Annotated in this window: 100 protein-coding genes and 3 tRNA genes; 69 read left to right on the top strand and 34 right to left on the bottom strand. The window is 74.4% G+C overall.

Annotated elements, in window-relative coordinates; translation table 11 throughout:
- Positions 1 to 336: 336 nt before the first annotated feature.
- Positions 337 to 738, top strand: a complete 402-nt coding sequence (locus tag ACFHW0_RS04770; protein WP_416605676.1) for a nuclear transport factor 2 family protein — start codon at positions 337 to 339, stop codon at positions 736 to 738.
- On the opposite strand, the gene ACFHW0_RS04765 is transcribed toward ACFHW0_RS04770, so the two are convergent.
- Entirely contained in the window at positions 735 to 1,211 is a 477-nt protein-coding gene (locus ACFHW0_RS04765; protein ID WP_121396212.1) for a DUF6232 family protein, read from the bottom strand. The genes ACFHW0_RS04770 and ACFHW0_RS04765 overlap by 4 nt on opposite strands.
- Before the next feature lie 99 nt (positions 1,212 to 1,310).
- Here ACFHW0_RS04765 and ACFHW0_RS04760 point away from each other — a divergent pair, with 99 nt between their 5' ends.
- Together ACFHW0_RS04760 and ACFHW0_RS04755 are read left to right on the top strand one after the other, a co-directional pair.
- Complete coding sequence (locus tag ACFHW0_RS04760; RefSeq protein ID WP_416605674.1) at positions 1,311 to 2,084, top strand: enoyl-CoA hydratase/isomerase family protein; 774 nt, start codon at positions 1,311 to 1,313, stop codon at positions 2,082 to 2,084.
- A 118-nt stretch (positions 2,085 to 2,202) separates the two neighbouring features.
- The gene (locus ACFHW0_RS04755; RefSeq protein ID WP_416605672.1) at positions 2,203 to 3,825 is read left to right on the top strand and encodes an acetolactate synthase; all 1,623 of its coding nucleotides are present in this window, start codon (positions 2,203 to 2,205) and stop codon (positions 3,823 to 3,825) included.
- Between the two features lie 47 nt (positions 3,826 to 3,872).
- Here ACFHW0_RS04755 and ACFHW0_RS04750 read toward each other — a convergent pair whose 3' ends face one another.
- The 3 genes from ACFHW0_RS04750 to ACFHW0_RS04740 are packed head-to-tail and all read right to left on the bottom strand — an operon-like array spanning position 3,873 to position 5,071.
- Positions 3,873 to 4,307 carry a PLD nuclease N-terminal domain-containing protein gene (locus ACFHW0_RS04750; RefSeq protein WP_121396209.1) on the bottom strand — a complete coding sequence of 145 codons (435 nt, stop codon included), beginning with the start codon at positions 4,305 to 4,307 and terminating at the stop codon, positions 3,873 to 3,875.
- A 27-nt stretch (positions 4,308 to 4,334) separates the two neighbouring features.
- A complete protein-coding gene (locus ACFHW0_RS04745; protein ID WP_416605670.1) occupies positions 4,335 to 4,682 on the bottom strand; it encodes a DUF202 domain-containing protein in 348 nt (115 codons plus the stop codon).
- The gene (locus ACFHW0_RS04740) at positions 4,679 to 5,071 is read right to left on the bottom strand and encodes a YidH family protein (protein ID WP_416605668.1); all 393 of its coding nucleotides are present in this window, start codon (positions 5,069 to 5,071) and stop codon (positions 4,679 to 4,681) included. Before ACFHW0_RS04740 ends, ACFHW0_RS04745 begins: the two co-directional genes overlap by 4 nt.
- 40 nt (positions 5,072 to 5,111) lie before the next feature.
- Between ACFHW0_RS04740 and ACFHW0_RS04735 the strand changes: the two genes are divergently transcribed.
- The 5 genes from ACFHW0_RS04735 to ACFHW0_RS04715 all read left to right on the top strand — a co-directional run bounded on the left by ACFHW0_RS04735 (position 5,112) and on the right by ACFHW0_RS04715 (position 11,316).
- Positions 5,112 to 5,909: a GNAT family N-acetyltransferase gene (locus ACFHW0_RS04735; protein ID WP_416605667.1), complete on the top strand. Its 798-nt coding sequence runs from the start codon at positions 5,112 to 5,114 to the stop codon at positions 5,907 to 5,909.
- A gap of 2 nt (positions 5,910 to 5,911) precedes the next feature.
- A complete protein-coding gene (locus tag ACFHW0_RS04730) occupies positions 5,912 to 6,319 on the top strand; it encodes a hypothetical protein (RefSeq protein WP_416605665.1) in 408 nt (135 codons plus the stop codon).
- Positions 6,320 to 6,685: 366 nt separating this feature from the next.
- Complete coding sequence (locus ACFHW0_RS04725; protein WP_416605664.1) at positions 6,686 to 7,465, top strand: electron transfer flavoprotein subunit beta/FixA family protein; 780 nt, start codon at positions 6,686 to 6,688, stop codon at positions 7,463 to 7,465.
- A gap of 11 nt (positions 7,466 to 7,476) precedes the next feature.
- Positions 7,477 to 8,436, top strand: a complete 960-nt coding sequence (locus ACFHW0_RS04720) for an electron transfer flavoprotein subunit alpha/FixB family protein (RefSeq protein ID WP_416605663.1) — start codon at positions 7,477 to 7,479, stop codon at positions 8,434 to 8,436.
- Between the two features lie 171 nt (positions 8,437 to 8,607).
- Positions 8,608 to 11,316, top strand: a complete 2,709-nt coding sequence (locus ACFHW0_RS04715) for an HAD-IC family P-type ATPase (protein ID WP_416605661.1) — start codon at positions 8,608 to 8,610, stop codon at positions 11,314 to 11,316.
- Positions 11,317 to 11,430: 114 nt separating this feature from the next.
- On the opposite strand, the gene ACFHW0_RS04710 is transcribed toward ACFHW0_RS04715, so the two are convergent.
- Positions 11,431 to 12,216: an anti-sigma factor gene (locus ACFHW0_RS04710; RefSeq protein ID WP_416605660.1), complete on the bottom strand. Its 786-nt coding sequence runs from the start codon at positions 12,214 to 12,216 to the stop codon at positions 11,431 to 11,433.
- Positions 12,170 to 12,772 (bottom strand): RNA polymerase sigma factor, encoded by a 603-nt coding sequence (locus ACFHW0_RS04705; protein ID WP_311414565.1) that lies wholly within the window; start codon positions 12,770 to 12,772, stop codon positions 12,170 to 12,172. Before ACFHW0_RS04705 ends, ACFHW0_RS04710 begins: the two co-directional genes overlap by 47 nt.
- Positions 12,773 to 13,002: 230 nt before the next feature.
- Between ACFHW0_RS04705 and ACFHW0_RS04700 the strand changes: the two genes are divergently transcribed.
- From ACFHW0_RS04700 to ACFHW0_RS04670, 7 genes are all read left to right on the top strand, one after another.
- The gene (locus tag ACFHW0_RS04700; protein WP_416605658.1) at positions 13,003 to 13,833 is read left to right on the top strand and encodes a DUF4397 domain-containing protein; all 831 of its coding nucleotides are present in this window, start codon (positions 13,003 to 13,005) and stop codon (positions 13,831 to 13,833) included.
- On the top strand, positions 13,830 to 14,486 hold the full coding sequence (locus tag ACFHW0_RS04695; RefSeq protein WP_416605657.1) for a class F sortase: 657 nt from the start codon (positions 13,830 to 13,832) through the stop codon (positions 14,484 to 14,486). Before ACFHW0_RS04700 ends, ACFHW0_RS04695 begins: the two co-directional genes overlap by 4 nt.
- A 121-nt stretch (positions 14,487 to 14,607) precedes the next feature.
- Positions 14,608 to 15,783: a cysteine desulfurase family protein gene (locus tag ACFHW0_RS04690; RefSeq protein ID WP_416605655.1), complete on the top strand. Its 1,176-nt coding sequence runs from the start codon at positions 14,608 to 14,610 to the stop codon at positions 15,781 to 15,783.
- Between the two features lie 252 nt (positions 15,784 to 16,035).
- Positions 16,036 to 17,109, top strand: coding sequence for a tRNA 2-thiouridine(34) synthase MnmA (gene mnmA, locus ACFHW0_RS04685; RefSeq protein WP_416605654.1), 1,074 nt, complete (start codon positions 16,036 to 16,038; stop codon positions 17,107 to 17,109).
- Between the two features lie 40 nt (positions 17,110 to 17,149).
- On the top strand, positions 17,150 to 18,154 hold the full coding sequence (locus ACFHW0_RS04680; protein ID WP_416605653.1) for a methionine synthase: 1,005 nt from the start codon (positions 17,150 to 17,152) through the stop codon (positions 18,152 to 18,154).
- Positions 18,155 to 18,189: 35 nt separating this feature from the next.
- Positions 18,190 to 18,549, top strand: coding sequence for a VOC family protein (locus tag ACFHW0_RS04675; protein ID WP_416605652.1), 360 nt, complete (start codon positions 18,190 to 18,192; stop codon positions 18,547 to 18,549).
- 73 nt (positions 18,550 to 18,622) lie between these two features.
- Positions 18,623 to 19,624, top strand: a complete 1,002-nt coding sequence (locus ACFHW0_RS04670) for an ADP-ribosylglycohydrolase family protein (RefSeq protein WP_416605651.1) — start codon at positions 18,623 to 18,625, stop codon at positions 19,622 to 19,624.
- A 160-nt stretch (positions 19,625 to 19,784) separates the two neighbouring features.
- Here the strand turns inward: ACFHW0_RS04670 and ACFHW0_RS04665 are convergent, their stop codons facing one another.
- Positions 19,785 to 20,315: a type II toxin-antitoxin system PemK/MazF family toxin gene (locus ACFHW0_RS04665; protein WP_416605649.1), complete on the bottom strand. Its 531-nt coding sequence runs from the start codon at positions 20,313 to 20,315 to the stop codon at positions 19,785 to 19,787.
- A 199-nt stretch (positions 20,316 to 20,514) separates the two neighbouring features.
- On the opposite strand from ACFHW0_RS04665, the gene ligA reads away from it, so the two are divergent.
- The 6 genes from ligA (at position 20,515) to ACFHW0_RS04635 (ending at position 31,453) form a co-directional block, all read left to right on the top strand.
- The gene (gene ligA, locus ACFHW0_RS04660) at positions 20,515 to 22,650 is read left to right on the top strand and encodes an NAD-dependent DNA ligase LigA (RefSeq protein WP_416605648.1); all 2,136 of its coding nucleotides are present in this window, start codon (positions 20,515 to 20,517) and stop codon (positions 22,648 to 22,650) included.
- 171 nt (positions 22,651 to 22,821) lie between these two features.
- Entirely contained in the window at positions 22,822 to 25,452 is a 2,631-nt protein-coding gene (locus ACFHW0_RS04655) for a putative bifunctional diguanylate cyclase/phosphodiesterase (RefSeq protein WP_416605646.1), read from the top strand.
- A 178-nt stretch (positions 25,453 to 25,630) separates the two neighbouring features.
- The gene (gene gatC, locus ACFHW0_RS04650; protein ID WP_121396190.1) at positions 25,631 to 25,936 is read left to right on the top strand and encodes an Asp-tRNA(Asn)/Glu-tRNA(Gln) amidotransferase subunit GatC; all 306 of its coding nucleotides are present in this window, start codon (positions 25,631 to 25,633) and stop codon (positions 25,934 to 25,936) included.
- Entirely contained in the window at positions 25,933 to 27,414 is a 1,482-nt protein-coding gene (gatA, locus tag ACFHW0_RS04645; protein ID WP_416605644.1) for an Asp-tRNA(Asn)/Glu-tRNA(Gln) amidotransferase subunit GatA, read from the top strand. The genes gatC and gatA overlap by 4 nt, the downstream gene beginning before the upstream one ends.
- Before the next feature lie 13 nt (positions 27,415 to 27,427).
- Entirely contained in the window at positions 27,428 to 28,924 is a 1,497-nt protein-coding gene (gene gatB, locus ACFHW0_RS04640) for an Asp-tRNA(Asn)/Glu-tRNA(Gln) amidotransferase subunit GatB (protein WP_416605643.1), read from the top strand.
- A gap of 171 nt (positions 28,925 to 29,095) precedes the next feature.
- Positions 29,096 to 31,453 (top strand): transketolase-like TK C-terminal-containing protein, encoded by a 2,358-nt coding sequence (locus ACFHW0_RS04635; RefSeq protein WP_416605642.1) that lies wholly within the window; start codon positions 29,096 to 29,098, stop codon positions 31,451 to 31,453.
- A 461-nt stretch (positions 31,454 to 31,914) separates the two neighbouring features.
- On the opposite strand, the gene ACFHW0_RS04630 is transcribed toward ACFHW0_RS04635, so the two are convergent.
- From ACFHW0_RS04630 to ACFHW0_RS04620, 3 genes are all read right to left on the bottom strand, one after another.
- Positions 31,915 to 33,492, bottom strand: a complete 1,578-nt coding sequence (locus tag ACFHW0_RS04630) for a metallophosphoesterase (RefSeq protein WP_416605640.1) — start codon at positions 33,490 to 33,492, stop codon at positions 31,915 to 31,917.
- Positions 33,493 to 33,549: 57 nt separating this feature from the next.
- Positions 33,550 to 34,725, bottom strand: coding sequence for a PQQ-dependent sugar dehydrogenase (locus tag ACFHW0_RS04625; protein ID WP_416605639.1), 1,176 nt, complete (start codon positions 34,723 to 34,725; stop codon positions 33,550 to 33,552).
- Positions 34,726 to 34,792: 67 nt separating this feature from the next.
- Positions 34,793 to 36,607, bottom strand: coding sequence for a SpoIIE family protein phosphatase (locus ACFHW0_RS04620; RefSeq protein WP_416605638.1), 1,815 nt, complete (start codon positions 36,605 to 36,607; stop codon positions 34,793 to 34,795).
- A gap of 190 nt (positions 36,608 to 36,797) precedes the next feature.
- Between ACFHW0_RS04620 and ACFHW0_RS04615 the strand changes: the two genes are divergently transcribed.
- Positions 36,798 to 37,724: a 2-hydroxyacid dehydrogenase gene (locus tag ACFHW0_RS04615; protein ID WP_416605637.1), complete on the top strand. Its 927-nt coding sequence runs from the start codon at positions 36,798 to 36,800 to the stop codon at positions 37,722 to 37,724.
- 21 nt (positions 37,725 to 37,745) lie between these two features.
- On the opposite strand, the gene ACFHW0_RS04610 is transcribed toward ACFHW0_RS04615, so the two are convergent.
- On the bottom strand, positions 37,746 to 38,123 hold the full coding sequence (locus ACFHW0_RS04610) for a PH domain-containing protein (protein WP_416605636.1): 378 nt from the start codon (positions 38,121 to 38,123) through the stop codon (positions 37,746 to 37,748).
- A gap of 205 nt (positions 38,124 to 38,328) precedes the next feature.
- Here ACFHW0_RS04610 and ACFHW0_RS04605 point away from each other — a divergent pair, with 205 nt between their 5' ends.
- Complete coding sequence (locus tag ACFHW0_RS04605; RefSeq protein WP_416605635.1) at positions 38,329 to 40,605, top strand: EAL domain-containing protein; 2,277 nt, start codon at positions 38,329 to 38,331, stop codon at positions 40,603 to 40,605.
- A 72-nt stretch (positions 40,606 to 40,677) separates the two neighbouring features.
- A complete protein-coding gene (locus ACFHW0_RS04600; protein WP_416605634.1) occupies positions 40,678 to 41,505 on the top strand; it encodes a MerR family transcriptional regulator in 828 nt (275 codons plus the stop codon).
- A gap of 10 nt (positions 41,506 to 41,515) precedes the next feature.
- On the opposite strand, the gene ACFHW0_RS04595 is transcribed toward ACFHW0_RS04600, so the two are convergent.
- Positions 41,516 to 42,535 (bottom strand): LacI family DNA-binding transcriptional regulator, encoded by a 1,020-nt coding sequence (locus tag ACFHW0_RS04595; RefSeq protein WP_416605633.1) that lies wholly within the window; start codon positions 42,533 to 42,535, stop codon positions 41,516 to 41,518.
- Positions 42,536 to 42,920: 385 nt separating this feature from the next.
- On the opposite strand from ACFHW0_RS04595, the gene ACFHW0_RS04590 reads away from it, so the two are divergent.
- The 4 genes from ACFHW0_RS04590 (at position 42,921) to ACFHW0_RS04575 (ending at position 48,746) form a co-directional block, all read left to right on the top strand.
- Positions 42,921 to 44,210 (top strand): extracellular solute-binding protein, encoded by a 1,290-nt coding sequence (locus ACFHW0_RS04590; protein WP_416605631.1) that lies wholly within the window; start codon positions 42,921 to 42,923, stop codon positions 44,208 to 44,210.
- Between the two features lie 70 nt (positions 44,211 to 44,280).
- The gene (locus ACFHW0_RS04585; RefSeq protein ID WP_416605630.1) at positions 44,281 to 45,297 is read left to right on the top strand and encodes a carbohydrate ABC transporter permease; all 1,017 of its coding nucleotides are present in this window, start codon (positions 44,281 to 44,283) and stop codon (positions 45,295 to 45,297) included.
- Between the two features lie 162 nt (positions 45,298 to 45,459).
- Entirely contained in the window at positions 45,460 to 46,293 is an 834-nt protein-coding gene (locus tag ACFHW0_RS04580; protein ID WP_366640194.1) for a carbohydrate ABC transporter permease, read from the top strand.
- The gene (locus ACFHW0_RS04575; protein WP_416605629.1) at positions 46,290 to 48,746 is read left to right on the top strand and encodes a glycosyl hydrolase 2 galactose-binding domain-containing protein; all 2,457 of its coding nucleotides are present in this window, start codon (positions 46,290 to 46,292) and stop codon (positions 48,744 to 48,746) included. Before ACFHW0_RS04580 ends, ACFHW0_RS04575 begins: the two co-directional genes overlap by 4 nt.
- An 80-nt stretch (positions 48,747 to 48,826) precedes the next feature.
- Here the strand turns inward: ACFHW0_RS04575 and ilvD are convergent, their stop codons facing one another.
- Positions 48,827 to 50,674 (bottom strand): dihydroxy-acid dehydratase, encoded by a 1,848-nt coding sequence (gene ilvD, locus ACFHW0_RS04570; protein ID WP_416605627.1) that lies wholly within the window; start codon positions 50,672 to 50,674, stop codon positions 48,827 to 48,829.
- 110 nt (positions 50,675 to 50,784) lie between these two features.
- Here ilvD and ACFHW0_RS04565 point away from each other — a divergent pair, with 110 nt between their 5' ends.
- From ACFHW0_RS04565 to serA, 5 genes are all read left to right on the top strand, one after another.
- A complete protein-coding gene (locus ACFHW0_RS04565; RefSeq protein WP_416605626.1) occupies positions 50,785 to 53,121 on the top strand; it encodes a putative bifunctional diguanylate cyclase/phosphodiesterase in 2,337 nt (778 codons plus the stop codon).
- A 267-nt stretch (positions 53,122 to 53,388) separates the two neighbouring features.
- Complete coding sequence (locus ACFHW0_RS04560; protein ID WP_416605625.1) at positions 53,389 to 55,275, top strand: acetolactate synthase large subunit; 1,887 nt, start codon at positions 53,389 to 53,391, stop codon at positions 55,273 to 55,275.
- An 81-nt stretch (positions 55,276 to 55,356) separates the two neighbouring features.
- The gene (gene ilvN / locus ACFHW0_RS04555; RefSeq protein ID WP_089001623.1) at positions 55,357 to 55,872 is read left to right on the top strand and encodes an acetolactate synthase small subunit; all 516 of its coding nucleotides are present in this window, start codon (positions 55,357 to 55,359) and stop codon (positions 55,870 to 55,872) included.
- A 122-nt stretch (positions 55,873 to 55,994) separates the two neighbouring features.
- A complete protein-coding gene (gene ilvC, locus ACFHW0_RS04550; RefSeq protein WP_416605624.1) occupies positions 55,995 to 57,008 on the top strand; it encodes a ketol-acid reductoisomerase in 1,014 nt (337 codons plus the stop codon).
- 345 nt (positions 57,009 to 57,353) lie between these two features.
- Positions 57,354 to 58,952: a phosphoglycerate dehydrogenase gene (serA, locus tag ACFHW0_RS04545; RefSeq protein WP_416605623.1), complete on the top strand. Its 1,599-nt coding sequence runs from the start codon at positions 57,354 to 57,356 to the stop codon at positions 58,950 to 58,952.
- 64 nt (positions 58,953 to 59,016) lie between these two features.
- Here serA and ACFHW0_RS04540 read toward each other — a convergent pair whose 3' ends face one another.
- Together ACFHW0_RS04540 and ACFHW0_RS04535 are read right to left on the bottom strand one after the other, a co-directional pair.
- Complete coding sequence (locus tag ACFHW0_RS04540) at positions 59,017 to 59,373, bottom strand: hypothetical protein (protein ID WP_121396167.1); 357 nt, start codon at positions 59,371 to 59,373, stop codon at positions 59,017 to 59,019.
- 318 nt (positions 59,374 to 59,691) lie between these two features.
- Positions 59,692 to 60,537 carry an FAD:protein FMN transferase gene (locus tag ACFHW0_RS04535; RefSeq protein ID WP_416605622.1) on the bottom strand — a complete coding sequence of 282 codons (846 nt, stop codon included), beginning with the start codon at positions 60,535 to 60,537 and terminating at the stop codon, positions 59,692 to 59,694.
- 223 nt (positions 60,538 to 60,760) lie between these two features.
- Between ACFHW0_RS04535 and ACFHW0_RS04530 the strand changes: the two genes are divergently transcribed.
- The 6 genes from ACFHW0_RS04530 (at position 60,761) to ACFHW0_RS04505 (ending at position 66,844) form a co-directional block, all read left to right on the top strand.
- Complete coding sequence (locus ACFHW0_RS04530) at positions 60,761 to 61,792, top strand: 3-isopropylmalate dehydrogenase (protein ID WP_416605621.1); 1,032 nt, start codon at positions 60,761 to 60,763, stop codon at positions 61,790 to 61,792.
- 195 nt (positions 61,793 to 61,987) lie between these two features.
- Positions 61,988 to 63,085 (top strand): branched-chain amino acid aminotransferase, encoded by a 1,098-nt coding sequence (locus ACFHW0_RS04525; RefSeq protein ID WP_416605620.1) that lies wholly within the window; start codon positions 61,988 to 61,990, stop codon positions 63,083 to 63,085.
- Positions 63,086 to 63,208: 123 nt separating this feature from the next.
- Positions 63,209 to 64,393: a sensor histidine kinase gene (locus tag ACFHW0_RS04520; protein WP_416605744.1), complete on the top strand. Its 1,185-nt coding sequence runs from the start codon at positions 63,209 to 63,211 to the stop codon at positions 64,391 to 64,393.
- Positions 64,390 to 65,052: a response regulator transcription factor gene (locus ACFHW0_RS04515; RefSeq protein WP_416605618.1), complete on the top strand. Its 663-nt coding sequence runs from the start codon at positions 64,390 to 64,392 to the stop codon at positions 65,050 to 65,052. Before ACFHW0_RS04520 ends, ACFHW0_RS04515 begins: the two co-directional genes overlap by 4 nt.
- An 80-nt stretch (positions 65,053 to 65,132) precedes the next feature.
- Positions 65,133 to 66,071 (top strand): ABC transporter ATP-binding protein, encoded by a 939-nt coding sequence (locus tag ACFHW0_RS04510; protein WP_416605616.1) that lies wholly within the window; start codon positions 65,133 to 65,135, stop codon positions 66,069 to 66,071.
- Positions 66,068 to 66,844, top strand: coding sequence for an ABC transporter permease (locus tag ACFHW0_RS04505; RefSeq protein WP_416605615.1), 777 nt, complete (start codon positions 66,068 to 66,070; stop codon positions 66,842 to 66,844). The genes ACFHW0_RS04510 and ACFHW0_RS04505 overlap by 4 nt, the downstream gene beginning before the upstream one ends.
- Before the next feature lie 51 nt (positions 66,845 to 66,895).
- Here the strand turns inward: ACFHW0_RS04505 and ACFHW0_RS04500 are convergent, their stop codons facing one another.
- The 4 genes from ACFHW0_RS04500 to ACFHW0_RS04485 form a co-directional block, all read right to left on the bottom strand.
- On the bottom strand, positions 66,896 to 67,624 hold the full coding sequence (locus tag ACFHW0_RS04500) for a tyrosine-protein phosphatase (RefSeq protein WP_416605613.1): 729 nt from the start codon (positions 67,622 to 67,624) through the stop codon (positions 66,896 to 66,898).
- A 57-nt stretch (positions 67,625 to 67,681) separates the two neighbouring features.
- Positions 67,682 to 68,140 (bottom strand): PRC-barrel domain containing protein, encoded by a 459-nt coding sequence (locus ACFHW0_RS04495; RefSeq protein ID WP_416605612.1) that lies wholly within the window; start codon positions 68,138 to 68,140, stop codon positions 67,682 to 67,684.
- A 168-nt stretch (positions 68,141 to 68,308) separates the two neighbouring features.
- The gene (locus ACFHW0_RS04490) at positions 68,309 to 68,839 is read right to left on the bottom strand and encodes a carboxymuconolactone decarboxylase family protein (protein ID WP_121396158.1); all 531 of its coding nucleotides are present in this window, start codon (positions 68,837 to 68,839) and stop codon (positions 68,309 to 68,311) included.
- Between the two features lie 2 nt (positions 68,840 to 68,841).
- Complete coding sequence (locus ACFHW0_RS04485; RefSeq protein WP_121396157.1) at positions 68,842 to 69,402, bottom strand: peroxiredoxin; 561 nt, start codon at positions 69,400 to 69,402, stop codon at positions 68,842 to 68,844.
- A gap of 340 nt (positions 69,403 to 69,742) precedes the next feature.
- Here ACFHW0_RS04485 and cimA point away from each other — a divergent pair, with 340 nt between their 5' ends.
- Positions 69,743 to 71,323 (top strand): citramalate synthase, encoded by a 1,581-nt coding sequence (gene cimA / locus ACFHW0_RS04480; protein ID WP_416605610.1) that lies wholly within the window; start codon positions 69,743 to 69,745, stop codon positions 71,321 to 71,323.
- A gap of 48 nt (positions 71,324 to 71,371) precedes the next feature.
- On the opposite strand, the gene ACFHW0_RS04475 is transcribed toward cimA, so the two are convergent.
- Positions 71,372 to 72,319, bottom strand: a complete 948-nt coding sequence (locus ACFHW0_RS04475) for an endonuclease/exonuclease/phosphatase family protein (RefSeq protein ID WP_416605743.1) — start codon at positions 72,317 to 72,319, stop codon at positions 71,372 to 71,374.
- Positions 72,320 to 72,763: 444 nt separating this feature from the next.
- Here ACFHW0_RS04475 and ACFHW0_RS04470 point away from each other — a divergent pair, with 444 nt between their 5' ends.
- The 7 genes from ACFHW0_RS04470 (at position 72,764) to arfB (ending at position 78,359) form a co-directional block, all read left to right on the top strand.
- On the top strand, positions 72,764 to 73,291 hold the full coding sequence (locus tag ACFHW0_RS04470; RefSeq protein ID WP_416605608.1) for a hypothetical protein: 528 nt from the start codon (positions 72,764 to 72,766) through the stop codon (positions 73,289 to 73,291).
- A 291-nt stretch (positions 73,292 to 73,582) separates the two neighbouring features.
- On the top strand, positions 73,583 to 74,632 hold the full coding sequence (locus ACFHW0_RS04465; protein ID WP_416605605.1) for an AAA family ATPase: 1,050 nt from the start codon (positions 73,583 to 73,585) through the stop codon (positions 74,630 to 74,632).
- Positions 74,633 to 74,661: 29 nt separating this feature from the next.
- Positions 74,662 to 75,648, top strand: coding sequence for a DUF58 domain-containing protein (locus tag ACFHW0_RS04460; protein WP_416605741.1), 987 nt, complete (start codon positions 74,662 to 74,664; stop codon positions 75,646 to 75,648).
- Positions 75,645 to 76,604, top strand: coding sequence for a VWA domain-containing protein (locus tag ACFHW0_RS04455; RefSeq protein ID WP_416605603.1), 960 nt, complete (start codon positions 75,645 to 75,647; stop codon positions 76,602 to 76,604). The genes ACFHW0_RS04460 and ACFHW0_RS04455 overlap by 4 nt, the downstream gene beginning before the upstream one ends.
- A gap of 44 nt (positions 76,605 to 76,648) precedes the next feature.
- On the top strand, positions 76,649 to 77,512 hold the full coding sequence (locus ACFHW0_RS04450; RefSeq protein ID WP_121396151.1) for a S1C family serine protease: 864 nt from the start codon (positions 76,649 to 76,651) through the stop codon (positions 77,510 to 77,512).
- Positions 77,513 to 77,621: 109 nt separating this feature from the next.
- Positions 77,622 to 77,924, top strand: a complete 303-nt coding sequence (locus tag ACFHW0_RS04445; RefSeq protein ID WP_121396150.1) for a hypothetical protein — start codon at positions 77,622 to 77,624, stop codon at positions 77,922 to 77,924.
- A gap of 9 nt (positions 77,925 to 77,933) precedes the next feature.
- Complete coding sequence (gene arfB, locus ACFHW0_RS04440) at positions 77,934 to 78,359, top strand: alternative ribosome rescue aminoacyl-tRNA hydrolase ArfB (protein WP_416605601.1); 426 nt, start codon at positions 77,934 to 77,936, stop codon at positions 78,357 to 78,359.
- 19 nt (positions 78,360 to 78,378) lie between these two features.
- Here the strand turns inward: arfB and ACFHW0_RS04435 are convergent, their stop codons facing one another.
- Both ACFHW0_RS04435 and ACFHW0_RS04430 read right to left on the bottom strand, forming a co-directional pair.
- Positions 78,379 to 79,269 (bottom strand): 3-methyladenine DNA glycosylase, encoded by an 891-nt coding sequence (locus ACFHW0_RS04435; RefSeq protein WP_416605600.1) that lies wholly within the window; start codon positions 79,267 to 79,269, stop codon positions 78,379 to 78,381.
- 34 nt (positions 79,270 to 79,303) lie between these two features.
- Entirely contained in the window at positions 79,304 to 80,587 is a 1,284-nt protein-coding gene (locus ACFHW0_RS04430) for a hypothetical protein (protein WP_416605599.1), read from the bottom strand.
- A 193-nt stretch (positions 80,588 to 80,780) separates the two neighbouring features.
- On the opposite strand from ACFHW0_RS04430, the gene ACFHW0_RS04425 reads away from it, so the two are divergent.
- The 4 genes from ACFHW0_RS04425 (at position 80,781) to ACFHW0_RS04410 (ending at position 82,635) form a co-directional block, all read left to right on the top strand.
- The gene (locus ACFHW0_RS04425; protein WP_416605598.1) at positions 80,781 to 81,584 is read left to right on the top strand and encodes a fumarylacetoacetate hydrolase family protein; all 804 of its coding nucleotides are present in this window, start codon (positions 80,781 to 80,783) and stop codon (positions 81,582 to 81,584) included.
- Between the two features lie 107 nt (positions 81,585 to 81,691).
- Positions 81,692 to 81,763, top strand: a tRNA-Gln gene (locus ACFHW0_RS04420).
- Between the two features lie 133 nt (positions 81,764 to 81,896).
- A tRNA-Glu gene (locus ACFHW0_RS04415) sits at positions 81,897 to 81,969 on the top strand.
- A 593-nt stretch (positions 81,970 to 82,562) separates the two neighbouring features.
- A tRNA-Glu gene (locus ACFHW0_RS04410) sits at positions 82,563 to 82,635 on the top strand.
- 521 nt (positions 82,636 to 83,156) lie between these two features.
- Here ACFHW0_RS04410 and ACFHW0_RS04405 read toward each other — a convergent pair.
- On the bottom strand, positions 83,157 to 83,843 hold the full coding sequence (locus tag ACFHW0_RS04405; protein WP_091671614.1) for an IclR family transcriptional regulator: 687 nt from the start codon (positions 83,841 to 83,843) through the stop codon (positions 83,157 to 83,159).
- A 49-nt stretch (positions 83,844 to 83,892) separates the two neighbouring features.
- On the opposite strand from ACFHW0_RS04405, the gene leuC reads away from it, so the two are divergent.
- From leuC to ACFHW0_RS04385, 4 genes are all read left to right on the top strand, one after another.
- The gene (gene leuC / locus ACFHW0_RS04400) at positions 83,893 to 85,341 is read left to right on the top strand and encodes a 3-isopropylmalate dehydratase large subunit (RefSeq protein ID WP_416605597.1); all 1,449 of its coding nucleotides are present in this window, start codon (positions 83,893 to 83,895) and stop codon (positions 85,339 to 85,341) included.
- A gap of 12 nt (positions 85,342 to 85,353) precedes the next feature.
- Positions 85,354 to 85,941, top strand: coding sequence for a 3-isopropylmalate dehydratase small subunit (leuD, locus tag ACFHW0_RS04395; RefSeq protein WP_416605595.1), 588 nt, complete (start codon positions 85,354 to 85,356; stop codon positions 85,939 to 85,941).
- 172 nt (positions 85,942 to 86,113) lie between these two features.
- The gene (locus ACFHW0_RS04390; RefSeq protein ID WP_416605593.1) at positions 86,114 to 86,740 is read left to right on the top strand and encodes an HU family DNA-binding protein; all 627 of its coding nucleotides are present in this window, start codon (positions 86,114 to 86,116) and stop codon (positions 86,738 to 86,740) included.
- A 130-nt stretch (positions 86,741 to 86,870) separates the two neighbouring features.
- Positions 86,871 to 88,841 (top strand): endonuclease/exonuclease/phosphatase family protein, encoded by a 1,971-nt coding sequence (locus tag ACFHW0_RS04385; protein WP_416605592.1) that lies wholly within the window; start codon positions 86,871 to 86,873, stop codon positions 88,839 to 88,841.
- 54 nt (positions 88,842 to 88,895) lie between these two features.
- Here the strand turns inward: ACFHW0_RS04385 and ACFHW0_RS04380 are convergent, their stop codons facing one another.
- Genes ACFHW0_RS04380 through cofC form a run of 4 tightly spaced genes read right to left on the bottom strand, consistent with a single transcriptional unit; the run spans position 88,896 to position 93,121 of the window.
- On the bottom strand, positions 88,896 to 89,864 hold the full coding sequence (locus ACFHW0_RS04380) for an NUDIX hydrolase (protein WP_416605591.1): 969 nt from the start codon (positions 89,862 to 89,864) through the stop codon (positions 88,896 to 88,898).
- 24 nt (positions 89,865 to 89,888) lie between these two features.
- Positions 89,889 to 92,213: an RNA degradosome polyphosphate kinase gene (locus ACFHW0_RS04375; RefSeq protein ID WP_416605590.1), complete on the bottom strand. Its 2,325-nt coding sequence runs from the start codon at positions 92,211 to 92,213 to the stop codon at positions 89,889 to 89,891.
- 53 nt (positions 92,214 to 92,266) lie between these two features.
- Entirely contained in the window at positions 92,267 to 92,464 is a 198-nt protein-coding gene (locus ACFHW0_RS04370; protein ID WP_416605589.1) for a cold-shock protein, read from the bottom strand.
- Between the two features lie 21 nt (positions 92,465 to 92,485).
- Positions 92,486 to 93,121 carry a 2-phospho-L-lactate guanylyltransferase gene (gene cofC, locus ACFHW0_RS04365; RefSeq protein WP_416605588.1) on the bottom strand — a complete coding sequence of 212 codons (636 nt, stop codon included), beginning with the start codon at positions 93,119 to 93,121 and terminating at the stop codon, positions 92,486 to 92,488.
- Between the two features lie 128 nt (positions 93,122 to 93,249).
- Here cofC and ACFHW0_RS04360 point away from each other — a divergent pair, with 128 nt between their 5' ends.
- From ACFHW0_RS04360 to ACFHW0_RS04340, 5 genes are all read left to right on the top strand, one after another.
- Positions 93,250 to 93,987, top strand: coding sequence for a lysophospholipid acyltransferase family protein (locus ACFHW0_RS04360; protein ID WP_416605587.1), 738 nt, complete (start codon positions 93,250 to 93,252; stop codon positions 93,985 to 93,987).
- On the top strand, positions 93,984 to 94,982 hold the full coding sequence (locus ACFHW0_RS04355; RefSeq protein ID WP_416605585.1) for an NAD(P)H-dependent glycerol-3-phosphate dehydrogenase: 999 nt from the start codon (positions 93,984 to 93,986) through the stop codon (positions 94,980 to 94,982). The genes ACFHW0_RS04360 and ACFHW0_RS04355 overlap by 4 nt, the downstream gene beginning before the upstream one ends.
- Before the next feature lie 5 nt (positions 94,983 to 94,987).
- Positions 94,988 to 96,106: a cystathionine gamma-lyase gene (locus ACFHW0_RS04350; RefSeq protein WP_416605740.1), complete on the top strand. Its 1,119-nt coding sequence runs from the start codon at positions 94,988 to 94,990 to the stop codon at positions 96,104 to 96,106.
- On the top strand, positions 96,103 to 96,894 hold the full coding sequence (locus ACFHW0_RS04345) for a putative protein N(5)-glutamine methyltransferase (protein WP_416605584.1): 792 nt from the start codon (positions 96,103 to 96,105) through the stop codon (positions 96,892 to 96,894). Before ACFHW0_RS04350 ends, ACFHW0_RS04345 begins: the two co-directional genes overlap by 4 nt.
- A 132-nt stretch (positions 96,895 to 97,026) precedes the next feature.
- Entirely contained in the window at positions 97,027 to 98,079 is a 1,053-nt protein-coding gene (locus ACFHW0_RS04340; protein WP_416605583.1) for an ROK family protein, read from the top strand.
- Between the two features lie 174 nt (positions 98,080 to 98,253).
- On the opposite strand, the gene ACFHW0_RS04335 is transcribed toward ACFHW0_RS04340, so the two are convergent.
- A complete protein-coding gene (locus ACFHW0_RS04335; RefSeq protein WP_416605582.1) occupies positions 98,254 to 98,454 on the bottom strand; it encodes a DUF397 domain-containing protein in 201 nt (66 codons plus the stop codon).
- A 4-nt stretch (positions 98,455 to 98,458) separates the two neighbouring features.
- The gene (locus ACFHW0_RS04330; RefSeq protein ID WP_151455423.1) at positions 98,459 to 99,304 is read right to left on the bottom strand and encodes a helix-turn-helix domain-containing protein; all 846 of its coding nucleotides are present in this window, start codon (positions 99,302 to 99,304) and stop codon (positions 98,459 to 98,461) included.
- Between the two features lie 279 nt (positions 99,305 to 99,583).
- Between ACFHW0_RS04330 and ACFHW0_RS04325 the strand changes: the two genes are divergently transcribed.
- Entirely contained in the window at positions 99,584 to 99,802 is a 219-nt protein-coding gene (locus tag ACFHW0_RS04325) for a hypothetical protein (protein ID WP_151455422.1), read from the top strand.
- Positions 99,803 to 99,917: 115 nt separating this feature from the next.
- Here ACFHW0_RS04325 and ACFHW0_RS04320 read toward each other — a convergent pair whose 3' ends face one another.
- Positions 99,918 to 101,201: an ATP-binding protein gene (locus tag ACFHW0_RS04320; RefSeq protein ID WP_416605580.1), complete on the bottom strand. Its 1,284-nt coding sequence runs from the start codon at positions 101,199 to 101,201 to the stop codon at positions 99,918 to 99,920.
- 195 nt (positions 101,202 to 101,396) lie between these two features.
- On the opposite strand from ACFHW0_RS04320, the gene ACFHW0_RS04315 reads away from it, so the two are divergent.
- Positions 101,397 to 102,503, top strand: a complete 1,107-nt coding sequence (locus ACFHW0_RS04315) for a D-alanine--D-alanine ligase family protein (protein ID WP_416605578.1) — start codon at positions 101,397 to 101,399, stop codon at positions 102,501 to 102,503.
- Between the two features lie 106 nt (positions 102,504 to 102,609).
- On the opposite strand, the gene ACFHW0_RS04310 is transcribed toward ACFHW0_RS04315, so the two are convergent.
- The gene (locus tag ACFHW0_RS04310) at positions 102,610 to 103,254 is read right to left on the bottom strand and encodes a DUF3515 family protein (protein WP_416605577.1); all 645 of its coding nucleotides are present in this window, start codon (positions 103,252 to 103,254) and stop codon (positions 102,610 to 102,612) included.
- A complete protein-coding gene (locus ACFHW0_RS04305; RefSeq protein ID WP_091621086.1) occupies positions 103,255 to 103,488 on the bottom strand; it encodes an Lrp/AsnC ligand binding domain-containing protein in 234 nt (77 codons plus the stop codon).
- Positions 103,489 to 103,614: 126 nt separating this feature from the next.
- Between ACFHW0_RS04305 and ACFHW0_RS04300 the strand changes: the two genes are divergently transcribed.
- Positions 103,615 to 104,553 (top strand): thiamine-phosphate kinase, encoded by a 939-nt coding sequence (locus ACFHW0_RS04300; RefSeq protein ID WP_416605575.1) that lies wholly within the window; start codon positions 103,615 to 103,617, stop codon positions 104,551 to 104,553.
- A gap of 29 nt (positions 104,554 to 104,582) precedes the next feature.
- Positions 104,583 to 105,050 carry a GNAT family N-acetyltransferase gene (locus tag ACFHW0_RS04295; protein ID WP_416605574.1) on the top strand — a complete coding sequence of 156 codons (468 nt, stop codon included), beginning with the start codon at positions 104,583 to 104,585 and terminating at the stop codon, positions 105,048 to 105,050.
- Positions 105,051 to 105,291: 241 nt separating this feature from the next.
- Here ACFHW0_RS04295 and rpmB read toward each other — a convergent pair whose 3' ends face one another.
- Positions 105,292 to 105,483, bottom strand: coding sequence for a 50S ribosomal protein L28 (gene rpmB, locus ACFHW0_RS04290; RefSeq protein WP_088963534.1), 192 nt, complete (start codon positions 105,481 to 105,483; stop codon positions 105,292 to 105,294).
- A 293-nt stretch (positions 105,484 to 105,776) separates the two neighbouring features.
- Between rpmB and ACFHW0_RS04285 the strand changes: the two genes are divergently transcribed.
- Together ACFHW0_RS04285 and recG are read left to right on the top strand one after the other, a co-directional pair.
- Entirely contained in the window at positions 105,777 to 107,393 is a 1,617-nt protein-coding gene (locus tag ACFHW0_RS04285) for a DAK2 domain-containing protein (protein WP_416605572.1), read from the top strand.
- Positions 107,390 to 109,591, top strand: a complete 2,202-nt coding sequence (gene recG / locus ACFHW0_RS04280) for an ATP-dependent DNA helicase RecG (RefSeq protein WP_416605570.1) — start codon at positions 107,390 to 107,392, stop codon at positions 109,589 to 109,591. The genes ACFHW0_RS04285 and recG overlap by 4 nt, the downstream gene beginning before the upstream one ends.
- Positions 109,592 to 109,745: 154 nt before the next feature.
- Here recG and ACFHW0_RS04275 read toward each other — a convergent pair whose 3' ends face one another.
- Positions 109,746 to 110,993, bottom strand: coding sequence for a hypothetical protein (locus ACFHW0_RS04275; RefSeq protein ID WP_416605568.1), 1,248 nt, complete (start codon positions 110,991 to 110,993; stop codon positions 109,746 to 109,748).
- Between the two features lie 314 nt (positions 110,994 to 111,307).
- Between ACFHW0_RS04275 and rsmD the strand changes: the two genes are divergently transcribed.
- From rsmD to ACFHW0_RS04260, 3 genes are all read left to right on the top strand, one after another.
- Positions 111,308 to 111,871 carry a 16S rRNA (guanine(966)-N(2))-methyltransferase RsmD gene (gene rsmD, locus ACFHW0_RS04270; protein ID WP_416605567.1) on the top strand — a complete coding sequence of 188 codons (564 nt, stop codon included), beginning with the start codon at positions 111,308 to 111,310 and terminating at the stop codon, positions 111,869 to 111,871.
- Positions 111,868 to 112,356: a pantetheine-phosphate adenylyltransferase gene (coaD, locus tag ACFHW0_RS04265; RefSeq protein WP_121396124.1), complete on the top strand. Its 489-nt coding sequence runs from the start codon at positions 111,868 to 111,870 to the stop codon at positions 112,354 to 112,356. Before rsmD ends, coaD begins: the two co-directional genes overlap by 4 nt.
- A 188-nt stretch (positions 112,357 to 112,544) precedes the next feature.
- Positions 112,545 to 113,042, top strand: coding sequence for a hypothetical protein (locus ACFHW0_RS04260; RefSeq protein ID WP_121396123.1), 498 nt, complete (start codon positions 112,545 to 112,547; stop codon positions 113,040 to 113,042).
- The last annotated feature ends 80 nt before the right edge of the window (positions 113,043 to 113,122 follow it).

Raw genomic sequence — 113,122 nt, 5'->3', positions numbered from 1 at the left:
GCGGGCCCGGGAAGCGGCGGGCGGCAGCCGGAGGAACGGGGTGGGAGGTCTGGTGAGGCCAGGGCCCGGAGTGCGGGAGTGGCCGTGTGCGCGCTGTCGAGCTGCCCCGTCGATGAGACCACTCGTCACCGCCGGGTGTCGCCGCGCCACCGGGAGTCCGGGTTGGCCGCCCTGCCCCGTCCATGGGGGCAGCTCGACAGCGCGAGCGAGGCGACTGCGCCGCAGGCGCGGCGCCGGGCGAGACGGTTCGGGGGCGCCGGTTCCGGCGGTTCCGGCGGTGTCGGGCGGACGATTCGGGGCAGCGCGGGACGGGCGGGATGGCTAGCGTGACCGGTCATGACAGAGCAGGAGCGCAACGTCGAGGTGGTCCGTCGCTACCTGCGGACCTTCGTCACCAAGGACCTGGCGGAGTTGCGCGCGGTGGTCGACGAGGGCGTGCTGATCTACGGCTCCGGTGCCGGGGTTCGGGGGCGGCACCACGTCGAGGGGGCCGTCGCCTCGCCGGGGCTGACCGTGCTCGACCAGGAGATCGTCGAGATCTTCGCGGCCGGCGACCGCGTGGTGGTGTCGCTGGCGCAGACCTACCGGCGGGACGCCACCGGCGCGACGGCGGTGCAGAGCGCGTGCAAGATGTACCGGCTGGCCGGCGGCCGGATCGTGCAGTTCTGGGGCGAGCAGGACCTCTTCGGGTTGCTGCGCGGCCTGGGCATGCTGCCGGACGGACCGATCGGGTTCTAGCGGCGGCGGGGCGACACCGGCTGGCCGGCCTCGACGGCCCGCTGCACCGCCCGGTAGATCTGGCCGAAGCGCAGCGCGTCGCCGGTGCACAGCAGGCGCACCGGCTGGCCGCGCCAGCGGGCCCAGATCTCCAACTGCCGGCTGCCCCTGGCGTACGAGCGGTCGAGGTGCTCGAAGAGGAAGTCGGCGACCGGGCCGACCGCGAGCCCGATCAGCACCGAGGCGCCGACGATGGCGATGGTGACGGTCAGGGAGCGGTCCAGCCAGAGCGCGAACGCGATGCCGAGCGCGGCGGCGACCAGGGGGCCGGCGAGCGCCGCGCCGATCGCGCCGCGTCCGACGAGCACCCGCCAGGACCGGCTGCCGCGCCGGTGCCAGACCATGCTGATGTCGGCCAGCCGGAAGGTCCGGCCGTCCACCCGGACGGCGGTCGAGGTGACCTGCACGGACCTGTCGTCGTAGTACGTGATCATGGCGGTACTCCCGGTGGCGGGCCTGACACCACACTACTTACCCCAACGATCCGGGCCGTAAGGTTGGCACGCGACTTCGACGAGGAAGTGAGGGCCAGCGTGGGCGAGTTCGTGCGGTTGGAGACCAAGGACGGCATCGGCACCATCCGGCTGGAGCGGCCGCCGATGAACGCCCTGAACACCCAGGTGCAGGAGGAGTTGCGCGCCGCCGCCGCGGCGGCCACCGCCGACCCGGGCGTCCGCGCCGTCATCGTGTACGGCGGGGAGAAGGTCTTCGCGGCCGGCGCGGACATCAAGGAGATGGCCGACATGTCCTACGTGGACATGGCGGACCGGGCGGCCGGCCTGTCCAGCGCGCTCGGCGCGATCTCCCGGATCCCGAAGCCGGTCGTGGCCGCGATCACCGGCTACGCCCTCGGCGGCGGCTGCGAGCTGGCGCTGGCGTGCGACTGGCGGGTGGTGGCCGAGGACGCCAAGCTCGGGCAGCCGGAGATCAAGCTCGGCATCATTCCCGGCGCCGGCGGCACCCAGCGGCTGGCCCGCCTGGTCGGCCCGGCCCGCGCCAAGGACCTGATCATGTCCGGCCGGATGGTCGACGCCCAGGAGGCCCTGCGGATCGGCCTGGCCGACCGGGTCGCCCCGGCGGCCGAGGTCTACGACACCGCGGTCGAGCTGGTCCGCCCGTACCTCACCGGTCCGGCGCAGGCCCTGCGCGCCGCCAAGCTCGCCGTCGACGCCGGTCTGGACATGGACCTGAACTCCGGTCTGGCCTGGGAGAGCCAGCTCTTCGCGGCACTGTTCGCCACCGACGACCGGCGCGAGGGCATGGTGGCGTTCGTGGCGAAGCGCAAGCCGGACTTCACGGGTCGTTGACCGGCCCGGGCCGGCGGGGCGACCCGCCGGCCCGGGTATCGAGCCGAGAACGGTTCACATTCCGCCTACCGGTGAGTAGCGTGTGACTCCGGCCATGCGGACGAAGGGAAGAGCGGCGATGACGGAGCGGATCGAAGGTCACGGCGGGGAGCTCGCACTCGCGGCGCTGCGCGCGTACGGGGTGCGGGAGATGTTCACCCTCTCCGGCGGGCACGTCTTTCCGCTCTACGACGCCGCGCACAAGACCGGCTTCCCCCTCTACGACGTGCGGCACGAGCAGTCTGCGGTCTTCGCCGCCGAGGCGGTGGCGAAGCTCCAGCGCCGACCCGGCCTCGCCGTGCTCACCGCCGGCCCCGGCGTCACCAACGGCATCTCGGGGCTGACCAGCGCATACTTCAACGCCTCCCCGGTGCTGGTGCTGGGCGGCCGGGCCCCGCAGTTCCGCTGGGGCTCGGGCAGCCTCCAGGAGATGGACCACCTGCCGCTGGTCGCCCCGGTCACCAAGCACGCCGAGACGGTGTTCAGCCCCGACGACATCCCGCGCGCGGTGACCGCGGCGCTGACCACCGCGCTCACCCCGCACCGGGGCCCGGTCTTCCTCGACTTCCCGCTGGAGGCGGTCTTCTCGGTCTCCGACGCCGAGCTGCCCGCGCTGCCGGGCATCGCGCCGGTCGAGCCCGACCACGCCGAGGTGACGAAGGCGGCCGGCCTGATCGCCGCCGCGAGCCGCCCGGTGATCATCGCCGGCTCCGACGTCTACGCCGGGGACGCGGTCGACGCCCTGCGGGCCGCCGCCGAGTCGCTCCAGGTGCCGGTCTTCACCAACGGGATGGGCCGGGGCGCGCTGCCGCCGGAGCACCCGCTCGCCTTCGCCAAGGCCCGTCGCGTGGCGCTGAGGGGCGCCGACGTGGTTGTGGTGATCGGCACCCCGCTCGACTTCCGGCTCAGCTTCGGCGACTTCGGCGACGCCCAGGTGGTGCACGTCGTCGACGCGCCCAGCCAGCGGGCGGCGCACGTGCAGCCGGCCGCCGCCCCCGCCGGCGACCTCCAGCTGATCCTCACCGCGCTGGCCGACCACCCGGGCGACCGGGCCGACCACACCGACTGGATCGCCGAGCTGCGTACCGCCGAGGACGCCGCGAAGGCCCGCGACGCCGAGGAGATGTCCGCCGAGACGGACCCGATCCGGCCCGCCCGGGTCTACGGCGAGCTGCGCAAGGTCCTGGCCCGCGACGCCATCACCATCGGCGACGGCGGCGACTTCGTCTCGTACGCCGGCCGCTACCTGGAGCCCGCGCAGCCCGGCACCTGGCTCGACCCCGGCCCGTACGGCTGCCTCGGCACCGGCATGGGCTACGCGATGGGCGCCCGCGTCAGCCACCCCGACCGGCAGATCTGCGTCCTCATGGGCGACGGCGCGGCCGGCTTCTCGCTGATGGACGTGGAGTCCCTGGCCCGGCAGAAGCTGCCGGTGGTGATCGTGGTCGGCAACAACGGCATCTGGGGCCTGGAGAAGCACCCCATGCGCGCCATGTACGGCTACGACGTCGCCGCCGACCTCCAGCCGGAGCTGCGCTACGACAACGTCGTGAGCGCCCTGGGCGGGGCCGGCGAGACGGTGGCGAAGGCCGGCGACCTCGGCCCGGCCCTGCGGCGGGCGTTCGACTCCGGCGTGCCGTACCTGGTCAACGTGCTCACCGACCCGGCGGACGCGTACCCCCGCTCGTCGAACCTGGCCTGAGCCCGGCCCGCCGCCGTCGCCGGGAGGCCGGCGACGGCGGCGTGGGCTCAGGCGCCGGGGGTGGACCCCTCGGGGCGGTCCTCCTCGCGCGGCGGCTCGCCGTCGCGCCGGCGCATCTCGTCCTCGCGGCGGCGCAGGTCCTCCTCCCAGCGGCGGAACAGCTCCCCGTCCTCCCGCCGGGAGCGCTCGCCCAGCGAGCGGAGGAATTCGGGGTCGTCGTCGGGGGCGACCGGGCGGGGCCGCTCCCGGGGCGGCAGGATCCGGCCCTTCGGCGCTCCGCCGGCGGGTCGCCCGGGGACGCGCTCGCGACCCGCGGCGAACCAGGCGAGGGAGCCGAGCAGCGGGAAGAACAGGATGATCAGCACCCAGGCGATCCGGGGCAGGGCTTTGATCTCGCCCTCCTCGGCGGAGAGGCAGCTGATCAGCGCGCAGACGGCGAGGACGATCTGCACGACGAAGAGGAGGACGTAGAGCCGGGCCATGGGTCAATGATGGCCTACCGGCTCCCGTCAACCCAGTCCGCGCGCCGCCAGGAGGGTGCCGAGCAGCGCGAAGCCGGCGGTGGCGAGGGCGACCAGGGGCAGCGACCGCCCGTAGCCGGGGGGTGCACCGCTGCCGGTGGCCCGCCGCCAGCAGACCGTGAGCGCGGCGCCCCAGCCCAGCACGGCGACCCCGGCGACCAGCGCGCCGAGCGTCCCGCCGGCGGGCGGGCCGGTCAGCGCGAGCCGCACGGTCAGCACCATGATCACGGTGAGCGCCAGCGCCGTACGCCGCCAGGCCAGCCGGGTCCGCTCGGGTTGCAGTCCCGGGTCGCGCGCCGGCCGGTCCCGCCGTGGCGGCTCCGTCTGGTGGCTCACGGGCCGCCGACCGCCCGGGCCAGCACCGCCGCGACCAGCAGCAGCGCGCCGAGACCGACGGCGAGGGCGAGCACCGCCGGGAAGCGGGAGGCGGGCAGCTCCTCGCCGAGCCGGATGGCCCGCTCCGTACGCGCCCAGTGGTCGACCGCCCGCACGGCGACCGTGCCACCGAGCAGCAGCAGCGCGACGGCGATCGCCTCGCGCAGGTGCGCCAGCGGCAGGGGCGGCAGGAGCTGCGCGGCGGCCAGTCCGCCCGCGACCAGCGCGAGCCCGGTACGCAGCCAGGCCAGGAAGGTCCGCTCGTTGGCCAGCGAGAAGCGGTAGTCGGGGGTGCTGCCGACCGAGCGCAGTTCGCGCGGGTCGAACCATCGCCTGATCGCCTGCCACACGTGGCTATTATCCGTTTCCGTCCGGCCGTAGCCTGGAGCGGTGACGGATCTTGACGTGACCACCCTGCGGAACGCGTACGACGAGCAGTTGCGGGCGCTGGTGCCCGACCCGTTGCCGGCCGGGGTGGCGGTGGAACGGGACGGTCCGCTGATCCGCATCCTCGGCCTCGACCACGGCGGCTTCCTCACCTACCGCGACCTCGGCGGGCTGACCGGCGCGGCGCTGGACGAGCTGATCGCCCGGCAGGTGGAGACCTTCCGGGCGCGCGGCGAACCGGTCGAGTGGAAGCTGCACGGCCACGACGAGCCGGCGGACCTGCCGGACCGGCTGCGCGCGGCGGGATTCGTGCCGGAGGAGCGGGAGACCGTGGTGATCGGGCCGGTCGCGCCGCTCGCCGCCGCGCTCCCGGTCGTCCCCGAGGGCGTACGCCTGCGGGAGGTGACCGCCCGGGCGGACCTGGACCGGATCGTGGCGATGGAGGAGGCGGTCTGGGACTCCGACCGCGGTCACCTGGCGACCGGTCTGGAGAAGGAGATCGCCGCCGACCCGCAGTCGATCACCGTGGTGGTGGCCGAGGCGGGCGACGAGGTGGTGAGCGCGGGTTGGGTGCGGTACGTGCCGGGGACGGGGTTCGCCACGCTGTGGGGCGGTTCGACGCTGGCGCCGTGGCGTCGCCGGGGCATCTACCGCGCACTGGTCAACCATCGGGCCCGGCTGGCGGCCCAGCGCGACCGCACGCTGCTCCAGGTGGACGCCTCCGACGACAGCCGGCCGATCCTTCAGCGGCTCGGTCTCGTCCCGGTCACGACCACCACCCCGTACGTCTACACTCCGTGATCATGGAGCAGCGGTTGACGGAGGACGAGCGGCTGACCCTCAAGACGGGCGCGTTCGGGGCGGTGTTCCTGGTGGCCAACGCGGACCCGGGGATGCTCGCCCTGTTCCGGGAGAGCTTCGCCGCCTCCGGTGCGATGGCCGACAGCAGCGGGGTGGTGAAGGAGGCGCTGACCAGCGGTCCGTTGCCGAAGCTGCCCAAGGACTCGGCGCTGGAGATCGAGTCGGTGGTGCTGCCGGCGTTGGGCCGGTCCGTGCGGATCCTGCGCGAGAAGTCGCCCCGGGACGTGGCGGGCTACCGCGAGGTGGTGCTGTCCGCGGCCGAGCGGGTGGCCGGCGCGCACCGGGGGGTGGCCCCGGCGGAGGCGGCGGCCATCGCGCGGATCAGGGACGCGCTGGATCGGCCGGCGTGAGCCGTTCCGGCGACCAGAGGGCCCGGACGGTGGCCCGGACGCACCGGTCGCGCAGCCGGCCGCAGGCGCACCGGTACGCCTCGGGTCGCGTGCGGCGGCAGCGGTGCCGCGGGACGTCGGGACGGCGGGCTTTGGCGTTTTCTGACATTTCGTGACACCTCCCGATTCGCCAGATTACCCGCCCGCAGGGCCGTCAGTGAGCTGTGTCACCCTGAGGGCGCCGGAGGCGGATGCTACTGGCAGGTAACATTGCGCCGTGGGCAACTGCACAGCACCGCGCGGTTGACCGGCGTCAACGGACGCGCGAGGCTGCGCCCCAGACCGGGCGAGCGATCGCAACACCAACAGGAGGGTCGTCGAAGCGCGATGAACATCGTCGTACTCGTCAAGCAGGTGCCCGATTCGGGCGCGGACCGCAACCTGCGCACTGACGACAACACCGTCGACCGCGGTTCGGCGAACAACGTCATCAACGAGATGGACGAGTACGCCATCGAGGAGGCGTTGAAGATCAAGGAGGCGCACGGGGGCGAGGTGACCGTCCTGACCATGGGTCCGGACCGGGCGACCGAGTCGATCCGCAAGGCGCTCTCCATGGGTCCGGACAAGGCCGTGCACGTGGTGGACGACGCCCTGCACGGGTCCTGCGCCGTCGCCACCTCGAAGGTGCTCGCCGCCGCGCTCGGCCAGCTGAACGCCGACCTGGTGCTCTGCGGCAGCGAGTCGACCGACGGCCGGGTGCAGGTCATGCCGCACATGATCGCCGAGCGGCTGGGCATCGCGGCGCTGACCGGCGCCCGCAAGCTCACCGTCGACGGCTCGACCCTGACCGTCGAGCGGCAGACCGAGGAGGGCTACGAGGTGGTCACCGCCACCGCGCCCGCCGTGGTCTCCGTCTGGGACACCATCAACGAGCCGCGCTACCCGTCCTTCAAGGGCATCATGGCCGCCAAGAAGAAGCCGGTGCAGACGCTCTCCCTGGGTGACCTCGGGGTCGCCCCGGTCGAGGTGGGCTTCGAGGGCGCGACCAGCGCCGTGCTGGAGCACACCAAGCGCCCGCCGCGCTCCGGCGGCGCGAAGATCACCGACGAGGGCGACGGCGGCGTCAAGCTGGTCGAGTTCCTCGCCACCGAGAAGTTCGTGTGAGAGGTCTGGACATGTCTGAGGTTCTCGTCGTCGTCGAAGCCACCCGGGAATTCGGCGTCAAGAAGGTCACCCTGGAGATGCTCACCCTCGCCCGCGAGCTGGGCACCCCGAGCGCGGTCGTGCTCGGCGGCCCCGGCGCCGCCGAGGCGCTGAGCGCCAAGCTGGGCGAGTACGGCGCGGAGAAGATCTACGCGGCCGAGAGCGAGGAGATCGACGGCTACCTGGTGGCCCCCAAGGCGACCGTCGTGGCCGAGCTGGTCTCGCGGGTACAGCCGGCCGCCGTGCTGCTGGCCTCGTCCCAGGAGGGCAAGGAGATCGCCGCCCGGCTGGCCGTCAAGCTGGACAACGGCGTCCTGACCGACGTGGTCGGCCTGGCCGCCGACGGCACCGCCACCCAGGTGGCCTTCGCCGGCTCCACGATCGTCAAGTCCAAGGTCACCCGCGGCCTGCCGCTGGTCACCGTCCGGCCGAACTCGGTCAACCCGACCCCGGCGGCGGCCACCCCGGCCGTCGAGCAGCTCACCGTCGCGGTCACGGACACCGACAAGCTGGCCAAGGTCGTCGACCGGGTCGCCGAGCAGAAGGGCTCCCGCCCGGAGCTCACCGAGGCCGGCATCGTCGTCTCCGGCGGTCGTGGCGTCGGCAACGCCGACAACTTCAAGCTGGTCGAGGAGCTGGCCGACCTGCTCGGCGGCGCCGTCGGCGCGTCCCGCGCGGCCGTCGACTCCGGCTACTACCCGCACCAGTTCCAGGTGGGACAGACCGGCAAGACGGTCTCCCCGCAGCTCTACGTCGCCCTCGGCATCTCCGGTGCCATCCAGCACCGGGCCGGCATGCAGACCTCGAAGACCATCGTCGCGGTCAACAAGGACGGCGAGGCGCCGATCTTCGAGCTGGCCGACTTCGGCGTGGTGGGCGACCTGTTCAAGATCGTCCCGCAGGCCGCGGAGGAGATCCGCAAGCGCAAGTGAGCTGACGTCCGTCCGCGCGAGGGCCGGGAACCGCGACACGGTTCCCGGCCCTCGCCGGTTCTCCGGTCGCCGCCCGGAACGACCCACGGGCCCCGCGCCGGCCTGCGACGATGGAGACGCTCTCCCCGGGTACCCGGTGCGGCCGTCCCCGTGCGGAACAGGAGTGTGCCGATGCCGGCCAGGACGTCCGAGGGTGACCACCACGCGCTCGCCGTGCACGAGGTCGTGCTGCTGCTCGGGACCGACACCGGGCACGGGCTGACCGACGAGGAGGCGGCGGCCCGGCTCCAGCGGTACGGGCCCAACGTGCTGCCCAGCGCGGCGCGGGGCGGGACCCTGCGCCGCCTGCTGCGGCAGTTCCACAACCCGCTGATCTACGTGCTGGTCGCCGCCGGCGTGGTCACCCTGCTGCTCGCCGAGTACGTCGACTCGGCGGTGATCTTCGGGGTGGTGCTCGTCAACGCCGTCGTCGGCTTCCTCCAGGAGTCCCGTGCGGAGGCGGCCCTCGACGCGCTGCGGGCGATGGTGCGTACGCAGGCCCGGGTGCTGCGCGGCGGCCGGCAGCGGCACGTGCCGTCGGACGACGTGGTCCCCGGGGACCTGGTGTTCCTGGAGGCGGGGGAGAAGGTGCCCGCCGACCTGCGGCTGGTCCGCGCCGCCGAACTACGGGCCGACGAGTCGGCGCTGACCGGCGAGTCGCTGCCCGTACGCAAGGACGAGCTGGTCGTACCGGCCGAGACGCCGGTGGCCGACCGCCGCAACCTGCTCTACTCCGGCACCCTGCTCACCGGCGGCACGGCGGCAGGCGTCGCGGTCGCCACGGGAGCGGAGACGGAGCTGGGCCGGATCCACCGTCTGGTCGGCGGCGCGGAGGTGCTGGACACGCCGCTGACGGTCAAGCTCGCCCGGTTCAGCCGGCTGCTCACCGTGGCGATCCTGCTCCTCGCCGCGGTGACCTTCGGCATCGGCGTGGTACGGGGTCAGGACGCCGGCGAAACGTTCACCGCCGCCGTGGCGCTGGCCGTCGGCGCGATCCCGGAAGGGCTGCCCGCCGCCGTGACGATCACCCTGGCGATCGGCGTGTCCCGGATGGCCCGCCGCCGGGCGGTGATCCGGCGGCTGCCGGCGGTGGAGACGCTCGGCAGCACCACCGTGATCTGCACCGACAAGACCGGCACCCTCACCGAGAACCAGATGACGGTCCAGGTGCTCTGGACGCCCCAGGGCCGCTACGAGGTCGGCGGGACCGGCTACGCCCCGACCGGCGAGATCCGTGATCCCGGGGGCGGCCCGGCCCCGACGGGGGAGGGCGCGCTGAGCTGGTCGCTGCTGGCCGGCGTGGGCTGCAACGACGCCCGGCTGGACGAGCAGGACGGGCGGTGGGTCGTGCTGGGCGACCCCACCGAGGGGGCGATGCTGGTGGCGGGCGCCAAGGTGGGGCTGCACGCGCACGAGGTCGCCGCGGAGCTGCCCCGGGTGGCCGCCGTCCCGTTCACCTCGGAGCGGCAGTTCATGGCGACCCTGCACGAGCGTCCCGACGGCGGGCGGGTCGTGCTGGTCAAGGGGGCCGTGGAGCGGGTGGTCGAGTGGTCCGGCTCGGCGGCGCGTCCCGACGGCTCGACGGGACCGCTCGACGCCCCCGCCGTGTTGGCCGCCGCCCACGAACTGGCCACCGAGGGGCTGCGGGTGCTCGCCACCGCGATGCGGCCGGTCGGCCCGGCGGACGGGCTCGCGGAGGAGGAACTGGCCGGCACCCTGGTCTTCACCGGGCTGCACGCGATGCTCGACCCGCCCCGGGCCGCCGCCGCGGCAGCCGTCCGGTCCTGCCACCGTGCGGGCATCGACGTGAAGATGATCACCGGGGACCACCTGGCCACCGCCAGCGCCATCGCGCGTCGGCTCGGGCTGCTGCGTACCGAGCCCGGCCCGGGCGACGTGCTGACCGGCGCCGACCTGGCGGCGCTGCCCGCCGGGGAACTACCCGCGGCGGTACGGCAGGCGTCGGTGTTCGCCCGGGTCTCGCCCGAGCAGAAGCTGCGGCTGGTGGAGGCGTTGCAGGCCGACGGGCAGGTGGTCGCGATGACCGGTGACGGGGTCAACGACGCCCCCGCGTTGCGGCAGGCCAACATCGGGGTGGCCATGGGCCGCAGCGGCACCGAGGTGGCCAAGGAGGCCGCCGACGTCGTGCTGACCGACGACGACTTCGCCACCATCGAGAAGGCCGTCGCGGAGGGGCGCGGCGTCTTCGCCAACCTGACCAAGTTCATCACCTGGACGCTGCCCACCAACGCGGCGGAGGGGCTGGTCATCCTCGTCGCGATCGTGCTCGGCTCGGCACTGCCGATCCTGCCGAGCCAGATCCTCTGGATCAACATGACCACGGCGGTGTTCCTCGGCCTGACGCTCGCCTTCGAGCCGAGGGAGCCCGGGATCATGGACCGCCCGCCCCGCGACCCGGGCCAGCCCCTGCTCACCGTCGCGCTGGTGGTCCGGGTGCTGCTGGTCTCCGCGCTGCTGGTGGTGGGTGCCTGGTGGCTGTTCGAGTGGGAGCGTTCCGGCGGGGCCGACCTGGCGCAGGCGCGCACCGCCGCGGTGAACCTCTTCGTCACCGTGATGGCGTTCTACCTGTTCAGCTGCCGCTCCCTGACCCGTTCGCCCTGGCGCCTGGGCCTGTTCAGCAACCGTTGGCTGATCGTCGGGGTGCTGGTGCAGGCCCTCGGCCAGCTCGCCCTGACCTACCTGCCCGTGATGAACGACCTCTTCCGCACGGCGCCCATCGACGGGCAGGCGTGGCTGCGGATCCTGGGCATCGCCGTCGTGGTCTCCGCCATCGTCGCGCTCGACAAGCGCTTCGGCCGCTTCGGCCGCCGGCTCGGCTGAGCCGCCGGCCGGTCGCCGGGGCCGTTGGTCGTTTGGCGGGCAGGTCGCGGCGCAGGCCGCCGGGGCGGCGATGGGAGCTGATCGGCGGGCCGGGGAGCTGAGCCGGCCCGCCGATCAGCCCGTCAGGGTGCCCCTCAACAGGCTCTTGCCGGAGTGGGCGGTGTTGTTGTCGTACGCCTCGGCGGAGACGTCGACAACCGAGTATGCCTCAAGGTCCACGTTCGGCGGCAACGGCAGCAGTTCGTCCGTCGCGTCGCCGAGCACGCCGACCGAGAACATCTCCATGTTCCGTGGGTTGATGAGCCAGACCTCGTAGTACCCCGGGACGTCCGGGAGATTCGCCACGTGCAGGTGCAGCCGGCCGTTGTCGAAGACCCGGGCCTCGCCGCTGGCGTCCGGCGGGGTCCCGCCGTACGCCTTCAGCGGCGCGCTGGCCAGCACCACCCGCCGCGGCGCGGGCTCCGGCGTCGACCCGGTCGCGTCGAGCACGGCGACGGTGCCGACGACGCCGGTCGCGGCGGCGGCCACCGCGGTCGCGGCGGTCACGGCCCAGCGCGACCAGCGCCCGCGCCTCGGCGCGAGGAGCACCCCGCCCGACCGGTCGGACGGCGGTTCGCCGGAGGGGCGCTCGTCGGGCGACCGCTCGGCGCGCGGCCCGGGCAGCGCCGGGAGGGCCTCCGCCGCCCGGATCTCCGCGACGATGCCCGGCCAGACGTGCTCCGGCGGATCGGGCAGGTCGTGCAGGCCCTGGGCGCCGGCGCCGAGGCCGGCAACGTGCTGGAGGGTCTCCATCTCCGCCCGGCAGTGCGCGCAGGTGTCGAGGTGGGTGCCCTCTCCGGCGTCCGCCTCGGTCTCACCGAGCGCCAGGAAGACCAGCCGGTCGTGGTCCAGGTGCGGCACCGTCCACCTCCCATCTGCGTTTCAAGCTCGCCATGCCGCGCCGGATGTGGCTCTTGACCGTGCCGAGCGGCACCCCGGTCACCGTCGCGATCTGCTGGTGGGTCAGGTCGTCGAAGAACGCCAACTCCAGCATGCGCCGCTGGTCGTCGGGCAGTCGGGCCAGCTCGTCGGCGACCACGAGCCGGTCGACCACCGTGTCCGGATCCGGGCCGGTCGGCGCCGACTCCGGCAGCTGCCGGACCGTCTCGACCACCCGGGTCTCCCGGGCGGAGGCCCGCAGCCGGTCGATCACCTTTCGTCGGCCGATGCCGAGCAGCCAGCCGACCAGTGAGCCCTTGGCCGGGTCGAAGGTGTCCCGTCCCAGCCAGGCGGCGACGAAGGTGGTCTGGGTCACGTCCTCCGCGTCGCTGCGGTTGGCCAACGTGCTGGTGGCCAGGTGCAGGACCGCCCGGCCGTACCGGTCGTACGCCTCCCGCAGCGCCAGCTCGTCGCCCGCACGGAAGCGGGCGGCCAGGTCGTCCACGGGTGGGTCCGGCTCCTGCCGTGCCGCTGTCACAGGGCGGCTCGCCTTCCAGGGGGCATGCCCGACTGTAGCTCCCACAGCCATCGCCCCACCTCTCCGGTCGGTCTGGTCTCAGCAGCTCTTCGCTCCGCGGGCGGCCGACGGATGCGGCCTTGACGGACGAAAAGAAGTTGTTTCCGGCCGCATCCGGCGGTGGTGGACCGGGCGTAACTCGTTTTGCACACCAGGCCGGACGAACCAGTACCAATCACCAGGAGGCAGACATGCAGCTCTCGTACTTCCGTCGGGTCGCCGCGGGCGGCGCGGTCGCCGCGCTGACGTTCGCCGGAGCCGGCGCCCTCACCGCCACCCCCGCGTACGCCGCCTCGTCGAAGGTCTCCGTCGTGCACGGCATCCCGGACACCCCGGTCGACGTCTACGTCAACGGCGAGAAGACGCTGGACAACTTCAAGCCCGGCGACGTGGCCGGCCCGCTGAACCTCGAGGAGGGCGCGTACGACATCGCCCTCACCAAGCCCGGCGAGCCGATCGCCCGGGCCATCCTCAGCGTCGACGACGCCGCGGTGCCGGGCGGAGCGAACATCAGCCTCGCCGCCCACCTCGACGCCGCCGGCAAGCCGAAGATCACGCCGTTCGTCAACGACACCGGCAAGGTCGCCGCCGGCAAGGCCCGGCTGATCGTCCGGCACACCGCCGCCGCCCCGGCCGTGGACGTGCGCGCCGGCGGCACCCCGGTCTTCGAGGGCCTCACCAACCCGAACGAGGCCAAGGGCGACGTCGACGCGGGCGCCGTCAAGGCGGACGTGGTGCTCGCCGGCACCGACACCGTGGCGATCGGGCCGGCGGACCTCGACCTCAGGGAGGGCACCGCGACGATCGTGTACGCCATCGGCTCGGCCGAGGCGAAGAACCTGGGCGTCGTGGCCCAGACGATCACCGGTCTGCACTCGGCCCCGGCCGGGGTGCCCAGCGGCGACGGCGGCCGGGCCGGCACCGGCGTGGACACCTGGTGGTACGTGCTGACCGGCGCCGGCGTGCTGCTCCTGGTCGGCGGCGGGGCACGGGTGGCCACCGCCCGGACCGGTCGCAGGTGACGGTGCGCCACCGCGGGGCGCTGGCGGCCGTGGCCGCCGGCGTCGCCGCGCTCACCGTCGCGACCGTGGTCGCCTGCGGCTCCCGGCCGGCCGGGGACGTCGGCGCGACCGAGGCCGCCGACCTGGCCGGCGCCGCCCCGAGCCCGCCGGCCGCCGGCCCGTCGGTGCCGGTGACCCGGGGCGAGCTGCCCGGCGGTACGCGGACCGTCCCGCCCGTACGGCTCGTCATCCCGGCCATCGGCGTCACCGCCGCGGTCGACGCCGTGGGCATCAACGGCGCGACCGGCGAGTTCGAGGTGCCGCCCAGCGTGGACCGGATCGGCTGGTACCGCCACGGCCCGGGGCTGGAGGCGCGGGCGGGGTCGGTGGTCGTCGCCGGGCACGTGGACAGCGCCACCCAGGGCGAGGGGGCCTTCTTCCGGCTCCGGGAGCTGGACCGCGGCGACACCCTCACCGCCACCGGCGGCGACGGCGTCCGCAGGGAGTACCGGGTCGTGGCCCGGGAGGAGTACCGGAAGACGAGGATCCCCCTGGACCGCTACTTCGCCCGGGACGGCAAGCCCCGGCTGACCCTGATCACCTGCGGCGGGGCGTTCGACGCCGAGGCACGCCGGTACCGCGACAACATCGTGGTCACCGCCGTGCCGGCCTGACCGGACCCCCGGTCCGGTCGCGGATGCGGGGCCGGGGCGGGAGCGCACGCCTTCCGCCCCGGCCCCGCACGGCGTACTCCGGCCTCCGCCGGGTCCGGCGCCGGTCGTAGGCTGAACCGTGATGGCATACCTGGATCACGCGGCGACCACTCCGATGCTCGACGAGGCACTGGAGGCGTACGTCGCCACCGCCCGCGAGGTCGGCAACGCGTCCTCACTGCACGCGGCGGGCCGCCGTGCCCGGCGGCGGGTGGAGGAATCGCGGGAGCGGGTGGCCGCCGCGTTGGGCGCCCGGCCCTCCGAGGTCGTCTTCACCGGCGGCGGGACCGAGAGCGACAACCTCGCGGTGAAGGGCATCTTCTGGGCCCGCCGGTCCGCCGACCCCCGGCGGGACCGGGTGGTCTCCAGCGCCGTCGAGCACCACGCGGTGCTCGACGTGGTGGACTGGCTGGCCGACCACGAGGGTGCCGGCGTGGGCTGGCTCTCCGTCGACGCCGCCGGCCGGCTCAGCCCCGACGAGCTGCGTGCCGAACTGGCCGCCCACGGCGACCGGGTCGCCGTGGTGACCGCGATGTGGGCCAACAACGAGGTCGGCACCGTGCAGCCGGTCGCCGAGCTGGCCGCGGTCGCCGCCGAGCACGGGGTGCCGTTCCACACCGACGCGATCCAGGCGGTCGGGCAGGTGCCGGTCGACTTCTCCGTCGGCGGGGTCGCCGCGCTGACCGTGACCGGGCACAAACTCGGGGGGCCGACCGGGGTGGGCGCCCTGCTGCTCGCCCGCGACGTGTCGGCCACCCCGCTGCTGCACGGCGGCGGCCAGGAGCGCGACGTGCGCTCCGGCACCCTCGACACGGCCGGCATCGTGGCCTTCGCGGTCGCCGTGGAGGCGGCGGTCAAGGGCCAGCAGGAGTACGCGGCCCGGGTCGCCGCGCTCCGCGACGACCTGGTCGAGCGGGTCCGGCACGCGGTGCCCGAGGTCGTCTTCAACGGCGACCCGACCGACCGGCTGCCGGGCAACGCCCACTTCTCCTTCCCCGGCTGCGAGGGCGACGCCCTGCTGCTCCTGCTGGACGCCCAGGGCATCGCCTGTTCGACCGGTTCCGCCTGCTCCGCAGGGGTGGCCCAGCCCTCACACGTGCTGCTCGCCATGGGCGCCGACGACGACCGCGCCCGCTCCTCGCTGCGCTTCACCCTCGGCCACACCAGCACCCCCGCCGACGTCGACGCCCTCATCGCCGCCCTCCCGGCGGCCGTCGACCGCGCCCGCCGCGCCGCCGCCCTCCGCACCCCCCGCTAACCCCACCCCCCACCCCCACCGCCCCACACACCCCCCCAACCCCCACCGCCCCGGCCCCACCGCCCCCACCCCCGTGGCGATCATGCAGTTGTGGTGCCCGAAGCATGACTTTCCGCGGCATTCGTCCACCACCACAACTGCATGATCGGCGGGAGGAGGGGGCGGGAGGAGAGGGTGGGAGGAGAGGGTGGGTGGGTGGGGGAGGGCGGGGTGGGGCGGGGATAGGGTCGGTGGGGTGAAGGGAGTGAGCCGGTGAGGGTGTTGGCGGCGATGTCGGGCGGGGTCGACTCGGCGGTCGCGGCGGCGCGGGCCGTCGAGGCGGGGCACGACGTGACCGGGGTGCACCTGGCGCTGGCCCGCAACCCACAGACCTACCGCACCGGCGCGCGCGGCTGCTGCACCCTGGAGGACTCCCGAGACGCCCGGCGGGCCGCCGACGTCATCGGCATCCCGTTCTACGTCTGGGACATGGCCGACCGCTTCCACTCCGAGGTGGTGGACGACTTCGTCGCGGAGTACGCCGCCGGCCGTACGCCCAATCCCTGCCTGCGCTGCAACGAAAAGATCAAGTTCGCCGGGGTGCTGGACCGGGCCGTGGCCCTGGGCTTCGACGCCGTGGTCACCGGCCACCACGCCCGGCTCGGCGCGGACGGCCTGCTGCGTCGCAGCGTCGACCTGCCCAAGGACCAGTCGTACGTGCTGGCGGTGCTCACCCGCGAGCAGCTGGACCGGTCGATCTTCCCGCTCGGGGACTCGACGAAGGCCCAGGTCCGCGAGGAGGCCGCGCGGCGGGGGCTGGCGGTGGCCGACAAGCCGGACTCGCACGACATCTGCTTCATCGCCGACGGGGACACCCGCGGCTTCCTCGCCGAGCGGCTCGGCGAGGCGCCCGGCGCGGTGGTGGACGCCGCCACCGGCGCGGTGGTGGGCAGCCACACCGGCGCGTACGCGTACACGGTCGGGCAGCGGCGCGGCCTGCACCTGGACCGCCCGGCGCCGGACGGCCGGCCCCGCTACGTGCTGTCGATCACGCCGAAGACCAACACCGTGACGGTGGGCCCGGCCGAGGCGCTGGAGGTCTCCCGGGTGCGCGCCGAGCGTCCCGTGTGGACGGGCGGCCCGCGCCCCGACGCGCCGCTGGAGTGCGAGGTGCAGCTGCGGGCGCACGGGGACGTGGTGCCGGCGACCGTCGAGCTGACCGCCGACGGGCTGCGCGCCCAGCTGCGCCGTCCCGTCCGCGGGGTCGCCGCCGGCCAGGCCGTCGTGGCGTACCGGCCGGACCCGGCCGGCGACGTCGTGCTCGGCTCCGCCACCATCGCCGGCTGACGACTCACCCGCCGATCCGCGGACCGGATAGTCTTCGGCCGTGACAGATCAGGTGTGGCCCTGGCCGGCCGGCGCGGCGACCGGCATCGGTTCGCTTCCCGGCACCGACATCGCCGAGGCGCAGCGGATCGTCCTCGGTGAGCTTCCCGCCCTGCCCCACCTGCCGGAGCTGCCGGCCCGGGGTCCCGGCGCCGACCTCATCGGCCGGACCGCCGGCCTGCTGGTCGAGCTACCGGTGGAGCTGTACGCCGCCCGCTGGCGGATCGCACCGCGCCCGGGGCGGGACGTGCGCCGCGCCCGTGACCTGATGGAACGCGACCTCGACCAGCTCGCCGAGCAGGCCGAGGAGTACGCGGGGCCGGTCAAGGTCCAGGTCGGCGGCCCGTTGACCCTGGCCGCGTCCCTGGAGCTGCCGATCGGCGGCCGGATGCTGCGCGATCCCGGCGCGGTCCGGGACCTCACCAACTCGCTCGCCGAAGGGCTGCGCGGGCACGTGGCGGCGGTCGCCCGCCGGTTGCCGCGCGCCACCGTGCTGCTCCAGCTCGACGAGCCGTCGATGCCGACGGTGCTGGCCGGGCGGGTGCCCACGGAGAGCGGGCTCGGCGCGTACCGGGCCGTGGATCCGAGCGTCGCCGCGTCGCTGCTGCGCACCGTCGTCGAGGCGGCCGGGGTGCCGACCCTGGTGCACTGCTGCGCGCCGGACGTGCCGCTGGAGCTGATCCGCTCGACCGGTGCCGTCGGCGTGGCCCTCGACCTCGGTCTCCTCACCGACCTGGACCCGCTGGGCGAGGCGATCGACGCGGGGCTCGGGTTGCTGGCCGGGGCGGCGCCCACCGGGCCGTCGGCCGCCGGTCGCGCGCCGACCTCGGCGCAGGTCGCCGACCGCGTACGCCAGCTCTGGGACCGCCTCGGGTTCCCCCGCCGGCGGCTCGCCGAGCAGGTCGTGGTGACCCCGGCCTGCGGCCTCGCCCACGCCACCCCGCAGTACGCGCGCGCGGTGCTCGCCGCCTGCCGGGACGCGGGACGGCGGCTCGCCGAGGACTGAGGTTTCCCGCCGTACGGGCGGGGCAGAAGCCCGACATGATCGGACAACTGCGCACCGTGGTCATCGACTGCCCCGACCCCCGGGCCCTGGCCGGTTTCTACTCGGAGCTGCTGGGCCTGCCCGTCGACCCCGACGCCAGCGACGACGCCTGGGTCGTGGTCGCCGGCTCGGGGCACCGCCTCGCCTTCCAGAAGGCACCCGACCTGCGCCCGCCGGCGTGGCCCGACCCGGAACGCCCCCAGCAGTTCCACCTGGACGTACAGGTGGAAGACGTGGAGGCGGCCGAGAAGCGGGTGCTGGCGCTCGGCGCCCGGCGGCTGCCCGGCGAGGGCGACGACTTCCGGGTCTACGCCGACCCGGCCGGCCATCCCTTCTGCCTGGTCTTCTTCGACTGAGCCGACCCGGCACGCCGGGGCCGCCGACGCCGTCGGGTGGTGCGGGTTGCGGGCGGGCGGCATGATCGCGGGAATGATCGACACCTCGCTCCGGCGGGCCGCCGGCTCCCTCTTCGGCCTCGCCTACGGTGACGCGCTGGGCAAGCCGACCGAGTTCCTGACCGTCGCCGAGATCGTTCGCCGCTACGGGCCGGCCGGCCCGCGCGAGCTCGCCGGCGACCCGGCGCTGGTGACCGACGACACGCAGATGGCGCTGGCGGTCGGCTGGGCGCTGCACGACGCGCCCGCGGCGACCCCGGAGGCGGTCGAGCCGCTGTTGCGCCGCCGCTTCCTCGACTGGGCGGCCAGCCCGGAGAACAACCGGGCGCCGGGCATGACCTGCCTGCGTGCCTGCGCCGAACTCGGGCGCGGGGTGCGCTGGCAGGAGGCGACGGTGGCCGGCTCGAAGGGCTGCGGGGCCAACATGCGGGTCACCCCCGTCGGCCTGGTCGATGTCGACCTGGACACCCTCGCCGGGCTGGCCCAGCTCCAGGCCGGACTCACCCACGGTCATCCGACCGGCCTCGCGGCCAGCGAGCTGACCGCGTACGCGGTGCGGCTGCTGCGCGACGGCGCGGCGCTGGCGGAGCTGCCCCGGCTGCTCGTCGAGCGGGCCCGCGACCAGCGGCGGGTCTACCGCGCCGACTGGCTCGGCGACCTGTGGCAGCGCCCCGGCGTGGACGCGCCGGCGGACTTCATCGCCCGGGGCTGGGACGAGTGCCTCGCGGTCCTCGGCCGCCTCGACGCCGCCCTCGCCGGCCCGGACGACGGCGGCGACCCGTGCCGGCACACCGGCGAGGGGTGGATCGCCGAGGAGGCGCTGGCCACGGCACTGTTCTGCGCGATCCGGCACGCCGACGACCCGGTGGGGGCGCTGGCCCGGGGCGCCATCACCGCAGGCGACTCCGACTCGATCGCCGCGCTGGCCGGCGCCTTCGTCGGCACCGCGCTGGGCATGGCGGCCTGGCCCGCCCCGTGGGCCGACCGCATCGAGTACGCCGACCAGCTCGCCACCCTCGCCCGGGCCTGGGACTGACCCCGCCACGCCTGCGCCCTCGGGCCGGCCGAACGGGCGAAACCGTCGCACCCGGGGCACGGGCGGGACCGTCGTACCCGGAGCGCGCGGACGGGATCCGTCGCACCCGGAGTGCGCGGGCGGAACCGTCGCACCCGGGGGCGCGGGGGTGCGTGGCGCCTCAGGCGCCGGGCAGGTGGGGCAGGCGGCGGATGCGGCGCCACAGGGCGGGATCGCAGGCGCCGGCGTGGCGGGAGAAGTCGGCGAGCGGCACGTGCGCCGGCTCGGCCAGGTCGACGAAGCTGTCGTGGTCGGCGTCGGGGTCCCACTCGCGGGTCGGGATGCGGACGTGGTCGTCCCGGGCGCTCTTGTCCTGACTGGTGATCTTGAGGACGTCGGCGCCCCGGCTGTCGGCCCGCAGCACCAGGCAGGGCCGCACCTTCGAGCCGGTGCCGTCGGCGTACGGGACGTCGGCCCACCAGATCTCGCCGGGACGCGGCGCCCCGGCGGGGGACCGCTCGGCGCTACGCGGTCGGGGCGGCGCGGTGGAGCGGCCGGGACCACTTGACGGCGTCCTGCGGCCGGGCCGGGTACCCGGCCGCCGGGGCGGACGCGCACCGGCGTCGCGGTCGCCCCGCCGCCGGTCGTTCCACGCCCAGCCGGCGGCCACGGCCAGCACGATCGCCGCCGCCCAGAGCAGCCATTCCGGCATCCGTACCCCCGCCTGGTCAGTGGGCGCGGCGCGGACGCCGCGGGTGCGAACGGCGGAGCGGAGCGCCCCCGCGGCCCCGCCGTCCGGCGATCCTCGCACGGCCGGGGCCCCGGCGCCGACCGGGCGCGACGGGTGGCCGGCGGATTGTCCCACCGGACCGATACGGTGCCGGGGTAGCGGAATCACGGGAGGTCGCACGGTGTCCGAGGAAGCCATTGCCCAGCAGGTCACTCCGGCACAGGAGGCGGCGGCCGGGGCCGAGCCGACCCCCGAGGCCCGGGAACGGCACGCCACGCTCAGTCAGGAGCTGACGGAACACCAGTACCGCTACTACGTGCTGGACGCGCCGACCATCCCCGACGCCGAGTTCGACCGGCAGCTGCGGGAGCTGGAGGCGCTGGAGGAGCAGTTCCCGGCGCTGCGCACCCCCGAGTCGCCCACCCAGCGGGTCGGCGGCACCTTCTCCACCGACTTCACCCCGGTCGCCCACGCCGAGCGGATGCTCTCCCTCGACAACGCCTTCGCCGACGAGGAGCTGGCGGCCTGGGCCGAGCGGGTCGAGCGCGACGCGGGCGGGTCGGTGCCCTACCTCTGCGAGCTGAAGGTCGACGGGCTCGCCATCAACCTCACCTACGAACGCGGGCGGCTGGTCCGGGCGGCGACCCGGGGCGACGGCCGCACCGGCGAGGACGTCACCGCCAACGTGCGCAGCATCCGCGACGTGCCGGGCCAGCTCGCCACCTCGGCGGAGTTCGGCGACGTGCCGGAGTTCGTCGAGGTCCGGGGCGAGATCTACTTCCCGGTGGCCGCCTTCGCCGACCTCAACGCCGGGCTGGTCGAGCAGGGCAAACCCCCGTTCGCCAACCCGCGCAACGCCGCCGCCGGCAGCCTGCGACAGAAGGACCCACGGATCACCGCCTCCCGGCCGTTGCGGCTGGTGGTGCACGGCATCGGCGCCCGCCGCGGCTTCCAGCCGGTGACGCAGTCCGAGTCCTACGCGGCGCTGAAGGCGTGGGGGCTGCCGACCAGTGACCGCTGGCGGGTGGTGCCCGACCTGGCCGGTGTCGCGGAATACATCGCCCACTACGCCGAGCACCGGCACGACGTCGAGCACGAGATCGACGGCGTGGTGGTCAAGGTCGACCCGGTCTCCATCCAGGGTCGGCTCGGCTCCACCAGCCGGGCGCCGCGCTGGGCGATCGCCTTCAAATACCCGCCGGAGGAGGTGAACACGAAGCTGCTCGACATCGACGTCGAGGTCGGGCGCACCGGCCGGGTCACGCCGCGGGCCGTCCTCCAGCCGGTCAAGGTGGCCGGCTCCACCGTCGCGTACGCCACCCTGCACAACGCCCGCGAGGTCGAACGCAAGGGCGTCCTGATCGGCGACACCGTGGTGCTGCGAAAGGCCGGCGACGTGATCCCCGAGGTGCTCGGCCCGGTGGTCGACCTGCGCCCCGCCGACGCCCGGCCGTTCGTCATGCCCACCACCTGCCCGGCCTGCGGCACGCCGCTCGCGCCGGCCAAGGAGGGCGACGTCGACATCCGCTGCCCCAACTCCCGCACCTGCCCCGGTCAGCTGCGCGAGCGGGTCTACCACCTCGCCGGCCGCAAGGTGTTCGACATCGAGGCGCTCGGCTACAAGGGCGCGGCGGCGCTGCTCGACGCCCAGGTCATCACCGACGAGGGCGACCTGTTCTCGTTGGACGAGAAGCAGCTCTCCCGCTCGCCCTTCTTCGTCAACAAGGACGGCACGCTCGGCAGCAACGCCGTCAAGCTGCTCGACAACCTGGCCGTGGCCAGGGAGCGCGACCTGTGGCGGGTGCTGGTGGGCCTGTCCATCCGGCACGTCGGCCCCACCGCCGCGCAGGCGCTCGCCCGGCACTTCCGCTCCGTCGAGGCGATCGACCGGGCCAGCGAGGAGGAGCTCTCCTCGGTCGACGGCGTCGGGCCGACGATCGCGGCGAGCATCCGGGAGTGGTTCGCCGTCGACTGGCACCGCGAGGTGGTCCGCAAGTGGCGCGAGGCCGGCGTACGGATGGCGGAGGAGGCGGCCGACGAGGGGCCGCGCCCCCTGGAGGGGCTCACCGTCGTGGTGACCGGCACGCTGCCCGGGTTCAGCCGCGACCAGGCGTCCGAGGCGATCCAGAGCCGGGGCGGCAAGGTGAGCGGGTCCGTCTCCAAGAAGACGTCCTTCGTCGTGGTGGGCGAGAATCCCGGCTCGAAGGCCGACAAGGCGGCCAGCCTCAAGCTGCCGGTGCTGGACGAGGACGGCTTCCGGGTGCTGCTCGACGCCGGCCCGGAGGCCGCCCGCGAGGTCGCCCGCACCGAGGAGTGACGGCCGGGCGGGAGCGGCCACCGACCCGGCGGGGGCGGTCGAGATACCAACTTAATTACGACTACGACCGATTCGCGACTGTCGTGCCGGGCATTGCGACACGGAGGGCGTTTCATTGGTGGCACGGCGTGCGACCGGTCACGCCCGTGGACCGAGCGCTCGGGAGGTGTGATGGAGTCCGCGGACTCGCGAAACTCCGTTCCGCCCGGCCGGGCACGCCCGTTCTTCGCCTTCGTCTGGTCGGTGGTCGCGCTGGCGGCGGTGCTCTGCGTACGCCCGCTGCTCGACCTCCCGGCCGAGTTGCCGCGACTGCCGGTGGCGTTCTGGGTGATGGCGGCCCTGGCCGTCGGCTGCGACGCGCGCCCCTTCGTCCCGCCCGGCCGCCGGCAGACCTCCGCGGTCTTCCCGTCCACCTGCTTCACCTTCGCCATCCTGCTCGGCTGGGGATTCGGCCCGGCCGTCCTGGTGCAGGCGGTGGCCGTCGTCGTCTCCGGCTGGCGGATGGGCCACGCGCCGTGGCGGACGGCCTTCAACGCCGCCCAGTACGCGGCGGCCCTGGGTGCCGCGTACGCGGTCACCTGGCTGGGGCCCGGGAGCATCTTCGACGGCGGCCGGCTGCGCGGGACCGACGTGCTGGCGGTCGGCGGCGCGACGGTGGCCTGGTTCGCGGTCAACTACGCGCTGGTCAGCGCGGCCGTGCGGCTGCGCTTCGGCGACCGGTGGTGGCCCAGCCTGCGGCAGGGGCTGGGCTTCGAGCTGCTCTCCACCGGCTCGTTGCTGCTGCTCGCCCCGGTGCTGGTCGCGGCGGCGCGGGCCAGCGCGGCGCTGATCCCGCTGGTGCTGGTGCCGCTGTTCGCCGTCTACCGGATGGCCCGGCTCAGCGTCGAGCAGCAGCAACTCGCCTCCCTGGACCCGCTCACCGGCCTGCCCAACCGCAAGGCGCTGCTGGCCGAGGTCGGCGAGCAGGTGCACGTGCACGCCGAACGGGCCGCCCGCGGCGAGCCCGACGCCCGGCTCGCCCTGCTCCTGATCGACCTCGACCGGTTCAAGAACGTCAACGACGCGCTCGGGCACGCGGTGGGGGACCGGCTGCTGGTCGAGGTGAGCGCGCGGCTGACCGACGTGGTCGGTGAGGGCATGGTCGCCCGGCTGGGCGGGGACGAGTTCGCCATCGTGATGACCGGCCTGGCCGACGTCGACGAGGCCCGCGAACTCGCCGGCCGGGTGGTCCGGGCGCTGGCCGAGCCGGTGTCACTGGACGGGCTGCCGCTCGACGTGGGCGGCTCGATCGGCATCGCGCTCTTCCCCGAGCACGGCGAGGACTTCGCGACCCTGATGCGCCACGCCGACGTGGCGATGTACGACGCCAAGCACCGCAACGACACCGTGGCGGTCTACGCGGCCGAGTCCGACCACAACTCCGCCGAGCGGCTCGGCCTGCTCGCGGACCTGCGCCGGGTGCTGGAGGCGGGCCGTTCCGCGACCGTCCCGCCCGCCGTGGACGGTGACGGCGCCCCGCCCGCCGGGGACGTCGACGGTTCCCCGGGCGACGGTTCCCCGGGCGACGGGGCGGTGACCGTCCCGGCGGGAGCGACGCCGGCCGGCCGGTTGCCGGGTGACGGGCGGGCCGGCGGCGCGCGGGGCGGGGACGGGGCCGAACTCCCGGCCGACGTGGCCGGCCTCACCGCCGGCTCCGGCCGCTGGCGGCTGCGCCGCCGCCGGCAGCGGCCCGGCCCACCGCCCGGCGACGAGCTGATCGACATGATCGTGACCGGCGCCGACCCGATCCGCCGCCGGGCGGCGGCCGCGGGGGAGACCGGCCCCGACCGGGGCGACGGTCCCGGCCGCCGCAACGGCGCCGGGCGTTCCGGCGGACAGGACGGCGCGGTCGTACGCCGGCAGGGCCCGCCCGTCGACGACGGCGCGGGGGATCGCGGCGGCGACCGCGCCCCGACGGGCCGGCGGGGGGCCCGGCACGACGCGGCCGGCCGGCGGGACGCGGACACCGCTCCGGCCGTCGACGCCGGCGAGATCACCATGTACTACCAGCCGCAGATCGCCATCGCGACCGGCGAGGTGGTCGGCGTGGAGGCGCTGCTGCGCTGGCGGCACCCCCGACGGGGGATGGTGGACCCGGAGGAGCTGATCCGGGTCGCCGAGCAGAGCGCGGTGATGCGGCTGCTCACCCGTCGGGTGGTGGACGACGTGGTGGAACAGCTCGCCAAGTGGTCGGCCGCCGGGATGGGCCTGCCCGCGGCGCTCAACGTCAGCGTGCGGGACCTGCACACCGGGGAGATCGCCGACCAGATCGCCGAGCGGCTCGCCCGCTACGGCGTGCCGCCGCAGCGGCTGCAACTGGAGATCACCGAGGGCGCCCTGATGGCCGACCCGCGTCGGGTGCTGGCCACCATCACCCGGCTGCACCGGATCGGTGTGGGCATCTCGCTGGACGACTTCGGCACCGGCTACTCCTCCCTGCAGCACCTGCGGCGGCTGCCGCTGTCCGAGGTGAAGGTGGACCGCTCCTTCGTGCTGGGCATGGCCGAGGACGCCGACGACGCGGCGATCGTCAAGTCGACGATCGAGCTGGCGAAGGCGCTCGGGCTGCGGGTGGTCGCCGAGGGCGTCGAGGACGAGCGCACCTGGCGCATGCTGCACGCGGCGGGCTGCGACGCGGCGCAGGGCTGGTTCTACGCCCGGCCGATGCCGGCCGAGGAGCTGGTCGGCTGGCTGGCCCGCTACCGGCCGGTCCGCCCGACGCCCAGCCCCGACGCGGAGATTCCCCGCCGGCACGCCCGCTGAGGCACCGCCGCTTTCGGGTCCGACCGTCGCTGGAGGGCGTCCGCCGCGCCGGAGGGGGAGTCGGGGACGCGCCGCCGGGGCGGAACAATAGACTCGCTCCGGTCACCGCGCATCACGCACGTCGGCCGCGCGGCCGACACCCGGTCCGACCCGCAGCACCGTCACGAAGGGGGCACCGATGGCCGCCATCTCCCGCGAGGAGGTCGCGCACCTGGCGCGACTGTCGCGGCTCGCCGTCACGGAGGAGGAGCTGGACACCTTCGCCGGCCAGCTCGACGTGATCCTCCAGGCGGTCGCGCAGGTCGGCGAGGTCACCGCGGCGGACATCCCGCCGACGTCGCACTCGGTGCCGCTGACCAACGTCCTGCGGGACGACGTCGTCGTGCCCGGGCTGACCCCGCAGGAGGCGCTGTCGGGTGCGCCCGACGCAGAGGAGCAGCGGTTCCGCGTACCGCGGATCCTGGACGAGGATGTGGCGTCATGACCCAGACCGACCTGACCAGACTGACCGCGACGGAGATCGCGGGGCTCGTCGCCACCGGTGAGACCTCCGCCGTCGAGGTCACCCGGGCGCACCTGGACCGGATCGCCGCCGTCGACGACCGGGTGAACGCGTTCCTGCACGTCGACTCGGAGGGCGCGCTCGCCGCCGCCGCCGAGGTGGACGCCCGCCGCGCCGCCGGCGAGGAGCTGGGCCCGCTGGCCGGCGTGCCGGTCGCCGTCAAGGACGTGCTGACCACCAAGGGCGTGCCGACCACCGTCGGGTCGAGGATCCTGGAGGGCTGGCGCCCGCCGTACGACTCGACGATCGTGCAGCGGCTGCGCGCCGCCGGCACGGTGATGCTCGGCAAGACCAACATGGACGAGTTCGCGATGGGCTCCTCCACGGAGTACTCGGCGTACGGGCCGACGCACAACCCGTGGGACCTGAGCCGCATCCCGGGCGGCTCGGGCGGCGGCAGCGCGGCGGCGCTGGCCGCGTACGAGGCACCGCTGGCGATCGGCTCCGACACCGGCGGCTCGATCCGCCAGCCCGGCGCGGTCACCGGCACCGTCGGCGCGAAGCCCACCTACGGCGGCACCTCCCGCTACGGCCTGGTGGCGTTCTCCTCCTCCCTGGACACTCCGGGCCCCTGCGCCCGTAACGTGCTGGACGCGGCGCTGCTGCACGAGGTGATCGGCGGGCACGACCCGCGCGACTCCACCTCGATCCCGCAGCCGGTGCCGGACGTGGTGGCCGCCGCCAGGCTCGGCGCGACCGGCGACCTGACCGGCGTGAAGCTCGGCATCGTCAGCGAGTTCGTCGGCGAGGGCGCCGAGCCGGGCGTGATGGCGGCGTTCCGCGAGTCGGTCGACGCGCTGACCAAGCTGGGCGCCGAGATCGTCGAGGTGTCCTGCCCGCACTTCCGGTACGCCCTGCCGGCGTACTACCTGATCGCCCCGAGCGAGGCATCCTCCAACCTGGCCCGGTTCGACGGCGTCCGGTTCGGCCTGCGGGTCGGCGACGACGGCAACCGGTCGCTGGAGGAGGTCATGTCGCTGACCCGCGAGGCCGGCTTCGGCGCCGAGGTCAAGCGCCGGATCATGATCGGCACGTACGCGCTCTCGTCGGGCTACTACGACGCCTACTACGGGCAGGCTCAGAAGGTCCGCACCCTGATCACCCGGGACTTCACCGCCGCCTTCGAGCAGGTCGACGCGCTGATCTCGCCGACCACCCCGTTCGTGGCGTTCCCGCTCGGGGCGCGCACCTCCGACCCGTACCAGATGTACCTGGCCGACCTGTTCACCATCCCGACGAACCTGTACGGCGGGCCGGGCATCTCGGTGCCCTGCGGGCTCTCCGACGGGCTGCCGGTCGGCTTCCAGATCATGGCCCCGACGATGGCCGACGACCGGATGTACCGGGTCGCCGCCGCGCTGGAGAGCGTCGTCGGCACCTTCACCCCACCGGCACTGTGAGGCAGGAGCTCAGATGACGACGACACTGCCCGCGTACGACGAGGTCGTCGCGCGCTACGAACCGGTGATCGGCCTGGAGACCCACGTCGAGCTGGGCACGAACACCAAGATGTTCTGCGGCTGCCCGACCGACTTCGGTGGCGAGCCGAACACCCGGGTCTGCCCGGTCTGCCTGGGCCTGCCCGGCTCGCTGCCGGTGGCGAACAGGGCCGCCATCGAGGCGACCATCCGGATCGGCCTGGCGCTGAACTGCTCGATCGCCGAGTGGTGCCGGTTCGCCCGGAAGAACTACTTCTATCCGGACATGCCGAAGGACTTCCAGATCAGCCAGTACGACGAGCCGCTGTGCTTCGAGGGCTACCTGGACGTCGAGGTGAACGGCGAGCTGGTGCGCATCGGCATCGAGCGGGTGCACCTGGAGGAGGACACCGGCAAGACGCTGCACGTCGGCGGCGCCACCGGACGCATCCACGGCGCCACCGAGTCGCTGGTCGACTACAACCGGGCCGGCATCCCGCTGGTGGAGATCGTCACCAAGCCGGTCCCCGGCACCGGCGCGCTGGCCCCCGAGGTGGCCCGCGCGTACGTCACCGAGCTGCGCGACGTGATCCGTTCGCTGGGCGTCTCCGACGTGCGGATGGAGGAGGGGTCGCTGCGCTGCGACGTGAACACCTCCCTCAACCTGCCGGGCGAGGAGTGGGGCACCCGGACGGAGACGAAGAACGTCAACTCGCTGCGGTCGGTCGAGCGGGCGGTCCGGTCGGAGATCATCCGGCAGGCGTCCGTACTCGACGCGGGCGGGCGGATCACCCAGGAGACCCGGCACTTCCACGAGGACACCGGCGACACCACGCCGGGCCGCTCCAAGGAGACCGCGACCGACTACCGGTACTTCCCGGAGCCCGACCTGGTGCCGCTGGCGCCGGACGCCGCCTGGGTCGCCGAGCTGAAGGCCGCCCTGCCCGAGCTGCCCCGGCTGCACCGCCGGCGCCTCCAGGAGCAGTGGGGCCTCTCCGACGCGGACATGCAGTCGGTGCTCAACGCCGGCGCGGTCGAGCTGATCGAGCGGACCGTGGCCGCCGGCGCCTCCCCGGCCGCCGCCCGCAAGTGGTGGCTGGGCGAGCTGTCCCGGCGGGCCAACGAGACGGGCGTGGAGCTGGCCGACGTCGGGGCCACCCCGGCGCAGGTCGCCGAGCTCCAGGGACTGGTCGACGCCGGCAAGCTCAACGACAAGCTGGCCCGCACCGTGCTGGAGGGCGTGGTGGCCGGCGAGGGATCACCGACCGAGATCATGACCAACCGGGGCCTGGAGGTGGTCTCCGACACGGGCGCGCTCACCGCCGCCGTGGACGAGGCGATCGCCGCCAACCCGGACATCGCCGACAAGATCCGCAGCGGCAAGGTCGCCGCAGCCGGCGCACTGGTCGGCGCGGTCATGAAGACCACCCGCGGCCAGGCCGACGCCAAGACCGTCCGCGAGCTGATCCTGGAGCGCCTCACCGCCTCCTGACCCCCACCCTCACCCCACCCCATCCACCCGTCGATCATGAGGTTGACGGCAGTCTGAAGATCGACGACTGCCGTCAACCTCATGATCGACACGCACCGGTGGACAGGTGGACGGAGCGGCACCGCACACCCCTCGGCAGGGCGTCAACGGCGACGCCCGGATGGAGCCACCGTGAACCAGCCCGACCTCGACGTTCTCGACGAGATCCAGCAGCGGGTGCTCTGGCTCGCGACCCGGATCGTGGACGCGGCCAACCACGACCGGGACACCGGCGACGGCGTGAAGGTGGGCGGGCACCAGGCGTCCAGCGCCTCGCTGGTCACCGCCATGACGGCGCTGTGGTTCGCGCACCTGGACGCCGAGGACCGGGTGGCCGTCAAGCCGCACGCCTCGCCGGTCTTCCACGCCATCCAGTACCTGCTGGGCAACCTCGACCGCTCCTACCTGACGAGGCTGCGCGCCCGGGGCGGGCTCCAGTCGTACCCGTCGCGGACCAAGGACCCGGACGAGGTGGACTTCTCCACCGGCTCCGTCGGGCTCGGCGCGGCGGCGCCGCTGTTCGCGGCCGCGACCCGCCGCTACGTCGACGCGCACTTCGGCGCCCGACCGCGCTCCCGGTTCGTCGCGTTGATCGGCGACGCCGAGCTGGACGAGGGGAACATCTGGGAGGCCGTCGCCGACCCGGCCACCACCGGGCTGGGCAACGTGACGTGGCTGGTCGACTTCAACCGCCAGTCGCTGGACCGGGTGGTGCCCGGGGTGCGGATCAACCAGTGGCGGGGTCAGTTCGAGGCCGCCGGCTGGCACGTGGTGGAGGTCAAGTACGGCCGCCGGCTCGCCGAGGCGTACGCCCGGCCGGGCGGCGAGGCGCTGCGCGACTGGATCGACGCGATGCCCAACGAGCAGTACCAGTCACTGTTCGGGCTCACCGGCGCGGCGCTGCGCAAGCAGTTCCTCGACGGCGCGCCCGAGGGCATCGAGGCGTTCATCGCGGACGTCGGCGACGACGAGCTGGGACCGCTCGTGACCGACCTGGGCGGGCACGACATGGCGGCGATGCTCGACGCGTACGCCCAGTGCGACGCGGTCACCGACCGGCCCAGCGTCGTCTTCGAGTACACGGTCAAGGGGTGGGGTCTGCCGATCGCCGGCAATCCGCGCAACCACTCGGCGCTGCTCACCACCGAGCAGGTCGACGCGCTGCGCGCCGCGCACGGGCTGACACGCGAGACCGAGTGGGACCGCCTGGACCCGGCGTCCCCGGCGGGCATCCGGGCCGGCGAGCGCCGGGAGGCGCTGTCCCGCGCGCCCCGCGAGCGGGCGCTGGGCGTCACCGTCCCGGACACGACGCGGGTACGCGCGAACAAGCCGATCTCGACCCAGGAGGTCTTCGGCCGGGTGCTGGTCGAGCTGGCCCGCAACCCCGAGGTGGGCCGCTACCTCGTGACCACCGCGCCGGACGTGGCGACCTCCACCAACCTGGCCGGGTTCATCAACAAGACCGGCGTCTTCGCCCCCACGGAGCAGCGCTCCTGGACCGAGGACCGGATGCTGCGCTGGACGGAGAGCCCCGCCGGCCAGCACATCGAGCTGGGCATCTCGGAGATGAACCTGTTCCTGCTGCTCGGGCAGCTCGGCCTCGCCTGGGACCTGTCGGCGCAGCCGCTGCTGCCGGTCGGCACGGTCTACGACCCGTTCGTGCTGCGCGGCCTGGACGCGTTCCTCTACGGCACGTACTCCGGATCGCGGTTCGTGGTCGCCGGCACCCCGTCGGGCATCACGCTCGCCCCGGAGGGCGGCGCCCACCAGTCGACCATCACCGCCTCGGTGGGGCTGGAGCTGCCCGGGGTGACGTTCCTCGAACCCGCGTACGCGGCCACCCTGGACTGGCTGCTCTGCGACGCGCTGGGCCAGATCGCAGGCGGGGCCGCCCCGTCGGCGACGGCCGCTCCCGCCGAGGACGGGGCGTACTACTTCCGGCTCAGCACCCGCCCGATCGACCAGGCGCCCTTCGAGGCGGCCCGGGCCCGGCTCGGCGACGCGGTGCTGCGTCGGCAGGCGGTCGCCGGGGCGTACCGGCTGGTGGACGCCCACGAGGCGTACCCGCACCTGGCCGACGCCCCGGTGGTGCAGCTCGCCGCCTCCGGCGCGGTGCTGCCCGAGGTGCTCGCGGCGGCGGCGGAACTGGCCGAGGAGGGCGTCGCCGCGCACGTCGTCGACGTCACCTCGCTGGACCGGCTCTACCGGGCCTGGCAACGCACCCTGCGCCAGGGTGTACGCACGGCCACCGTGCCGAGCGTGCCGGGCGCGCTGCGCTCGGCGTTCGCCGACCGGGTGCCGGTGGTGACGGTGCACGACGCCGCCTCGCACGCCATGGCCTGGCTCGGCTCGGCGCTCGCTGCCCCGGCGGTGCCGCTGGGCGTGGACGAGTTCGGCCAGTCCGGCAGCGTCCACGAGCTGTACGACCTGCACGACCTGCTGCCCGGCAGCATCGTCAACGCCGCCCTCGCGGCCCTGTCCCTGCGCTGACTGCGAGCCCGGCGGGCGGCTCACTGGTGGCGAGCTGCGGTGACCACTGGGAGTGATTGCCGCGGTGCGTGACGGAGCGTGATGGTGGGTGAAGGGCGCGGCGATGCCTGCGCGCGCCCTTTGCTCTGCAGCCACGGACGCACCAGCCTGTCGACCAGCTACAACGCAAATCGCGCCTGTGGAGGGGCGATGCCAGGTAGCTACGCCGAGTTACTGGTGCGTCCATGGATGCAGAGCAAAGCGTCCGAGGGCGTGGTCGGCCGCGAGCGGGTGCCGCTACTGAACGTGACAGTCATGGAACGGTGGGCGCGGCGCAGCGAGGCGCGATGACGGTCAGGACGACCTCGGCACATGGGGCCAGGGCCGGAGCGGTCATGGGCGGCCAGTCAGCGCGGGACGGTCAGGCCGGGGGTAGCGGCCAGGGGACGGGTCAGCGGTCAGCGGGTCAGCGGGTCAGCGGGTCAGCGGGTCGGGGTGGGGGTGACCGGGACGGGAGCACCGGCCTTCGGGTCCTCCACGACGTGCCGCTCCAGGTTCACCTGCGCCTGCCCCGTGCCGCCGACGGTGATGTCGTCGTACGCCTGGAGCAGCTTGTCCTTGTCGAAATAGAGCACCGTCATCGACAGCGGGGTGGGCTTCTCGCCCTCCAGGCCGCGCAGGCCGGCACCGCCCGTGGATCCCTGCACCATCAGCTGCGTGGGTCCCTTCCCGGGCACCTCGGGCAGCTTCGAGACCTGCCGGTCGTGGGTGTGCCCGGCGAGCACCAGCGGGCACGTGCCCGACAGCGGGCCGGCGGAGGCCGGGTCGTGCACCAGCGCGATGTCCACAGGGCGCGGCGAGCTGCGTACCGTGGCCGCGAGCTGGTCGCCGACGCCGATGAGCTGGTCCGCGGTCTGCTGGGTGAGCCCGCTGCCCGCCGGCGAGGTGTTCTTGTCGGGGGTGAAGCGCGGGTCGCCGATACCGGCGATGGTCAGCCCCGCGACCGTGGTGGTCGTGTTGCTCAGCACGATCGCGTTCGGCTGGCGGGCCACGGCCGCCGCGGTCCGCCCCGAGTCGTGGTTGCCCCGGATGTAGACGTACGGCTTCCTGAGCAGGCCGATCGAGCCGACGTACGAGGCCTCCGGCTCGGAGCCCCAGTCGGTGATGTCCCCGGTGTCGATCACCACGTCGATGCCGAACTGCTCGACGACGGTGCGGATGAGCTGCCAGCCGGTCGGGTTGAGGTGCATGTCGGAGACATGCAGTACGCGGGTCGTGCCGGGGGCGGGCTCGTAGACCGGCAGCGACGACACGGTGGTGTAGAGCTGGCTGACGTTGCCGACGATGCGCTGGAGCTGTTCGGCGTACCGGCTGTAGTCGTTCGCGATCCGCCGGGCGTCACCGACGATCGCGGGGGCGTTGACCAGCAGCCCCTCGTAGCGCGGCTCCTCGATCGACTCCGGGCGGATGGTGGCCGCGGCGGCGCCGAGGCTGCCGGCGGTGATCACCAGCGCCAGCCCGCCCGCCCAGGCCGCCCGGCGGGTGTCGCGGAAGAGCATCAGCGCCAGCAGCAGGGTGACCAGCACCGCAGAGGCGAGTGTCCGCAGGCCGAGGCGCAGCACACCCTCGCGGACGTCGTCGACGGCCGACTGGCTGGCCCGGTTGATGCTCGCCGGATCGTCGAGCAGCGCCTCGGTGCGGCTCTGGTCCAGCGCGCCCAGTTCCACCGTCAGGTGGGTCGGCCCGTCGTGGCTGTCGAGCAGCAGCGCACCCAGCGGCGGGATGTCGACGGTGGTGCCGCCGCCGCCCATCGCCGGCGCGACCGTGAGGTCGGCCTGGAACGGGCCGATGTCGGTGCTGACCCGCCCGCCGGCGAGCACGCCGATCACCACGCCGACCAGGGCGACGACGAGGACCGCCAGGGTCACTCCGGTCGCGCGGAGGGCTCGCCGGCCGGTCCGGGGGGCATCACCCCGCCGCGGTGCCGGGCGTGGGGCAGGACCGGTCGCCGGGGCGTCCTCGTACCGGTTCGCGTGCTGTTCGTTCTCCTGGCCGTCCATGGTGAGATTCTGACCTGCCCACTGAAGGATCTTGGGAAACCTGGACGAGCCGGTGCGTCAGCTCCGGCCGGCCCCGCCGCCCGCGAAGACCAGCCGCAGCAGCCGGTCGTCCTCGGGTGCGGGCTGGCCCCGCCCGTCGTGGTTGGAGGTGCTCACCCAGATCGAGCCGTCCGGAGCGGCGGCCACGGCCCGCAGCCGCCCGAAGCGGTCGGTCAGCAGCTCGCGTGGCTGGCCGAGCACGGTGCCGGTGTCGGTCAGCTCGACCAGCCAGAGTCGCTTTCCGCGCAGGCACGCGGTGACGAGCAGCCGGTCCACGGCGGTCAGGCCGGAGCAGGACGCGTCCGACGTCGGCCACTGGGCGATCGGGTTGACGAAGCGCTTGTCGTCGTCGCGCCCCTCGACCGTCGGCCAACCGTAGTTGCGCCCCTTGGTCACCTGGTTGATCTCGTCCCAGGTGTTCTGGCCGAACTCCACGGCGTACATCCGCTTGCCGGCGTCCCAGGCGATGCCCTGGACGTTGCGGTGGCCCAGCGACCAGACGGGGGAGTTCGGGAACGGGTTGCCGGGCGCCGGCTTGCCGTCCCTGGTGATCCGTAGGATCTTGCCGCCGAGGCGCTTGACGTCCTGCGCCTGCGGCCGGTCGCCGGCGTCGCCGGTGCTCGCGTAGAGCAGGCCGTCCGGGCCGAAGGCCAGGCCGCCGCCGTTGTGGATGCCGGCCTTGGGGATGCCGGTGAGGATCGGGGTGGGCGTGCCGCCCAGCTCCAGCCGGACGATCCGGTTGTCCCGCTCGGTGGTGTAGTAGACGAAGACCGTCTTGTCGCGCTGGTAGTCGGGCGAGACGGCGATGCCCATCAGCCCGCCCTCGCCGGACGCCGCCACGTCTCCGATGGTCTGCACCGGGGTGACCTTCAGCCCGTCGGGCCCCGACTCGGGGCCGACCCGCAGGATCCGGCCGCTGTCCCGCTCGGTGACCAGTGCCGCGCCGTCGGGCAGGAAGGCGATCGCCCACGGCACCCGCAGGCCCTTGGCCAGCACGGTGGTGACGACCTCCTGGCCGGCGCCGCCGGGGCTCGCCGTCGCCGACGGCGTCGGGAAGGTGGGCGGCTCACCGGCCGGGTCGGGCTCCGGCTCGCCGAGGCTGCAACCGGCGGTCGCCAGCAGCAGCGCCGCGCACGAGGCCGCCAGGGCCGCCCGGAGACGGTGGGTGCGGGGGTACGGGGGACGGGCGCTCACCCGGCCCAGGGTAGTCCGCCGAGGCGTCCCACCGAGGTCGACGGATCGGACCGACTCCCCGGGGCGGTCAGATCGCCCGGACGGCGAGCAGCGCGACGTCGTCCTCCCGGCGGGGCGCGGCGGTCAGCAGCAGGTCGCAGAGCTCGCCCAGCGGCAGCCGGTCAGCGCCGCCCAGCCGGGCGACCAGCTCGGTCATCCCCTCGTCGATGGACCGGTCCCGCCGCTCGATGAGGCCGTCGGTGTAGAGCAGCAGGGTGTCGCCGGTGGCCAGGTGGGCGTGGCGGCTGGTCCGCCGCACCGGACGGTTCAGCCCGAGCAGCGGCTCCGGCGTCCCGGCGAGCACCTCCACCCTGCCCCCGGCCCGGACCACGAGCGGCGCGGGGTGACCCGCGTTGCACCAGGTGACCCGCTGGCCGCCGGCGTCGTCGGCGTGCAGCCGTACCAGGGTCGCGGTGGCCGCGGCCGGGATGTGCAGCCCGCGGATCGTCTCGTCGAGGCGGCTCATCAGCTCGCCGACCGCGTCGGGCCGGCCGTACGCGTTGCCCCGGACGAGGTTGCGCAGCTGTCCCATGGTCGCGGCGGCCTCGATGTCGTGCCCGGCCACGTCGCCGATCGCCGCGATCAGCTCCCCGCCGGGCTGACGGAAGGCGTCGTACCAGTCGCCGCCGACCTCGACCCGGTCCGCCGCCGGCAGGTAGCGGGCGGCCAGCTCCAGGTCCTCGGTGACGGGCAGCCGCGGCAGCATGCTGTGTTGCAGGACGTGCGCGACGTGCTGCTGTTCGCCGTACATCCGGCTGTTGCCGATGGCCTGCCCGGCCCGGCGGCCGACGTCCTCGGCGATGAGCAGGTCGCTGTCGTCGAAGTGCCGCCGTTGCGGCCCGTTGATCAGGGTGATGCAGCCGAGCACCCGCCCGGCGTCGGTGATCGGCACGCTGAGGTGCGAGGAGAAGCCGAGGCGGGCGGCGATCTCCGGCATCTCCGGCCCGATCGTGCCCCGCCGCACGTCGGCGAGGGTGGCGGCGCCGCCCAGCACGGGCCGCCCGGTACGCAGCACCTCCCGGGTGACCGAGTCGGGGCTCAGCCCCGTGCGCATCAGCTCGGCGAAGCGGGCGACGTCGGGGGCGCGGGCCGGGTCGCGGTGCGCGGCGGTCACGTCGCGCGGCGCCCCGTCGGGCCCGACCAGGGTCACCAGCGACCAGTCGGCCAGCAGCGGCACCATCGTGTCGCACAGGTGGCGCAGCGCGGTGGCCACGTCGAGCGTCCCGGCCAGGGTCCCGGCCAGCCCGGCCAGCAGCTCCAGCCGCCCGTTGGCCTCCTCGGCGCGCCGCCGGGCCTGCTCGGCACCCTCCAGGGCGATCCGCAGCCGCAGCTCGGAGGAGCAGGCGGCGGCCAGGTCGGCGAGCGTCCGCAACTGCTCGGCGGTCCAGTCGCGCGGCTTGTCGTCGATCGCGCAGAGCGACCCGAGCACGCGCCCCTCCAGATCGGTCAGCGGCATCCCGGCGTACGCCACCACGCCCAGTTCGGGCACGGCGAGGTTGTCCCGCAGGGCGGGATGGAGCCGGGCGTCGGGCAGCACCATCGGGGTGCCGAGGTCGACGACGTGCTGGCAGAACGAGTGGCTCAGCGGGGTCTGCCGCCGGGCGGCCCACGGCCGGGCCAGGCCCACCTCGCCGGGGAAGAACTGGCATTCGGCGTCGACCAGGGAGACCAGCGCGACCGGCACGTCGAGCAGGTCCCCGACGAGCCGGGCGAACCGGTCGAACGCCTCGTCGGGGGCGGCCGTCAGCCGGGTCTCGGCGAGCGAGCGCAGCCGGTCGGGATCGCGGAGCGCCGGGATCGGGTCTGCCCGCTCCGGGGCGTCGTCGCGGGAGCCGTCGGTCATTGACCACCTGTCCGTGCCGGATGGAGGCCGACCGGCACTCCGGTCCTCCCTTATACCCCCTCGGGACCAGAATCGACGCGGTCGCCGGAGCGTCGCCTTGATCACCTCATCCGCGTCCGGCGGGCCCGTGCGGGTGCCGGGGGCCGCCCCGCCCGACGGGCACCCCCGCCGGGGGCTATCGTCGGCGGGCGTGAAGGTATGGATCCCGCATCAGGCCGGCCGGACACTCCTCGGTGAGCTGCCGCCGGAGGTCACGGTCGAGGTGGCCGAGGACGTCTCCCGGCTCCCCTCGGACGCCGCCGGCGTCCGGTTCTGGGTGCCGCCCTTCCTGGCCGGCGGGGACGCCACCGCGCTGCTGCGCGAGCTGCCCGACCTGGCGGTGGTGCAGCTCCTCTCCGCCGGGGCGGACGCGTGGGCCGGCCGGGTCCCGCAGGGCGTGACGCTCTGCGACGCCAGGGGGGTGCACGACCCGTCCACCGCCGAGTGGGTGGTCGCGGCGATCCTGTCCCAGCTGCGCGGCTTCCCGGCCCTCGCCCGCGCGCAGGCCCGACGTGACTGGGCGTACGACGAGGTGGCCCCCACCGACGAGCTGACCGGCAAGCGGGTGCTGATCGTCGGGGCGGGCTCCATCGGCACGGCGGTCCGGGACCGGCTCGCGCCGTTCGAGGTGAGCTTCACGCTGGTGGCCCGGACCGCCCGCCCGGAGCAGGGCGTGCACGGCGTCGAGGAGCTGCCGGGGCTGCTTCCCGAGGCCGACGTGGTGGTGCTGCTGGTGCCGCTGACCGAGCACACCCGAGGGCTGGTCGACGAGAGGTTCCTCGCCGCCATGCGGGACGGCGCGCTGCTGGTCAACGCCGCCCGGGGGCCGGTGGCCGAAACTCAGGCGCTGGTCGCCGAGCTGCGTACCGGCCGGATCTCGGCCGCGCTGGACGTCACCGACCCCGAGCCGCTGCCCGCCGACCACGAGCTGTGGACGATGCCGAACGTGCTGCTCACCCCGCACGTCGCCGGATCGGTGCGCGGACTGTGGCCACGAGCGTACCGGCTGGTCGGCGATCAGGTCCGCCGGTTCGCCGCCGGCGAGCCGCTGATCAACACGGTGGTGGACGGCTACTGACCGGTGCCGGCGCGGCCGTGCTCAGCCGGCCGCGCCGGGCAGGGTCTGGCCGGTGGCCGAGACCAGCCGGGGCAGGTCGGTGGCGCGTACGGCCGGCAGGGTGACGCGCTGGCCGTCGTCGAGCCGGGCGACCGCCCGACCGCGCGGGTCGGCGGCCAGCTCGACGACCCGGTCCCAGCTGATCCGGCGCTGCCCGACCAGCGCCCGCAGGCGCAGCTCGCGGGCGTCCGCGTCGGTGCCGGCCCGCCACGCCCACACCGTGACGGCGAGCGGGACGAGCAGCACCGGCAGCAGGTACCACCGGGCGCCGGCCACCGGCAGGGCACCGAAAAAGGCGACGATCGCGGCGGCCAGGATGGCCTGGTTGTGCCGGAAGTGGACGGTGTCGGAGCTGCTCACCCCCCGATGATCCCACCCCCGCCGGCCCCGGTACGCGCCGGGCGGCACGGGGGGCGGACCGTGAGCGTCAGTGACGGGGATCACGGTCGACCCGGCGTCACCGCCTTCGTGCCCGCTCGTTGGCGACTGATGGGCAGCGGACCAACCCCGGGTCCGGTGCCCCGCACCGTCGCACCGCCCGTGCCCCCTCACGAAGGCGACCGCCGTGCCCCTCGCGTACCCGCAACGCGCGTCCATCCCCCGTCCCGCACTGCCGGACACCCTCGTCCTCGCCGCCGTCGCGCTGCTCCTGCTCGCCGGCGCGGCCGGTCGGGTGCCCGCCCTGGCCGTCGTGGCGCTGGCCGGCGCGGCCAGCTGCGCCCTGGCGGGCGCGCGGCTCTCCCGGCTCACCGCCGCCCCGCCGCCGGCCCCCACCCCCGCACAGGTCCCGACCCGGTCCCGCGCCGTCCGCAGGCGCGCGGCGCCGCCCCGCCGCGTCGCCGTGCTGCTCGACGCCGCGGTGGTGACGGCGGGGCTCACCGCCGCCGTGCTCCCGCTCGCCGAGCCGGGCCAACGGTCCGCCGTGGTGGTGTCGGGGCTGGCCGCCTCCGCCGCGATGTTCGTCGCGGGTCTGCCTCCGGCGGCGCGGCGGCCCCGCCCGTCCGCCCGGGTCCGGCTGCGCGGGGCCGTCGACGCGACCGCCGCCGGCCTGGGGCTGGTCCTCGCCGGTTGGCTGCTGCTGCCCCGCGACCGCCTCGACCCGCCGGCGCGGTTCGCCCTGGCCGTGGCCCTGGGCGGGCTCGCGCTCGCCGTGCTCCTGGTGCTGACCGGGCCGCACCGGCGTACCGGCACGGCCCGCTGCCGGGGCGGGGCGGCGCTCACCCTGTCCGGGCTGGTGGTGCTGGCCGCGGTGCAGGCGGGCACGGCACCGGGGCGGGCGGCGTTGGTGTCCGTACCCCCGCTGGTGGGTGGGGTGCTGCTGACGGCGGCGGGGGCGCGGCGGGCGACCCGCCCGGAGCCGGACCCGCCCGCCCCGCCGACCAGGGTGTGGCCCCGGGCGGTGGTCCCGGCCGTCGCGGCCGTGGCGGCCGTCGGGTGGCAGCTCCGCGACGGCGGGCCGCCGGACCTCACGGCGGTCCTGCTCGCCCTCGCGCTGGCCCCGCCGTTGGTGCTCCGCGACCTGCTCCGGGCGGACGACCCGGCGCCGTCGACCGGCCCCGACGCTCCGCCGGTCCGGCACCGCCCGGCGGACCCGGACCGCTCCGGCGCGCCCGTGGACCGGCCCGCGCTGCTGCGGGCCCTCGCCACCCTCCGCGACGCGCCGGGCCCCGCCGGCGCGCTGCTCGTCGTCGACCTCGACGGAACCGGCCCCGCCTCCGACGGGCACCAGGGCCGCGAGGACGTGCTGGCCGAGGCGGTCCGCCGGGCCCGCGCGGTCGTCGGCCCCCGCGACCTGCTCGCCGACGTCACCGCCACCGGCTTCGCCGTGGTCACCGGGGTCGGGCCGGTGCTGGCGTACGCGCTGGGCACCCGGCTGCTCGCCGTGCTCACCGAGCCCTACCGCACGGCCGGCGGGTCGCTGCGGCTGCGGGCCGGCATCGGGCTGGCCGAGATCGGCAACGGCGGCCCGGAGGACGTGCTGCGCCAGGCGGACCTGGCCCGGCGACGGGCCGTGCAGCTCGGCCGGGACCGGGTCGAGTGGTACGACGCCTACCTGGAGGAGCAGCTCGTCCGCCGGCTCGACCTGGAACGGGAGCTGCCCGGGGCGGTCGCCCGGGGCGAGCTGGACCTCGTCTACCAGCCGGTGCTCGACCTGACCGACCGGCAGCCGGTGGGCACGGAGGCGCTGCTGCGGTGGCGCAGCCCGGTGCTCGGCACGGTGCTTCCCGCCGAGTTCCTGCCGGTGGCCGAGGACCTCGACATCGTGGGCGAGCTGGGCTGCTGGGTGCTGGACCGGGCCTGCCGGCAGCTCGCCGCCTGGTCGACGGGCAGCCGGCAGCTCTGGATGGCGGTGAACGTGACCGTCCGGGAGCTGGCCGCGCCCGACTTCGTGCCGCGCACGGCGGCCGTGCTCGACGCGTACGGGTTGCCGCCGGACCGACTGGTGGTCGAGGTGGCGGAGCCCCGGGTGGGCGCCGAGCTGCCGACGGTGGTGGCCCGGCTGGCCGGGCTGCGTTCGCTGGGCGTGCGCACCGCGCTGGACGACTTCCGGGCCGAGCACGCCTCGCTGGCGCAGCTCCGCCGGTTGCCGATCGACCTGCTCAAGGTCGGCCCGCAGCTGGTGGACCCGGCGGACCCGCAGCGTCCGCTGATCGACGTGGTGGTGAACGTGGGGGACCGCCTGGGTCTGGACATCGTGGCCGAGGAACTGGAGTCGGCCGGCCTGGTCGAGGGCGCGCGGCGGGCCGGCTGCCGGTACGGGCAGGGCTTCGCGCTGGCCCGCCCGGCCACCGCGGAGCGGGTCGAGGCGTACTTCGAGGAGTTCCCCTCGGCCTCGCGCTGACCGGGCGGCCCACGGGCCCCGCCCCGCCTGGTTGACTCTGACACCGTGTCAGGGCCGAACGTGTGAGGGGCCATGTTCACCATCGGAGACTTCGCCAGGCTCGGCCGCGTGTCGGTCCGCATGCTGCGTCACTACGACGGCATCGGGCTGCTCCGCCCGGCCGCCGTCGACCCGCACACCGGGTACCGGTCCTACCGGGCCGAGCAGCTGCACCGGCTCAACCGGGTGATCGCCCTCAAGGAACTCGGGCTCACCCTCGGGCAGGTGCGGGCCATCCTCGACGACACCGTCGAGGTCGCCGAGCTGCGCGGCATGCTGCGGCTGCGCCGGTCCCAGCTGGAGGCCCAGCTGGCGGCCGACACCGCCCGGCTGGCCGGGGTCGAGGCGAGGCTCCGCATGATCGAGACGGAGGGTCGGATGACCAGCCAGGACGTCGTACTCAAGGAACTGCCCGCGGTCCGGGTGGCGGAGCTGACCGCGGTGGCCCGCAGCTACGAGACCCCGGACATCTCCACCGTGATCCAGCCGCTCTACCCGGAGCTGTTCCGGCGCCTCGGCGAGGCGGGCGTCGCCCCCAGCGGCCCGGGCCTGGCCTGGTACGAAGCGACGGGGGAGGGCGAGGCCGTGGTGGTGCACGCCGCGGTGACGGTGGCCGCCGACCCCGCGGCGGCCCGGGACTTCGCGGTCGTCGACCTGCCCCCGGTGCCCGCCGCCGCGACGATCATCCACCACGGGCCGATGGACGAGGTCGCGGGCAGCGTGCAGGCGCTCGCCTCCTGGATCGAGGCGAACGGCTGGCGGGCCGACGGCTACGTCCGCGAGCTGTACCTGGACTACTGCGCGGAGGACCCGGCGGACGGTGTCACCGAACTCCAGTTGCCGGTGACGAAGGCCAGGTGATTCAACCGGTTCAGTCGGCGCGCGGCGGCGCCGTGCTGCCCCGGGGGGTCAGGTGGGCCGTCTCGTCCTGGACGCGGCCGGGCGGCGCGCCGCCGATCACCGCGAGCAGCTGCCGGGCGGCGTGCGCGCCGTACGCCGGGATGTCCCGGCCGAGCGCGGTCAGCGGCGGGTGCACCAGCTGGCAGAGCGGCGAGTCGTCCCAGGCCACGATGGACAGGTCGCCCGGCACGGCGAGGCCCATCTCCTGGGCCACCGACAGCCCCGCTATCGCCATCACGTCGTTGTCGTAGATCACGGCGGTGGGGCGCCCGGCCGAGCTGAGCAGCCGCCGGGTGGCCCGGGCGCCCTCCTCGCCGGTGTAGTCCGACGGCACGGTGACCGCGTCGGCCAGGCCGAGCCGGCGGCACACCTGGGTGAACGCCTCGGTGCGGATCTCGGTGTGCAGCAGGGCGGGCAGCCCGCCGACGCGGGCGATGCGGCGGTGGCCGAGGGCGACCAGGTACTCCACGGTCTCCACCAGCGCCGCCGCGTCGTCGGACCAGACGCTGGCCAGCCCGCCGGTGCCGCCGGGGCCGCCGATCACCACCGCGGGCAGGCCCAGCTCCTCCAGCACCGGCACCCGGCGGTCGTCGGCGCGCAGGTCGCAGACGAGGACGCCGTCGACGCGGCGCTCGCCCCACCACCGGCGGTAGACCGCGACCTCCGCGTCCTGGTCGGCCACCACCTGGAGGGTGAGGGCGTACGACCGGGCGGAGAGTTCGGCCTCGACGCCGCTGATCAGCTCCATGAAGAACGGCTCGATGCCGAGCGTGCGGGCCGGGCGGCACAGGGTCAGGCCGACCGCGTCGGCGGTGGCCCCGGAGAGGGAGCGGGCGGCGCGGCTCGGGTTGAAGCCGATCTCGGCGGCGATGGCGAGGATCCGCTGCCGGGTGGCCTCGGAGACCCCGGGCTGGCCGTTCAGCGCGTAGGAGACCGCCCCCTTGGACACCCCGGCGCGGCGGGCGACGTCGGCGATCGTGGGCCGCTTCACCGGCGTACTCCTCCACTCTCCCGCCCGGGCGGGTGTCACCACGAGGCCGGGGCGACCGGCGGCGGTCCACGCTACTGCACCGGCCCCGGGGCGGGCCGGCGCGACCGGCGACCGGCGCCGGATCGGTCGCGAACTTTCCCGGTTAAGTGATCGTGGGCCGCTCGCTCCGGCCCCGAGCCGCGCCGCCTCTGCGCGCTCCGGCCTCATACCGAAGCGGCTCGACCTCCCATGATCTCGCTCCCACGAGCGATGCAGATTACCGCGAAGTGTCGACGGTGGCTGCCCGTTGACACTGCCGAAACCGGACCGTACGGTGGCGGAACTTATCCGGTTCAGTCAACGGCTCTCGATGTCGGGAGCGATCCCATCTGGCGCGGAGGATGACATGAGACGGTCCTTGACGCACTGGGCCAGGGCGGCCGCCGTCGGCGCGGTCAGCCTGGTCATGGTCGCGGCGTGCAGCGGCAACAGCGGGGGTGGCGGCGACTCCCGGGCGGGCGGCCCGGTCACCCTCAAAATCAACTTCTGGGGCGACTTCGGGCTCGACGAGCTCAAGACGAAGTACGAGGACGCGAACCCGAACGTCAAGATCAGCCTGAACACCGGCGAGTACAACGCCCAGCACGAGGACCTGCAGAAGAAGCTCGTCGCCGGCTCCGGCGCGCCGGACATCGCCGCCGTCGACGAGGGCTTCGTCATCCAGTTCCGCGGCCAGGCCGACAAGTTCGTCAACCTGCTCGACAAGGGCGCCGGCACGTACGAGCAGAAGTACCTGCCGTGGAAGTGGAAGCAGACCCTGACGCCCGACGGCAAGGCCCAGATCGGTCTCGGCACCGACGTCGGCGGCCTGGCCATGTGCTACCGCACCGACCTGTTCAAAGCAGCCGGCCTGCCCACCGCACGCGACCAGGTCTCCGCGCTCTGGCCCACCTGGGACAGGTTCATCGAGGTCGGCCAGCAGTACACGGCCCGGAGCGGCAAGAAGTTCATCGACGCCGGCACCAACATCTTCAACCCCGTCCTCGGGCAGCAGCCGGTCGGCTTCTACGACGAGAGCGAGGCGCTGAAGATGGATGGCGGCCCGAAGGTCGCGTTCGACGTGGCGGCCCGGACCATCGCCGCCGACCTCTCGGCCAACCTCACCGCGTTCTCGCCCGAGTGGAACAGCGGCTTCGTCAAGGGCAACTTCGCCGTGCTCGCCTGCCCGGCCTGGATGCAGGGCCACATCAAGAACACCGCCCCCGGCACCAGCGGCAAGTGGGACGTGGCCGCCATCCCCGGCGGGGGCGGCAACTGGGGCGGCTCGTTCCTGACCATCCCCAAGCAGGGAAAGAACGTCGACGAGGCGTACAAGTTCGTCGAGTGGCTGATCCAGCCCGAGCAGCAGATCGAGATCTTCAAGAAGGTCGGCAACCTGCCCTCCCAGCCGGCGCTCTACCAGGACCCGGCGATCAGGGACTTCACCAACCCCTTCTTCAGCGACGCCCCGGTCGGCCAGATCTTCTCCAGGACGGCGGAGAACCTCACCCCGCAGTACCTCGGCCGCCGCAACGGCCCGACCCGGGTGGCGGTGGAGAACGTCCTCAACCGGCTGGCCACCGGGAACCTGAAGGGCAAGCCCGACCAGGCGTGGACCGAGGCGGTCAAGGAAGCCGAGAAGGCCGCCAAGTCCTGACCGTACGCCGGCCGGGGCGGGTCGCCCCGTCCCGACCGGCCGTCCCACCCGGTCCCCTGGAGGTCCCCCGATGTCCACCACCCGCGCCGCCCCCGCGACGCCCCGGCCCGACCGGGACTCCGGCGCGACGGCCAGCCAACGGAACCGCCCCTACGAGCCCGGCCCCTGGCGCACCCGGCTGCACCGCTTCGACATGCGCTACGTGCCGTACCTGCTGATCGCCCCGTTCTTCCTGCTCTTCGCCGTCTTCGGGCTCTTCCCGATCGTCTTCAACGGCGTCGTCGCCCTGCGCCACTGGCGGCTCGACGACCCGACGCTCACCGGCTGGGCCGGGCTGGAGAACTTCCGCCGCCTGTTCACCGACGACGACTTCTTCAACGCGCTCGCCAACACCTTCGGCATCTTCCTGCTCTCCACCGTGCCGCAGCTGCTGCTGGCGCTGATCGTCGCCTCGCTGCTGAACCGGAAACTGCGGGCCCAGACCTGGTTCCGGGTCGGGGTGCTGCTGCCGTACATCACCCCGGTGACGGCTTCCACGCTGATCTTCTCCGTGGTCTTCGCCCGGGACACCGGCATCGCCAACTGGGTGCTGTCGCTGCTCGGCATCGGCGAGACCGCGCCGATCGACTGGCGCTCCGCCAAGTGGTCCTCCTGGATCGCCATCGCCACCATGGTCAACTGGAAGTGGATCGGCTACAACGCGCTGCTCTACCTGGCCGCCATGCAGTCGATCCCGCGTGACGTCTACGAGGCCGCCGCCGTCGACGGCGCCGGGCCGTGGCGCCAGCTGTGGCGGATCACCGTGCCGATGATCCGGCCGGTGGTCATCTTCACCGTCGTGCTCTCCACCATCGGCGGCCTGCAACTGTTCACCGAGCCGATGCTCTTCGACGCCAACCCGGCCCTGGGGCTCGGCGGCGACGACGGGCAGTGGCAGACCGTCGCGCAGCTCATCTACAAGGTCGGCTGGCGGGACCTCAACCTCGGCTACGCCGCCGCCATGTCCTGGGCCCTCTTCCTGGTCATCCTGCTCGTCGCGGCGATCAACGCGCTGGTCACCAACCGCCTGGGAGGTGGTAAGCGGTGAGCGCGAGGAGTGAGCTTGCGAGCCCCGCAGTCGCGAACGAAGGGGGGCACCGGTGAGCGCGAGGAGTGAGCTTGCGAGCCCCGCAGTCGCGAACGAAGGGAGGTACAGGTGAAGGTCTCGAGCTCCCGGCGGGCGGCGCTGGCGGGCCGGGCGCCGCAGCACATGCCCGGCACCGTCTGGACCTACCTGTTCCTGAGCGTCGTGATCGCGTTCTCGGCGTTCCCGCTCTACTGGATGTTCGTCATCGCCACGAACACCGACGAGGCGCTGGCGAAGATCCCGCCCCAGGTGCTGCCCGGCGGTCAGCTGGTCACCAACCTGCGGGAGGTCTTCTCCATGCAGGACGTGTTCTTCCTCCAGTCGCTCGGCAACAGCGTGATCGTGTCGTCGGTGGTGACGGCGTCGGTGCTCTTCTTCTGCTCGCTGGCCGGCTTCGCCTTCGCCAAGCTGCGGTTCAAGGGGCGCAACGCGCTGATGGTCATGGTCGTCCTGACCATGACGGTGCCGAACCAGCTCGGCGTCGTCGCGCTCTACATCCTGATGGGCCGGATGCCCGGCGAGGGCGGCTGGAACGGCACCCTCCTCGCGGTGATCGTGCCCGGCCTGGTCACCGCGTTCGGCGTCTTCTACATGCGGCAGTTCATCCTCGACGCGGTCCCCGACGAGCTGGTCGAGGCCGCGCGGATGGACGGCGCGAGCACCATGCGGATCTTCTGGAGCGTGGTGGTGCCGGCGGTCCGGCCCGCCATGGCGGTGCTCGGCCTGCTGACCTTCGTCGCCACCTGGAACGAGTTCCAGTGGCCGCTGATCACCCTCGGCGGCACCGACTACCCGACCTCGATGGTCGCCCTGTCCGACCTCGCCAGCGGCAACTACGTGCTGTACCGGCGGGTGCTGGCCGGCGCCCTGGTCGCCACCCTCCCGCTGCTGGTGATGCTCTTCGTCGGCGGCCGTCAGATCGTCCGCGGAATCATGGAAGGTGCGGTGAAGTCGTGACCCGGCAAGCGTTGCACGAGGGCTGGAGCCTGCGGGCGGTACCGGGCCCGCAGGTACCGGCGGGGATCGCCGGCCGCGCGGTGCCGGCGACCGTACCCGGCTGCGTGCACACCGACCTGCTCGCCGCCGGCCTGATCCCCGATCCGTACCTGGACGACAACGAGAAGGCGCTGGCCTGGATCGGGCGCACCGACTGGGTCTACGAGACGACCTTCCACCACGAGCCGGGCGACGACGAGCGGGTCGATCTGGTCTGCGCCGGCCTGGACACCGTCGCCACGCTCACCCTCAACGGCGCCGAGGTCGGCCGCGCCGAGAACATGCACCGCGGCCACCGCTTCGACGTTGGGTCGCTGCTGGCCGCCGGGTCCAACACCCTGGCCGTACGCTTCGACGCCGCCTACCGCTACGCCGAGGCGCAGCGGGACCGGCTCGGGGACCGGCCGAACGCCTACCCGGAGCCGTTCCCGTTCATCCGCAAGATGGCCTGCAACTTCGGTTGGGACTGGGGGCCGACCCTGGTCACCGCCGGCATCTGGCAGGAGATCGGGCTGCACGCCTGGTCCACGGCGCGGCTGGCCGTCGTGCGTCCGCTGGTGACCGTCGAGGCCGGCGACGGCCGGGTGGAGCTGCACGTCGAGGTCGAGCGGGCAGGGGACGCGCCGCTGACCGTGCGGGCGACCGTCGCCGGCGCGACGGCCGAGGCGACGATCCCGGCCGGGCAGCGCACGGCCGTGCTGACCCTCAGCGTCCGCGATCCGGCGCTGTGGTGGCCCCGGGGGTACGGCGACCAGCCCCGCCACCCGCTTCAGGTGACGCTGCACGACGCCGACGCCGACGCCCGCCCGCTCGACACGTGGTCCCGCCGGATCGGGTTCCGCTCCGTACGCCTCGACACCGTCCCCGACGCGCACGGCACCCCGTTCGCCCTGCACGTCAACGACGCCCCGGTCTTCGTCCGGGGGGTGAACTGGATCCCCGACGACGCGTTCCCCACCCGGATCACCCGGGACCGGCTGGCGCACCGGTTCCGGCAGGCCGCCGACGCGAACGTCAACCTGCTGCGCGTCTGGGGCGGCGGCCGGTACGAGTCGGAGGACTTCTACGACCTCGCCGACGAGTGGGGTCTGCTGGTGCAGCAGGACTTCCTCTTCGCCTGCGCCGCCTACCCGGAGGAGGAGCCGTTCCGCGCGGAGGTGGCCGCCGAGGCCGCCGAGCAGGTGGTCCGGCTGGCGCCGCACCCGTCGCTGGTGCTCTGGACCGGCAACAACGAGAACATCTGGGGCTGGCACGACTGGGACTGGCAGGAGCCCCTCGCGGGGCGCGCCTGGGGGCGCGGCTACTACCTGGAGCTGCTGCCCCGGATCGTCGCCGAGCTGGACCCGACGCGCCCGTACTGGCCGGGCAGCCCGTGGTCGGGCAGCGAGGAGATCCACCCCAACGATCCGGCGCACGGCACGACGCACATCTGGGACGTCTGGAACACCGACGACTACACGAAGTACCGCGAGTACGTGCCGCGCTTCGTCGCCGAGTTCGGCTACCAGGCCCCGCCCGCGTACGCGACGCTGCGCCGGGCGCTGTCGGACGAGCCCCTGGCCTCCGACTCGCCCGGCATGGCGCACCACCAGAAGGCGATCGACGGGGACGCCAAGCTCCGGCGGGGGCTCGACGCCCACCTGCCGGCACCGGCCGACTTCGACGACTGGCACTGGCTGACGCAGCTCAACCAGGCGCGGGCGATCCAGCTCGCCGTCGAGCACTTCCGCTCCCACCGGGACGTCTGCGCGGGCACGATCGTGTGGCAGCTCAACGACTGCTGGCCGGTGACCTCGTGGTCGGCCGTCGACGGCGACGGCCGCCGCAAGCCGCTGTGGTACGCACTGCGCCGGGCGTACGCGGACCGGCTGCTGACCGTCCAGCCCCGCGCGGGCGGCCTGGCCCTGGTCGGGGTCAACGACGGGGCGACCCCGTGGCGGGCGACCGCCTCGGTGACCCGGCTGACCCTGACCGGCGAGCCACGGGCCAAGGTCACGTTGGAGCTGGACGTTCCCGCGTACGCCAGGATCGAGCTGGCGCTGCCCGCGGAGCTGGCGCGGCCGGAGCAGGCCCGCCGCGAGTTGCTCGTGGCCGACGCGGGCGGGACGGCCGAGCGGGCGCTCTGGTTCTTCGCCGAGGACCGCGACGCCGACTGGCCGCCGGCCGGTTACGACGCGGCGGTCGAACCGGTCGACGGCGGGCACCGGGTCCGGGTCACCGCCCGCACGGTGCTGCGCGACCTGACCCTCTTCCCGGACCGCCTCGACCCGGCGGCCGAGGCCGACGAGGCGCTGGTCACCCTGCTACCGGGCGAGTCGGCCACGTTCACGGTGCGCACGAACGCCCCACTGCCCCCGGCGGCCCTGACCACCCGCCCCGTCCTGCGCCACGCCGGCGACATCGCCGCCGGCTGACGGTCGACGACGGAGATCTTGGCAGGAAACGGCCCCCGGAGGGGCACTTCCGCACCAAGATCTCCGTCGTGCCGTGGCGGCTACTCCGGGACGCGGCGGTAGGCGCCGTCGCTGGCCGAGGTCGCCATCGAGGCGTACGCGCGCAGCGCCGCCGACACCGGCCGCTGCCGGTCGACCGGGGTGTACGGCCTGTCGCGCTTCTCCTGCGCGACGCGGCGGGCCTCCAGCACGTCGGGGGCCACGTTCAGCTCGATCGACCGGCCCGGGATGTCGATGACGATCTCGTCGCCGGACTCGACGAGGGCGATCAGCCCGCCGGAGGCCGCCTCCGGTGAGACGTGCCCGATGGAGAGCCCGGAGGTGCCGCCGGAGAAGCGCCCGTCGGTGAGCAGCGCGCAGGAGTGGCCCAGCCCCCGGCCCTTCAGGAACGAGGTCGGGTAGAGCATCTCCTGCATGCCGGGGCCGCCCTTCGGCCCCTCGTAGCGGATCACCACCACGTCGCCAGCGACGATCCGCTTGTTGAGGATCGCCTCGACGGCGTCGTCCTGCGACTCGTAGACCTTGGCCGGGCCACGGAAGGTCAGGCACTCCTCGGGCACCCCGGCGGTCTTCACCACGCAGCCCTCCGGGGCCAGGTTGCCGTGCAGGATGGCCAGCCCGCCGTCCGCGCTGTAGGCGTGCGCGAGGTCCCGTACGCAGCCCCCGGCCGCGTCGGTGTCCAGCGACGACCAGCGGTTGGTGGTGGAGAACGGCTCGGTGGTGCGCACCCCGCCCGGGGCGGCGTGGAACAGCTCGACCGCCTCCGCCGTCGCCGACCCGCCCCGGACGTCCCAGTCGGCGAGCCAGCGCTCCAGGCTGGGGGAGTGCACGGCGTGCACGTCCCGGTGGAGCAGGCCGGCCCGGTCCAGTTCGCCGAGGATGGCCGGGATTCCGCCGGCCCGGTGCACGTCCTCCATGTGGTACTGCGGGGAGTTCGGGGCGACCTTGGCCAGGCAGGGCACCCGGCGGGAGACGGCGTCGATGTCCGCGACGCCGAAGTCCAGCTCGGCCTCGCGGGCGGCGGCGAGCAGGTGCAGGATCGTGTTGGTCGAGCCGCCCATCGCCACGTCCAGGGCGACCGCGTTCTCGAACGCGGCCCGGCTGGCGACGGCGCGCGGCAGCACGGAGGCGTCGTCGCCGTCGTACCACCGCTTGGCGATCTCCACGACGGTGCGGCCGGCCTCGACGAAGAGGGACCGGCGCGCGGCGTGGGTCGCCAGCGTCGAGCCGTTGCCCGGCAGCGCCAGGCCGATCGCCTCGGTGAGGCAGTTCATCGAGTTGGCGGTGAACATGCCGGAGCAGGAACCGCAGGTCGGGCAGGCCGACCGCTCGATCTCGCCGAGCTGGTCGTCGGTGACGGCCTCGTTGGAGGAGGCGATCATCGCGTCGATCAGGTCGATCTTGGAGTGCACGATGCCCTCGATCGCCACGGTCTTGCCGGCCTCCATCGGCCCGCCGGAGACGAAGACGGCCGGGATGTTCAGCCGCAGGGCGGCCAGCAGCATGCCCGGGGTGATCTTGTCGCAGTTGGAGATGCAGACCAGGGCGTCGGCGCAGTGCGCGTTGACCATGTACTCCACCGCGTCGGCGATCAGCTCCCGGCTGGGCAGGGAGTAGAGCATCCCGCCGTGGCCCATGGCGATGCCGTCGTCCACGGCGATGGTGTTGAACTCGCGGCCCACCCCGCCGGCCTCCGCCACCGCCTCGGCGACCAGGCCGCCCATGTCCTTGAGGTGCACGTGACCGGGTACGAACTGGGTGAAGCTGTTGGCGATGGCGACGATCGGCTTGCCGAAGTCGTCGTCGGTCATCCCGGTGGCCCGCCACAGGGCCCGGGCGCCGGCCATCGTCCGACCGTGCGTGGAGGTCTTCGACCGCAGCTCAGGCATGCCCACCAGTGTGACACCGCCGCCGGGGCGGCCGGCCGCCGTGCGCGCCGTGTCCCAAAGGATGCACACCCGGGCCCCCACGCCGCGCACGCATCCGGCACAGTTGGGACGTGCAGTTCCCCCCGGGCATGGTCGCGGTCGCGGTGCTGTGCGGGCTGGTCGCCGCGGCGGCCACCGCGCTGTCGGCCGCCGGCGCCCTGCGCCGCGCCGGGCCGCACCGGCAGGCGTACGCGCTGCTCGCCGCCGCGTCCGGGGTGGCGCTGGTCACCCTGCTGGTCGGGGTGGCCGTGGCGCTCTCCGTCGCCGGGCACGCGGGGCAGGCGCCGGACCGGCGCATGGGCTGGGCCGGCGTCGTGTCGATCGGCACGGCGGTCAGCGGGCTGGTCTTCTCCGCCGGGCTGCTCCGGCTGCCCGGCGTGGCCGCCACGGCGGCGGCCACCGCCCGACTGGCGCTCGACGGCCTGGTGGTGGCGACGGCGTTGTGGTTCGTCGGTTGGGTGATCTTCTCCGAGCCCACCCGGCTGCTCGGCGACGCCACCCCGGTGGCCTGCGTGCCGATCCTGCTCGCCACGGTCAGCGCGGCCCTGACCGCCGGGCTCGCCCTGATCGTGGCCTTCCGTGCCCCGCCGCCGCGCGGCCGCGCCGCCCGGCTCGGCGCCGGCGCCACCGCCGTCACCTGCGGCGGGCTCGGCATCGCCACCGGGCTCTGCCAGGCCGGGCCGGGCATGGCGCTGGTCGGGGCGGGCGTGCTCGCCGCCGGCCTGGTCGCCGCCGCGTCGGCCGCCCGCCGGCCGGACGCGGCGGACCGGCCGGCCCCCGACCTGATCCGCCGCGACGGCGCGTACGCGTTCGTCCCGATGTTCGCCATGGCCGCCTCGGCGATGTACCACCTGCTCCAGGACGGCCGGTTCGACGCGCTGGGCATCGTCGCCGGCAGCGTGGAGGGCTTCGCCCTGGTGACCCGGCAGTACCTGACGCTGCACGACGTGCGCGGCTACGCGCGGCGGCTGGCCGAGCGGGAGGCGCACTTCCGCGAGCTGGCGCACACCGACCAGTTGACCGCGCTGGCCAACCGGCGGGGGCTGTTGCAGGCGCTGCACCGGTGCGCCGAGGCCGGCGCCCCCTGCGTGCTGCTCGGGCTCGACCTCGACGGCTTCAAGCACGTCAACGACATGCGCGGCCACGACGTGGGCGACGCGGTGCTGGCCGAGGTCGGCGAGCGGCTGCGCGCCAACCTGCGCCCCGGCGACGTGGCGGCCCGGCTCGGCGGCGACGAGTTCGCGGTGCTGATGCACGGCCAGCCCGCCGACGCGGACCGGGTCGCCGAGCGCCTGCTGGGCGTGCTCGGGCGCGCCTACGACCAGCCGGAGGGGCCGGTCTTCCTGTCGGTGAGCATCGGGGTGGCCGGCTGGACGGGCGAGCCCGACGTGGAGCTGCTGCTGCGCCACGCCGACCTGGCGCTGCGCTACGCCAAGCAGCGCGGCAAGAACCGGATCGAGCGCTACGACGCCGCGTACGACCAGTTGCTGCGCCGGCGTACCACGGTGGAGCACGAGCTGCGCGGCGCGATCGAGCGCGACGAGCTGCGCCTGGCGTTCCAGCCGGTGGCGTCGCTGCCCTCGGTGCGCCCGGTCGGCGCGGAGGCGCTGCTGCGCTGGCGCCATCCCGTGCTGGGCAACGTCGGCCCGGACGAGTTCATCCCGCTGGCCGAGGAGTGCGGGATGATCGCCAAGCTGGGCGCCTGGGTGCTGCACCAGGCGTGCCACCAGCTCTCCCGCTGGCTGGCCGACGGCCACGACGTCTGGGTCTCGGTCAACGTGTCCCCCCGCGAGCTGCACGCCCCGGAGTACGTGGTCCAGGTCGCCGAGGCGCTGCGCGCCCACCGCGTGCCGCCGCAGCGGCTGGTGCTGGAGGTCACCGAGCACGCCGTCGCGACGGACCTGGACGAGCTGATCCGGCGGCTGACGGCCCTGCGGCTGACCGGTGTCCGGATCGCGTTGGACGACTTCGGCGCCGGCTACTCCTCGCTCGGCCAGCTGCGCCGGCTGCCGATCGACATCCTCAAGATCGACCACGGCCTGGTCGCGGAGCACGAGCCGGTGCGGCCGGCGGACGGCCCGGCGTTCGCGCCGATGGTCGACATCGTCATGCGGCTCGGCCACCAGTTCGGCCTGGAGGTCATCGCCGAGGGGGTGACCACGCCGACGGAGCTGGCCGCCGTGGTCGCCGCCGGCTGCCGGTTCGGCCAGGGAGCGCTCTTCGGCTGGGGAGTGCCGGCCGAGCACCTGGAGGCCATGCTGGAGGCGGCCACGTCCCCGGGGGCCCGCCCGGCCCCGGCCCCGGCGGCGGCCGGCCCACCCGCGTCGCCGCCGCCCCGGCGGCTGCCGACGCTGCCCGCCCCGCGCCCCTCCCGGCAGGGGTCCGCGCAGGTGGAGCGGGGTTCCTAGCGCCCCGGACGGGTGAAATCCGACGCCCCGTTAACCAACATGTGGGATCAGTTGACTCATCGCGTGAGATGCGTCAGGCTTGCCGCATGTCGTCGTACCGGTCGCTGCGAGTACTTACCTGAGCGCACTCTCCAAGTCGAGAGTGCGCTGGCCCCGTGCATCCTGCACGAGGGCTTTTTTGTTGCCGTCGGACCCATCGACGCCGGGCGTCGCCCGCGTCACCCGCTCGAACAGCCGCACCCACTCCAGCCGAAGGCCTGAACCGCCATGACGAGACCCACGCCAGAGACACTCGCCCACTCCGCCCGGCGGGCCCGCACGGTCGCCGAGCCCGCGAGCGACGCCGAGCCCGCCGGCGCCGCCCGCGCCGCGGCCACCCCGGCCGTCCCGGGGGTACGCACACCCGCCCCGGCCCAGGTCAGCGGTGCCGGCTCGCTCGTGCGGTCCCTCGAGGCGCTCGGCGTCGACGTCGTCTTCGGCATCCCGGGCGGCGCCATCCTGCCGGCGTACGACCCGCTCTACGACTCCACCGTCCGGCACATCCTGGTCCGCCACGAGCAGGGCGCCGGGCACGCGGCGACGGGCTACGCCCAGGCGACCGGCCGGGTGGGCGTCTGCATGGCCACCTCCGGTCCCGGCGCGACGAACCTGGTCACCCCGATCGCCGACGCGTACATGGACTCGGTGCCGATCGTGGCGATCACCGGTCAGGTCGCGCGGCCCTCGATCGGCACGGACGCCTTCCAGGAGGCGGACATCCAGGGCATCACCCTGCCGATCACCAAGCACAACTTCCTGGTGCAGGAGGCCGAGGAGATCCCCCGGGTGCTGGCCGAGGCGTTCCACCTGGCCGCCACCGGCCGACCCGGGCCGGTCCTGGTCGACATCCCCAAGGACGTCCTCCAGGCGCCCACCACCTTCACCTGGCCGCCGACGCTGGACCTGCCCGGCTACCGTCCGACCCTGCACCCGCATGGCAAGCAGATCCGCGAGGCGGCCCGGCTGATGGCCACCGCCCGGCGCCCGGTGCTCTACGTCGGCGGCGGCGTGCTGAAGGCCGGCGCCACGGAGGGGCTGCGCCGGTTGGCCGAGCTGACCGGGATCCCGGTGGTCACCACGCTGATGGCGCTCGGCGCGTTCCCCGACTCGCACCCGCAGCACCTGGGCATGCCCGGCATGCACGGCACGGTCTCCGCGGTCTACGGCCTGCAGAAGGCCGACCTGATCGTGGCCCTGGGTGCCCGCTTCGACGACCGGGTCACCGGCAAGCTGGACTCGTTCGCCCCGGACGCGGCGGTGGTGCACGCCGACATCGACCCGGCCGAGATCGGCAAGAACCGGCACGCGGACGTCCCGATCGTCGGCGACGCCCGGCACGTCATCGACGAGCTGATCGCGGCGGTGACCAACGAGCAGGCGGCCGGCCGGCGCGCCGACCTCGCCGACTGGTGGACCCAGCTCGACGACCTGCGCAACCGGTACCCGCTGGGCTACGAGGAGCCGGCCGACGGCACCCTCTCCCCGCAGTACGTGATCAAGCGGCTCGGCGAGCTCGTCGGCCCGGACGCGATCTACGTGGCGGGGGTCGGCCAGCACCAGATGTGGGCCTCGCAGTTCATCTCCTACGAGAAGCCGTACACCTGGTTGAACTCCGGCGGCCTCGGCACGATGGGCTACGCGGTGCCGGCGGCGATGGGCGCCAAGGTCGGCAAGCCGGACACGGTGGTGTGGGCGATCGACGGCGACGGCTGCTTCCAGATGACCAACCAGGAGCTGGCCACCTGCGCGCTGGAGGGCATCCCGGTCAAGATCGCCGTGATCAACAACGGCAACCTCGGCATGGTGCGGCAGTGGCAGACCCTGTTCTACGGGGAGCGCTACTCCAACACCGACCTCGGCACCCACAAGCACCGCATCCCCGACTTCCTGAAGCTCGCGGAGGCGCTCGGCTGCGTGGGCCTGCGCTGCGAGAACGCCGAGGACGTCGAGCGGACCATCGCCGCCGCGATGGCCATCGACGACGCACCGGTGGTCATCGACTTCGTCGTCGGCAAGGACGCCATGGTGTGGCCGATGGTCGCCGCCGGCACCAGCAACGACGAGATCATGTTCGCCCGGGGCGTCCGCCCGGCCTTCGACGAGGATGACATCTGACATGAGCGAGCAACGCGAGCGAATCATCAGGCTCAGTCCCGTGCCGCGTCAGGGCACGACCGAGCGGAGCGAGGTCGTGGCATGACAATGCACACCCTGAGCGTCCTGGTGGAGAACAAGCCGGGCGTCCTGGCCCGGGTCTCCGGGCTGTTCTCCCGGCGCGGCTTCAACATCGACAGTCTCGCCGTCGGGGAGACCGAGAACCCGGACGTCTCGCGGATCACCATCGTGGTCAACGCCGAGTCGTCCCCGCTGGAACAGGTCACCAAGCAGCTCAACAAGCTGGTCAACGTGCTCAAGATCGTCGAGCTGGACCCGCAGGTCTCGGTCGCCCGGGAACTGCTCCTGGTCAAGGTGCGCGCCGACCGCGCCGCCCGGGCCCAGGTGCTGGAGACGGTCGGCCTGTTCCGGGCCCGGGTGGTCGACGTGGCGCCGGACACGCTGACCATCGAGGCCACCGGCACCCCGGACAAGCTCGACGCGCTGCTGCGCGACCTCGAACCGTTCGGAATCAAGGAGATGGTCCAGTCCGGGCTGGTGGCAATCGGGCGCGGCTCGCGCTCCATCACCGCCGGGCCCTCGCTCCGGGCCGCCTGACCCCGACCCGGCCGGCGCGGGGCGCCGGCCGGGACCGCCCCGACCAGTGCCGGCGCGTCGCGCCGCCTGGGACCGCACAGATCCACGACGGGCCGCCCGGGCCGCCGTACGAAAGGGAGATCATGAGCGTTGAGGTGTACTACGACGACGATGCCGACCTGGGCCTGATCCAGGGCCGGAAGGTCGCGGTGATCGGGTACGGCAGCCAGGGCCACGCCCACGCGCTGTCGCTGCGCGACTCCGGAGTCGACGTGGTGATCGGTCTGCCGGAGGCCTCCAAGAGCCGGGTCAAGGCCGAGGAGCAGGGCCTGCGCGTCCTCACGCCGGCCGAGGCGGCGGCCGAGGCCGACGTCATCATGATCCTCGCACCGGACACCGCCCAGCGCAGCATCTACGCCGAGTCGATCGCGCCGAACCTGGCCCCGGGCAAGGCACTCTTCTTCGGCCACGGCTTCAACATCCGCTACGGCCTGATCAAGCCCCCGGCCGACGTGGACGTGGCGATGGTCGCGCCGAAGGGCCCGGGTCACCTGGTCCGCCGCCAGTACGCCGACGGCAAGGGCGTGCCCTGCCTGGTCGCCGTCGAGCAGGACGCCAGCGGCAGCGCCCTCGCGCTGGCCCTGTCGTACGCCAAGGGCATCGGCGGCACCCGGGCCGGCGTCATCCGGACCACCTTCACCGAGGAGACCGAGACCGACCTCTTCGGCGAGCAGGCGGTGCTCTGCGGCGGCGCGGCGGCGCTCGTGCAGACCGGCTTCGAGGTGCTCACCGAGGCGGGCTACGCCCCTGAGGTGGCCTACTTCGAGTGCCTGCACGAGCTGAAGCTGATCGTCGACCTCATGTACGAGGGCGGCATCGCGAAGATGCGTTACAGCATCTCCGACACGGCCGAGTACGGCGACCTCTCCCGCGGCCCGCGCGTCATCGACGCCCGGGTCAAGGAGGAGATGCGCAAGATCCTCAGCGAGGTCCAGTCCGGCGAGTTCGCCCGGGAGTGGGTGGCCGAGGACGAGGCCGGCCGGCCCAACTTCAGCAAGTGGCAGGCCGAGGGCGCGGCGCACCCGATCGAGGAGACCGGCAGCAAGCTGCGCGGCATGATGAGCTGGGTCGACCGCCCGATCACCGAGACCGCCTGAGACACACCCCCGGCGGCCCGGCCCGGGCGCTCTCCCCGGCGCCCGGACCGGGCCGCTGCCTGTCCGCACCACCCCGCCGCTCGCCGCGCCGGCCGAACCGACCGGCACACCCGCCCCGCCACGCCGGGGCGACCCCACGCGCCCGTCACACGCTGTTCACCGGCGGGCCGTCACCCGTTGTGAGGGCACTCACCCCGTAGTCCGGGACATGCCGGCCGGCCGGCCCCCTACGATCGCGGGGTAGGTGCGTAGCCGGCACCTGACGGCCATGGCCCGGATCAGCGCAGGGCGCAGCGCGGCGTCCCGCAGCCCGGCCCACCGCTCTGACGACAACTACGAGGACCAATGACTCCTGTCGTACTGATCGCCGAAGAACTCGCACCCGCCGCCATCGAGGTGCTCGCCCACGACTTCGACGTCCGGCACGTCGACGGCACCGACCGTCCGGCCCTGCTCTCGGCGCTCTCCGAGGCCGACGCCGTCATCGTGCGCAGCGCCACCCAGATCGACGCCGAGGCGATTGCCGCCGCGCCCCGGCTGAAGGTCGTCGCCCGGGCGGGCGTGGGTCTGGACAACGTCGAGGTGCCGGCCGCCACCGCGCGGGGCGTCATGGTCGTCAACGCCCCCACCTCGAACATCGTCTCCGCCGCCGAGCAGGCCCTCGCGCTGCTGCTCGCCGTGGCCCGCAACACCGCCAGCGCCAGCGCCGCGCTGAAGGCGGGGGAGTGGAAGCGGTCGAAGTACACCGGCGTCGAGATCCAGGGCAAGACCGTCGGCGTGGTCGGCCTCGGCCGCATCGGCGTGCTCTTCGCCCAGCGGATCGCCGCCTTCGGCACCCGGCTGATCGCGTACGACCCCTACATCCAGCCGGCCCGCGCGGCCCAGCTCGGCGTCCGCCTGGTGGGCCTGGAGGAGCTGCTGCGGGAGAGCGACTTCATCTCGATCCACCTGCCGAAGACCCCGGAGACCGTCGGCCTGATCGGTGAGAAGGAGCTGGCCGTCGTCAAGCCCGGCGTCCGGATCGTCAACGCCGCCCGGGGCGGGCTCGTCGACGAGCAGGCCCTGGCCGACGCGATCGCCGAGGGCCGGGTGGCCGGCGCGGGCGTGGACGTCTACGCCAAGGAGCCCTGCACCTCCTCGCCGCTGTTCGCCTTCGACAACGTGGTCGCCACCCCGCACCTGGGCGCCTCCACCGGCGAGGCGCAGGACAAGGCCGGCCTGGCCGTGGCCAAGAGCGTGAAGCTGGCGCTCCAGGGCGAGTTCGTGCCGGACGCCGTGAACGTGCAGGCCGGTGGCGTGGTCGCCGAGGACGTGCGGCCGCTGCTGCCGCTGGCCGAGAAGCTCGGCCGGGCCTTCACCGCCGTCGCGGGCGGGGTCGCCGCCAGCGTCACCGTCGAGGTGCGCGGCGAGATCGTCAACCACGACGTGTCGGTGCTGAAGCTCGCCGCCACCAAGGGGCTGTTCAGCTCGGTGGTCGAGGAGCAGGTCACCTACGTCAACGCGCCGCACCTGGCCGCCGAGCGCGGGGTCGAGGTCACGCTGGTCGCCCAGACCGACGCGGTCGACCACCCCAGCCTGGTCACCGTCCGCGGCGCGCTGCCCGACGGCCGTACGGTCAGCGTCTCCGGCACGGTGACCACCGCCGGCGGCCGCGACGTCATCAAGCTCACCGAGGTCGACGGCTTCGACGTGGAGATCGGCGCGGAGGGCATCCTGGTCTTCCTGCGCTACGTCGACCGCCCGGGCGTGGTCGGCACGGTCGGCACGCTGCTCGGCGAGGCCGGCGTCAACATCGCGGCGATGCAGGTGGCCCGCCGCGAGGCCGGCGGCGAGACCCTGATGACCCTCACGGTCGACCAGGCGCTCGGCGCCGACCTGCTCACCTCGGCGGCGGACTCGATCGGCGCGGTCGCGGCCAGCGCGGCGGACCTGCGCGACGAGTGACCTGAACGCGCGACAGCGGGGGCCCGGCGGATCCGCCGGGCCCCTCGTCGTACTCGGGCAGTGGTCAGCCGGGCAGTCGGGCCGGCGGCGGGTAGACCGAGCCGTCCTGCGCGTCGAAGAGCATCAGGTCGTACGCGCCGGCCAGCCGTTCGATGTCGAGCAGCACCTGGTCCTCGCAGGTCGGGTGCAGGTTCAGCTCGACGTGGTCGCTGGCCGCATGCAGCGGCGCCACCGCCCACGGGGTGCCGGGGCCGGCCGGCCGGTCCGGGTAGCTGCCGGTGATGGCGCGGTAGAACGCCACCACCCGCGGGTCCGGGTACCGGTCGACGTGCTGTCCCTGCCGGCACCGCAGCACCGCCGCCCGCACGTCCTCGGGTGTCGCCCCGTCCGCCAGGGCCCACACGCTCAGATCGAAACTCACGGCGGACAGCGTGCCATCCGCCGTTCACCGCGTCGAAATCGGCCCGCCGCCGGATCGGCACGCTCCTGTCGCGACGGTCCGCAGTGGAGACCCTTGCGTTGAGTTGCGTCGATTCGCTAGCGTATCGGTGCGGTCACTGGCCGAGCTCGCGGCGTGGGCCCGTCTTCGGGTGGCGAGGTCGACGTCCGGCCGACCGGCCCGCACCCCTCGATTGCGCGAGCCACGCGCACTCGTCGCTGACCGGCCCTCACGATCGTTGCCGAGACCGTGGGGGCCGATCGCGCGTCCGGCCCGCTCCCGAGGGCGACGCGAGACCGTTCAGCGGCGGTGGGCGAAGAGCGCGCGGTAGTCCGACCCGTCGCGGAACCAGTCCAGCCCGGCCGGCCCGGCGGCGTAGAGCGCGGTGGCGTAGGCGTCGGCGACGGCGAGGTCCGGCCCGACCACCGTCGCGGCGACCAGCTGGTCGGCGGGCTCCCCGGTGTGCGGGTCCACCACGTGCCCCTGCCGGCCGCTCACCCCCGAGGTGCCGATCGCGCCCGCGGTCATCTCCAGCACGAGCGGCGCCCGGTGCTGGTCCGTCGGGTGGTGCACCGCCACCCGCCACGGGCCGCCGTGCGCCGCGTGCCCGCGGACGACCAGGTCGGCGCCGCTGAGCACGGCGTAGTCGTGGACGCCGGCGGCGCGCAGCCGGGCGGCGGCGCGCTCCACCGCCCACCCGCCGAGCAGGCCGCCGGGGTCGAAGCCGCCGGGCACCGCCCAGGCGTCGAACCAGCCGTCGGTGGCCGCCCGCATCGCCGCGCAGCGGTCCACCAGGTCGGCCAGCGGCGGGTACGAATCGGGGCTGATCTCGCCCCGGCGCAGCCGGGAGACCAGGCTCTCCGGCCGGGTCGGGCCGTAGGTGAGGTCGATCGCCCGCAGCTCCGCCACCGCGTCCCGCAGCGCCTCCCCGACACCGCGGCGGCCCAGCCACTCGGGGGCGTTGAGCAGCAGCGAGTATTCCGCCGTGGAGGTCCTTACGGCGTGCTGGACGGCGATGCGGTCCCCGCCGACCGTGCCGGGCCGGTCCACGCGGTGGCTGCGGGCGCCCAGCCGCAGGTCCGGCCGGCGCGGCTGGAAGGCCGACTGGTCCACCCACCGGGTCCGTGGCTGCTGGTCGATCCGCATGACGCTGCTCCCTCGCTGACGCCGGCCGCGTCCTCGCGGCCTCCGTCACGGGCCCCCGTTGACCCGCTCGTCACCACGCTAGGCAGCGGAGATGACCCCACCATGAATGCCACCTGGGAGGATCCTGTGCATCCTCCTTTCCCGCATTCTGGAAGGTCCGTACCGGGAGGCGGGACGGCGGCGTACGGTCGGACGAAACGGCGAGGCGAGGGAGCACAGGGACGTGGCACGGATCGCGGTGGTGGCCGGGGACGGCATCGGACCCGAGGTGGTCGCGCAGGCCCGCAAGGTCATCGACGCCGTGCTGCCGGGGGTGGACGCCACCGAGTACGACCTCGGCGCCGCCCGCTGGCACCGCACCGGCGAGGTGCTGCCCGACTCGGTGCTGACCGAGCTGGCCGGGCACGACGCGATCCTGCTCGGCGCCGTCGGCGACCCGACCGTGCCGCCGGGCGTGCTGGAGCGGGGCCTGCTGCTCAAGCTGCGCTTCGCCTTCGACCAGTACGTCAACCTGCGCCCGTCGCGGCTCTGGCCCGGCGTGGCCGGGCCGCTGGCGAGCGTCAAGCCCGGCGAGGTCGACCTGGTGGTCGTCCGCGAGGGCACCGAGGGCCTCTACGCCGGCGCCGGTGGCGCGCTGCACCGGGGCACCCCGGCGGAGGTCGCCACCGAGGAGAGCCTGAACACGCGGCACGGCGTGGAGCGGGTGATCCGCGACGCCTTCGCCCGCGCCGCGCGCCGGGAGCGGCGCAAGGTCACCCTCGTGCACAAGACCAACGTGCTCACCCACGCCGGTTCGTTGTGGGCGCGCGCGTTCGAGGCCGTGGCGGCCGAGCACCCCGACGTGGCCACGGAGTACCAGCACGTCGACGCCGCCGCGATGTTCCTGGTCACCCAGCCGCAGCGCTACGACGTGGTGGTCACCGACAACCTGTTCGGCGACATCCTCACCGACATCGCCGCCGCCGTCACCGGCGGGATCGGGCTGGCGGCCAGCAGCAGCATCAACCCCGAGGGGGCGTACCCCTCGATGTTCGAGCCGGTACACGGCTCGGCGCCGGACATCGCCGGGCGCGGCGTGGCCGACCCGGTGGCGGCCGTACTCTCGGCGGCCCTGCTGCTCGACCAGCTCGGGCACGCCGACGCCGCCGCCCGGGTCACCGCGGCGGTGGGCGTGGAGCTGGCCGGGCGGGCCCCGGGCGCGGCACTGCGCACCGAGGAGGTCGGCGACCGGCTGGCCGGGTACGCCACCTCCTGAGGCCGCCGGCCACCCGTCCCGAAATCCCGATCACGCCGCCCGGCCGCACCCCGGCCCGGCGGCCTACACCCGTCCGGTGCTGCCGGTACGCCCGGGCGGCGCTACCCGCTGAACGACCGTTCGGGGTAAGTTTCTCGCACCAGATTTCTCGGCATGCGGACCCGTGTGCCGTAGTCCCGCAGGGAGGTCAGCGCGATGAGCGGTGGTGACAAGCTCGACTTCGAGATCCGTCCGAATCCCGCGCCGGTATCCGTCGCCGACCGGGCCGCCCTGCTGGCCAACCCGGGTTTCGGCCGGGTCTTCACCGACCACATGGTCACCATCCGCTACGCCGACGGCAAGGGTTGGTACGACGCCCGGGTCGAGGCCCGGGCGCCGATTCCGATGGACCCGGCCGCCGCGGTGCTGCACTACGCGCAGGAGATCTTCGAGGGGCTGAAGGCCTACCGGACGGCCGACGGCGGGGTCACCCTGTTCCGTCCGGAGGCCAACGCCGCCCGCTTCGCCGCCTCCGCCCGGCGCATGGCGATGCCGCCGCTGCCCGAGGAGGCGTTCGTCGACTCGCTGCGTCAGCTCGTGGCCACCGACCAGGAGTGGATCCCCGAGGGCGAGGACGGCAGCCTCTACCTGCGACCGTTCATGTTCGCCAGCGAGGTGTTCCTCGGCGTCCGGCCCGCCAACGAGTACCTCTACGTGGTGATCGCCTCGCCGGTCGGCGCGTACTTCTCCGGCGGGGTGAAGCCGGTGACGGTCTGGGTCTCCCCGGACTACACCCGGGCCGCCCCGGGCGGCACCGGCGCGGCGAAGTGCGGCGGCAACTACGCCGCCTCGCTGGTGGCGCAGGCCGAGGCGATCGAGCACGGCTGCGACCAGGTGGTCTTCCTGGACGCGGTGGAGCGCCGCTTCGTCGACGAGCTGGGCGGCATGAACGTGTTCTTCGTCTACGACGACGACACCGTGGTCACCCCGCCGCTGACCGGCACGATCCTGCCCGGCATCACCCGGGAGTCGGTGCTCACCCTGGCCGCCGACGCCGGGCACCGGATCGAGGAGCGGCCGGTGAGCTTCGCCGACTGGCAGGCGGACGCCGCGAGCGGTCGGCTCCGCGAGGTGTTCGCCTGCGGCACGGCCGCGGTCGTCACCCCGATCGGGCGGGTGCGCTTCCCCGACGGCGAGTTCCTGGTGGGCGGCGGCGAGCCCGGCCGGGTCACGACGGCCCTGCGCCAGCAGCTCGTCGACCTCCAGCGCGGCAAGGTCGACGACCCGCACGGCTGGGTCCGCCGCATCCTCTGACGGTGCGGTCGGCAGGCCGCCGACCGGCCTCGGGTGTCGTCACGACAACGGCCGCAAGCACGACCGCGATCTCCACACGGCGCTGACGACCGCAGGGTGTCTGGCGGACACAATGTGCCGGTGATGCTGTCGTTGCAACGGTGTGCCCTGGTCCGGCTCTGGCGGGTCGGACTGTGGCTGTGCGGAACCGTTCTGGTCGTCGTCGGCACGACGAAGGTCCGTCCGGACGACGGAGAGCGGGCCGTCGACGCCTTGGCCCACCTCGCGGTGGCCGGCGCCTGTGCGGCTGTCGCCGGCTCGTGGCGCTGGCCGGTCCAGGCAGCGGGCGCGGTGGCGGTGACCCTGCTGCTGTACACCGGGCGGCACTATCCGGACGGGCCGGTGCTGTTGGCGGGTCTGGTGGTGCTGTACGGGCTCGGCTCGGTGCGGTCCAGGCGGCTGGCCTACGGGTTCGCGGCCGGCACCGCAGTCGTGGTGGTGGCGGCCGGCGCCCTGGTCGACGGCGGGCCGGGCGTGGTGGACCTGGCGTTCGTCGGGTGGGCGGCGGCGGCCGTGTTCGCGGCCGACGCCGTGCGCGGAGTTCGGGAGCGGCGGCTCGCGCAGGAGGAGCGGACCCGGCTGCGGACGCAGGCCCGGCAGCGGGACGAGGAGCGCCGCCTGGCCGAGGAGCGGCTGCGGATCGCGCGGGACCTGCACGACACCGTGGCTCACGCGATGGCGACGATCAACGTGCAGGCCGGCATGGCCGGGCAGGTGATCGACAGCCGGCCGGACCTGGCCAGGGAGGCGTTCGAGGTGGTTCGCGGCGTCAGCGGCGCGGTCCTCGACGAGTTGAACGCCATGGTGCGGGTGCTGCGCGCGGGTGACGAGCGGTCGCCGTTGCGCCCGCTGCCGGGGCTGACGGACCTGGCCGCGCTGGCGCGCTCCACCGAGCTGGCCGGCACGCCGGTCGAGCTGCGGGTCACCGTGCCACCCGGTCGGGTGGCGCGACCGGTGGCGCTCGCCGCGTACCGCATCGTGCAGGAGTCGATGACGAACGTGACCCGCCACGCCGCAGGCGCGCGGGCCCGCGTGACCGTGACCTACGACGACGCGGACGGACTGCGGGTCGCGGTCACGGACGACGGGGGCGACGCCGCAGGCGGCGCCGGGCGACCCGGCGGGCGGGTCGGCCTGATCGGGATGCGCGAGCGGGCCGCCTCGACCGGTGGCTGCCTGGTGGTAGGCCCCCGGCCGGATGGCGGGTTCGCCGTCGCGGCCCACTGGCCCGCCGCGACGGCTCGTGCGGCAGAGGGAGCGGACCGGTGATCCGGGTGGTGCTCGCCGACGATCAGCTGCTGGTCCGGGCCGGCTTCCGGGCGCTGCTGGCGGTGGAGCCTGACATCACGGTGGTCGGTGAGGCCGACGACGGCGCCTCCGCCCTCGCCACGGTCGTCACCACGGTCCCGGACGTGGTCCTGATGGACGTGCGGATGCCCGGGACGGACGGCATCGCCGCGACCCGCCGGATCGTGGCCGACGACCGCCTGTCCGGCGTCCGTGTGTTGATCCTGACCACGTTCGACCTCGACGAGTACGTGTTCGAGGCACTACGCGCAGGGGCGAGCGGTTTCCTCGTCAAGCACACCCATCCGGCGGAACTGGTGCGCGCGGTACGGGTGGTGGCGGACGGCGACGCCCTGCTGTCACCGGGGGTGACCCGACGGTTGATCGCCGAGTACGCCGCGCGCCCGGCGCCCGCCGCCGTCCCGCTGTCGATGGCGGTGCTGACCGACCGGGAGCGGGAGGTCGTGACGCGGGTCGCCGAGGGCCTGTCCAACGACGATATCGCCGCGCGGCTCTTCGTCACGCCCGCGACCGTGCGGACCCATGTGAGCCGGGCGATGATGAAGCTGCACGCCCGGGACCGGGCCCAGCTGGTGGTGTTCGCGTACCACAGTGGCCTGGTCCGGGTGCCACGGCGCTGAGTGCGTCTGCACATCTGACGTAGGGCGATCCCCACGGCATGCGGACGACGTGCGGCGGCTGGTCGCCGAGGCTGTACGTCATGACGATCACATCCCCGCCGGTGCCGCCGGACGCGGCGGTCACCCTCGACGGCTTGACCAAGCGCTACGGTGCGCGCACGGCGGTCGACCAGCTCACCATGCACATCCCGCGAGGATCCGTCGCCGGGTTCGTGGGCCCCAACGGCGCCGGCAAGACCACCGCCATGGCCATGCTGCTCGGCCTGGTCCGTCCGTCCGCCGGCACCGCCACGGTGCTCGGTCACCCGATCTCACAGCCCGCGCGCTATCTCGGTCGGGTCGGTGCGCTGATCGAGACCCCCGGGTTCTACCCGGCGCTGACCGGGCTGGAGAACCTGCGGGTGCTCGCGGCCATGGGCGGCCACGACGTCGCCCGGATCCCGCGCGTGCTCGAACAGGTCGGCCTCGCCGGCCGCGGACGCAGCCGGTTCGGCCAGTACTCGTTGGGCATGAAGCAGCGCCTCGGCATCGCCGGCGCGCTGCTGGGCGACCCCGAGCTGGTGATCCTCGACGAGCCGACGAACGGCCTCGACCCGTTGGGGATGTCCGAGATGCGCGAGCTCATCGTCGGTCTCGCCGGGCAGGGGCGTACGGTCATGGTCTCCTCCCACCTGCTCGGGAAACTGGAACAGGTCTGCGACTGGTTGCTGATCCTCGACCACGGCGAGCTGGTCTACCAGGGTGCGACCGAGGCGTTCGCCGTCGGCGTCGAGCTCAGCGTGGCGGCCGAGGGCAGCGCGGACACCGGGCGCCTGGCCGAACTGCTGGTCGCCGCGGGGTACCCCGTGCGGCGGCGCGGCGACGAGCTGGTCGTGCAGCTCGGTGACCGTGACGGGCGGACGGCGGCGGCGCACGTCAACCGGATCGCCCACGCCGGCGGCGTCGTCCTGAGCGTCCTGCACCGGCGCCGCCCGAGCCTGGAAGACCAGGTCCTGGCGCGCATGGGAGGCAACCGGTGACGCGTGCGTTCCGCGCCGAGTTGATCAAAATTGCCCGTCCCCGGATGCTGTGGGTCACCGCAGTCGTGGCGGTGGCGTTCGCGGTAGGTTCGGCTGCGGCGGGAATCCTCAGCGCCGAGCCGGCCGCCGTCGGCGGACCGGCACCGGAGGACTTCGCCCGGGCGGGCGGCGGCACCCTGTCGTTCACCGTCGCGGCGTCGTTCGCCGGCGCTTTCCTGTTGGCCGTCTTCGCCGGCGCCGTGGGCGTGGAGTTCTCCCGTGGCACCCTGCGGACCCTGCTCATGCAGCAGCCGGGCCGCCTGCGCCTGGTCGCCGGCAAGCTCGCCGCGTTGTTGCTGTTCGCCGCCGTCACGGTCGCCGTCACCCAGGCGGTCAGCGTGGTCGCCGCCGTGCTCTTCGCCGCCGCGAAGGACATCTCCACGGCCGAGTGGTTCACCGCCGCGGGGTGGCGGGCGATGGCCGGCGACTACGGCAGTGCGCTGCTCGCCGTCACCGGCTGGGCGCTGCTCGGCACGGCCCTGGGGGTGCTGGTGCCCTCGGTGCCGGTCGCCGTCGGCATCGGCGTGGGTTGGGCCGGGCCGGTGGAGCAGGTGCTCGGCGAGGCGTGGGGGCCGGCCGCCGAATGGTTTCCGGGCCTGCTGCTGGAGAGCCTGCTCGACCCGGAGCCGGGCGGGCCGGGCACCGCACGCGCCCTGGTCACCCTGGCCGGCTACTGCCTGGTCGCCGCCTGCGCGGCCGGGATCGCCCTGACCCGCCGCGACGTCACGTCCTGACCGTGGCCCGGGCCGTCGCCCATCCCGAGTGACGGCCCCGGCGTGGCGGGGTCAACCCAGCAGGTGGTCGCGCAGCGCGGCGAGTTGGGCGTCGGTGACGCCGGCGTGGCGCAGGTAGCCCTCGACCGAGCCGTGGGCCTCGCGCAGCTCGGTGAGGAAGAGCGTCATGGCCTCGGCGGGGCAGGTCAGCACCGGCAGGGTGTGCCCGGCCTGCCGGCCGGTGGCCTCGAACCAGGCGCGGTAGCGCTCGCCGGCCTCGGTGCTCAGGGCGTAGTCGGCGGCGATGTCGCCGTCGGCGACGCCGAGCACCGCGAGGGTGAGCCCGCAGACGATGCCCGTGCGGTCCTTGCCGGCGACGCAGTGCACGACCACCGGGGCGTTGGCGGAGTCGGCGATCAGCCCGACCGCCTCGGCGAGCCCGGCGCCGCCGGTCCCGGCGAGGTCGGCGTACCGGTCGGCCAGGTAGCGGGCCAGGTCGGTGCCGGGACGGTAGGGGCGCTCGCCCCACTCCGCGTGCTCGGGGTGGATGTTGCGCCAGGTCAGGCCGTCGAAGTGGGGGACGCGGCCGTCGCGCTCCACCTCGTACGGGCGGCGCAGGTCGATGACCGTGCGGACGCCGAGGGCGGCGAACGCCTCCCGGTCGGTGTCGTCGAGGCGGTGCAGCGAGTCGGAGCGGTAGAGCCGCCCCGGGCGCACCGTGCGGCCGTCGTGGCCGCCCACGTCGCGGAAGTTGAACATCGCGGAGAAGGGAATCCGGCGACCGACCTCGATGGAGTCCACGCTGACACGGTAACGGCCTCCCGCGAACCACGGGAGGCCGTCGCGTGCCGGTGTCGGCTAGCGGGCGGTGCCGGGCGGGATGGCCGAGTATGTCTCGCCGTAGTAGCCGCCGAGGCGGTCGCGGTAGGTGGGGTCGGTGTCGGCGGTCTCGTCGTACTCCGGGGCGGCCTTGATCTGGTCCTTGCTCCGGTCGACGTACACCTTGCGCTCGTCGTGGTCGACGTGGTTGACGGTGCCGGCCGGGACCATGACCTTCCGGCCGAAGATCCACGGTCCGGTGTCCACCACGAGGTAGCTGTCGTTGACCTCGTGGCTGGCGCTGTCGATCCTGCCGATGCCGCCGTCGGTGGCCTCGACCTTGTAGCCGACCAGGTCGGCGTCGGCGACCCTCGCGGTGTCGCGGTAACGCCACGGGTCGAAGGTGCCGGCCGGGGCGCCGCCGGGGAACTCGCCCTGGCCGCCGCCGCGCAGCGGGTCCGGGCTGCCGTGGGTGCTGTGCGGGTCGAGCCTGTCCATCTGACAACTCCTGCCCCGACTGTCGCCAGTCGTCTCGCCGGTCCGGGTGTCTCTCGTCTCCTCCCGAGGAGTTACCCGGGCCGTCGCCACCGGAAACGGCGGGGGCCGGTGCCGGAGACGACGGGGGCCGGTGCCGCAATGCGGCACCGGCCCCCCGTGGCGTACCCGTCAGGCGAGCGCGGCCTGGGCGTCCAGGGTCACCGCGGCGGCGTGCACGACGGCGGCGATGCGCAGCCCCTCGTGCACCTGCTCGCGGCTGAAGCCCGCGTTGCGCAGGGTCTTCTCGTGCGACTCCAGGCACACCCCGCAGCCGGTGATCGCCGAGACCGCCAGGCACCAGAGCTCGAAGTCGGCCTTGTCCACGCCCGGCTTGGCGATGATCTGCATCCGCAGCCGCGCCGGGATCGACTGGTACTGCTCGTCGCCGATCAGGTGCTTGGCCCGGTAGTAGACGTTGTTCATCGCCATGATCGCGGCGGCGCCCTTGGCCGCCTCGACCGCCTCCGGCCCGAGGTGGGTGGCCGCCTCGGCGGCGATCTCGCGCAGCACCACCGGGTTGCGCGCCGCGACGGCGCAGGCCAGGGCGGTGCCCCACGCCTGCTCCGGCTTCAGCGTGCTGGTGCCGATGGTGGAGCCGAGGTTGAGCTTGATGTCCTTGGCGTACTCCGGCAGGGCCGCCTTGACCGCGTCCAGACCCATGGTCAGGCCCCGGCGCCGGCGAGGAGCTTGGTGGCGTCCAGGGTCTCGCCGCCCTTGTTCCAGTTGCACGGGCAGAGCTCGTCGGTCTGGAGGGCGTCGAGCACCCGCAGCACCTCGGAGACGTTCCGGCCGACCGAGCCGGCGGTCACCATGACGAACTGGATCTCGTTGTCCGGGTCGACGATGAAGGTCGCCCGCTGGGCCACGCCGTCCTCGCCGAGCACGCCGCACGCGGCGGTCAGCTCACGCTTGACGTCGCTGAGCATCGGGAACGGCAGCTCGCGCAGGTCCGGGTGGTCCTTGCGCCACGCGTAGTGGACGAACTCGTTGTCCACCGACACGCCGAGGACCTGGGCGTCGCGGTCGGCGAACTCCTCGTTCAGCCGGCCGAACTCCGCGATCTCGGTCGGGCAGACGAAGGTGAAGTCCTTCGGCCAGAAGAAGACGACGCGCCACTTCCCCTGGTGGGACTTGTGGTTGATCGACTCGAACGCCTTGTCGGCGTCCAGCGACACGCAGGCGGTGAGTTCGTACTCGGGGAAGCGGTCACCGACAGTGAGCACAGGTCCTCCTTGACAGCGGCACGAGGCCGGTAACTGGATCGGTTCCAGATACTTCCGCAGCCCCGTTCCCGCCGGATGGCGGCCGGGTGACTTGTGAAGTCGATCACGAGCGGCGGGTTGTGCCGGCGAGCCGGCCATCCGTGCGGTACCGGACCCTCCGTCACCGTCCCGCCATGTGGATTACGCCTCCCAAAACCGGGTTCCGGGTGGCAGAGTGGCGATCGTGACCAGCACCGACCTGATTATTCGCAGCTAGCGCGCCGGCCTCCCCCTCCGCCGAGCGCGCAGACCTCCCGCATCCGCGGGGGGTCTTTTTGTTGCTCCCCGAAAGGACTCCCTGATGACGTTCCAGGTGTACGACACCACGCTGCGCGACGGCGCCCAGCGCGAGGGGCTCAGCTACTCGGTGGTCGACAAGCTCGCGGTGGCCCGCCTGCTCGACGAGTTCGGGGTCGGCTTCATCGAGGGGGGCTGGCCGGGCGCCGTGCCGAAGGACACCGAGTTCTTCCGGCGGGCGCGCACCGAGCTCGACCTGAAGCACGCGATGCTGGTCGCCTTCGGCGCCACCCGGCGGGCCGGGGCGGCCGTCGGCGAGGATCCGCAGGTCCGCGGCCTGCTCGACGCGCAGACGCCGGCGATCGCCCTGGTCGCCAAGGCGGACCTGCGGCACGTCGAGCGGGCGCTGCGTACCACCGCGGCCGAGAACCTGGCGATGGTCCGCGACACGGTGGCGCACCTGGTGGCCGAGGGGCGCCGGGTCTTCGTCGACGGGGAGCACTTCTTCGACGGCTACCGGTCCGACCCGGCGTACACGGCCGCCGTCGTGGAGACCGCCCTCGCCGCCGGCGCCGAGCGGGTGGTGCTCTGCGACACCAACGGCGGGATGCTGCCCTCCCAGGTGACCGCCGCCATCGCCGACCTGACCGCGCGGCTCGGCATCGGCCCGGAGTTGCTCGGCATCCACTGCCAGAACGACACGGCCTGCGCGGTGGCCAACACCGTCGCCGCCGTGGAGGCGGGGGTGCGCCACTTCCAGGGCACCGCCAACGGCTACGGCGAGCGCCCCGGCAACGCCGACATCTTCGCCGTGGTCGCCAACCTCCAGCTCAAGCTCGGGCTGCCCGTCCTACCGGAGGGCTGCCTGGGGCAGATGGTGCGGGTCTCCCACGCCATCGCCGAGATCGCCAACATCGCCCCCGACACCCACCAGGCGTACGTCGGGGCCGCGGCCTTCGCCCACAAGGCGGGGCTGCACGCGAGCGCGATCAAGGTGGATCCGCTGCTCTACAACCACGTGGACCCACAGGTGGTGGGCAACGACATGCGGATCCTCGTCACCGAGATGGCCGGCCGGGCCAGCGTCGAGCTCAAGAGCCGTGAACTCGGCCTGGACCTGGCCGGCCATCCGGAGGCGCTGTCGCGGGTCACCCGGCGGGTCAAGGAACTGGAGGCCGGCGGCTGGTCGTTCGAGGCCGCCGACGCGTCGTTCGAGCTGCTGGTCCGCTCGGAGCTGGACACCGCCCCCGCCAGGCCGTTCGCGCTGGAGTCGTACCGGGTGCTGGTCGAGCACCGGGAGGACGGCGCGGTGGTCTCCGAGGCGACCGTCAAGATCCGCGTACGCGGGGAGCGGGTGATCGCCACGGCCGAGGGCAACGGTCCGGTCAACGCCCTGGACGAGGCGCTGCGGGTCGGGCTGGCCCGGCACTACCCGGAGCTGCGCGACTTCGAGCTGGCCGACTACAAGGTGCGGATCCTGGAGGGCACCCACGGCACCGGCGCGGTGACCCGGGTGCTGCTGGAGACGGTCGACGGCAGCAACCGCGACTGGACCACGGTCGGCGTGCACCCCAACGTCGTCGAGGCGTCCTGGCACGCCCTCGTCGACGCGCTCACCTACGGCCTCGACCGCGCCCGGGTCTGAGCCGCCCCGGCCACCCGCGCCACCGGCAGCGGCGGAACGGCCCGGGCGTCACCGCGCCGGGAGGCGCAGCTCGGCCAGGACGGCGCGGTGGTCGCTGCCCCGCACGCGGTGCACGCTGACCGCCCGCACCGCGATCCGCCGGTCGACCAGCACGTGGTCGATGGTCACCGGCGGGATCGGGTCCCCGTCGTACGGGCCCCAGGTGCCGACCAGGCCCGCGCCGGCCTGGTCGGCCGCGTCGACGTAGCCGGTGTCCAACAGCGCGCGCAGCGGGGCGTGGTCGAGGGTGGCGTTGAAGTCGCCGGCGAGGATCCGCAGCGGCCCGTCCGGGGTGGCGGGCGGTTGTGCCGCCAGGTCGGTGCGCCAGTGGCCGACCTGGTCCACCGCGTACGGGGCCGACGGGTGCGCCGACTCGACCCGGACCGCCGGCGCCCCGGGGACCGCCACCGTGCCGTATGCCTGGTCGAAGCCCCAGCCGCCGCGATTGTGCCGGACGCCGCCGTCGCTGATCGGGAACCGCGAGTAGAGGCCGGAGCCGACGGTGCCGGTCTGCGGGTGGAGCTGCCGGTGGGGGAGCAGCCCGGGCAGGCCGAGCCGCTCCAGCTCCGCCTCGGCGTCCGGGGTGAACTCCTGCACGGCGAGCACGTCGACCCGGTGCCGCCGGACGAGGCCGACCAGCGCCCGCGCGTCGCCGGCCCCGGCGAGCAGGTTGGCGGTCAGCAGCCGCACCGTCGGCCCGGTGGCCGGGGGCTGGCCGGACGGCAGTGCCCGGGGCGCCACCACGGCCACCAGGACCGCCGCGACCAGCGCCGCGAGCACCGCGGGCGCGCGGCGCCGCAGGGCCAGCGCGAGCACCAGCGGCAGCAGGCTCCCGGCGGCGGCGTACGGGGTGAAGGCGAGCAGTTGCACCAGCGGCCCCCGGTCGAGACCGCCCAGTCGTACCGCCGCCCAGGCGATCCCGGGTGCGACGGCGGCCCAGCAGAGCGCGGTGCGCAGCCGCGCCGCCCGGCGGCCTGTCGCCGGCCGCGCGGTCCCGGTGATCACGGCTGGAGGGTAGCGTCTCCACGCCCGCCCGGCGGTCCCGCACGCGCGCCCACGCGGCGGCCCGGACGCTTCCGCGTCGCGTATTCGTGAATGGTCGAGCGCTCGCCTTTCACAATTCGCCGACCTCAGATGAAGCGATTGACGGTGCGTGATCAACTATTGACGCCCAGCATTTTACGGTGCTACCTTCCAGTGGGTTAAGACGTCGAAACTCTGAGTAGTAATACCTGCTCAGAGCCGGTGAAAATTGTTGAAGCGACAACATTCAAGGTGCGGCCTGAAGACCTGATCTCCAGGCGGTTGTCGCTATTTCTCCGGCCCGAAAGATGGAAATCAACCGTCCCGCGATCAGTGGGACCGGTCGAATCCGCACGGTCAACAAAAGGGAGACCTGTCATGACCACACTCTTCCGACGCAAGGCGGTGGCGGTGGCGTTCGCCGCGCTGGCGCTCACCCTGGCCGGCGGCGGGATCGCCGTCGCCCAGCCGGCGGCGCAGGCGCCCGCCGAGGTCGCCCAGCCGGCCGCCCGCCAGCCCGGCTCCGGCAGCCAGCCGGCGGTGACCCCCGCCGAGGCCCGCAAGGCCAAGGCCGCGCTGGCGCAGGGCCCGTCCGCGCAGGCGACGGCGCCGGGCACCGTCGCCTCCGCCGTCGTCACCAACGGCGGCACCGTGCTCCGCGGCTCGCCCGAGGTGGTCTCCGCCACCCGGTACGGCCCCGGTGAGTACCAGGTGCTGTTCAACTACAACGTCTCGCTGAAGACGTTCGTGGCCACCATCGGCACCACCGACCCGTTCAACGTGCCCCCGGGTGGCGAGATCTCCGTCGCGCCGCGGCTCCAGACGCCGAACGCGGTCTTCATCCAGACCCGCAGCTCGTCGGGGAACGTGGCCGACCGGCCGTTCCACCTGGTCGTCGCCAACTGAGCACCCGCTGACGACGCCGGCCCCCACCTCCTGTGGGGGCCGGCGCCGCACGTCCCCCCGCCCCCCGCCCCCCGGCCCCCCCTTCGCAGGTCGATCATGCGGTTGTGGTGGGAGTCGTGCCCCGAATCGCGCCTTGTGCGGGGCACCACAACTGCATGATCGACGCGTGCGGGGGCGTGCCCGTTCCGTCATCGCCCGACCGGGAAGGTCGTCCCGGTTCGGGTGCCTTAGGGCCGCCCCGGCGCCGATAATCCGACGTTTGTCCGACCGCCGGCACGGGAAGCAAGCACCGTGACGGACATCTCGGACACCCTGGCCAGCCTGCCCAGCCCGGCCGATCCCGATGCGACCCCGGCCGACCTGGAACAGACGCTCTTCGAGGTCAAACGCGTGATCGTCGGGCAGGATCGGCTCGTCGAGCGCCTGCTCACCGCCCTCATCGCGGACGGGCACTGCCTCCTGGAGGGCGTGCCCGGGGTGGCGAAGACGCTCGCCGCGCAGACCCTGGCCACCGTGGTGGGCGGCACCTTCTCCCGGATCCAGTTCACCCCGGACCTGGTCCCCTCCGACATCGTCGGCACCAGGATCTACCGCGCGTCGCGCGAGGACTTCGACATCGAGCTGGGCCCGATCATGGCGAACCTGGTCCTCGCCGACGAGATCAACCGGGCCCCGGCGAAGGTGCAGTCCGCCCTGCTGGAGGCGATGGCCGAGCGGCAGGTCTCCATCGGCGGGCACAGCTATCCCGTGCCAGAGCCGTTCCTGGTGCTGGCCACCCAGAACCCCATCGAGTCGGAGGGCGTCTACCAGCTGCCGGAGGCGCAGCGCGACCGGTTCATGATGAAGGTCGTCGTCGACTACCCGAGCGACGCCGACGAACTCGCCATCCTCTACCGGATGAGCGCCGACCGGCCCGTCGCCCGGCGGGTGCTCGCCCCCCAGCGACTGCGGGAGCTCCAGGCCCGCGCCGCCCACGTCTTCGTGCACCACGCCATCGCCGAGTACGTGGTCCGGCTGATCTTCGCCACCCGCGACCCCGGCCGGTTCGGCCTGCCCGAGATCGCCCCGCTGCTCGCGTACGGGGCCAGCCCCCGGGCCACCCTCGGCCTGGTGCGCGCCGCGCGGGCCCAGGCGTTGCTGCGCGGCCGCGGGTACGTGCTGCCCGAGGACGTCCGCGAACTCGCCGTCGACGTGCTCGCCCACCGGCTGGTGCTCTCCTTCGACGCGGTCGCCGACGGGGTGGCCGCCGAGGCGGTCATCCGGCGGCTGGTGGAGGCCGTGCCGCCGCCCCGCGTCGCCACCGCCCACCCGGAACACGCGGCCGACCTGGCGGCGGCATGAGGTGGCGCGGGGCCACCGCCCCGGCCCCCGTGCCGGCCGACCCGGGACTGGCCGACCTCACCGCGGACCGTCGCCTGCGCCGGCTGGAGCTGACCGTCACGCGCCGCCTGGACGGGCTGCTGCACGGCCGGTACCGCGGCCTGCTGCCCGGGCCCGGCAGCGAGACCGCCGGCAGCCGGGAGTACCGGCCCGGTGAGGACGAGGTACGCCGGATGGACTGGGCGGTGACCGCCCGCACCACGGTCCCGCACGTGCGCGAGGTCGACGCCGACCGGGAGCTGACCACCTGGCTGCTGGTCGACGCGAGCCCCAGCATGGAGTACGGCACCGCCGAGCTGGACAAACGGGAGCTGGCCGTGGCGGCCGTCGCGGCGGTCGGCTTCCTCACCGGCGGCGTGGGCAACCGCCTCGGCGCGCAGGTGCTCGGCCCGGACGGGCTGCGCCGGTTCCCGCCCCGCAGCGGGCGTACCCACCTGTTCGGGCTGCTCCGGGCCCTGCTGGCCGCCCCGCGCGTCGGCGGCCACGACGGGGACGAACCGGCGCCGGCGGGCCCCGACCTGGCCGACGGGCTGGCCGCCGTGCACCGGGTGGCGCTGCGCCGCGGCCTCGTCGTGGTGGTCTCGGACTTCCTCGACGGGCTGCCCGACGACCCACGGCAGGCGCCGTCCTGGGAGGCGCCCCTGCGCCGCCTCGCCACGCGGCACCAGGTGCTCGCCGTGGAGGTCACCGACCCCCGGGAGCTGGACCTGCCCGACGTCGGCCTGGTCACCCTCGTCGACCCGGAGACCGGGCGGCGACGCGAGGTCTGGACGGGCGACCGCGCGCTGCGCGAGCGCTACGCCGCCGCCGCGACCGCCCAGCGCGAGCAGGTACGCCAGGCGCTGCGCCGCAGCGGGGCCACGCACCTGCCGCTGCGCACCGACCGGGACTGGGGCGCCGACATCGTGCGGCACGTGCACGCCCAGCGGCGCCTCGCGGCCGCCCCGGCGCGGGCGGCCCGGGGAGGTGCGGCGTGATCTGGCAGTCGCCCGTCCGGCTCTGGCTCCTGCTCGGGGTGCTCGCCCTGGCCGTCGGCTACCTGCTGATGCAGCGCCGACGCAGCCGGTACGCCGTCCGCTTCACCAACCTGCGGCTGCTCGACCGGGTCGCGCCGCACCGCCCGGCCTGGCGGCGGCACGTGCCGGCCGGACTCTTCCTGGCCATGCTGGCGCTGCTGGTGGTCGGCTTCGCCCGGCCCACGGCGGAGGTGCGGGTGCCGCGCGAACGGGCCACGGTGATGGTCGCCGTCGACGTCTCCACCTCGATGCTCGCCGGCGACGTGGAACCGGACCGGCTCAGCGCCGCCAAGGAGTCCGCCCGGCGCTTCGTCGACGGCCTGCCGGACGAGTTCAACGTCGGGCTGGTCGCCTTCGCCGGCAGCGCGGCGGTGCTGGTGCCGCCGAGCACCGACCGGGAGGCGCTGCACGAGGGCATCGAGCGGCTGGTCGAGGGGGCCACCGGCGTGCAGGGCACCGCGATCGGCGAGGCCATCAGCACCTCGCTCGGCGCGGTGAAGGGCTTCGACAACCAGGCGTCGAAGGATCCGCCGCCGGCCCGGATCATCCTGCTCTCCGACGGGGCGAACACCTCCGGCATCGATCCCATGGAGGCGGCGTCCGAGGCGATCGACATGAAGGTGCCGGTGCACACCATCTCCTTCGGTACCCCGGGCGGCACCGTGGACCGGGGCGGCCGGCCGATCCAGGTGCCCGTCGACGGGCAGACCCTGCGCGCGGTCGCCGAGGAGACCGGGGGCGGGTTCCACGAGGCCAGCACCAGCGACGAGCTGCGCGCCGTCTACGAGGACATCGGCACCTCGGTCGGCTACCGCACCGAACGGCAGGACGTCTCGGCCCGGTTCATCGGGCTCGGGCTGGTGTTCGCCATGGGCGCCGCGGCCGGCTCGATGCGCTGGTTCGCCCGGCTGCCCTGAACCTGTCCGGCCACCGTCGAGAAGGACACGTGAGGAGCGTACGCATGGCAGTGCAGACCGGGCTGGGCGAACCGCGCGGCCCCTGGTTCATCTCCCCGGAGCTGGATCCGGACGGGCGGGCCCGGTGGGACGGGCCCGGACCGGACGGTGGTCCGGGCCGGTGGCACCCGCGCGGGCGGGTGCTGGCGGCGCTGGCGGTGGTGGCCCTGTCGACCGCCTCCGGCGCGGTGGCCGGCGGCATCGTGGCCGGCCGCGACGACGCTCCGGGCCCGGCGGCGGCCTCGGCGGCCCCGGTCCCGGCGGAGCTGGTGACCGCCGCCGGGAAGACCGTGCCGGGGGTGGTCTCGGTGCTGGTGGGCGGGGCCGGCGGCGCCTCGGCCACCGGCTCCGGCTTCGCCGTCGACGACCAGCAGCACATCATCACCAACGACCACATCCTGGCCAAGGGGCGCGGCGGCTCGGTGACGGTGGAACTGCCCGACGGGCGGCGGTTCGCCGCCGAGGTGGTCGGGCGGGAGCCGCGCAGCGACCTCGCCGTGCTCCGGGTGCCGCCGTCGGCCGGCCTGGCGGCGTTGCCGCTGGCCAAGCCGGGATCCACCCGGGTGGGGGAGCCGGTGCTGGCGGTCGGCTCGCCGCTCGGGCTGCCCGGGACCGTCACCGCCGGCATCGTCAGCGCCCTGGACCGGCAGGTACGCCTCGGCGACAACCGGCACACCGCCGTGCAGACCGACGCCTCGATCAACCCGGGCAACTCGGGCGGCCCGCTGGTCAACGCGCGCGGCGAGGTGGTCGGGGTGAACACGGCGATCGCCACGATCGACGGCAACGGCTCGATCGGCATCGGCTTCGCCATCCCCATCGAACAGGTGCAGCAGACCGCCGACACGATCATCGGAAAGGGCGGCTGAGCTGCGATCTTGCCCCGTCGGACCGCTCGGGAATGTGAAAACTGTCGGATACCCGGCGCGAAATGATCGGCCAATGGAAATATCACGCTGAGTATGGATACTGGCGTGGGTGGAGCGTCCTGAAATCGTGGTCCTCCTGCTGGTGGGCCTGTTGATCGGTACCGGTGTGGGGTCGGCGTACGCCCGGGCGCGACGCGGGTGGGCCGACTACCAGACCGTCAGGAAGACCGTGCCCGGCGCCCGGCGCGCCGCGTGGCTGCTGATCAAGGTGGCCACCACGAAGATCGGGGTGATCGCACTGCTGCTGGTGGGCGCGGTCGCGTACGCCGCCGCCGGCTCCGACGGCAGTCCCGCCCCACCCGGGGAGACCCCGAGCCCGGCCGCGACCCCGAGCGACCGGCAGGGGCGCTAGCCTCGGGGGGTGGACGACGGACTGCGGGTGAACGACCGGTGGACCGTGCCCGCCGCCGAGCTGCGGGAACGCTTCTCCCGCTCGTCCGGGCCCGGCGGGCAGGGCGTCAACACCACCGACTCGCGGGTCGAGCTGAGCTACGACCTGGCCGCCTCGCCCGGCGTACCCGAGCCGCTGCGGGCGCGGGCGCTGGAGCGGCTCGTCGGCCGGCTGGTCGACGGCGTGCTGACCGTCACCGCTAGCGAGCACCGGGCGCAACTGGCCAACCGGGAGGCCGCCCGGGAACGGCTGGCCGCGCTGCTGCGCGAGGCCGTCGCCCCGCCGCCCCCGCCCCGCCGCCCCACCCGCCCGTCGCGCGGCGCGAAGGAACGCCGGCTGGCCGAGAAGAAGCGCCGGTCACAGCGCAAGCGCGACCGTCGCGTCGACGGCGACTGACCCGGGGCGGGTCGGCCGCTCACCCGTCGACGGTCGACAGCAGCCGGTCGCACTCGGCGACCAGGCGCGCCCGCAGCGGTGCGGCCCGCTCCGCGAACGACCGCTGCGCCCGCACGTACTCGTGCCGGCCCTCGACGGTCTCCACCCGCACGGGTGCGTAGCCGAGGGCGCTCAGGTCGTACGGCGAGGCGCGCATGTCCAGCGTGCGGATCTCCCGCGCCAGCTCGAAGGCGTCCGCCACCAGTTCGCTCGGCACCAGTGGGGACAGCTTGTAGGCCCACTTGTAGAGGTCCATGTTGGCGTGCAGACAGCCCGGCTGCTCGTGCGCGTGCTGCGTCTCGCGCGTCGGGGTGAGCAGGTTCAGCGGCCGGGCCGGCGCGGTGAAGAACCGGTACGCGTCGAAGTGGCTGCACCGCACGCCGCGCTCCTCCAGCAGGGCGGCGGTCCGCTCCGGGCTGAGGCGCAGCGGCCAGGCGTTGTGGCGTACCTCCTCCTGGGTCTGCCGGTAGACCATGGCCCACTCGTGCATCCCGAAGCAGCCGAGGTGCGCGGGCCGGTCGGCGGTCGCCACCAGCAGCGCCCGGATCCACCCGATCGACTCGGCGCGCCGCGCGCGTACCGCCTCGGTGTCGAGGGTGACCCCGGCGGCGGTGGCGCGGTAGTCCCGGCCGAACCCGGCCGGGTCCGCGTCGCGCAGCACCATGCCGGCGCCGGGGTGCCAGCGGCGCAACTGGGCCGGGCGGTGCGAGTAGTAGGTGAAGAGGAAATCCTCCACCGGATGCTTGCCGCCCCGGCGGCGGCGGGCCAGGTGCGGGGTGAGCCAGGCGTCGATCCGCTCCTCGTGCGCCCGGCGCCGGGCCTGCCAGCGCGCCGCGTCGAGCACGGCGGTCGGGGCGAGGGCGGCGGTCACGGACCCCAGGGTACGACCGCCGCCCGGCGCCTCGTCAGGGCACGTCCACCCGGACCCCGGCGGAGAACACCCCGCTGCGCAGCTCCAACTGCTCCGGCGGCGCCTGCCCGTCGACGGTGAAGACCAGCGGCAGCACCGTCCGGCTGCCGGCCGCCATCGGCTGGGCGAAGACGTCCCGGCCCTGGTTGGCCGTCCGCGTCGCCTGCTCGTCGGTGCTGACGAAGTTGCCGTCGGGCAGGTACGCCCGTTGCAGCCGGCCGTGCCAGCTCTGCTGCTCCGGGGTGAGGTTGCGCACCCCGACCGTGGCCTCGCACTGCCGGGCCGCCGCGCCGGGCTCGCACGCGACGCGGTACACGGTGAACTCGAACGCCGACTCGCGCAGCGGCTCGCCGACGGCCCCGTTGACCCCCTGACCCAACCACGCGCCGCTGGTCGGCTGGCTGCCGGTGTCGACGGCGGCGACCTCTCGGGTGGCCGTCCAGGCCGCCGTCCCCACCGTGCCGGCGAGCACGGCGGCGGCCACCGGGACGATCAACCAGACGGACGGCTTGCGGCGGACCTGTTCCGGTCGCGGCGCGGCCGGGCGCGGATAGACCGTCCCCGGCCCATCGCCGGAGAGGGCCGCGGCGACCGGCCGGCGGCGCCGGCGCCAGGTCCAGGCCCCGCCCACCGCGAGCACCGCCACCGTGGCCAGCCCGGCCAGCAGCACCGGCGTCCGGCGCCACGGCGGCGCCTCGGAACGCTCGGGCGCGGCGGCCGGCGCGCCCGCGTTCCAGGTCGCGGTCGCGCAGTCGTACGGCCGGCTGCCGTCACGGGCGAAGGCGCAGGCCGGCGCGGTCACCGGCCGGGCCGGGGCGGCGGTGGTGAGCGCCGTGCCCAGGGTGGTGGTGCTGCGGGCGGGCAGCTTCAGCTGCCAGGTCACCTCGGTGGCCGACTGCCCGGCGCCCCGGGTGGCCCGGCCCCCGTCGGTGATGGCGGTCGCCGAGGCACCGGGCGGCAGCTCCTGCCGGACCGTGGTGTCCACCGGCGTACCGCCGCTGTTGCGGACCTGGATCCGGTAGCTCGGCGCCGGCGTGCGCTCCGGCACCACCGCGACCGTGACCGGCGGCTTCGCCACCGGCGGGGCGGCCCGGGTCGGGGTGGGCACCGCCGGCGGCGCCGACGGCATCGCCGGCTCCGGGGTCGGCGCGACCACCGGTGGTGGCGGCGCGGCCGCCGCGGGTGGGGCCGCCGTGGGCAGTGCCGGCACGGCGGCGAGAATGCCGAGGCAGTGTACGAACACTGCGAGGGCCCTGTGGTGTCGTGTCGATGCAGGCATACGAACGAACCTCCGGAGCCGACGCTAGGGGCGCGACGACGCCGGGCGGGTACGAAGTCGCGAACTCCGCCCCCGCGAGCGGGCAGTGGCGTAGGGTGCGCCCTCCCGGGTCTGCGGGTGTGCCGCCGGCCGTGCCGGTGCGCCTCGCCGCGGCCTCGGCCGGGGCGAGGCGCACCGGGGCTAGATTGGCCTGGTGCGTATCGCTCGTTTTGCTCATGCCAAGGGAATGTCGTTCGGGGTCGTCGAGGGCGAGCCGGAGGCGGGCCCGCAGGGCCTGACCGTCGCCGAGATCGAGGGCCACCCGTTCGGGCAGCTCACCTTCAGTGGTGCCCGTTGGGCGCTGTCCGACGTCCGCCTGCTCTCGCCGATCCTGCCCAGCAAGGTCGTCTGCGTCGGCCGCAACTACGCCGAGCACGCCGCCGAGCACGGCAGCGAGGTGCCGAAGGAGCCGCTGCTCTTCCTCAAACCGTCCACCTCCGTGATCGGCCCCCGGGACGCGATCCGGCTGCCGATCTTCTCCAAGCAGGTCGAGCACGAGGCCGAGCTGGCCGTGGTGATCGGCGCGCCGGGCGCCCGCCGGGCCGACCGGGCCGCCGCGGAGCGGGCCATCTTCGGATACACCTGCGCCAACGACGTCACCGCCCGGGACCTCCAGCGTTCCGACGGCCAGTGGACCCGCGCCAAGGGCTTCGACTCGTTCTGCCCGATCGGGCCGTGGATCGCCACCGGGCTCGACGTCCGCGACCTGGAGATCCGCTGTGAGGTGGGTCGCAATCCCGAGGAGATGGAGGTCCGCCAGCTCGGCCGGACCCGCGACATGGTCTTCGACGTGCCGGCCCTGGTGTCGTACGTCTCGCACGTGATGACCCTGCTGCCCGGTGACGTGGTGCTCACCGGCACGCCCGCCGGGGTTAGCCCGCTCCTGGACGGGGATACGGTCACCGTGCGGATCGAGGGGATCGGAGACCTGACCAACCCGGTGGTACCCGTCGCCTGATCCGCGTCGAGGCCCCGTTTCCGCAGTTCAGGGGCGGTTTGGGGGGCTCGATTTGGCCTGCTGGCACCGGGAGGGTAAAGTCTGATCCCGGCACCGCAAGGGGCCAATGGGGTATGGGGTAATTGGCAGCCCGACTGATTCTGGTTCAGTTAGTCTAGGTTCGAGTCCTGGTACCCCAGCGCAGCCGAGGTTCGGAAGAGCCTCGGGCGCTGGATCTCGTAGGAGACGGCTCCGGTTCCCGACAGGGGATCGGGGTTCTCTCTGATAGAGTCCAGCGGCACCGCTCGGCAGAGCGGTGCCGCAAGTAGTTCTGGCCCCGTCGTCTAGCGGCCCAGGACGCCGCCCTCTCAAGGCGGTAGCGCCGGTTCGAATCCGGTCGGGGCTACATCTCGAACGGCCCGTTCCACTTCGGTGGGGCGGGCCGTTTCGCATGCCCGGCCGTCGCGCCGCCGGCGCCGCGCCGTCGGCCCAGGCAGGCATCCGACTGGCACGCGGTCGCGCCGCCCTGCCGGCCGCTGGCCGATCCTGCGGTGCTGGCCGCCTGTGGCCCCCGTGGTGTCGCCGCTGAACGGCTTCTGCGGTGCTGGCCGCTGGGTGGCTCGACCGGTTGGTTGCTGGGCGGACCCGGCGGTGCTGCCGCTGGGTGACCCGACGGTACTGCTGTTGGTGGCCCGGTGGTGCTGACCGCTGGCGGGCCCAGTGGTCCTGGCCGCTGCGCGGGCGCGACCTGGCTGCCACTGGCTGGCTCGACCCGACTGCTCGGCTGCTCGACTGTGTTGACCTGCGGGGGCCTTCGCCAGTGCCTGTGCTGGCCCGGCGTCGGCGAACCCGACCCCCGTCGACTCGGTCTCGGCGAACGGCCTGGTTGGCCGATCTCGGTCGGCCCAAGCATGGGTCGCCCCGATTTCCGTCCCCGAAGGGGACGCCGCTAGACTACAGCCGCACCGCTCGAAAGGGCGGTGGAAGCAGTAAGGTCTTGGCCCCGTCGTCTAGCGGCCCAGGACGCCGCCCTCTCAAGGCGGTAGCGCCGGTTCGAATCCGGTCGGGGCTACATCTCCAACGGCCCGTCCCACCCCGGTGGGACGGGCCGTTTTGCATCCCGCCCTCCCACCCGCCCACCTTCAAGCGGTGATCATGAGGTTGGCGGCGAAGATGATCTCTCATCCCACCGCCAGCCTCATGATCACCGACACGTGCCGTCGGGGCTGGGCTGTCGGGGTCGGGCTGACCGCTGGCTGCCCAGGCCGGGCGGTCGCCTCCGGCGCCGTGGCGCTCCGGGTCGGGTGATCAAGAAGTTTCTTGCGTCCGGATTCGGCCTCGGACCGGACGCAGACTTCTTGGTCACCCGGCAGTTGCGCGCCGGCTTGGACGTGCCGGTGTCGGTGCAGTCGGGCGGGTCGCCGGGGCCGGCGGGATCGGGGCCGGGCGGGAAGGGGCGTAGGCAGGCGGCAGGGGTCGTGCGGAACGCGGGGCGCGGCGAGACAGGCCAGGGCCGGGGCAGGCGCAGGCAGGCGGGCAGGGCGAGGCAGAGCAGGGCCGGGGTGGCGTAGGCAGGCGGGCAGGGTGGGTGGGTCAGAGGCCGGAGAGGCGTTGGCCGGCCCGGACCACGGCCATCGCGTGGCGTTCGCCGGGGCGGCGTCCGAGGCGCTCGATCGGGCCGGAGATGCTGATCGAGGCGATGACCCGACCGGTACGGTCGCGGATCGGCGCCGAGACGCTCGCCACACCGGCCTCGCGCTCGGCGACGCTCTGCGCCCAGCCCCGGCGGCGTACCTCGGCCAGGGTGCGGCCGGTGAACTTCGATCGGGGCAATAGCGGCATCACCGCCTCCGGCGGCTCCCAGGCGAGCAGGATCTGCGCCGCGGAGCCCGCCGTCATCGGCAGCACCGAGCCGACCGGCACGGTGTCCCGCAGGCCGCTGGCGCGCTCGGCGGCGGCCACGCAGATGCGCTCGTCGGCGCGGCGCAGGTAGAGCTGGGCGCTTTCGCCCGTCGCGTCCCGCAGCGCCGCCAGCAGCGGCTCCGCCGCCGTCAGGAGCACGTCCGGGGCGGCGTTGGCGAGCTCACCCAGGCGCGGGCCGGGGCGCCAGCGACCCTGGGTGTCCCGGACCAGCATCCGGTGGATCTCCAGCGCCTGCGCCAGCCGGTGCGCGGTGGCCCGGGGCAGCTTGGTGCGTTCAACGAGTTCGGCCAGGCTGGCGCCGTCGACGCAGGCGGCCAGGATGACCACCGCCTTGTCGAGAACGCCGACACCGCTCATACTGTGTCCCACAAGCCGAAACTTACCTCCCAGAATTTAGGATGTCCAGATGGTGGGAGTCACTACTGCCGAGCCGAGGACCCTGGCCGAGAAGGTCTGGGACGCGCACGTCGTGCGGTCCGCCGAGGGTGAGCCCGATCTGCTCTTCATCGACCTGCACCTGCTGCACGAGGTGACGAGCCCGCAGGCCTTCGACGGGCTGCGCCTCGCCGGGCGCCGGGTGCGCCGCACGGACCTCACGCTCGCGACGGAGGACCACAACACTCCGACGGGGTACGCCGACCCGTCGTTCCGGCAGCGGCGCGGCGACCTGCTCACCATCGCCGACCCCACCTCGCGTACGCAGATCGAGACGCTGCGCCGCAACTGCGCCGAGTTCGGCGTGCGCCTGCACCCGCTGGGCGACGAGAACCAGGGCATCGTGCACGTCATCGGCCCGCAGCTCGGCGTCACCCAGCCCGGCATGACCATCGTCTGCGGGGATTCGCACACCGCCACCCACGGCGCGTTCGGCGCGCTCGCGTTCGGCATCGGCACGAGTGAGGTCGAACACGTGCTGGCCACCCAGACGCTGCCGCAGAGCCGGCCGAAGACGATGGCGGTGAACGTGACGGGGCGGCTCGCCCCCGGGGTCACCGCCAAGGACCTGGTGCTCGCGCTGATCGCCCAGGTGGGCACGGGCGGCGGCCGTGGGCACATCGTCGAGTACCGCGGCGAGGCGATCCGGTCGCTGTCCATGGAGGGGCGGATGACGATCGCCAACATGTCCATCGAGTGGGGCGCCAAGGCCGGCATGATCGCGCCGGACGAGACCACCTTCGCGTACCTGAAGGGGCGGCCGAACGCCCCGAAGGGCGCCGACTGGGACGTGGCGGTCGCCTGGTGGCGGACCCTGCCCACGGACGAGGGCGCCACCTTCGACGCCGAGGTGACCCTGGACGCCGGCGCGGTCACCCCGTTTGTGACCTGGGGCACCAACCCGGGCCAGGGCGCGCCGCTGGACGCGGTGGTGCCCACGCCCGAGGAGTTCGTCACCGAGGCCGAGCGGACCGCCGCCCGGCGCGCGCTGGAGTACATGGACCTGCGTCCCGGCACCCCGCTGCGGGACCTCGCGGTCGACGTGGTCTTCGTCGGATCCTGCACCAACGGCCGGCTGGAGGACCTCCGGGCCGCCGCCGACGTGCTGCGCGGGCACCGGGTCGCCGACGGGGTGCGGATGCTGGTCGTGCCCGGTTCCGCCGCCGTCCGCGAGGCGGCCGAGGCGGAAGGGTTGGACAAGGTCTTCAGCGACGCCGGCGCCGAGTGGCGCTTCGCCGGCTGCTCCATGTGTCTGGGGATGAACCCGGACACGCTCTCGCCGGGCCAGCGCTCCGCCTCCACCTCCAACCGCAACTTCGAGGGCCGCCAGGGCCGGGGCGGACGCACCCACCTGGTCTCCCCGCCGGTCGCCGCCGCCACCGCCGTGGCGGGCCGGCTGGCCGCTCCCGCCGACCTGTAGAAGGGCACCCAGATGGAGAGGTTCACCACCCACACGGGCACCGCCGTGCCGCTGCGGCGCTCCAACGTGGACACCGATCAGATCATCCCCGCCGTGTACCTCAAGCGGGTGACCCGGACCGGTTTCGCGGACGGCTTGTTCAGCGCCTGGCGGGAGGACCCGGAATTCGTGCTCAACGATCCCGTCCATTCCGGGGCGTCGATTCTTGTGACCGGTCCGGAGTTCGGCACGGGCTCCTCCCGCGAGCACGCCGTCTGGGCGCTGCGCGACTGGGGCTTCCGTGCCGTGATCTCACCCCGTTTCGGCGACATCTTCCGGGGCAACGCCCTCAAGGAGGGTCTGCTCCCGGTCGAGCTGGAATTGAAGGCGATCGAGCAGATCTGGGACCTGGTGGAGGCCGACCCGACCACCCCGGTCACCGTTGACCTGACCGCCCGCGAGGTGCGTGTCGGCGAGGCCGTCTGGTCGTTCCCGATGGACGACTTCAGCCGTTGGCGGCTGCTGGAGGGCTTGGACGACATTGGACTCACCCTCCGCCACGAGTCGGAGGTCAGCGCCTTCGAGGCCACGCGGCCGCCGTTCCTGCCCTCGGTCGCATAGCCGTACGCCCGATCCCACAGCGGTTTCCGCCCCCGCCGGTCTCACCGGTGGGGGCGAATCCGTTGCGACACAAGGGCTTTTTTCGACCGAATGTTTGTGTCCCGGCAGCACAGGGCATACCGTGCGCGCAGAATGGCTCGCGTCGAGTCAGTTGCACAATCGGGAGGAAGTCGTGAACAAGGCCGAGCTCATCGAGGCGCTCGCCGTTCGCCTGGGGGACCGGAAGACGGCGACGGCCGCGCTCGACGCGGTCCTCGCTGAGGTCCAGGCGGCGGTCACCAAGGGCGAGAAGGTGGCGATCACCGGATTCGGAGCGTTCGAAAAGCGCGTCCGGGGCGCCCGAACAGCGCGCAACCCGCGGACCGGCGAGGCGGTGAAGGTCAAGAAGACATCCGTCCCGACCTTCCGGCCCGGCGCCGGATTCAAGGAGATGGTGGCCAGCGGCAAGGTGCCGAAGGCCACGGCGGCGGCGAAGAAGACCACGGCGGCCGCCGCCAAGACCACGTCCGCCGCCAAGACCACCTCGGCGGCCAAGACGACGGGTGCCAAGGCCACCGGGGCGAAGGCGACCGGGGCCAAGGCGACCGCGGCGGCCAAGAAGGCCCCCGCGGCGAAGGCGACCAAGACCACCGCGGCGAAGAAGACCGCGACCACCAAGGCCGCCCCGGCGAAGAAGACCACCGCGGCGACCAAGGCCACGGCGGCGAAGAAGACCGCCGCGACGGCGAGCAAGAGCGCGGCGGCGAAGAAGGCGCCGGCCAAGAAGGCGCCGGCCAAGAAGGCCGCGGCCAAGCGCTGAACCCAGCGGTACGAGGAGGGCGTCCACCGACGGTGGGCGCCCTTCGCCGTGTCCACCCCGACCCGTTGACCCCGACCGTGCCCCGCCCGCAGAATCGCCGCACCCCTTCCGGTCGGCGAAAGGCAGCCCGGTGCGCTACCGCCACCTCACCCCCGTCACCCTCGCCCTCGGCGTCGTGCTCCTGGTCGACGTGCTGCGCGTCTTCCTGCCGGCGGTCATCACCATCTTCGGTCAGGCCGCCTCGACCCCCGCCGAACTGCTGGGGGCGTTCGCGTTCGGCTGGTTCCTGCTCGCCCTGGCCGCGCCCGCGCTGATCCGTCGGGTGGGCGCCCGCCCCGTCACGCTCGTCGCCGCGGTGCTGCTGGTCGTGGCGCGGCTCGCCGTCAACGGCCAGCCGGGCGGGCGGCTCCAGCTCTGGCTCGCCACGGCCGGGCTGCTCGCCGGGCTGGTCTGGCTCGCCGGTGTCGCCGCCGGCACCGACCGCCCCGTACCCGGGTTGGCGCTCGGGCTGGCGGTCGGCGCCCTGCTGCACACGGTGCTGGACACGTACCGCTCGGCGTTCTTCGGGGACTGGCCGGCGTGGCTCGCGGTCGTCGGGGTCGCGGGCCTCTTCCTGGCGGGGCAGGTACGACCCGCGCCGCCGGCCGGGGCGGGCGGCGTACGGAGCTGGCTGCTGGCCGGGCCGGCGCTGCTGCTCGCCGGCATGGTGGCGCTCTCCCCGGCGGTCGCCCGGACGGCGGCGTCGTACCAGTTCGGGCTGCTGCGGTCGGATCCCGCCGACGAGGGCGGCGTGGCCACGGTGCCGCTGTTCGGCCCCGCCCCGCTCGCCGTGGCGGTCGGCGGGTTCCTGCTCGCCGCGCTGGCCCCGCCCCGCCGGGGCGCCTGGCGGTGGCTCGGGCCGGTGGCCCTGGTCGGCGGGGCCGTCCTCGTCGCCCTCGGCCGCGGGGAGCTGCTGCTGCCGGCGGTCCTGCTCACCGCCGTCGGTCTGGGTGCGTGCCTGGCGTCGGCCGGCGCGGCCGACGGACGGGGCGACGCCGACGAAGCCCGGGCCCAGGTCTCCGACGGCGGCGGGCCGGACCCGACCCGGGCGGTCGGCGGCGGGCAGGACGCGGCACGGGCGGCCGGGCGGCGTGGGTACGCCGCCGTCGCCGGGATGCTCGTCTTCGCCGTCGCGGCGGTGGCCTACTACTCCGCCTACGACCTCGGCCATCCCAACGCCGGGGTGCCGGTGGCGGTGGCGGTGCTGGTCGCCGCCGTCGCCCTGGCGACCCGGCCCACCCCGGGGCCGGTCCGGTCGCCGTTGCCGCCGGTGTGGACGGCCGCCTCGGCCGCCGTACTGACGCTGCTGGCCGCGGTCGCGAGCGACGAACTGCTGTCCGCGACCAACCGGGACGGGCCGCCGGAGACGGTGCGGGTGGCGGCGTACAACGTCCGGATGGGCTTCGGGATGGACGGCCGCTTCGACCCGGACGCGCTGGCGCGGGCCGTCGCCGGTGCCGACGTCGTGGCACTCAGCGAGGTGGACCGGGGCTGGCTGCTCAACGGCGGCCACGACACGCTCGACCTGCTGGCGGAGCGGTTGGACATGCCGTACGTCTTCGCGCCGGCCGCCGACCCGCTCTGGGGCGACGCCGTGCTGAGCCGGTGGCCGCTGGACGCGGCGCGGACCCGGCCGCTGCCGGCGGTCGGCGCGCCCACCGGGGCGCAGGCCCTCGGCGTCACGGTCGACCTCGGCGCGGGCGTCCGGCTCGCGGTGGTCGCCACCCACCTGCAACCGCCGCCCGGCGAGGACCCGGTGGTCCAGGCCCGTGCGGTCGCCGACTTCGCCGTGCGGTACGCGGCCGGCCGGCCCCTGGTGGTCGCCGGCGACCTGAACACCGAGCCGGGCGACCCGGCGTTCGCCGAGTTCACCAAGGCCGGTCTGGTCGACGCGCTGGCCGCCGCCCGCCCCCTGCCGACCAGCCCGGCGGACGCCCCGCGCCAGCAGATCGACCACGTCTTCGTCACGCCCGACCTGGCCGCCGGTGACGCGGCGGCCCCGCCCGGGACGGCCAGCGACCACCTGCCGGTCGCGGTGACGCTGACCCTGCCGCCGGCCTGACCCGCCGCCCGCCCGGGGGCGGTCAGGAACGCCGGGGCCCCGGCGGTCGCGCGGTCAGAGGCGGTCGCCGGAGAGCAGGCGGTCGCCGGCGAAGGCGAGCAGCCAGCCGCCGCCCTTCGGGGTGGTGAAGTCGCCCGGCCGCCCGCTGAGCCGGGCCAGGGCGCCCGGGATCACCTTGCCCTGGCTGCACACCCCCACCGGCTCGCCGGTGGCCGCCAGCGCGGCCAGGCGGGCGGCGGCGGCCAGCGCGCACTCGTCGGGCTGCTGGCCCGGACGCGGCTCGTCCAGGTCGCCGTCGACCTCGATCGGCAGGTCGAGCAGCGCCGCCGCCGGGTCGAGGGTCTGTACGCAGCGGCGGGCCGAGGCCGACAGCAGGCGTACCGGGCGGACCAGCGCCACCAGCGGGGCGAGCGCGTGGGCCTGTGCCCAGCCCCGGGCGTCGAGCGGCCGGCCGGTGTCCGGGCCCGACCAGGTGGCCCGCTTGCCGGCGTGGGCGTGCCGGACCAGCGCCACCGTCGCGGTGACCGTCGGCAGGGCCGCGAACGCGGCCAGCACCTCGGCGTCGTGCGGGTAGCTGACCAGCCGGATCGCCTCGTCCACGCCGAGCCAGCGCACGTCGTCGACCTCGGTGGCCGGTTGGAAGCCGCCGGTGGCCGCCGCCCGCATCGACCAGTAGTCGACCACCTTCGGGCGGCCCTCGCTGCGGTAGCGCACGGTGGGCAGCCGCACCTGCGGCACCGCCCGGACGTCGGTCTCCTCGGCCACCTCCCGCACGGCGGCGCGCAGCGGGTGCTCGCCCGGCTCCAGCTTGCCCTTGGGCAGCGACCAGTCGCCGTAGCGGGGCCGGTGCACGAGGCAGACCAGCACCCCGCCGCGCGGTACGGCGGCCGGTCCCTCGACCGGCCCGGGGTCGTCGGCGGGGCGCCACACCACACCGCCCGCCGCCCGGATCGGGGGCGTGGCGTCGGGGAACCCGGCCAGCCGGCCCCGGCCGGGGCCGGCCGCGTCCCGCTCATCCAGCATCAGGTCAGCCTATGCGGGTACCGGTCAGCCCGCCGTGCCACCGACGCGACGCAGCAGCAACTCCTGGAGATGGACCCGCGGCTCCTCCGCCGTGCCGGTACGCCGGCTCCAGGTGCCGTCCGCCGCCAGCTCGAACGCGTCCACGTCGGGGCTCATCGCGGCGGTCAACACGTGGTCCAGTTCGGCCCGGGCGACGGGGTCGCTCACCCGCACGAGCGCCTCGACCCGGCGGTCCAGGTTGCGGTGCATCAGGTCCGCCGAGCCCATCCAGAACTCGGCGTCGCCGTTGTTGCCGAACCGGAAGATCCGGGAGTGCTCCAGGAACCGGCCCAGGATCGAGCGGACCCGGATGTTCTCCGACAGGCCGGGCACCCCCGGTCGCAGCGTGCACATGCCCCGGATCACCAGGTCCACGTGGACGCCGGCCCGGGAGGCCCGGTAGAGCGCGTCCGTGATCTCCTCGTCGACCAGCGAGTTGACCTTGATCTGCACGAGCCCGGGCATGCCCAGCCGCACGTGCGCGATCTCCCGCTCGATCCGTTCGATCAGGCCGCGGCGGATGCCCTGCGGGGCCACCAGCAGCCGGCGGTACGCGGTCTGCCGGCTGTAGCCGGTGAGGACGTTGAACAGGTCGGTCAGGTCGGCCCCGACCTCCGGGTCGGCGGTGAGCATGCCGAAGTCCTCGTAGAGCCGGGCGGTCTTCGGGTGGTAGTTGCCGGTGCCGATGTGGCAGTAGCGGCGGATCTGGTTGCCCTCCTGGCGTACCACCAGGGCGGTCTTGCAGTGCGTCTTGAGCCCGACCAGGCCGTAGACGACGTGGCAGCCGGCGCGTTCCAGCTTTCGCGCCCAGCCGATGTTGGCCACCTCGTCGAAGCGCGCCTTCAGCTCGACCAGCACCACCACCTGCTTGCCGGCGGCCGCCGCGTCGACGAGCGCGTCCACGATCGGGGAGTCGCCGCTGGTGCGGTAGAGGGTCTGCTTGATGGCCAGCACGTCCGGGTCCGCGGCGGCCTGCTCGATGAAGCGCTGCACGCTGGTGGCGAACGAGTGGTACGGGTGGTGCACCAGGATGTCGCCGTCGCGCAGGGTCGCGAAGACGCTGCGCGGCACCTCGCCCTCCGTGAGGCGGGGGTGGGTGGCCGGCACGAACGGCGGATCCTTCAGGTCCGGGCGGTCGGCCTCGTCGTAGAGCTGCCAGAGCGCGGAGAGGTCGAGCAGGCCGGGCACCCGCAGCACCTCCTGGTCGTGCATGTCCAGCTCGCGCACGAGCAGCTCCAGCACGTGGTCGGAGATCGAGGCGGCCACCTCCAGCCGGACGGGCGGGCCGAACCGGCGCCGGGCCAGCTCCCGTTCCAGGGCCTGGAGCAGGTCCTCGTCGCGGTCCTCGTCGACCTCCACCTCGGCGTTGCGGGTGACCCGGAACAGGTGGCACTCGACCACCTGCATGCCGGAGAAGAGCTGCCCCAGGTGCACCGAGATCAGGTCCTCCACCGGCAGCATCCGTACGCCCGGCAGGCTGCGGTGCACCCGGACGAAGCGGGGCACGTTGTTCGGCACCTTCACCCGGGCGAAGAACTCCGAGCCGCCGTCCGGGTCGCGCACCGCCACCGCGAGGTTGAGCGACCGCCCGGAGATGTACGGGAAGGGGTGCGCCGGGTCCACCGCCAGCGGGGTCAGCACCGGGAAGATCTGCTCCCGGAAGTACGTGCGCAGCCGCTCCCGCTCGGGGTCGTCCAGGTCGGCCCAGCGCAGGATCCGGATGTCCTCGGCGGCCAGCTTCGGCAGCACCTCGTCGGTGAAGCAGGCCGAGTGCCGGGCCACCAGCGTCGCGGCCTTCCCGGCGACCAGCTCCAGTTGGGTGCGCAGCGGCATCCGGTCCCCGCCGCGTACCGGCAGGCCGGCCTGGAGGCGGCGCTTCAACCCGGCGACGCGCACCATGTAGAACTCGTCGAGGTTGCTGGCGAAGATGGCCAGGAACTTGGCCCGCTCCAGCAGCGGCGTGCCCGGGTCCTCCGCGAGCGCCAGCACCCGGGCGTTGAAGTCGAGCCAGGAGAGCTCCCGGTTGAGGAAGCGGTCCTCCGGCAGCGGCTCCGCCGTGGGGGCCTCGTCCCCGAGGTCGGGCGCGGGCGTCGCCGCCGCCTCGGCCGGCGGGCCGGGCGCCGGGTCCAGCACCTCCTCCAGGCCGGCGGAGGCGCTCGCCGCGTCGGTCCCGGCGGCGTCCGGCGCGGGGCCTCCGGCGGGTGCGTCGGCGTGGAACCGGCCGTCGGCGCCCCGGGACCGGGTGCCGTTGCGGGGTGCGGCCGGGGCGGTGGGCGGTCGGTTGGCGGGGTGCTTGCGAGGGGTGCTCACCTGCCCATAATCACCCGGATGCGGTTAACGCAAAATGAACTTCGACCAGCCGCTCAGGCCATCGTCGGCAATGTCACCCGGACCACCGCGCCGGTGACGTCGGTCTCGACGCGCAACCGCTGGCCGAGGCGGAGCAGCCGCAGGCCGGAGGCGTCGAACGCCCGGGCCGGGAAGGCCAGCTCGGTGCCGTCGTCGAGGAGCAGCGTCCCGCTGCGGGTCGCCGCGTCGTAGGTGGCCACCGTGCCCTGCATGCCCCGCACGCTACACGCCCCTCAGGCCGGGCAGCCGGCGGCGGCCAACGCGGCCGTGCGGGGCCCCAGCCCGAGGCGGGCCGCCGCCGCCAGGTCGTCGGCGGTGTCCACGTCCCGGCGCAGGCTCGGCCAGTCCCCGGTGAGGGCGAGCGCCCCGCTCGCGGCGTGCGCGTCGGCCGAGCCGACCCCGAAGCGGGGATCCAGGGCCACGCCCGGCGGCGCGGCCAGCAGCACGGTGCCCCGGCCGGGGGCGTCGGCCACGTACCGGCGTACGCCCGGGGGCGCGGCCTGCGCCGCCCGCAGCGCCGCCGCCAGCTCGGCCGGGCGTAGTGCGGGCAGGTCGGCGGTGAGCCCGGCCACCCAGCCGCCGCCCGCGGCCGACGCGCCGTGCCGGAAGGCGGCGTTCAGCCCGGCGCCGGGGGCGTCGGGCAGCGCCCGGGCGCCCGCGCGGCGGGCGGCCTCGGCCACCCGGGCGTCGTCGGTGACGACCAGCACGCCGGCCACCGCCGGGCAGGCCCGCACCGCGGCGACCGTGTCGGCGGCCAGGGCCAGCGCCAGTTCCTCGTGCGGTACGGCCGGCAGCGCCCCCCGCAGCCGGCTCTTCGCGGCGGCGAGGCGCTTCACGGGCACCACCACTGTCCACCTCGGCTGACTCACACCGCCATCCTGCCAGCCGTACGGCGGTACCCTCTCTGGCCGGACCCGGGTCGAGCAGGCATGATTTCCGCTGCGGGCGTCACCGGGTGCGGATCCGGTGCGGGTCGGGGCGGCACGAGGAGGCGCGGGTGACACGGCGGAGGCTGGGGTTCTGGCAATGGTTCGCCGTGGTGCTGGTCAAGCCGGTGATGACCGTCTGGACCCGGCGGACCTGGCGCGGCATGGAGCACCTGCGCGGCGACGGCGGCGTGATCATCGTGCCGAACCACATCTCGCACGCCGACCCGCTCGTCGCGGCGCACTTCGTCTACGACTCCGGCCGCTGGCCGCAGTTCCTCGGCAAGGCCAGCGTGTTCCGGGTCCCGGTGATCGGTTGGATCCTGCACCGGTGCCGGCAGATCCCGGTCGAGCGGAACACGGTGGACGCGGTGCGGTCGCTGGAGCACCTCGTCGCCGCGCTCGACCAGGGCGGCGCCGTGGTGATCTACCCGGAGGGCACCATCACCCGCGACCCGGAGCTGTGGCCGATGAAGGGCAAGACCGGCGCCGCCCGGCTCGCGCTCGCCACCGGGGCGCCGGTGGTCCCGGTCGTCATGTGGGGCCCCGAGCGGATCTTCGACCCGCGCCGCTCCCGCCTGGACCCGCGCCCCCGGATCCCGGTGACCGTGGTCGCCGGGCCGCCCGTCGACCTGGGCCGGTGGGCCGGGTCGACCCCGACGAAGGCCGTCCTCGAGGAGATGACCGACACCATCATGCTGCGCCTTCGTGACATGCTCACCGAGATCCGGGGCGGCACCCCGCCACCACTGTGGGAACGGACGGCCCGCCCTGCCGGCGAGCGGCGGCGGCCGGAGGCGGCGGCGTGAGCGGGCACGTCGCGGTCCTGGGTGCCGGCTCGTGGGGCACCGCGTTCGCCAAGATCCTCGCCGACGCCGGGCGGGACGTCACCGTCTGGGCCCGCCGCCAGGCGGTCGCCGACACGATCCGCGCCGAGCGGCGCAACCCGGAGTACCTGCCGGACGTGCCGCTGCCGTCCCGGGTCACGGCGACCGGGGACGCGGCCGAGGCGATCACCGGGGCGGAGGTGGTGGTGCTGGCCGTGCCGTCGCAGACGCTGCGCGGCAACCTGGCCGAGTGGACCGCGCACCTGCACTCCGACGCCACCCTGGTGTCGCTGATGAAGGGCATCGAGCTCGGCACCACCAGGCGGATGAGCGAGGTGATCGTGGAGACCGCCGGGGTGGCGGCGGACCGGGTGGTGGTGGTCTCCGGCCCCAACCTGGCCCCGGAGATCGCCGCCGAGCAGCCCGCCGCGACCGTGGTCGCCTGCACCGACGCCGACCGGGCGACACTCGTGCAGCGCTCGATCACCACGCCCTACTTCCGCCCGTACACCAACGACGACGTGATCGGCTGCGAGCTGGGCGGCGCGGTGAAGAACGTGATCGCCCTGGCGTACGGCATCGCCGTGGCGATGGGCTTCGGCGACAACACCCGGGCCATGCTCGTCACCCGGGGACTGGCCGAGACGGCCCGGCTCGGGGTGGCACTGGGCGCCGACCCGCTCACCTTCGCCGGCCTGGCGGGAATGGGCGACCTCGTCGCGTCCTGCTCGTCGCCGCTGGCCCGTAACCGCACCTTCGGCGAGCACCTGGGCCGGGGCGCGACCCTGGAGGAGGCCCGCGTCGCCACCCGGCAGACCGCCGAGGGCGTCAAGAGCGCGCTGGCCCTGCGCGACCTGGCCCGGGCGCACGCGGTGGAGATGCCGATCACCGAGCAGGTCGAGCTGGTCTGCCACGAGGGCATGGACCCGCGGCTCGCCGTCGAGGCGCTGATGAGCCGCACCACCAAGCCGGAGTGAGTGACATGCCCGAGCACCAGGACGGCACCCGCTGCGTCCGCGCCGGCCTGCCCGAGCCGGCTCCCGGCCAGCCGTTCCTGCCCGGGCCGGTGTTCGCCGCGCCGTACCACCTGGACCCGTGGGCGGGGCCGGCGGCGGCGCCCGACGGCTACGGCCGGCCGGACAACCCCACCCGGCGGCTGCTGGAGGCGGCGGTCGGGGAGCTGGAGGGGGGCGACTGCCGGGTCTTCGCCAGCGGGCAGGCCGCGATCACCGGGCTGCTGCTGACGGTGCTGAGGCCGGGGGACACCGTGGTGCTCCCGTCGGACGGGTACTTCGCCGTCCGGGCCTTCGCCGCCGACACGCTGGAGGGCAGCGGCGTACGGGTCCTCCTCGCCCCGACCGCGGGCCCGCACCCGGCCTTCGACGGCGTACGCCTGGTGCTGCTGGAGACCCCGGCCAACCCGGGACTGGACGTTGCCGACGTGGCGGCGCTGGCCGCCCGGGCGCACGCCGCCGGCGCCCTGGTCGCGGTCGACAACACCACGGCGACGCCGCTCGGGCAGCGCCCGCTCGACCTGGGCGCCGACGTCGTGGTGGCCTCCGGGACGAAGGCCCTCACCGGGCACTCCGACCTGCTGCTCGGCTACGTCGCGACCCGCTCGGCCGAGCTGCGGGACGCGGTCACCGCCTGGCGGAACGTCACCGGGGCGGTGCCGGGCGCGTTCGACGCCTGGCTCGCGCACCGGTCGCTGGCCACCCTGGACCTGCGGCTGGCCCGGCAGACCGCGAACGCGCAGGCCCTCGCCGGGCTGCTCGCGGGGCGCGACGACGTGACGGGGCTGCGCTGGCCGGGGCTGCCCGGCGACCCGGCCCACGCGGTGGCGTCGGTCCAGATGCGACGGGTCCCCGGGGTGCTCTGCTTCGACCTCGGCGACGCCGGGCGGGTGGCGCGGTTCCTCGACGCGGCCCGGCTGGTGGCCGCGGCCACCTCCTTCGGCGGCCTGCACACCACCGCCGACCGGCGGGCCCAGTGGGGCGACGACACCCCGCCCGGCTTCGTCCGGCTCTCCTGCGGGGTCGAGGACGCCGTCGACCTGGTCGCCGACGTGGCCGCCGCGCTGGACGCGAGCCAGGGCGCGTGACGGTCGTTGCGTTCCGCCCCGACCGGCCCGCCCTCGTGCACCGGCTGCGCGCCGCCGGCTGCGTCTACGCCGAGGACGAGGCCGAACTGCTGATCGCCGCCGCCGACTCGGCCGAGGCGCTCGCCGGCCTGGTCGACCGCCGGGTCGCCGGGCTGCCGCTGGAGCACGTGCTCGGCTGGGCCGAGTTCTGCGGCGAACGGATCGCCGTCGACCCCGGCGTGTTCGTGCCGCGTGCGCGTACCGCCCTGTTGGTCGACGCCGCCGTCGCGGTGACCGGCCCGGCGGCGGCCGTGGTGGACCTGTGCTGCGGCTCCGGCGCCACCACGGTGGCGTTGGCCCGCCGGCTCGCGCCGCGCTGGCTGGCCGCCGCCGACGTGGACCCCGCCGCCGTGGCCTGCGCGCGACGCAACCTCGACCCGCTGGCCGTGCCGGTCTTCGAGGGCGACCTGTACGACCCGCTGCCGGTGCGCCGGCGGGGCCGGCTGGACCTGGTGCTGGCCAACGCCCCGTACGTGCCGACGGCGGCGGTGGCGCTGATGCCGCCGGAGGCCCGGCTGCACGAGGCGCCGGTGGCCCTCGACGGCGGCTCGGACGGGCTGGCGGTGCTGCGGCGGGTCGCCGAGGGCGCGGCGCGCTGGCTGGCCCCGGGCGGGCACCTGGTGGTGGAGGCGGGGGAGACGCAGGTGGACGCCCTGCTGGCGGCGCTGACCGCCGTGGGCCTGCACCCGTGGGTGACCCGGGACGACGACCGGAACGCCACTGCAGTGACGGCCCGCCGCCCGGGCTGACCCGCGGCGCCGTCCTCCCCAACGCGCTGACCCGGCCGCCAGCCGTCACCCGGCGTCAGCCGGCGTGGCCTGGCGGGGGCGGGGTAGGGGAACTAGCCTCACGGCAGGCGCGACGGCGGAAGGCGGGATGTCGTGAGTGGTGCGGACGTGTCGGTGGTCGTCGGGCTGGACAACGGGGGCACCAGCAACAACGCCACGGTGCTCACCGTGGACGGCCGGTTCCTCGTGGACGGTCTGGTGGAGAACCCGAGCGAGGTGCGCGCCGGCCCGGCGGCGGCGATCGAGGCGCTGGCCCGCGCGTTCGACGGGGTGCTGGCGCTGACCGGGGTGCCCCGCGCGGCGGTGCGCGCGGTCGGGCTGGACACGCCGGGGCCGGCGAGCGCCACCGGCGTGATCTCCTCCCGCGGGTCGACCAACTTCTCCCAGCCGGCCTGGCGCGGCTACGACGTGCGTACCGCGCTGGAACGGCGGCTCGGGCTGCCGGTGGTCTATCACAACGACGGGAACGCCGCCGCGCTCTACGCCCACCACGCGCACTTCGGCGCGGAGGCGATGCGCCGCTCGTCGGTGTCGGCCATCGTCGGCACGGGGCTGGGCGGCGGTGTGGTCGAGGCGGGCCGGGTGGTCGCCGGGGCGGCCGGGATGGCCGGCGAACTGGGGCACGTGCACATCCCGCTGAGCGGGCTGCTCGCGCCGGACCAGCCGGTGCCCACGTGCGCCTGCGGCTTCGCCGGGGACGCGGAGAGCGTCGCCTCGCTGACCGCCATCGGGCGGAACCTGCTGCCGTACTGGCTGGGTCGGTTCCCCGACCACCCGCTGGCCGTCGAGCCGCCGGAGCGGGCGGCGAAGCTGGTCCGGGGCTACGGGGAGCGCGGCGACGCGCTGGCCCGGGAGGTGTTCACCCAGCAGGCGATGGCGCTGGGTCGACTCTTCACCGTGGCGGCCAACTTCACCGATCCGCACGCGTACTTCGTCGGGGGCGGGGTGGTGGAGGCGGCCCCGGAGTTCCGGGACTGGTTCCTCGCGACCGTGCGCGAGCACACCGTGCTGCGCGAGGAGCAGGCCGCGTCGGCCATCTTCGCCCTGGTGCCGGAGCGGGACATGGCCGGCGCCCGGGGGGTGGCCATCGCGGCGCTGGAGGTGCTGCGCGCCGGTCCCGCGCCCCGCCCGGTGGTCGCGGGCTGACCCGCCGCTCTCCGCCGCGCAGACCGACCACCCGCCTCCGTCCGGGCAGAGCTCCCGGGCGGGTGGCAGAGACCCCGCCGGGCGACGGCCCCACCGGCTCCCAACGGTGGGACCGCCGCCGGCGAGGCACCGGCGCGACGTGTCAGCGGCGCGCCGGCGCCTCCGGAGGGGGGGTCAGTGTCCGGGCGGCGCCCCGACGAAGGCGGCCCAGGCGGCCGGCGGGAAGAGCAGCGCGGGGCCGGACGGGTCCTTGGAGTCGCGGACGGCGACCGTGCCCGGGACCACCGCCATCTCCACGCACGCCCCCTCGTCGCCGCTGTGGCTGCTCTTGCGCCACCGCGCCACGGCCAGCGCCGCGCTGATCGTCGGTGTCATGGTCCTACCGTCCCTTCAGGAGTTGGAGGAGCTGGTCGCGGCTGTCCGCCGGGCTGAGCGCGACGGTCCGCAGATGCTCCATGATCTTGGTGCAGGTACGCAGGTCGCCCGGTCGGTCGAGGACCATCTGCCCGGCCACCGTCTCCACCGAAGCGATGATCGGGTCCTCCGGGTCTGCGAACTCCAGGATGTGCAGCGAGCCCCGGGTGCCCCGGTGGTAGCCGGCGGCGAGCGGGATCACCTGGACCGTGATGTTGGGCAGCTCGCCCATCTTCACCAGGTGGTGCAGCTGCGACTCCATCACCGACCGGTCGCCGACGGGCCGCAGCAGCGCGCCCTCGTCGATGATGGCGTCCAGGATCGGCGGCTGGTCACTGATGAGCCGCTGCTGCCGGTCGAGCCGGAACTGGACCCGCTGCTCCACCTCGTCGTCGCGGAGGGTGTGCGGGCCGCCGCGCATCACGCCCCGGATGTAGTCGGCGGTCTGCAACAGCCCCGGCACCACCGAGGGCTCGAAGTTGGCGATGCCGGTGGCCTCGGCCTCCAGCGCGATGAAGTCGATGGTGCGCCGGTCCAGCAGGTGCGAGTACGACACCCACCAGCCGGGCTTGCGGGCGTCCTTGGCGAGCTGCACGGCGGCGGCGACCTCGTCCGCGCCGACCCCGTAGAGGGTGAGCAGGGCGCGCACGGTGGCGGGGCTGACCAGCGTCTGCGCGTTCTCGTAGCGGGACAGGGTGCTGCGGGTGCTGCTGATCTCGTCCGCCGCCGCCTCCAGCGTGAGGCCGGCGGCTTCCCGGTGGGTGCGCAGCGCGATGCCCAGTCGCCGGGCACGGGCGGTCTTCGGAGCCATGCATCGATCGTCGCACATCTTCCCGGGAAGGTGTAGATGAGAGAACGTCGATGAGAGTTGCATTCATGGCTGTGGACATGTCAATCTGTCATCGCGTCCTCACCGCCGGTTGTCGTGGCGACGGTGGTGGTGAGTGACCGGAGGGGATGGGGCGCGCGGCGATCGGGTTTCTCCCCCGTACCCGATCGCCGCGTGCCACGCCCCGTGGCCCGCCAGCCGGAAGGGACTCGACGTGCGTACTGCCCGACAGGCCCGCACCGACCGACCCGGCGGGCACCGATGACGCGGTTCCTGGTGGTCCTCACCGACGTCCGACCGACCGAGGGTGCCGGCCGCGACGAACGCAACTGCCCCGAGCGCCGCCGTCAGGTGGTCGGGGCGAGCAGCCGGGAGGCGGCGGACCGGATCGCGGGCGCGTTCATGGCGCTGGGCATGGTGCGGGCCGGCCGGCAGCGGGTGAAGGTGATCGCGATCGGCCGGCGGCACGCGCGCGGCTGACGCCGCCGGGGGCGGTGCGGTCGCCGGAGGCGGCCCCGCCGGGTGGAAGGGCCGCCCGGCAGGCGGCCCGGCCCGGCGGGAGGCGCGGCCCGGCGCCCCGCCGGGCCGTCCGGCGTCAGAGCATCCTGCGCCGCTTCAGGTAGGCGACCAGGTCGTCGTAGACGCCCCCCTCGTTGGCGAACATCGCCACGTTGCGGGCGGTGGCCATCCACGGCTTCGTCGACGGCCGGACCTCCTTGACCGCCCGCTCCAGGTCCCGGTGCTCGATCATCCGCACCTCGCCGGTGCGTACCGAGTCGGCCATCGCGAACTCGGCGGCCGTCTCGCACAGGTGGGCCAGGTCGGCGCCCGAGTAGTCCTCGGTGGCCGCGACGATCTTCCGCAGGTCGATCCCCGCGATCGGCCGCTCCCGCAGGTGGTACTCCAGGATGGAGCGGCGCGCCTCGGCGTCCGGCGGCAGCACCAGCACCACCCGGTCGAGCCGCCCGGGCCGGCGCAGCGCCGGATCGACGTCCCACGGGGTGTTGGTGGCGGCCAGCACGAAGACGCCCTCGTTGCTGCCCTCCATCCCGTCCAGCTCCGCCAGCAGCTGGTTGCCCAGCGTCCGCATCGAACTGGAGCCGACCTGCGAGCGCTTGTGCCCCAGCGCGTCGACCTCGTCCAGGAAGAGCACGCAGGGCGCGTTGCGGCGGGCCGCCTGGAACAGCTCGTGCAGGTTGCGCTCCGAGTTGCCCATCCACATGTCCAGCACGTCGACGATGGAGAGCGAGATGAACTTCGCGCCCATCTCCCCGGCGACCGCCCGGGCCAGGAACGTCTTGCCGCAGCCGGGCGGGCCGTAGAGCATCAGGCCGCCACGGAGGCTCTTGCCGTACATCCTGCGCAGTTCCGGGTTGCGCAGCGGGCCGAGGAAGGCCAGCTCCAGCCGCTCCTTGACCGCCGACATGCCGCCCACGTCGGCCAGCCGGATGCCGGAGGTCTCCACGTCGTACACCCGGTCGGAGTGGCCGGCGACGGGCTCCGGCTCGTCGCCGGCGCGGGCGAACCGCGGCGGCACCACGTCGGCCAGTTCCTGCTCGTAGGCGGCGAGGGGATCGTGGTCGGCGGTCGCGGCGGAACCGCCGGGCCCGGCCGGCGCCGGGCGCTGCGCCGGCGGTCGCGGGTCCGCCGGGGGCGGCGTCGGCGGCGGGGGTACGGAGCCGCCCAGCGCCCGCTGCATCAGCGCCTGCGCCTGGCCGTTGCCCGGATCCCGGGCGAGGGCCTGCCCGACCTGCGCGATCGCCTCCCCGGCCCGGCCGGCGTCCAGCAGCAGCGCGGCCAGGTGCAGGCGCAGCGGCAGGTCGTCGGGGCGGGCGTCCAGGGCCGCCGTCAGGGACTCGATGAGGGGATCAGCGCTCATAGGACGTGCAGCGTAGTGGGCGCCCGGTGCCGTCACCGCCCCGTACGGGCGATTACGGAACGTATATCCTTTGTTGACCGAATGCCGCGACGCTTCGGCTGTCCCCGGGTATCGGCATCCGGCGCCCGCCACGCACAGTAAGGTCAACCGGGTGAGCGCCACGACCGGAGCAGTCGCGTACGAAGAGGTGACGCAGTGACCACCCCAGGCAGGACCCGCGTGGCGATCGTGTTCGGCGGCCGCAGCCCGGAGCACGGCATCTCCTGCGTCAGCGCCGGCAGTGTCCTCGGCGCCCTCGATCCGGACGAGTTCGAGGTGGTGCCGGTGGGCATCACCCGGGCCGGCCAGTGGGTGCTGACCAGCGGAGACCCCGGCCAGTTGGCGATCAACGCGCGCCGGCTGCCGGAGATCACCGCCGAGTCGGGCACCGACATCGTGCTGCGCGCCGACCCGACCGGCAACGGGCTCATGGTGCTCGACCCGACCGAGGGGCCCCGGGCGCTCGCCGACGTCGACGTGGTCTTCCCCGTGCTGCACGGCGCCTACGGCGAGGACGGCACCATCCAGGGCATGCTGGAGATGGCCGGCATCCCCTACGTCGGGGCGAACGTCTTCGCCTCCGCCGCGGCCATGGACAAGGAGTTCACCAAGAAGCTCTGCGCCGCCGAGGGCATCCCCGTGGGCCCGTACGCGGTGCTGCGCAACGGGATGACGCTGAGCGAGGCGGACAAGGAGCGGCTCGGCCTGCCGGTCTTCGTGAAGCCGTCCCGGGCCGGTTCATCGTTCGGCATCAGCAAGGTCGACGACTGGGCGGACCTGGACGCGGCGGTCGCCACCGCCCGCGCCATCGACCCGAAGGTGCTGATCGAGGGCGCGGTTGTCGGCCGCGAGATCGAGTGCGGCGTGCTGGAGGGCGAGGCCGGCGGCGCGCCGGAGGCGTCCGTGCTCGCCGAGGTGCGGGTGGTCGGGGACTACGACTTCTACGACTTCGAGGCGAAGTACATCGACTCCGAGTCCGCCTGCGAGTACGACATCCCCGCCGGCCTGCCGGAGCGGGTGACCCGCCAGGTCCAGGAGTATGCCGTCCGCGCCTTCACCGCGCTCGACTGCGCCGGACTGGCCCGGGTCGACTTCTTCGTCACCCCGGAGCTGGACGTCTACCTCAACGAGATCAACACCATGCCGGGCTTCACCCCGACGTCGATGTTCCCCCGGATGTGGGCGGCGTCCGGGCTGGAGTACCCGAAGCTGGTCAACCGCCTCATCCGCACCGCCCTGCACCGCGGCGTCGGCCTGCACTGAGCCGCTCGCGCGGGGGAGGGCACCTTCCCCGGCGACCGACGCACAGGAGGACGCCCTGCCCGGCCCCTGCCCGCGCACGCGGGACGGGGCCGGGGCGGAGACGGGGTCAGGCGCGGCAGCCGCTCGGGGTGTCGGCGACGGAGGGCACCGAGGCCACGATCGTGTCCGAGACGGGGGCCACCCACTGCAACCCCTGCCCGTAGAAGTGCGGCACGCGGACGGTGACGGCGGTCTCCCGGTCCATGGTGGTGAGCACGGTGGCGTCGCGTTCCTCGCTGGCGTACCAGCAGACCCGGTTGACCGTCCAGACGTGGTCGGTGTCGTCGACGGCCGGCTTGGCCCCGCCGCAGGCGACGGTGACCGCCGGGTCGCCGTACGCGGCGTTCTGTTCCGGGCCGGCCGTGACCGGGCGCTGCGGGAGGTCGTTGACCGTGGGCGGCAACTGCGAGAGCAGGGCCCGGCAGACCGTGGCGGGCCGTTCGGCCAGCGCCGGCGCGGCCATCTCGACCGGGGCGGTGGAGCGCGGGCCGGCGCTGGTGGCGGTCGCGCTCGGCGTGGCGGCGGGCTCGGCCCGCTCGTCGGGGGAGAGTTGGGCGAACGCGAGCCCGCCCACCAGCACGGTGACCGGCAGCGCGACCAGTGTCGCGATCAGCGCGGCGCCGCGTGTCGTGCGGTCGCGGGCCGGCCGGTCGGGGGTCACCTCGTCCGGCTGGGCGGAATCGGTCACGGGAGAGTCAGTGATCTTGTCCACTTACAGGCGCACCACCGAACACGTGAGGGTGCGGGTGATGCCGGGCACCATCTGCACGTTGCTGACGATGAGTTTGCCGAGCTCGTCGACGGTGTTCGCCTCGGTGAGCACCACCACGTCGTACGGCCCGGTGACGGCGTCGACGCGTACCACGCCGGCAAGATCCGAGATGAGACCGGCCACGTCACGCGCCCGGCCGACCTCGGTCTGGATGAGGATGTACGCCTGTACCACGACTCGACCTCCGTCCGTCGCCGCCTGCGGAGCGGCCCGAAGGGAGAAAGTACCTTACGGACCAGGTCTGATCCCTATCGGTGGTCAAGGAGAAGCGGTGAGCGAGCAGGACGGCGGAGGGCCGGTATGAGTGTCGCGGGGGTCGGCGAGTTCGGGCTGATCGACCGGGTGACCGCCCGGTTGTCGTACGGATCGACCGTTCTGCTCGGTCCCGGGGACGACGCGGCGGTGGTGGCCGCCCCGGACGCCCGGGTCGTGGCCTCGACCGACGTGCTGGTGGAGGGGCGGCACTTCCGGCGGGACTGGTCCGGCGCGCGTGACGTCGGCCACCGGGCGGCGGCGGCCAACCTGGCCGACATCGCCGCGATGGGGGCGCAGCCGACCGCGCTGCTGGTCGCGCTCTGCATGCCGCCGGAGCTGGCGCCCGGGTGGGCCGAGGAACTGGCCGACGGGCTCGCCGCGGAGGCGGCGAAGGTCGGCGCGAGCGTGGTCGGCGGGGACATGTCGGCCAGCCCGACGTTGACGATCGCGGTCACCGCCCTCGGCGACCTCGGCGGCCGACCGCCGGTGACGCGCTCCGGCGCGCGGCCCGGGGACGTGCTGGCCCTGGCCGGCCGCACCGGGTACGCGGCGGCCGGGCTGACCGTGCTCTCCCGGGGCTTCCGCACGCCCCGGCTGCTGGTCGAGGCGTACCGGCGGCCCGAGGTGCCCTACCCGGCGGGACCGCACGCCGCCCGGCTCGGCGCCACCGCCATGATCGACGTGTCGGACGGGCTGCTCGCCGACCTCGGGCACGTGGCGAAGGCCAGCGGGGTAGCCGTGGACGTGCGCCGGGACGCCTTCGAGGTGCCCCGGCAGATGCGCGACGCCGCCCAGGCCCTCGGCGTCGACCCGTACTCCTGGCTCCTCGCCGGGGGCGACGACCACGCGCTGGCCGCGACGTTCCCGTCGGCGGTGGCGCTGCCTGCCGACTGGCGGCCGATCGGGCGGGTGACGGCGGGCTCGGGCGTCACGGTCGACGGGCATCCGTACGACGGACCCGCTGGCTGGGACCACTTTCGGTAAGCACCGATCGGCGTCGTAGCCTTTACTCCGTGAGTGAGATCGAGATTCGGGTCGAGCGCTTCGACTCGCCGGTGGCGCAGCGGCTGATCCGCGCCGCGCTGGCTGACCTCGGCGCCCGGTACGGCGGCAGCGGCGACGAGACCCCGGTCGATCCGGGCGAGTTCGCGCCGCCCGCCGGGGCCTTCCTCGTCGCCCACCTCGGCGGCGAGCCGGTCGGTTGCGGCGGCTGGCGCAGCCACGGTGACGAGGGCGACACCGCCGAGCTGAAGCGGATGTACACCGCACCGGCGGCCCGGGGCCGGGGCGTGGCCCGGGCGGTGCTGGCAGCGGTGGAGCGCTCGGTCCGGGAACACGGGCGCAAGCGGATCGTCCTGGAGTGCGGTGACAAGCAGCCCGAGGCCGTTGCCATGTACACGGCGGCCGGCTACGAGCGCATCCCGAACTTCGGCTACTACCGGGACGCCCCGGGCTGCATCTCCTTCGCCCGCACGCTCTGACCCGTCCCGCGCCGGGGCCCGTCCGGCCCCGGCGCGGCCCACCCCGATCGCGCCGCCCGCGCAGGGGCGTCGGGCGGCCCACCGCCGGGAGGACGCTCACCTCGGTGCTCGGGCCGGTCGCCGAACCGCCGGTCGCCGAACCCGGCAACGAGCCGCGGACGGCGTCGCCCGGACACGACAGAGCCGGCGGGCCGTGTCGGCCCGCCGGCAATGACGAGTGTGAAGGGTGGGGCCTACCGCGTCAGGCGCGGGTGACCTTGCCAGCCTTGATGCAGGAGGTGCAGACCTGCATCTTCTTGGTGTTGCCGCCACCGGCCGGGGTACGCACCGACTGGATGTTCGGGTTCCAGCGGCGGTTGGTCCGCCGGTGCGAGTGGGACACGTTGTGGCCGAAGCCCGGTCCCTTGCCACAGACGTCGCACACGCTAGCCACGGGGTACTCCTGGGATTGAAACGTTCATGGGGTCGCCGCCAGGCGCAGCCCGGGCAACCTGGCCAGGTTACCCGATGACCCGAGGCCCGACCAACCGGCCCCGGACGCCGGCCCGAGGTGGGGGGCCGTCGCCGCGCGACGCGGTCCCGGTCGCCCGGTCCGCGTCCGTCCCCCGCGCCATCGCCGCGCGTGGGGACAGCCACGAGGATAGTGGGTGCGCGTGGCCGCCGGACACGCCGTGGGAGTCGCGCCGACCCCGGCGCGTGTCGGTGCGCGCCAGTAGGCTTCTCGCCGTGCTGGACACCCTCGACGCCGCCGCGGTCCGCCGTTGGTGCGCGGGCGGGCTGGTCGCGCTCAAGCGTCACCAGGGCGAGATCGACGACCTGAACGTCTACCCGGTGCCCGACGGCGACACCGGCACCAACATGGTGCTCACCCTCACCTCCGCCCAGCAGGCGCTCGCGATGGACCTCGGCACCCTCCCGGAGGACGGGTCCACCGCGCACGGGCACGCGTTGCGGCTGATGGCCCGGGGCGCGCTGCTGGGCGCGCGGGGCAACTCGGGGGTGATCCTGTCGCAGATCCTGCGCGGCTTCGCCGACGCCGTCGCCGCCGCACCCGCCGTGCGGGGGCGCGAGCTGGCCGCCGCCCTGCGCGACGGCACCGCCGCCGCCTACGCCGCGGTCGCCCGCCCGGTCGAGGGCACGCTGCTCAGCGTCGTCGCCGCGGCGGCGCACGCCGCCGAGCGGGCCGACAGCGACGACCTGCGGGCGGTCGTCCGGGCGGCGGCGGGCGGGGCGGCGCACGCGTTGGCGCGCACCCCCGAGCAGCTTCCGGCGCTGGCCCGGGCCGGCGTGGTGGACGCCGGCGGCCGGGGCCTGTGCCTGCTGCTCGACGCCCTGGCCGAGGTCGTGACCGGCGAGAGCCCCGAGCGGCCCGCGCCCGCGCCGCGCCCGGCCCGTCCGCCGGCCACCGCCGAGCGCGAGACCGGTTCCGAGGAGTACGCGTACGAGGTGCAGTTCCTGCTCGACGCCGGGCCGGAGGCGGTGGCCCGGCTGCGGGCCGAGCTGGCGGCCCTGGGCGACTCGCTGGTGGTCGTCGGCGACGGGAGCGCCGGCGCGGGCACCTGGAACGTGCACGTGCACGTCAACGACGTGGGCGCGGCGATCGAGGCGGGCGTGGTGGCCGGCCGGCCGCACCGCATCTCGGTGACCCGCTTCGCCGACCAGGCCGCACCGGTGTCGCCCCCCGTGGCGGCGGGCGGGCGCGCCGCCGTGGTGGTGGCCGCCGGCGCGGGCATCGCCGAGCTGTTCACCGGCGAGGGCGCGACGGTGGTGCCCGGCAACCCGTCGATCGGCGAGCTGCTGGACGCGATCCGCACCACCGGGGCGGCCCGCGTGGTGGTGCTGCCCAACGACCCGGACACGCAGGCGGTGGCGAGCGCCGCCGCCCGGGAGGCGCACGGGCTCGGTCTCAAGGTCAGCGTGGTGCCGACCCGCTCGCCGGTGCAGGCGCTGGCCGCCCTCGCGGTGCGCGACCCGGGGCGGCGCTTCGAGGACGACGTGATCGCGATGGCCGAGGCGGCCGGTGCCTGCCGATACGCCGAGGTCTGCTACGCCCGCCGCGAGGCGCTGACCGTCGCCGGCCCCTGCCGTCCCGGCGACGTGCTGGCGCTGGTCGAGGGGGAGGTGCACCTGATCGGGGCCGATCTGACCGACACCTGCGCCGCCGTGGTCGACCGGATGCTCGGCGGCGGCGGCGAACTGGTGACGCTGCTCTCGGGGGCGGACGCCCCCGACGGGCTGGCCGACGCGGTCCGCGAGCACGTCGGGCGGCGCTGGCCGTTCGTCGAGGTGCAGGCGTACCCGGGCGGGCAGCCGCACTATCCGCTCCTGGTGGGGGTCGAATGACGTCCGAGCCGGCCACGATGGACACGCCGCTGAAGAAGCTGGTCGGCGAGAAGACCGCGAAGGCCCTCGCCGGGCACCTCGACCTGCACACCGCCGGCGACCTGATCTACCACTTCCCGCGTCGCTACGACGAGCGCGGCGAGCACACCGACATCCGCGCGCTCGACGTCGGCGAGCAGGTCACCGTGCTGGCCCAGGTGCAGCGCACCGCCGTACGCCCGATGCGCCAGCGCCGGGGCAACCTGCTGGAGGTGACGGTCGGCGACGGCTCGGGCGGCACCCTGACCCTGACCTTCTTCGGCAACCAGGCCTGGCGGGAGCGGGAGCTGCGCCCCGGCCGGTGGGGGCTCTTCGCCGGCAAGGTCACCGAGTTCCGGGGCAAGCGGCAGCTCAACGGCCCGGAGTACGTCCTGCTCGGCGAGGGCGGCGACGGCGAGGCGGCGGTGAGCGAGGAGATCGAGGAGTTCGCCGGCGCGCTGATCCCGGTCTATCCGGCCGCCGCGGCGGTGCCCACCTGGGTCATCGCCCGCTGCGTCCGCGTGGTGCTGGACACCTTCACCGCGCCGGAGGACCCGCTGCCCGCCACCCTGCGCGCGAGCCGCAACCTGGGTGGCATCGGCTCGGCGCTGCGCGAGATCCACCGGCCGTCCAGCAAGGAGGCGCTCTACCGGGCCCGGCACCGGCTCAAGTGGGACGAGGCGTTCGCCGTGCAGCTCACCCTGGTGCAGCGCAAGCACCGGGCCGCCGCCTGGCCCGCCCGGCCCCGCCCGGCGAAGCCCGGCGGCCTGCTCGACGCCTTCGACGCCCGGCTGCCCTACGAGCTGACGCCCGGCCAGCGTGACGTGGGCGTGGAGATCGCGGCGGACCTGGCCACGGCCCACCCGATGCACCGCCTGCTCCAGGGCGAGGTCGGCTCCGGCAAGACGGTGGTCGCGCTGCGCGCGATGCTCCAGGTGGTCGACGCGGGCGGGCAGGCCGCGCTGCTGGCCCCGACCGAGGTGCTGGCCGCGCAGCACCACCGGGGCATCCTCGACCTGCTCGGGCCGCTCGGGCGGGCCGGCGAGCTGGGCGCGGCCGACGACGCCACCAGGGTCGAGCTGGTCACCGGCTCGCTGGGCGCGGCGGCCCGCCGGCGCGCGCTGGCCGAGGTCGCCAGCGGCGCCGCCGGCATCGTGCTCGGCACCCACGCCCTGCTCTACGAGGGCGTCGACTTCGCCGACCTCGGCCTGGTGGTGGTCGACGAGCAGCACCGCTTCGGCGTCGAGCAGCGCGACGCGCTGCGCGCCAAGGCCGAGCAGCCGCCGCACGTGCTGGTGATGACGGCCACCCCGATCCCGCGCACGGTGGCGATGACCGTCTACGGCGACCTGGAGACCTCCACCCTCTCCCAGCTGCCGCAGGGCCGCTCGCCGATCGCCTCGCACGTGGTGCCGGCCGCCGAGAAGCCGGCCTTCCTGGACCGGGCCTGGCGCCGGGTGCGCGAGGAGGTGGCGGCCGGGCACCAGGCGTACGTCGTCTGTCCGCGCATCGGCGACGGCCCGGCGAGCGAGGAGGAGCCGCCGCCGGAGGACGACAACGGGCGGCGGCCGCCGATGGCGGTCACCGAGGTGGCGCCGCTGCTCGCCGAGGGGCCGCTGCACGGCCTGCGCATCGGCGTGCTGCACGGCCGGCTGCCGGCCGACGAGAAGGACGCGGTGATGCGCTCCTTCGCCGCCGGCGACCTCGACGTGCTGGTCGCCACGACCGTGGTCGAGGTGGGCGTCAACGTGCCGAACGCGAGCGTGATGATCGTGCTCGACGCCGACCGGTTCGGCGTCTCCCAGCTGCACCAGCTGCGCGGCCGGGTCGGGCGGGGTTCCGCCCCCGGCCTCTGCCTGCTGGTCACCGAGGCGCTGGAGGGCACGCCCGCGCGGGAGCGGCTCGACGCGGTGGCCTCCACGACCGACGGGTTCAAGCTCGCCGAGCTGGACCTGGAGCAGCGCCGGGAGGGCGACGTGCTGGGCGCCACCCAGTCGGGGCGCCGTTCGCACCTGCGGCTGCTCTCGCTGCTGCGCGACGCCGACCTGATCCGCGACGCCCGGGCCGAGGCGATCGCCCTCGTCGAGGAGGACCCGGAGCTGGCCCGGCATCCGGCGCTGGCCGCGTCGGTGGCCGCCCTGGTCGACGAGGAGCGCGCGGAATACCTGGAGAAGGGCTGACGCCGGGCCGACCGGCACCGTGGCCCGGCCGCCAGCGATCCACGCCGGCCGCCAGCAATCCACGCCGGCCGTCAGCGGTCACGGCGGCCCCGTAACGGGTGAGGGCGCGCCGACCGCATGGTCGGCGCGCCCTCACGGGTCAGTTCGGTCCGGCTCAGGCGGTGAAGCTCACCCGACGCCGGCGGGCGACGACGAACAGCACCGCGCCCAGGGCGAGTAGGGCGACCGCGCCGGCGGCGATGCCGCCGGCCGCCGCGCCGGTGACCGGGAGGCCACCGCCCTCGCCGCCCTCGTCGCAGCCGCCCTTGGGAGCGGTCCACGCGATCGGCTTCGCCGACTCCAGGTCACCGGTGAAGACGACGCTGAGTCCCTCGGCGGCCGGGAACGTCACGGTCTTCGTGGTGCCCGGCGCGAAGGTCACGGTCTTCGGCTCGCCGGTGCTCGGGGTGAAGGTCGAGGTGAGGCTGATGCCGTTCTCCGGGTTGGCCACCTTGAGGATCAGCTCCTCGCAGGTGGTGGCGTGGGAGATCGTCGGCTTGCCGACCTCGGGCTGCTGGCAGTCCTCGGGCTGCTTCCAGCCGCCCTGCCAGGTCTTCATGCCCTCGGCCGCGACGGTGATCTCCTTGGCCTGCGCCTCGGTCAGCTCGAGCTTCTCGAACTTGCCCGCCGCGACGGTCACCTTCTCGGCGAGCTCGCCGCTGCCCGTGACCGCGAAGACCGCCGCCACGTTGCCCCGGTTGACCAGGGTGAGCGTGGCGCTGCCGGTGCAGTCGTACGTGGCCTCGACGGCGGGCTCGGCCACGCAGGTGCCCTCGCCGCCGTTGTACCAGGCGGCCGGGCCCTCGGAGCGGGCGCCGATGCCGGAGGCGCTGCCGACCTTGCGGTTGTCGTAGCGCTTGCCGCTCTCGAGAAGCGGGTCAATGACCTCGCTGCCGAAGACGAAGTCGACCTGGGTGAAGCAGGTCGGTACGGCGACCTTGAACTCCAGCTTGGCGACGGTGCCGATCTCGCCGTCCGGCACCGGGGCGAACGCCTTGACGGACTTGTCGAACAGGTACTGCGGCACGGCGAACTTCGCCGACGGCGCCACGTAGGACACCAGCGCGAAGTCCTGGTTCTCGCCCTCGCAGAGCGGGCCGTTGGTCAGCGTGATCGACGCCTCGCCCCTGGCCCCGTCGAACGTGTGCGTGTAGCGCGCGTCGGCGGCGCTGACGCAGGTCGGCTCCTGGGGGGTGGACGACCGGGTCGGCTCGGGGGCGGAGGCGGTCGCGCTCGCCGAGGCGGAGGGCGACGGGTTGGTGGCGATCGCCGGCGACGAGACCGCGAACGCCGTGACGAGACCGGCCAGGGCGGCGGCTGCCACGGTGAGCGGTCGCCGTGGCGACAGCGGGGGACGGATCACGCGTACTCCCGGGGTGTGAGGAAGCGTCGGAGGAGCGGCGCGGAAGGGAGCGGTCGGGCGGCTCGGCCGAGCGCGCGCGGCGACGCGGACGCCCCCTCGCGCCGTGGCGCCGGCGGGCCACCCGCCGGCACCGGCAGACCCTAGCGAGGCCGCCGCGCGCGGCACAGCGCACGACGGCGACCGGGCAGGTTGTTATGAATGCGAGATCATCGATACACGCTGAGTGGTCGACCGGGTCGGTCGGAGGTACGCACCGTGTCGACGCCGGCCGCCTCCGCGTCGCGTAGCGTCGTGCGCATGAGCAGGAGGAGACGGTGACCCGGATCGTGGCCGGGACCCTCGGCGGGCGCCGGCTCGCCGCGCCGCCCGGCGCGGGCACCCGGCCCACGTCGGACCGGGTCCGCGAGGCGCTGTTCAGCGCCGTGCAGGCCGAGGTCGACCTGGCCGGCGCCCGCTTCGCCGACCTCTACGCCGGGTCCGGCGCGGTCGGTCTGGAGGCCCTCTCCCGGGGCGCCGCGCACGTGCTGCTGGTGGAGTCCGACCCCCGGGCGGCCCGGGTGATCAGGGAGAACGTGGCGACGCTGCGCGCCGCCCCGGCCGCCCGGCTGGTCACCGGCCGGGTGGCCACGGTGCTGGCGGCCGGCCCGGACGGCGACCCGTACGACGTGGTCTTCGCCGACCCGCCCTACGCGGTGCCGGACGCGGAGATCACCGCGATGCTCGCCGCGCTGGTCGAGGGCGGCTGGCTGGCCCCGGACGCCCTGGTGGTGGTGGAGCGGTCCAGCCGCACCGGCCCGGTCGGGTGGGTGGAGGGCGTCACCGGCGAGCGCAGCCGCCGGTACGGTGAGACGACCCTTTGGTACGGTCGCCGATCATGAGACGTGCGGTGTGTCCCGGCTCGTTCGATCCGGTCACCAACGGGCACCTCGACATCGTCGGCCGGGCGAGCCGGCTGTTCGACGAGGTGATCGTGGGCGTGCTGGTCAACCAGTCGAAGAGCGGCCTGTTCACCGTCGAGGAGCGGATCGACATGCTCCGCGAGGTGACCGCCTCCTACGACAACGTCCGGGTGGAGTCGTTCCGCGGCCTGCTGGTCGACTTCTGCCGGGCGCAGCAGGCGAGCGTGCTGATCAAGGGCCTGCGGGCGGTCAGCGACTTCGACTACGAGCTGCAGATGGCGCAGATGAACATCGGCCTGGCCGGCGTGGAGACCCTGTTCATGCCGACCAACCCGCTCTACTCGTTCCTCTCCTCCAGCCTGGTCAAGGACGTGGCGAAGTGGGGCGGCGACATCTCCGCCCACGTGCCCGACCGGGTCGGCGCGGAACTGCGGGCCCGCCTTTCCCCGCCGCCGCGCGACTGACCTCCCGCGGCCGTCCCCCACCCCGCCGGAGCGTGCCCGGCGGGGATCGCGTCGTCGCGCACCGCGACGCGCCGGGCCGGGGTGAGCGGCCCGGTGTGGTCGGGGCGCGACATGATGTGTGGAGCGGGAAACCGGCCGTAGCCCGCATCATGTAGATCGGCCCGACGAACGACAGGAGTGAGGTACCGGTGGACCCGCTCGATCGCATCGACGAACTGATCGCCATGGTGGAGCAGGCCCGCTCCGTCCCGATGTCGCGCAACAACTGCATGGTCGACCGGGGCGAGTTCATCGCGGCCCTCGACGAGCTGCGCGCCGAACTCCCCGCCGACCTGCGTCGGGCCGCCGCGCTGCTCGAGGAGCGGGACAAGATCATGGAGGCCGGCAAGCGCGAAGCCGACCGGATCATCAGCGAGGGTGAGGCGGAACACGCCCGGCTGGTCTCGGTGAACGAGATCACGGTCTCCGCCGAGCACGAGGGCGCGCGGATCATCGCCGAGGCCCGCGCCGAGGCACAGCGCCTGCGCGAGGAGGTCGACGACTACGTCGACACCGCGCTGGCCAACTTCGAGCAGTTCCTCACCCGGGCACTCGCCTCGATAGAGCGCGGCCGGGACAAGATGCACGCGCTGCGCGAGATCGGCACCTTCGGTGGGGAGGAGGCGGAACGCCCGCTACCCTTCTGAGCGGCACCTCACCAGCCGGCAGACGGGGCGGGCGCCGCCCCCGGTTCGACGGTCCGGCGGTCGCCCAGGTAACCTCTTTT

Source organism: Micromonospora sp. LOL_025 (assembly GCF_048060285.1).
Classification (GTDB): Bacteria; Actinomycetota; Actinomycetes; order Mycobacteriales; family Micromonosporaceae; genus Micromonospora.
The sequence above is the reverse complement of the archived record's forward strand: the minus strand, read 5'-3'. Positions and strand labels throughout refer to the sequence as shown.

Excerpts from the sequence above, each read along its gene's own strand:
- ACFHW0_RS04770 (WP_416605676.1), top strand. The coding sequence starts at position 337 with ATGACAGAGCAGGAGCGCAACGTCGAGGTGGTCCGTCGCTACCTGCGG.
- ACFHW0_RS04765 (WP_121396212.1), bottom strand. The coding sequence starts at position 1,211 with ATGATCACGTACTACGACGACAGGTCCGTGCAGGTCACCTCGACCGCC.
- ACFHW0_RS04755 (WP_416605672.1), top strand. The coding sequence starts at position 2,203 with ATGACGGAGCGGATCGAAGGTCACGGCGGGGAGCTCGCACTCGCGGCG.
- ACFHW0_RS04750 (WP_121396209.1), bottom strand. The coding sequence starts at position 4,307 with ATGGCCCGGCTCTACGTCCTCCTCTTCGTCGTGCAGATCGTCCTCGCC.
- ACFHW0_RS04730 (WP_416605665.1), top strand. The coding sequence starts at position 5,912 with ATGGAGCAGCGGTTGACGGAGGACGAGCGGCTGACCCTCAAGACGGGC.
- ACFHW0_RS04725 (WP_416605664.1), top strand. The coding sequence starts at position 6,686 with ATGAACATCGTCGTACTCGTCAAGCAGGTGCCCGATTCGGGCGCGGAC.
- ACFHW0_RS04720 (WP_416605663.1), top strand. The coding sequence starts at position 7,477 with ATGTCTGAGGTTCTCGTCGTCGTCGAAGCCACCCGGGAATTCGGCGTC.
- ACFHW0_RS04715 (WP_416605661.1), top strand. The coding sequence starts at position 8,608 with ATGCCGGCCAGGACGTCCGAGGGTGACCACCACGCGCTCGCCGTGCAC.
- ACFHW0_RS04700 (WP_416605658.1), top strand. The coding sequence starts at position 13,003 with ATGCAGCTCTCGTACTTCCGTCGGGTCGCCGCGGGCGGCGCGGTCGCC.
- ACFHW0_RS04690 (WP_416605655.1), top strand. The coding sequence starts at position 14,608 with ATGGCATACCTGGATCACGCGGCGACCACTCCGATGCTCGACGAGGCA.
- ACFHW0_RS04675 (WP_416605652.1), top strand. The coding sequence starts at position 18,190 with ATGATCGGACAACTGCGCACCGTGGTCATCGACTGCCCCGACCCCCGG.
- ACFHW0_RS04670 (WP_416605651.1), top strand. The coding sequence starts at position 18,623 with ATGATCGACACCTCGCTCCGGCGGGCCGCCGGCTCCCTCTTCGGCCTC.
- ACFHW0_RS04665 (WP_416605649.1), bottom strand. The coding sequence starts at position 20,315 with ATGCCGGAATGGCTGCTCTGGGCGGCGGCGATCGTGCTGGCCGTGGCC.
- ACFHW0_RS04655 (WP_416605646.1), top strand. The coding sequence starts at position 22,822 with ATGGAGTCCGCGGACTCGCGAAACTCCGTTCCGCCCGGCCGGGCACGC.
- gatC (WP_121396190.1), top strand. The coding sequence starts at position 25,631 with ATGGCCGCCATCTCCCGCGAGGAGGTCGCGCACCTGGCGCGACTGTCG.
- gatA (WP_416605644.1), top strand. The coding sequence starts at position 25,933 with ATGACCCAGACCGACCTGACCAGACTGACCGCGACGGAGATCGCGGGG.
- gatB (WP_416605643.1), top strand. The coding sequence starts at position 27,428 with ATGACGACGACACTGCCCGCGTACGACGAGGTCGTCGCGCGCTACGAA.
- ACFHW0_RS04630 (WP_416605640.1), bottom strand. The coding sequence starts at position 33,492 with ATGGACGGCCAGGAGAACGAACAGCACGCGAACCGGTACGAGGACGCC.
- ACFHW0_RS04620 (WP_416605638.1), bottom strand. The coding sequence starts at position 36,607 with ATGACCGACGGCTCCCGCGACGACGCCCCGGAGCGGGCAGACCCGATC.
- ACFHW0_RS04600 (WP_416605634.1), top strand. The coding sequence starts at position 40,678 with ATGTTCACCATCGGAGACTTCGCCAGGCTCGGCCGCGTGTCGGTCCGC.
- ACFHW0_RS04590 (WP_416605631.1), top strand. The coding sequence starts at position 42,921 with ATGAGACGGTCCTTGACGCACTGGGCCAGGGCGGCCGCCGTCGGCGCG.
- ACFHW0_RS04585 (WP_416605630.1), top strand. The coding sequence starts at position 44,281 with ATGTCCACCACCCGCGCCGCCCCCGCGACGCCCCGGCCCGACCGGGAC.
- ACFHW0_RS04580 (WP_366640194.1), top strand. The coding sequence starts at position 45,460 with ATGCCCGGCACCGTCTGGACCTACCTGTTCCTGAGCGTCGTGATCGCG.
- ilvD (WP_416605627.1), bottom strand. The coding sequence starts at position 50,674 with ATGCCTGAGCTGCGGTCGAAGACCTCCACGCACGGTCGGACGATGGCC.
- ACFHW0_RS04560 (WP_416605625.1), top strand. The coding sequence starts at position 53,389 with ATGACGAGACCCACGCCAGAGACACTCGCCCACTCCGCCCGGCGGGCC.
- ilvN (WP_089001623.1), top strand. The coding sequence starts at position 55,357 with ATGACAATGCACACCCTGAGCGTCCTGGTGGAGAACAAGCCGGGCGTC.
- ilvC (WP_416605624.1), top strand. The coding sequence starts at position 55,995 with ATGAGCGTTGAGGTGTACTACGACGACGATGCCGACCTGGGCCTGATC.
- serA (WP_416605623.1), top strand. The coding sequence starts at position 57,354 with ATGACTCCTGTCGTACTGATCGCCGAAGAACTCGCACCCGCCGCCATC.
- ACFHW0_RS04535 (WP_416605622.1), bottom strand. The coding sequence starts at position 60,537 with ATGCGGATCGACCAGCAGCCACGGACCCGGTGGGTGGACCAGTCGGCC.
- ACFHW0_RS04525 (WP_416605620.1), top strand. The coding sequence starts at position 61,988 with ATGAGCGGTGGTGACAAGCTCGACTTCGAGATCCGTCCGAATCCCGCG.
- ACFHW0_RS04520 (WP_416605744.1), top strand. The coding sequence starts at position 63,209 with ATGCTGTCGTTGCAACGGTGTGCCCTGGTCCGGCTCTGGCGGGTCGGA.
- ACFHW0_RS04510 (WP_416605616.1), top strand. The coding sequence starts at position 65,133 with ATGACGATCACATCCCCGCCGGTGCCGCCGGACGCGGCGGTCACCCTC.
- ACFHW0_RS04495 (WP_416605612.1), bottom strand. The coding sequence starts at position 68,140 with ATGGACAGGCTCGACCCGCACAGCACCCACGGCAGCCCGGACCCGCTG.
- ACFHW0_RS04490 (WP_121396158.1), bottom strand. The coding sequence starts at position 68,839 with ATGGGTCTGGACGCGGTCAAGGCGGCCCTGCCGGAGTACGCCAAGGAC.
- cimA (WP_416605610.1), top strand. The coding sequence starts at position 69,743 with ATGACGTTCCAGGTGTACGACACCACGCTGCGCGACGGCGCCCAGCGC.
- ACFHW0_RS04470 (WP_416605608.1), top strand. The coding sequence starts at position 72,764 with ATGACCACACTCTTCCGACGCAAGGCGGTGGCGGTGGCGTTCGCCGCG.
- ACFHW0_RS04450 (WP_121396151.1), top strand. The coding sequence starts at position 76,649 with ATGGCAGTGCAGACCGGGCTGGGCGAACCGCGCGGCCCCTGGTTCATC.
- ACFHW0_RS04430 (WP_416605599.1), bottom strand. The coding sequence starts at position 80,587 with ATGCCTGCATCGACACGACACCACAGGGCCCTCGCAGTGTTCGTACAC.
- ACFHW0_RS04405 (WP_091671614.1), bottom strand. The coding sequence starts at position 83,843 with ATGAGCGGTGTCGGCGTTCTCGACAAGGCGGTGGTCATCCTGGCCGCC.
- leuC (WP_416605597.1), top strand. The coding sequence starts at position 83,893 with ATGGTGGGAGTCACTACTGCCGAGCCGAGGACCCTGGCCGAGAAGGTC.
- leuD (WP_416605595.1), top strand. The coding sequence starts at position 85,354 with ATGGAGAGGTTCACCACCCACACGGGCACCGCCGTGCCGCTGCGGCGC.
- ACFHW0_RS04380 (WP_416605591.1), bottom strand. The coding sequence starts at position 89,864 with ATGCTGGATGAGCGGGACGCGGCCGGCCCCGGCCGGGGCCGGCTGGCC.
- ACFHW0_RS04370 (WP_416605589.1), bottom strand. The coding sequence starts at position 92,464 with ATGCAGGGCACGGTGGCCACCTACGACGCGGCGACCCGCAGCGGGACG.
- ACFHW0_RS04350 (WP_416605740.1), top strand. The coding sequence starts at position 94,988 with ATGCCCGAGCACCAGGACGGCACCCGCTGCGTCCGCGCCGGCCTGCCC.
- ACFHW0_RS04335 (WP_416605582.1), bottom strand. The coding sequence starts at position 98,454 with ATGACACCGACGATCAGCGCGGCGCTGGCCGTGGCGCGGTGGCGCAAG.
- ACFHW0_RS04330 (WP_151455423.1), bottom strand. The coding sequence starts at position 99,304 with ATGGCTCCGAAGACCGCCCGTGCCCGGCGACTGGGCATCGCGCTGCGC.
- ACFHW0_RS04325 (WP_151455422.1), top strand. The coding sequence starts at position 99,584 with ATGACGCGGTTCCTGGTGGTCCTCACCGACGTCCGACCGACCGAGGGT.
- ACFHW0_RS04320 (WP_416605580.1), bottom strand. The coding sequence starts at position 101,201 with ATGAGCGCTGATCCCCTCATCGAGTCCCTGACGGCGGCCCTGGACGCC.
- ACFHW0_RS04300 (WP_416605575.1), top strand. The coding sequence starts at position 103,615 with ATGAGTGTCGCGGGGGTCGGCGAGTTCGGGCTGATCGACCGGGTGACC.
- recG (WP_416605570.1), top strand. The coding sequence starts at position 107,390 with ATGACGTCCGAGCCGGCCACGATGGACACGCCGCTGAAGAAGCTGGTC.
- coaD (WP_121396124.1), top strand. The coding sequence starts at position 111,868 with ATGAGACGTGCGGTGTGTCCCGGCTCGTTCGATCCGGTCACCAACGGG.